Genomic DNA, 115,343 nt, shown 5'->3' with positions numbered 1-115,343 from the left:
ACAGGACGTCGGGGGACCTGTCGGTGCTCGCGGCCACGACGTCGAGCTGGCCGTCGCCGTCGACGTCGCCGGCGGCGAGGGCGCGGATCTCGTCGTTCCAGGTGACGGGCCAGCCGTCCACCACCTGGCCGCTCGCGTCGAGCATGTAGATCCTCGTGCGCGCCGCGAAGACGATCTCGAGCTGCGCGTCGCCGCGGAAGTCCGCGACGATCGGGCTCGCCCAGATGCGGCCATGCTCCCGCGACTCGTCGAACCGCCACTTCTGCTCGCCGTCGGGGCCCCAGGCGACGACGTTGCCATTGTGCGTCACCAGGATCTCGCTCTCGCCGTCGCCGTCCAGATCGGCGACCGCCGGCGACCCGAGCCACGCGCTCTCGTCGTCGTCGGACAGCTGGAGGAGGAGCTGGGGCTCCGCGACGTCGGCAGCGCCGCTCGCCGCAGGAGCGCACGACGCGGCGGTCGGCAACGGCTTGGAGCCCCCGGGGACCGGGCGAGGGCCGCCCGAGGAGCCGCTGCTGTTGCTACCGCCGCCGTCGTCGTCGTCGTCGGGGAGGGTGCCGTCAAGGTCGCCGAGCCGTCCCTCGCAGGCCGCAAGGGCGAGGAGGCTGGTCAAGAGAGCAATTCTACCGGGAATTACAAAACCTCGGTTGCAGACAAAGGACTTCATCATGCTCGGAAGCTTACCAGCGCTTCGCGGTCCACGAAGAGGCGAAGCGGAAAATTGACGCCGTCGCGGATGCGCTGAACGGTGCGTTACGCTCCTCCTTCAGCGGGGCAGGTAGGCTGCGTGTCGTTCACGTTGCGCACGTAACGCGCGTGACGCGCGTGACGCACGTGACGCGCGTTCGTTCCTCTGCCGCTGCTGCGGGGCACATGGCGGGGGTATGGGTGCGGGTAGGTGCTGTGCTAGGCTCCGCCGCCATGAACGTATCGCGACGGCTTTGGATTGCCGGCGCCGCCTGTGCCCTGCTGCTGGGGACGACGGCGCTGGGCTGCAGCTCGACCCCCCCGCCCAAGACGGCCAAGGTGCAAGCTGGGGACATGCCCGAGGGCGGCGACTGGACGGGCGTCTATTACAGCGAGCTCTACGGTTACCTGCACCTCGTCCAGGACAACGATTCCATGGAGGGCCGCTGGATGCGCCCGGTCAAGGATCGGTGGGGCGAGCTGCACGGGACGGTGACGGGCGATCTCATCAAGTTCACCTGGACCGAGCACGTCATCGGCGCCATCGGGCCGAACTCGACAAAGGAAGGCCGGGGGTACTTCAAGTACACGCGGCCGGAGGGCGAGAACGTCGACGACAAGATCGTGGGCGAGATCGGCCGCAACAAGGATGAGGTCGGCGAGCCGTGGGAAGCCGTCAAGCAGCGCAACATGTTGCCGGACCTGCAGTCGATCGGGGGCACCGGCAGCTCCGACATCGGCGGCGGCGACTGGGACGGCCAGAACCAGGAGTCCGAGGCGCCCGAGCCGCCCGCCTCCCCCCCCGACGAAGCACCTGCCGAGCCCCCCGCCCTCTGACATAACAGCCCCCGATGACCCAACCGCAGCCGCGAGGCATTCAGTTCCGCGAACCCCCCATCTTCGAGCGCGGCACGCCGGGCAGGACCGGCGCGTCGCTGCCGCCGCTCGACGTGCCCGACGTCGATCCCGGCGCTCACTACGGCGCGCTCGCGCGCCAGGAGGCGGCCGGCCTGCCCGAGGTGAGCGAGCCGGAGGCGTTCCGGCACTTCGTCCGGCTCTCGCAGTGGAACTTCTGCATCGACGGGCAGATGTACCCGCTCGGGTCGTGCACGATGAAGTACAACCCGAAGGTCAACGAGTGGGCCGCGCGCATCCCGGGCTTCGCGAAGCTGCACCCGATGACGCCCGACGAGCTCAGCCAGGGGTCGCTCGAGGTGATGTGGCGCCTGCAGGAGGCGCTCTGCGAGATCAGCGGGATGGACGGCTGCTCGCTGCAGCCGTCGGCGGGCGCGCAGGGCGAGCTCGCGGGGCTGATGATGATGCGGGCGTTCCACGAGTCGAAGGGGCGCTCGCCGCGGAAGGTCTTCATCCCGGAGAGCGCCCACGGCACGAACCCGGCGAGCTGCGCGCTCAACGGGCTCGTGGCCGTGCGGATCGAGAAGACCGCCGACGGCATCACCCACCCCGAGCAGGTCCTCGCCGCGATCGAGCGCCACGGGTCGGACGGCGACGTCTGCGGGATGATGATCACGAACCCGAACACCCTCGGGGCGTACGAGACGCACCTGCCCGAGATCATCAAGCTCATCCACGACAAGGGGGGGCTCGTCTACGGCGACGGCGCGAACACGAACGCCATCATGGGGCACGCGCGGCCGGGTGACGTCGGCATGGACGTCATCCACATCAACCTGCACAAGACGTTCACGACCCCGCACGGCGGCGGGGGCCCCGGCGCCGGGCCGGTCTGCTTCAAGAAGCACCTGGAGCCGTTCCAGCCGTCGCCCGTGCTCGTGCGGCGCGGCGACGCGTTCGCGTGGGACCGCGACCGGCCCCAGAGCGTCGGGCGGCTCCGGGCCTTCACCGGCAACTTCGGGATGTTCATCCGGGCGTACGCGTACATCCGGGAGATGGGCGGCGAGGGGCTCACGGCGGCGAGCAGCCTCGCCGTGCTGAACGCGCGCTACCTCTGGGCCAAGCTGAAGGACCACTACAGCGCGCCGGTGCCGCAGCCGTGCATGCACGAGGTGGTGCTCTCGGACAGCCAGATCGAGAAGGAGACCGGGGTCAAGACGCTCGACATCGCGAAGCGGCTGCTCGACTACGGCTTCCACGCGCCCACGGTCTACTTCCCGCTGGTCGTGCCCGGCGCCCTGATGATCGAGCCGACGGAGACGGAGACCCGCGAGACGCTCGACGAGTTCGCCGCCGCGATGCTCAGCATCCTCAAGGAGGCGCAGGAGACGCCGGACGTCGTGAAGCAGGCGCCGCACGGCACGGTGGTCGGCCGCCTCGACGAGGCCCGGGCCGCGCGCCAGCCGCGCCTGCGATGGTCGAGGACGTGATCCTTCCGGCGGAGGCGGCCGTCGCGCGGCCTCCTCTGGCAGGGGGCGCCGGCCGGCGGCGCGCTCCAAATTCGCGAATCTCCGCCGGACGCGTCTACAATGAGCGCCGAGGGCCCGCGGTGAGGTACCTCACGGGATGAGCGACGCGTGTCCGATACCGTTGAGAACGAAGGCGACATCGAGACCATCAGCCAGACCACCCCGGTCTCGGTTGGAGACACCGTGCGCGTCGTGTTCCGCGCCTACGACGAGGCGACCCCCCCGTTCAACATCAAGATCCGCTCCCCCTCGGGGAAGATCATCATCGAGCGCGTGCTGCGCGACCTGCCCACCGGCAAGCCGCAGAGCGCCTCGCCCGTCGAGTTCAGCGCGTCGTCGCCGGGCGAGTACAAGATCGAGATCAAGCAGCTCTACGGAAAGCAGCGGGGCACGGCCATCCTGCGCGTGAAGCCCTGACGGGGGCTAGGTCGAGAAGCCGGGCAGGAGCATGCGGGTGATGCGATCGGGGCTCACGATGCCCTGGTCGTGCATCCAGCCGTTCGCGGTCGCGACGGCGGTGCGGCCCTCGTCGCCCTTGAGCAGCTCGCCGTGGCGGCGGCGCGCGGCCGCGGCGTAGAGGGCCATGCCGGCAGCATCGAAGCCGCGGACGGCCTCGGCGAGCTGATGACCCGCCGCCTCCGCCTGGCCGCGGGCGGCGGCGACCGCGGCGCGCACCGCCGCGGCGAGCGGGTCGGCCCAGGGCATGTGCTCGGCCTCGATCTTGCGGGCGGCGCGCGTCGCCTCCTCGTACAGCGGCTCCGCGTCGGCCGGCGTGACGGCGGCGGCGGCGGCCAGCGCGGCGCAGGCCCTGAGGTGGGTGATGATGATGCGCACGGCCTGGATGCGCAGGGCGAGCGAGCTCTCGATGCCCGACTGCTGCTCGGCGAAGAGGCGGTGCGTGGCCTCGCCGTCGCCCCGGTACAGGCCGATGTGCGCGCGGGCGACGAGGTCGAAGTAGCTCTGCAGCTGGAAACCCGCCTTGGACCAGCTCCGGATCGCGTCCTGCGCCTGGCGCTGCGCGGAGTCGGGGTCGTCGCTCACGAGCCAGTAGGCGTTGCCCTGCGAGGAGCGCAGGCTCGTGGCGAGGTAGCGGTCGCCGCGCTCGTCGGCCGACTGCAGGTACATGGGGACCCGGCGCATGAACTCGCGCGTCTCGCCGCCGTACCAGAGCGCCCAGGCCGAGAACGTGTGCGCCCAGCTCCGCTCCCACGTGACGCCGGTGCAGCGCTCGCGAAAGATGACGTCCGCCCGATCGAGATCGGCCACGCCCTGGTGCCAGCGGCCGAACAGCGTGGCCGTGACGCCGCCGACGAACCCGACGAGGCCGAGCGCATGGGGCCGGCCGATGCGCGCCGCGATCGCGCTCGCCGTCGAGAGCAGGTCGGTCACGCGCGACGCGGAGGGGCCGCCGTCGATCGCGAGGTAGGTCGCCTCGAAGGCGAGGGCGCGCGTCACGCGGTAAGGCTCCCCCGCCTTGAGCGAGAGCAGCAGGTTGCGCGCCTGGAAGTCGGCGCCGCGCGTGGGATCGACGATCGCGAGCCCCATCGCGGCCGACCAGCAGACGTCGATGCGCATGAGATCTTCCGCCGAGACCTCGTCGGCCGGCCGCTCGACGAAGTTCAGCCCGCGCAGGCGCACCTGCGCGCGCCGCAGCATCAGCGACGCGACCGCGAGCTCCGGCGTCTTCGGCACCTGCATGCCCACCGCGCCGAGCACCGAGCGCAGGCCCGCCATGCCGGCGTCGACGTAGCCGGCGCGGAGCAGGTTCTCGGCCGCCCGGCGCCCGAGATCGACCGCCTCGGCCTCCGGGGCGCCGTCGCTCGCGGCCATGTAGGCCTCCGCGGCCTTGGCGCCGCGGCCGGCGCTGCTCAGCGCGTCGCCGAGCTTGGCGAGCACGACCCGCCGCTCCGCCCCGCCGGGCAGGTGCAGATCGATCGCCATGCGGTAGAGGCGCGCCGCGTGGTCGAACGCGAACGCGGCCTCGGCCTGCTCGCCGGCGCGCACCGCGTAGCCGGCCGCGCGCTCGGCGTCCCCGGCGGCGCGCCAGTGCTCGGCCAGCGCCTCGAGCTCCGCGCGCCCCGAGGCCTCCAGCGCCAGCGCGAGCCGGCCGTGCCAGCTGCGCGACGTCTGCTCGTCGAGCCGGCTCGCCACGGTCTCCCGGATGCGGTTGTGGAACGGCTCGGCGAACTCGTCCTGCCCCGAGCCGCCGGTGCGCACGAGGTTCGCCGCGCGCAGGGCCGAGAGCACCCGCGTGAGCTCCACGAAGTCCGCCGCCATGGCGTGCGCGGCCACCGACGTCAGCACCGGCACGCCGGCGCAGACGACGAGCTCGAGCAGCTGGCGCGCCCGCGGATCCAGCCGGCTGATCCGCGCCCAGAGGACGTCGTCGAGGCGCACCGGGCTGCCGTCGTTGTCCTGGGCCAGCCGGTGGCGCAGGAGGGCGTCGATGAACAGCGGGTGGCCGCCGGCCTCCTGCGCGATCGCCTCGATGCTGAGCGGCCGGCCGAGCGGCGCGCCCCGGAGCAGCAGCACGCAGAGCTCCTGCGCCTCCGCGAGCGACAGGCGATGGAGGATGATGTGCCCGAGCGAGTCGACCGGCACCCCGAGCTGCCGCGAGACCGGCGGCGCCGTCTCCGATGCGGTCCGCACCGCCGCGACGAGCATCATCGCCCGCGGGCGCGAGGGATCGACGGGCGCGCCCGCGGGCACGGGGCCGTCGAGGCCGGCGAACGAGCCGGGCCGGCTCGCGGCGCTGAGGTCGGCCTCGGTCCACGGGCGCATCACCTCCGAGAGCAGCGCGACGCTGTCGGCGTCGGCCCACTGGAGGTCGTCGATCGCGAGCACGAGCGGGCGCTCGGCCGCGAGCCGGCCGAGCAGCTCCCGCAGGGCGGTGAAGACGAGGGCGCGGATCTCGGGCGGGTCGATCGCCTTGCGCCGCGCGCGCGCCTCGGTGATGGCGGGGACCGTCCGGAGCACAGGGAACACGGTGCCGAGCAGGCCGGCGTTGGGCGGCAGGAGCGCCCTCATCTCCTCGGGAGGGCGGCGCGCGAGGTGCCGGCTCAGCGCGTCGATGAGCTCGTCCACCGCCTTGTAGGGGACCGCCTCGCGCTCGTAGCAGCGCCCGGCGAGGACGAGCGCCTCCTTGTCGATGCGCTCCAGGAACGTGCGCAGGAGCGCGCTCTTGCCGACGCCCGACTCGCCCTCGATGAACCGCGTTATCCCGCGCCCCATCCTCGCCTCGGCGAACGCGCCCTCGAGCGCGGCGAGCTCGCTGTGCCGGCCGACGAAGCCGATGCGCTGCGAGAGGACGGGCGGCTCCTCGATGAGCTCCTGCACGCGCAGCCGCCGCAGCACGTCGCGCGCGGTCGGGCGGGCGGCCGGGTCGATGCGGAGCATGTCCACGCAGAGCTCGTCGATGTCGGGCGGCATGTCCTCGACGAGCCGGCTCGGCGGCGGCGGCTCGGCCCGCCGCATCATGTCCATCGTCGCCTTGGGCGCGGTCTGGAACGGATAAACGCCCGTCAGCGCGAGGTAGAGCATCACCCCCAGGCTGTAGATATCCGCCTCGGGCCCGGCCGACTTCCCCTCGGCCTGCTCGGGCGCCATGTAGTGGAGCGTCCCGACGACGGCGTGCTCGCGCCCCGGGCCGCTCGCGTCGGCGACGAAGCCGAAGTCGAGGACGACCACCCGCTCTTCGGCGGTGACGAGCACGTTGGAAGGCTTGATGTCGCGGTGGACCTTGTAGGCCGCGTGCACCGCCGCGAGCCCCTGGGCGAGCTGCGCCAGCGCCGAGCGGAGGCGGGCCTCGTGGAAGGGGCGCTTGATCCGGGGCTGCGGCTCGGACGCGGGGCCCTGCGAATGCCAGAGGGGGATCGACGGCAGGGTGGAGCGCCGCCCGCCGCTCGCGGGCTCGCCCCTCGGTCCGGCGTCGCCCTCCTCGTGGAGCCGCACGTGCACCACGAAGTCCACGCCGCGGATGAGCTCCATCGTGAAGAAGAGCTGCCCCTCTTCCTCGTGGAGCTCGCCGAGGCTGACCAGGTTCTGGTGCTGGATGTCCTGCAGCGAACGGAACTCGTTCTTGAACCGGAGGCGCGCATCGGCGCTCAGATTCCGGAGGATCTTGAGGGCGACGCGCCCCTTTCGCTCGCGGTCGAAGGCCTCGTAGACAACCCCCATCCCGCCGACACCGACGACGCGAACGACCTGGAAGCGACGCGTGCCTCCGAACTCAGGTCTCGCGCTCCTCAGGCCCATGCGTGGACCAAGAAATCACCGGCGCCGAGCGGTGGCAAGCAGCGCGTGGAAGACGCGTGGCAGGCGCGCGGAAGCCGCGTGGAAGGCGCCTGGGAAGCGCGCGGGGGAAGCGCGGGGTGCGCGGGGGGTGCGCGGCGTGCGTCGGCGGCGCGCGCGGCCTGCGTGGCGCGTGCGTCACGCCGCGAGCCGGATCGGCAGAAAGCTGGCATGCCCAAGGGAAGGGCGGTAGCGTACCCGGCCTGCGAGCGAAAAGAACCCGGTCCGACGCGCGCCGCTCAGCCGGTCAACCCGGCGCGCACCCAGTTGACAACGGGAGAGCATCATGGTCTGCGTAGTACGCTCCGAGGCATCGGAAGCGGTTCCGAGAGCGCCACGCGCAAAGGGTTTGCTGGGGTGATCCAGAGGTTGAGAGACTTCTTCTCGTCGTCGGCGCGGCGCATCACGAGGCCCCCGACCGAGAGCGAGGCCGCGCGGAACCCGGGATGCAGCCTCGTTGTTGAGAATGTCAGCAAGAGCTTCGGGAAGACACAGATACTGAACGACGTGTCGTTCACGGCGGAGGCCGGCGAGTTCGTCACGCTCCTCGGGCCATCCGGCTGCGGAAAGACGACGCTGCTCCGCATCATCGCGGGGCTCGATCGCTCCGATCGGGGGCGCATCCTCCTCGCGGGCAGGGCGGTTGACCACCTGCCGGCGAACCGCAGGCCGGTGAACACGGTGTTCCAGAACTATGCCCTGTTCCCGCATCTCACCGTGTTCGAGAACGTGGCGTTCGGCCTGAGGTCGCGCAGCATCCCTGACCCGGAGGTGCGCGATCGCGTGCGCTCGAGCCTCTCGATGCTCAAGCTCGATGATCTCGCGGAGAGATATCCGCACCAGATCTCGGGCGGTCAGAAGCAGCGAGTCGCGCTCGCGCGCGCGGTCGTCAACGAGCCTGAGGTGCTGCTGCTCGACGAGCCGATGTCGGCCCTCGACGCGAAGCTGCGCGCCGAGGTCCAGCTCGACCTGCGCCGCCTCCAGCGCGCGCTCGGCAAGACGTTCGTGCTCGTCACTCACGATCAGGACGAGGCGATGACCGTCTCGGACCGGATCGTGCTGATGAACAAGGGCCGCATCGAGCAGCAGGGCGTGACGGCCGAGGTGTACGAGCGGCCGCAGAGCCGCTTCGCCGCCGAGTTCTTCGGCGCGGCCAACCTCATCTCGGCGCAGCGCGTCGGCGCCACGCTCGTCTTCACGACGGTGGGCGCGCTGAGGGTCCAGACCACGCCACAGTGGGAGTTCGGCACGCTCGCGATCCACCCCGAGTGGATCGAGCTGTGCGAGAACGAGCCGCCGGAGAACGGCGTGCGCGGCGTCGTGCGCGAGAGCTTCTACCGCGGCGATCACGTGGAGCTCATCATCGAGCCCGGGCCGCTGCGCGTGCAGCTCAGCCCCCGCTCGCGCCTCAAGCCCGGCTCGTCCGTCTGGCTCGCGCTGCCCGCCGAGCGGCTCGAGGTGCTCAGTGACTGAGCCGACGGTCTGGTATGGCCAGCTGACGACGCGGCGCAGGCTCCTCGCGCGGGGCTTCCTGTTCATCGCGGGCGGCATCTCCTGGCTGTCCGTGTTCCTCCTCTTGCCGAGCCTCGCGCTCTTCGTCGTGTCGTTCATGAAGCGCGACGCGGACGGCGTCCTGATCTGGGAGCTGACGCTCGAGTCGTTCGCGCGCATCTTCGGCTCCGCGTCGGGCGAGAACGCGCGCATCCTCATCCGGAGCATCGTCCTCGCGCTGATCGCCACGAGCGCCTCCGTGACGCTCGCGTATCCGATGGGCTTCTTCATCGCTCGCGGCTCGCGGCGCCGGCGGTTCTTCTGGCTGGCGCTCGTCATCGTCCCGCTCTGCACGAACCTCGTCATCCGCACGTTCAGCTGGAAGCTCCTCCTGTCGGCGCAGCTGATGCCCGCCAAGCTCGCCGCCTGGCTCGGCTGGATCGACCCCGGCCGCGACATCTACCCCAGCTGGACCGCGGTCGCGCTCGGCCTCGTCGCGGCCTCGCTCCCGTTCGCGGTGGTCCCCCTCTACACGAGCATCGACCGCCTCGACTGGTCGCTCGTCGAGGCGGCGCAGGACCTCTACGCCTCGCGGCTCCGCGTCTTCTTCGCCGCGATCTTGCCCCAGACCCTGCCCGGCCTCAGCGTCGCCGTGATCCTGACGTTCGTCCCTGCGATGAGCGTCTTCGTGGTGAGCGACATGCTCGGCGGCGCGAAGCACTGGCTGATAGGCAACCTGATCCAGCACCAGTTCGGCCCGGGCCGGAACATCCCCTATGGCGCGGCGCTGAGCCTCCTGCTCATCCTCCTGACCCTGGGCGGCGTCTCGCTATACCGTCGAAATGGGCGCTCCGTGGAGATCCTGTGAGCAGCGGCCGCGGCCCCTGGCGCGCGCTGACGACCGTCGCCGCCTTCCTCGGCTTCGGGCTCCTCTACGTGCCGCTGCTCGCGGTCGCCATGTACTCGTTCAACGCCGCGGAGCGGGGCCTGGTCTGGACGGGCTTCTCGGTGCGCTGGTACATCGAGCTCTTCGCCGATCCCGAGACGAGCCGGCGCGCCAGGGAGATCCGCGAGGTGGCCGTGAACACCTTGCTGCTCGGCGGCGCCTCGACGGTCATCTCGACGGTCCTCGGGACGCTGCTCGCGCTCGGGATGCGCTTTCCGTGGACGAGCTCCGTGAGCCGCCTGCTCGAGTCGATCGTGGACATCCCGGCGGTCGCTCCGGACATCACGTTCGCGGCGGTGCTGGTCATGGCGTTCAACCTGCTCCGCCGGGTGGTGGACTGGTTCGACCTCGGCATGACGACGATGATCATCGGCCACGTGACGTTCGAGATCGCGTTCGTCACGCTCATCGTCCGCAGCCGCCTCATCTCCATCGGACCGACGCTGAGCGAGGCCGCGACGGATCTCTACGCCTCGTCCTGGATCCACTTCCGCAGGGTCACGCTCCCGCTCCTGTGGCCGGCCATCGTGGGGGGCGCGATGCTCGCGTTCACGATGTCGCTCAACGACTTCGTGATCAGCTTTTTCACGTCCGGCCCGCGCTCGGTCACGCTCCCGCTCTTCGTCTATCACTCTCAGGTGCGAGGGATGCGGACGGACCTGTTCGCGATCTCAACGCTCCTCGTGTTCGGGGTGATCCTGTTCATCATGATGCTGGAGCGGATGACCCGCTGGCGGCACGATTGAGCTGTCGCCTCCGCTCCACGGCCGAGCTCGTGATCGAGCCGCGCCGCCGCTGAGGGGCCCGCGCCGCTCCCCCGGGCGGCGGCGCCTCCGCGCGGCGCCTCATCACGAACGCTTATGCATGTGGCGGCGGCGCGTGCAGCGCGCTGCGACCCGGCCTGGGCGATGGGGCGGCGCGCGAGCGAGCCCGACCTCGGGCGCTTGCCTTCCGGCGCTCGGATGCGCGAACATCCACGACGAGATCCCCACGCGCGCCGCGCTCCGTGCGCGCCGCGCCGCCGGGTCTTGCTCACGCTATCAGGCCCGCCGCGCAGAAGCGCCTACACAGCGACGTCCACGTGGAGGAGGAGGCATCGACCGCTCGTGCGAACAGGTTGGATCGGCCCACGGCTTACGGTAAGCTGACCCGGCAATGCGGCTATTCGTCCCAAGCTCGCCGTGTCTCAGCGTCACTGCTGGACCCGGCGGACGGCGCCTTCCGCTCCACACTACGACCGCTGGGAATCGAGATCGAAAGATGAGCTTTCGTCGTTCCGCACTCCTACTCATACTCGTTTCACTCCTCACATTCTCCGGTCGGCCTGCCTGGGCGGACGATCTGGCCGATGAGGCCGATCTACACTTCAGGATCGCCACGGAGCGTTATTCAGCACGCGATTACCGGGGCGCCCTGGAGCACTTCCTGGTGTCGAACCGTCTCGTGCCAAACCGCAACGTCATCTTCAACATCGCTCGAACGTACGAGGCGCTCCAGGAGTACCCGGACGCGTTCCGCTACTACGTTCAGGCGCTCGATCTCGAGCCAAACGCTGCGCGCAGGCCCGCGATCGAGGAGGCGCTCGCGCGCATCCGGCCAAACGTCTCTGTCATCAACGTGACGTCGGACCCGCCCGGAGCGACGGTGTACATCAACCGCCGCGATCTCGGCGGGCGCGGCAACACGCCCCGCCTGCTCGGCTTCCAGCCCGGCAAGCACAAGATCATCGTCGACCTCGAGGGATACGAGCCGGCGGAGGTCGAGAACGTCGAGGCGAAGGTCGGCGAGCAGACGAACGTCGCGATCAAGCTGAAGCGCATCGTCGGCACGGTGCGCGTGGTCGGCGAGACGGCGGGCACGACGGTGCGCGTCAACGACGCGAGCGGTCCGGCGGCGTGCACCGCGCCGTGCGATCTCACGCTGCCGCCCGGCCGGCACCGCCTGTACCTCTCGCAGGAGGGGTATCAGCCGTCGGAGCAGGACGTGAACGTCGGGGCCGCCAGCACGGTGACCGCGCGCTACCGTCTCAACCCGCTCACCGGCAGCCTGGTGGTCAACGCGGACGAGCGCGACGCGCTCGTCGAGGTCGACGGCAAGCCGATGGGCTTCACGCCGGCGGTGCTCAACGTGCAGAGCGGCCAGCGCCGGGTGCGCGTCTCGCTGCGCGGGTTCCGCCCTGTGGAGCAGGTCGCGAACGTCGTGGCGAGCCAGCAGACGCGCATCGACATCTCGCTCCGCCAGCTCGAGGAGGTCGAGGCGGCGTCTCGTTCGGCGGAGGCCGTCGAGGACGCGCCGGGCTCGGTCACCATCATCCCCGGGTCGGAGCTGCGCGCGATGGGTTATCCCACCGTCGCGGAGGCGCTGAGGGGCGTGCGCGGCGTCTACACGACGTACGACGGCGCGTACACCTTCGCGGGCGTCCGCGGGATCAACCTGCCGGGCGACTTCGGCAACCGCATGCTGACCCTGCTCAACGGTCACTCGATGAACGACAGCTGGGTCAACCTGTCGTACTTCGATTACCTGGCCCGGACGGACCTCGAGGACGTGGAGCGGATCGAGATCGTGCGAGGTCCCGGCTCGGTTCTCTACGGTACGGGCGCGTTCTCCGGCGTCGTCAACATCGTGACCAAGGGCCGCCCGACGGCGACCAGCGTCGGCTTCGGCGTGGGCACGGCGGACAACTCGCTGATCCGCGGGCGCGCGTCGTTCCAGCTGCCGCTCGGCCGCGACTCCGGCGTCTGGATGTCGGTCGGCGCCGCGCGCAGCCTCGGGCGGGACTACTACTTCGCAGACCACGTGGGAGACCCCACGTCCTCCGAGCCGATCGAGTACGGTACAGCGACCGACGGAGAAGGGAACCCAGTCGCCGTTCCGATCAACCCGGACCGCCACGTATTCGACGGGCACTCCCGGGGCAACGACAGGTTCACCGTGGGGACGGTCCAGGGCCGGCTCTGGCTGAAGTCGTTCTCGGCGCAGTGGTACCTGAACTCCCGCGACAAGACGCTCCCCAACGGCGTCGCGAAGACCCAGCTGGGCGTCGACGACACCTACTACCGGGACACCCGGGGGTTCGTCGAGCTCTCGCTCTCGCCCCGCTTCGGGGACAAGCTCGCGACGCTGACGCGCGCGAGCATCAACATGTACACCTTCCGCGACCAGCTCTGGTTCTATGCGCCGGCCACGGTTCCTGGCGGGGGATTGCATAGTCTCTCCGACCAGGAGGAGTTCGACGATATCTGGCTGCTCGCGGAGCAACGCGTCGAGTTCAGCCCGATCCCGCAGCTGAAGATCACGGCGGGCGCCGAGGCGCAGCTGCACTTCATGGCCGCGCAACGTGGCAAGGAGATCTCCTGCACCGCCGTCGGGACTTGCGACACCTTCATCTACCTGCCCTTGCCCAAGACCGAGGCTGACGCGGTGGCGCTGGACCGGGTCGACAAGCATCCTTACCGCATCTTCGCGGCGTACGCGCTCGTCGACATCACCCCGTCGGAGCGACTCCGCATCTCGGCGGGTTCGCGCTTCGACTACTACTCGACGCTGGACGACGCGACGCCCGTCCCGAGCCCCAGGATCGCGCTCATCGTCAAGCCGTACGAGCAAGGCAACCTGAAGATCACCGGCGGCCGCGCGTTCCGCGCGCCCTCCATCCAGGAGCTGTTCTACGGCTACGCCGCCGGGATACCGGGAACCCTCGACTATGTGGAGCTGTACAAGCCCTCGCCCGGCCTCGAGCCCGAGACGGTCTGGTCGGGCGAGATCGAGTTCACGCACCGGCTCTCGTCCACGGTCTCGGTGCTCGGCGCCGGGTACGTGAACCACCTCAGCAACCTCATCTTCCAGCAGGGGAGCCAGACGGAAGACGACAAGACGCGCTACGAGAACACCAACGTTCCGATCTTGGTGGTCGGCGGCGAGGCCGAGCTTCGCCGCGAGTGGCGCCAGGGGTGGATGGCCTCGGCCTCGTACTCGTACGCGAAGGCGCAGTACCTGGAGGACAGCGGCGTGGACAATCTGCGCCAGGTCCCGAACTCGCCGGAGCACATGGCGTCGTTCCGCGGCGCGGTCCCGCTCTTCGGCAAGGCGCTCGGCCTGGCATCGCGCTTGACGATCGAGGCACCCCGGTACGACCGCAACGTGAAGGAGGGGCGGCTCGAGGACGGCGTGCCTGAGCAGACCCAGACCGAGCCGGCCGTGATCTGGGACATCGTCCTCTCCGGGCAGGTGGATGTCGGCGGGCTCCGGTACAACGTCGGCGTCTACAACGTCGGCGACTGGCGCTACACGGCGCCCACCGCCGCGCAGTACACCATCGCCAAGTTCCCGCAGAACGGCCGCACGTTCCTCGCCTCGCTCAACATGAGCCTCTGAGAACCGCGGGCGCTGGTCTCGCCAGCAGCCTGCATCGCGAAGCGCCCCTCCCCTTCCAGCGGAGGGGCGCTGTCTTTTTGTCCCCCCGAGAGATCATCCCCGCCAGGCGGAAGCAAGCAGCCCGCATCGTTGAGCGGCCCCCGCTCTCATCGACGCCTGCCGGCGCCGAAGGCGGAAGCCAGCAGCGCGCACCGTCAAGCGGCCCCCACGCTCGTCGACGCCTGCCAGCGCCGAAGGCGGAAGCGAGCCGCACGCGCCGTCAAGCGGCGCCCGCGCTCGTCGACGCCTGCCGGCGCCGAGGACGGTCATTCCATGGACAAACGGCAGACCCCCAGCGAGGGGGTTGTCGCGCGGGGTGGGCGATGGGCCGAGGTTTGAGCCCAAATGGCGTCCTGTCTCCGTCGTGCATCGCACGACGGGGACAGGACGCCCCAGGCGAGTTCGGCCCATCGCCCGCCCCGCGCGACGACCCCCCTGCCGGGGGCCGGGCACATCGAGCGGACCTGAGATCCTACAGAGCCACCAGGAGCCCCGTTACTTGTTGTAGGGCCGCTGCGCCGGCCTGGGGCTGAACAGCGTACACAGGATCGTGTCGTAGAAACTCCCCTGGAAGAAGTAGTTCTGCCGGAGGTACCCCTCTCGCTGGAAGCCGAGCCGCTCCGCGACCCGGAGCGAGGGCCCGTGACCGGGGTCGATGCCCGCCTCGATCGTGTGCAGGTCGAGCTGCTCGAACCCGAACCGCACGACCGCGCGCAGCGCCTCCGTCATGTACCCCTTACCGCTCGACGTGCGCGCCTGCTCGTAGGTGATCTCGGCGCGATAGTGCGGCATCAGGAAGCGATAGAACCCTACGGCGCCGATCAGGTGCTCCGATCCCCGGATGGCGATGCCCCATCGGAGCTGCGAGCCCTCCTGGTGCGCCCGCTTGAGCATGCCGATCATCTTCCGTGTATCGGCGACCTCTCTGTGAACGGGAGCGCCCCATAGCCTCAGCCACTCAGCGTCCGAACAGACGGAGAACAGAGCTTCCGCATCGGACTCCTGGATCTCACGCAGTACCAGTCGTTCTGTCTCGATACGAGGATGAACGGCAAACGGAAGGTCGAGAGGGCTGCTCATCAGGGGCTTCTCCCAGGTATAACGCCCAGCCTATCATCGTTCCGCGGCATAGTGCGGCAATCTGGCGGCACGCGATCCGATTGTGTCCACTGTGCATCCATGCTCGGCGCCTGCGTGCGGTGCGCACCGCACCCACCGCACGCAGGCGCCGAGCAGCGGCCTGCGCCGCGCGCCGCACACGAGGTCGCGCTCCGCCTCACACGAGGCGCTGGGACCGGGGTCGATCCCACACGCCGCTGGTCACGGGGGGTCAGAGAGGAGACTTCACAGACGGTGCGTGTCCGTCCACGTGGGCGCAGGTGCCTCCCTGAGCCCGCGGTGGCGCACCGCGCTTCCATCGGTGACGACGGCACGGCGAAGTCACTGTGACTTCACTTCCGTCCAGACTTCGTCAAACACCTTGGCCGCTTCGCCCAGGTCGCGGTGGTGCTCGAGGCGATCCGACACCTCTTTCGTCGGATAGATGAGCGTGTTCGTGCGGTCTTCCGGCGGCAGCTTGCCCTGCGCTGCGGCGTTGGGCGACGCGTACTTTGTGTACAGCGAGAGCTGCGCGCCACCCTCCGGCGTGAGCACGTGATTGATGAACTTGTGGGCCAGCTCAGGGTGAGGCGCCTTCGCCGCGATCGTCATCACGTCGACCCAGATGACGGAGCCCTCCTTCGGGATCACGAAGGCGAGGCGGTCCTTGTCCGCCTGGATGGCCTTCTGCGCGTCCCCGTTCCAGACGACCGCCATGTCGACGGAGCCCGCCCTGACATCCTCCATCGCACCCACGCCGCCCTTGAACCCGAGGCACTTCGGCTGCTTCTTCACGTCCTTGAGGACGCTCCCGGCCTCGCGGATCTCGTTCGCGTTCGTGGTGTTGCTCGAGAACCCCTTGTACTTGAGCACCGAGCCGAGCATGTCCCGCTGCTCGTCGAGCAGCACGAACGTACCGGCCACCTTCTTCGGATCGAGCAGCACCGACCACGACGGATCGAGGTTGGGCAGCTTCTTCTTGTTGTAGACGATGCCGACGGTGCCCCACTGGTACGGCACACCGTACTTGTTGCCGTCGTCGAACCCGGCCCCGGAGAACCGCGGCTCGAGGTTCTTGAGGTTCGGGATCTGCGCGTGCTCCAGGGGCTTGACCAGGCCGCGCCGCACCATCCTGGGCAGGATCTGGCTGGCCATGATCACGACGTCGTACTGGCTCTCCGCGCCCGCGTACGCCAGCTTGCTCTCCATCTCCTCGGTGGAGTCGTATCGGGTCAGCCGCACCTGGGCCTTGGTCAGAACCTCGAAATCCTTGACGATCTTCTCATCGATATAGTCTGGGAAGATCAGCAGGTTCAGCTCGCCTACTTCGGCGGGCGCGGCTGGTTTGGCGCCGGCTCCAGGGTCCTGCCCCGCCGGCGGGGGCTCCTTCTTGGAGCAAGCCATGAGCGAAAGGCACCCCAGCAGCACCGAAACCAGCACCAGGGGTCTACGTCTGTATTGCATCAGTCAGTCCTTTCTCCTTCTTGTTCAAGGCATCTCGCGGGAACGCGGCGTGACTGGACGTTCTTCGCTCTAGTTGAACAATGATTTGACAGGACCAGTCGAGTGGACGATTCGGCGCGCGAGCAACGTGACCACGAAGTGGTGGAACGCGGCTGCCAGCTCGGGCGCCTCGGCGGTGAGCCGCCGAAGCGCCTCCTCCGACAGCCTGTAGAGCGTGACCTGGCGGCTCGCGGTCACCGTCGCAGAACGTTTCTCGCCCATGTAAAGCCCTGACTCCCCGACCACGGAACCCGGTCCCATGGTGCGGAGCCGCTTCACCTTCTTCCCGTCGATCTCGAGCCACGCCGTCAGCTCACCGCCCTCGATGAGGTAGAGGTCCTTGGAGATGTCCCCTTGCCGGAACAGGTCGAACCCCGCGGGGACCTCGACGCGCTCCAGGTAGCTAAGAAAGCGGAGCATCTCCGGCCTGCCGTTGAAGACATCCTGGAGGTCGTAGAAGAGCATGGGCGGCGGCAGCATGCTCGGGGGCGCCTCCTGGATGATCTCGTTCTCACACGCCTCCAGGCCGCGGTCCAGATCCGGGTAGATCCGGCACTGGTCGTCGTTCTCGATCACGACCTCGCCGCGCTCGAGGTGGTTCCTGATGTCCGCCGGGACCTCGGTGAGGATGAGCCTCACGCCGTTCGCCTTCGCCAGCCGGCGGAGCCGGAGGAAGCTGGCGATGGCCGAGGAGTCGAGCCCGTTGACGTGCCGGAAGTCGAGGAGCAGATACCGTATCTCCCCGTCCGTGCTCTGGATGCGCTGCTGAGCGCTGACGAGGAGGTTGTACGCCGTCCCGAAGAAGACATAACCCTGGAGCTGGAGGATGTACAGCTGCTTGGCTCGCTCCAGCAGCGTCATCTCCTCGCCGTCGCTGCGGGCCACGTTGCTGCGGAGGTGCAGGCCGGAGATGGCGTTGCGGATAACCTCGATGCGGCTGTAGCTGAGCGCGAACAGGATGAGCGACACCCCGAGCCCCACGGCGACGCCGAGGAGGAAGCCCCAGACGGCGACGACGAGGAGGATGAGCACCACGACGAGGTACTCGGTCCGGCGCAGCCGGAAATAGCCCTCGTACAGCGTGTTGATCAGGAAGTGGAAGCCGAGGTACGCGATGAGCCCCCCGAGCACCGGGCGCGGGTAATAGCTGATCGCGTCGGCGCCGATGATCAGCACGAGGGCGCTGATCGACGCCGCGAAGAGGCCCGCGAGCCGGGTGTTCGCGCCGGTCTTGAAGTTCATCGACGACTCGGGCATCGACATGTACCCGACGACGCACCCGAACATGCTCCCGACGATGTTCGCGACCCCGGTGGCCCGCAGCTCTCGATCGAGGTCGATCTCCTGCTCGGTGGCGAGCTCCACGCCGGACGCGCTCAGGAGCACGGTGATGGCCGCCATGACCGTCACCGCCACCATGTTGCCGCCGCTGTCGAACAGGACCGGCCAGTTCACCTGCTTGAGGTCGGCGACCTCCACGGGAGGCCAGAGCGCCTCGCGCGGGAACGGCCCGAGGAGCCACCCGTCCGCGAAGGCCTGCGTCACGTTGGAGTCCGAGATGTAGAGGATCAGGTAGAAGACGCCGGTCGACCCGACGAGCAGGATCGGCAGGAGCAGCAGGTTCGTGTAGCGCCGGAGGAGCGCCACGAGGAGCACGCCGAACACGAGGCCGGTGAGGACCTTGTCGAGCGAGCTCGAGAACAGGTCGGGGAGCATGGGCAGCGTGGCCGGCTTGCCGGACATGACCGAGAGCGACCCCTGGACGAGCAGCCAGCCGGCGCCGGCGAGGAAGCCGCCGGCCACGGGATAGGGGATGAAGCGGACGAGCACCCCGAGGCGGAGTATGCCGAGCAGCAGGAAGAAGCCGCCGGCGACGACCGACGTGAGCGCGATCGCGACGATCACCGTCGGGAACGCGTCGGCGTTCGGGTCGATCTTGTGGACGCCCGCCGCGATGGCCGAGGCCATCGAGGCGAAGATGACGGCCGCGTCCTCCTGCGGGGCGGCGATGACGGGGCGGAAGGAGCTGAGGAGGGCGACGATCACCCCGACGATCACGGAGCTGACAAGGAAGATCCCGATCCCCTTCGACAGCCGGTCCGCGAAGTCGTGCGTGAACACGAGCGCGGCCAGCGAGATGTCGAAGGTGACGACCAGCGTCCCCGAGACCGCGGCGGCCAGGGCCGCCTGGACCAGCTTGAGCCGCTTCGCCGACCCGCGCTGCTCCTCGCGCACCGGCTCCGCAACGTCCCCTGCTTCCTGCTGTGTCATGCTCTTGAGAGACCTCTCGGACGATGTGGCGAAATCCGCGCCGCTCTAGGCCGGAGGGGCGCTAGCGCCGCTCCCCAGGCGAGCCGAGCATAGCGATTCTGCAGCCGGGCAGGTATGCGGCAGCGAGGGTCGCGACGACGATGCTGGCGGCGTGGCGGGCGGGGGGCACCGCGGCCCCCCGCGCCGGCTCAAGAGGCACCCAGCTCACGCTCGATCGCCGCGGCCTGCTCCTGCAGGGCCTCCGCCTCGCCGAGGTGGCCGCTCAGCCGGTGCAGCTTCGCGAACTCGCCGAGGAGCCTCGCCTCCTCGCGCCGGTTGCCGACCTGCCGCTCGACCGCGATCGCGCGCGCGTAGAGCGTGCGGGCGGCGTCGTATCGGCCCTGGACGGCGTAGGCCATCCCGAGGCTCGCGAGCGTGAGCCCCTCGGTCGGCAGATTGCCCGCCTCGCGCGCGGCGCGCAGCCCCTCTTCCCAGTACGTGCGCGCGTCGTCGGGCTGCTGCATCGCCCAGTGCGTGCGGCCGAGGCCGAGGAAGCCGAGCGCCTCCGACGCGCGATCGCCGAGCTTCTGCGCGTCGGTGAGCACGCGGATGTGCTCCTGCCGCGCCTCCTGGAACCGCCCCCTCGCCTCGAGGACGTCGCGGGCGAACTCGTAGCGCACGATGACGCTCTCGGGCGTCGGCTCCGGCGAGAGCTTGAAGTAGACGCGGTAGAGGCGCGTCGCCTCCTCGTGGGCGTAGCGCGCGGCCGCCTTGCGCGCGCCCGCGAGGAAGTAGCGGCGCGCGTGATCCACCTTGCCCGCGCGGCGCCAGTGGCGCCCGAGCGCCACGAGCTGGTCCTCGAGGTCGTCGCCGTACAGGCTCTCGATCGCCTCGGCGGCGAGCCGGTGGAGCTCCTGCAGGCGCGCGCGCGACTGCATCTCGTAGGCCGCGTTGCGGAGGAGCGCGTTGCTGAACTGGAAGCGCCGCTCCGTCATCTGCGACCAGATGCACTGCGCCTCGCCGATGCGCACGTGCTCCTCGAGCACCGAGGCGTCGGGGAGCATCAGCGCGAGCACGCGCAGGTCGAACTCGCGCCCGAGGACGGCCGCGGCGACGATCGTCTGCTTCACCTTCGCGTCGAGCCGGTCGAGCCGCGAGATGAGCAGGCTGTTCACGTTCTTCGGCGGCATGAACGTGTTCGAGATCGAGATGGAGCTCGAGCTCGAGCCGTAGCGCCCGTCCTCGAGCCAGTAGGCGAGGATCTCCTGCGCGAAGAACGGGTTGCCGCCCGCCGTCTCGCAGAGGAGCGTCGCGAGCATGTCCGGCATCGGGCCGCCGAAGAACGGGACCGCGAGCGCGAGGAGCTGCTCGCGCGGCAGCGGCTTCAGCTCGATCACCTTCTCGGAGATCCCGGGATCGAGCGGGATGCGCACCGGGGTGCCGTCGTCCTTGCGCCGCGTCGTGCAGATGATCGCGATCGGCAGACCCCGGCACGCGCGCGCGATCACGCGCACCGCCTCGAGCGAGTCCTCGTCGGCCCAGTGCGCGTCCTCGAGGTGCAGGATCACCGGCTGGAGCGACGCCTCGGCGAGGAACACGAAGCTCAGCGCCGAGAGCGTGCTCGTGTACCGGAGCTTCGGGTGCAGGCGCTCGTACGGCGAGTCCTCCCAGCGGATGCCGATGAGCGCGGCGAACACCGAGCGCGCGCGGTCGAGCTCGCGCTTCAGCGCGGCCTGGCTCTCGGGCAGCCGCTCGAGGAGGTACTCGAACGCGTCGTCGAAGTTCGTGAGCTTCTCTTCCTTGCCGAGCGCGGAGGACTCCCAGAAGTACTCCTTCAGCGCGAACTCGAACGCGTTCAGCGAGCTCTGGAGCGTCTGATCGCAGCGCGCGTCGATCCACAGGAAGGGCCGGTCGGTCTGGTGCTCCTCACACCGGTGGCGGAAGCGCTGCACGAGGTAGCTCTTCCCGAGCCCCGGCTCGCCGTCGATGTAGGTGATCCCGGCCGGCTTGCCCTCGAAGATCGGCCCGACGTAGCGCGCGAGCTGCTCGATCTCCGCCTCGCGGCCGATGAGGCCGAGGTCGTAGAACTCCTTCTGGACCGAGATGCGGCGGCGCTCCAGCGAGTAGACGAGGATGGGCAGGTCGAAGCCCTTGAACCGGAAGATGTTCTCCGTCGTCCACTGGTAGCTCGTCTCGCCGGCGCGGAAGACCTGCTCGTCGGCCCAGATCGCCGACCAGGGGGCCTTCGCGACGAGGCGCGCGGCGAGGTTCGTCGCGCGGCCGATGCACGCGAACTCGTTGCGCTCGGTGCCGCCGTTGAAGCCGGCGTAGCGGACGTCGCGCGTGATCCCCGCGCGGAGGCGCATCTGCCGGAGGCCGCGCTTCTTCAGCTCGAGCGCGAAGTCGAGCGCGCGATCGTTGTCGTTCTCGTGGGTGATCGGGGCGCCGAAGTGGATCAGCGCGGCGATGCCGAGATCGCCCGCGTCGATGCCGGTGAAGGTGCCGCCGTAGAGCTCCGAGAGCTCGTGGAGGAGGCGCGTGAGCTCCGCGAAGCTCGGGATCTGCTCGAATGAGAGGAAGACGCTCGTGACGTTGCGGAACTCGCCCTCGGGGGGCATGTCGGCGACGCCCCTCGCCACGAAGGAGGTGCCCTCGCCGCGCGGCGGGTGCCTCGGGACCTGCGGCATCCTGGGCGCCGGCACGTCGCCGAGCTTGTAGACGCCCTCGCCGTGGTACTTCGCGCTCGCGGGCGGGATGCGATCGCAGAGCGCGCGGTCGAGGAGGATGTCCCCCTTCTGCGCCTGCCGCTCGATCGCGACGCACGCGGCGAGCGCCTGCCCGTGGAAGTGGTAGTAAGCGCGCTCCGGGGAGATGCGGACGATGCCCCACTCGACCGAGCCCCACGCGAGCCCCATCCGGAACGAGAACGGGAAGCTGCCGAAGGGCGTGTCGCGCTCGGGGTGCTCGGCGAAGAGATCGCGCATCGAGAGCGCCGCGCCGAGCACGTACTCCGCGACCTTGCGGTCCGGCGTGTCCTGGAACAGCGCCGTGAACGCGTCGCCCGCGAAGTTCGTGATGAAGCCCCCGGCGTGGTGGACCGCGGCGATGAGCGGGTCGAAGTAGTACCGGAGCGTGCCCGCGAGCGTCTCGGCGCCCGCGCGCCCGTGCTGCATCAGCTTCTCCGTGAGCTCGGTGAAGCCGGGGATGTCGATCATCAGCACCGCCCCCGTGAAGCTGCCCTCGGTGTTGCCGAGAGCGTCTTGCTGGATGATGAAGTCGGGGACGAGCGGGTTCATTTCCTTGCTCCTCAGCAACGGATCCCGCTGGGAATCGGCCTGGGAAGCGCGTCTGCGGGACGCAGAGCCTGGAGTCTACTGCCGGCGGGAACAGATGAATACCGGGATCTTCGATCGGCGGTGACGTCGCCAGCCCGCGCGATGCAGGCCCGGCTCTGCGCGGGTTGGTCGCGACGCTGCGCGGGTTGGTCGCGACGCTGCGCGGGCTGGTCGTGACGCTGCGCGGGCTGGTCGTGACGCTGCGCGGGCTGGTCGTGACGCTGCGCGGGCTGGCGCGCATGCGCCCGCCCCGCAGAGCGCAGCACACCGGCGCCTCGCGGGGGGTTCCCCTCGGCGGAGAGCCTGGAACAAGGCGCCTCCACGTCGGCACGGACATCCGCCCGGAGCGGCCGCGCCGAGAGGACAGACGGGTAGACGGCGATGAGGCGTGCGGGGCGCTGGAAGGTCATCGTTCGATTTGAATGTCCAGCGGCCGGGGAGAAGGAGGGGGCGGCGCGTCGGGAGACGGCGTGGGCCTCGGGGCCGGCCGCGCGGTGTAAGGTCGCGACACGGGAGCCGCCTGGGGCGGCGGCGTGGGCGCGGCCGGCGTGGGCGCGGCCGGCGTGCTCGTCGGCGCGGCCGCGCGCTTCGTGAGCGTGGCGACCAGGCGAACGGACTGATCCGAGGGGCCCTGGACGATCGAGTACGGCTCGTATTCCGCCTGCCGGACGGTCAGCCGGCGCGGGTTGGCGCGCACCGAGCTGTTCGAGATCGAGAGCTGGAGCGGCGTGTTCCCGAGGAGCTTGCCGTCCTCCAGGACCTCGGCGCCCGAGGGCATGGACTCGACCATCAGCACGAACGTCCCGACGTCGGCGGGCGGCGGCGGCGGCGCGACCTGCGGCTTCTCCGGCTGCGTCGCGACCGGCGCCGGCTCGCCGGAGCGCATCTGCGACATCGCGATCCCGATGCCCGCGACGGCGAGGACCCCCGCCGCCACGAGCACGATGCCCTTGCGGCCCTGCGGCGCCGCGTCGGCCGGGCGCGAGGCGGCGCCGAGCGACGCGTCGTCCACCTGCGAGGCCGAGCCGGAGGACGACGACGGCGGCGACGGGCTCGCCGGGATCGCGGTCATCACGCGCACGGGCGGCATCGGCGTCGGCATCCTGCCGGTCCCGCCGGAATCCATGGTCACGAGGCCCGTCGAGCCGAACGCCGGGGACAGGCCCATCGCCTGCGCGCACTCGCCGAGGCCGCGGATGAAGGCCTCCATGTTGACCGGGCGGCCGTCCGGCTCCTTCGACAGGCAGCGCAGCACGAACGCCTCGAGCGGCTCGGGCACGTCGGCCTCGGGGTTGCGCTCGCGCATCCGCGGGACGGGCTGCTGCAGGTGGGCGATCAAGATCTGGACCGAGTTCTGCGCCTCGAACGGGACCTTCCCGCAGAGCATCTGATAGACGATCACGCCCAGCGAGTACACGTCCGTCCGGAGATCGACCTTGCCGTGCGAGATCTGCTCGGGCGACATGAAGCGCGGAGAGCCGAGGAACGAGCCCTGCTGCGTGAGCTCTTCCGAGTCGTCGGCGAGCACCTTCACGAGGCCGAAATCGAGGATCTTGACGAGCTCCCCGGTGTCCTCGCCGGGGACGAGCATGACGTTCGACGGCTTCAGGTCGCGGTGCACCACCCCGTGCTTGTGCGCCTCGCGCAGCCCGCGCGCGATCTGCCGGGCGACGCCCATCGCGTCGGGCGCCGACAGCCGGCCGGCCTTGCGCAGCCGCCGGAAGAGCGTCTCGCCCTCGAGGAACTCCATGGCCATGAAGTACCGCTCGGGCTCCATGTTCTCGACTCGGCCGTAGTCGAAGACCGTGACGATGTTCGGGTGCTGGAGCCTGGCGAGGATGCTCGCCTCGAGGAAGAAGCGCTTATGAAAGTTGGGGTCGATTTGATTCGATGCGTTCGTTGGCGTCAGGACCTTGATCGCGACCTGCCGCTCGAGGGCGATCTGCTCTCCGCGATAGATGACGCCCATGCCGCCCGTCGCGAGCAGGGAGTGGACCTTGAACTTCTGATTCAAGACCTTTCCCAGCAGCGGGTCCGACTCTCCGCTGGCCGAGGCACCGTCCGAAAGCTTCTCCGCCGTGCTCATGGCCTGTGTCTCTTTCCCCTTCCCATCCCGCTGGCCCCCACTGCTGGCACTCGGGGAAAGCGTACCCCGCGCCCATCACGCGCCGCCTGACGTTCGGCTAACGTGCGACCTGTTTGCGACTTACGTCCTGGTTTACGTTCAGGTGCAAATTCTGGGACCTGCCCTCGCTGCGGCACCGCCCGCGCTCGTCGGCTTGGCTTCCGGACCGGCTGCGGCACGTTTGAGCTCAGCCTACCGTAAGCCGCGAGCCGATCCAACCCAGCTGCTGAAGATGACATTCGTTGGCTACCCGACCACACGCTGTGGGCGTGTGCCCCCGACCCGGACGCTGGTCCCTGAACGAGCTTGCTGCATGGGCGGATGTACCCGTACTCTGGCCGGGTCCCCGATGCCGCCGCAGCACTTTATCCGATGCCAGGCGTGCGGGTTGCCGCACCCGTCGGACACCCAGAGGTGCCCGGTGCACGGCACGGCGCTCACGCCGAGCATCGCCCCGCCCTCCTCGACGCGGGTGCCGCCAACGAGCAGGGGCGAGTCGGGGTGGCCGATGGACGGCCCGCTGCCGCCAGATACCGATCCCGATCAGCCCCGGCCGACGAAGGAGGCCCCGCTCATCGGCCGGCTTCTGCACGACCGGTACCGCATCCTCGGCGTCATCGCGAAGGGCGGGATGGGGATGGTCTATGACGCGATCCACATCGGCCTGCGGCGCCGGGTCGCGATCAAGACGCTCCGCGGCCAGTACGCGCAGAGCAAGACGGCGATCGCCCGCTTCCACAACGAGGCCGCTGTGGCCGGCCGCTTCGGCCATCCGAACATCGTCGAGGTGTACGATCTGGGCGTGCTCGAGGACGGGACGCCCTACCTCGTGATGGAGCGGCTGGAAGGCGATACAATCACCGAGCGGCTCGGACGCGAGCGCCCGATGCCCATTCCCGTCGTTCTGGACGTGGCCGTCCAGGTCCTGAGCGCGCTGGTCGTCACGCACAACGAGGGCATCCTCCACCGCGATCTCAAGCCGGACAACATCTGCCTCGTCGGCGGCGACCGCGGCCCGCTCACCGTGAAGGTGCTCGATTTCGGCGTCGCGGAGGCGTTCAACACCGGGTCGGCGGCGACGTTCCTCGTCTCGACCGGCGCCGCGGGGAGCCACGCGGTGGCCGGCACGCCCGCCTTCATGGCGCCGGAGCAGGCGCAGGGGGTCCGCGATCTCGACGCGCGCGCGGATCTCTACTCCGTGGGCATGCTGCTCTACGTGATGCTCACCGGGCAGCTGCCGTTCAAGGCGCCGACGCCGGCGGCGCTGCTCGCCGAGATCCAGCGCGTCAAGCCGATCCGCCCGCGCATGCTGCGGCCGGAGGTGCCTCACTCGCTCGACGTCGTGACGATGCGCGCGCTCGCGCTCGACCGCGAGGAGCGCTTCCCGAGCGCGGCCTCCATGATGGACGCGCTCGAGCAGGTGCAGATCGACGCGGCCATGGGCGGCGGCGCGCCGGCCGAGCCGACGGGCGAGCCGGTCGATCCGGACTCGGAGAAGGTGGAGTACTTCTACCGGAAGAGCGTGCTCCCGCCGCCCATGGAAGACTGAGCGGTACATGCGGAGCACCGAAGATGCGAGCCGTCTTCATTCGTGAGCCGGGCGGTCCCGAGGTCCTCGAGGTGCGCGAGGTGGACGCGCCCGAGGTGCCCGAGGGGCACGTGCGCATCGCCGTCCGCTTCGCCGGGGTGAACCGCGCCGATCTGCTGCAGCGGCTCGGCATGTACCCGGCGCCGCCGGGCGTGCCGCCGGACGTGCCGGGGCTCGAGTACGCCGGCGTGATCGAGGCCACGGGCAAGGGCGCGCGCCGCTTCGCGCCGGGCGATCGCGTCTTCGGCCTCGTCGCGGGAGGCGCCTACGCCGAGCGGATCGTCGCCCACGAGCGCGAGGTCGCGCCGGCGCCGGAGGGGCTCTCCGACGAGGAGGCGGCGGCGGTCCCCGAGGCGTTCGTCACCGCCTACGACGCGCTCGTGACGCGCGCCCGGCTCGCCCCCGGCGAGCGCGTGCTCGTGCACGCGGTCGGCAGCGGCGTGGGGACGGCCGGCCTCCAGATCGCGCGCGCGCTCGGGTGCTTCGTCGTGGGGACGTCGCGCACGCAGGACAAGCTGGACCGCTGCCGGGAGCTCGGGCTGCACGCCGGGATCGCGGCGTCGGGCGGGAAGTTCGCGGACGAGGTGCTGAAGGCGACGCGCGGCGCGGGGGTCGACGCGGTGCTCGATCTCGTCGGCGGCGCGTATGTCGGCGAGGACCTCAGGGCGTGCGCGGCGAAGGCCCGCATCGCGCTCGTCGGGCTGACGGCCGGCGCGTCCGCGGAGCTCGACCTGCGCGAGCTCCTGCGCAAGCGCGTCGAGCTGATCGGCACCGTGCTCCGCTCGCGCCCGCTCGAGGAGAAGATCGCGGCGGCGCAGGTGCTCGAGCGGAACATCTCCCCGTGGCTCGCGAGCCGCGCCGTGCGGCCCGTCGTCGATCGGATCTTCTCGATCGACGATGCAGCCGCGGCGCACATTTACATGGCCAGCAACGCCTCGTTCGGGAAGGTCCTGCTCCGGATCGGCGCGTGAGCGCGTCGTCACTCGCCGCGGCCGAGGAGCCGCGCGAGCGCGCCGGCCTCGACGTCCGGGCGCGCGTCCCCCGCGCGATGGGGCGCCGTCCCCGCCGCCGTCACGGGTCGGGGCATCCGTCCTCGTCCTCGACGCCGTCCTCGTCTTCCTTCTGCGTCGGGCAGCGGTCCTCGTCGTCGAAGACGCCGTCCTCGTCGTTGTCCCCCTCGGGGCAGCCGTCCTCGTCCTGGAAGCCATCGAGGTCCTCGGCGAGCTCGCGGCACTGATCGGCCTCGTCGTTGACGCCGTCGCCGTCGGCGTCGTGGACGCGCGGGGTCCACGCGACCGAGAGGACGGCGCGCAGCGGCGTGGTGCCGATCCCGCCGACCAGCGCGGTGCCGACGCCGCCCAGGAACGAGACGTCGCCGATCGCGTAGCGCGCCGCGAGGCCGAGCTCCAGCGCGGCCGTCTCCTGGTTCTCGAACGGCGCGATCGGCGAGAGCGGCAGGTGCCCGCTCGCCTCGAGGAAGATCGTGGCGCGCCCCTCCGGGTCGATGCCCAGGATCTGCGGCCGGAACGAGAGGCCCAGGCCGAAGGGGAGCTCGTGGCCAAACACCGTGGGGCACGGATCTCTGCCCGCGGCAGAGGCCGGGGTCGCCTGGCACGCGAAGCGGGCCTCTGCGGCGCGGAGCTTGAGCCCGGCCGCGAGGTGCGCGCCGAACGCGATCAGGCGGTACTCGGCGAGGAGCCTGAGCTCGTTCGTGACGCTCCCCTCGCCCACGAACGACGCCTCGTCGCCCGTGGGCAGCGTGAAGCGCTCGTGCAGCGCGAGCCCGAGCCCGCCGAGATCGCCGCCGGTGGGCTGCACGAGCGTGAGCTTGGCGACGAGGCCGAGATCGCCGAGCGCCTGCGCCGGGACCCACGTGTCGCCGAGCACCCGCGTGGCGTCGGACCTGGGCGCGTCGCCGGCCTGGTGGACGACCACCGGCAGCGTGAGCCCCACGAGGAGGCGCCGCGCGATGCCCACGCCGGCCGCGAAGTCGGCGCTGACCTGGTGGCGGATGACGTCGAAGCGGACCTCGCCCGAGGCCGGATCGCGGAGCACGATGGGGCGGTAGGCGTACGAGCCCCAGAGGCTCGCGCTCCACTCGCCCGTGTCCGGGGTCGCGGCGGGCTCGGAGTAGACGCCGGCCCCGGGGTCGATCGAGGCGCGGAACCCGCGCAGGTCCACCGACGGCTGGGCGGCGGCGGGCGAGGCCACGGAGGCGGCGAGCAGCGAGGACAGGGCGATGGCGCTCGGTCGCATGGCCGGAGGAGACTAGACCAGCGCCGGGCAAAGTGGGGCGCCCGTCGTCCGGCGCGGCCCGGCGCGCGCCGCGCCGGACGCGAGCGGCGGGCGGCTCCCCGAAACATCGCGTTCCGCCGCGGGTTGTGCGATAGCGGGGCATGGACTCAATCCGGATCCGGGGCGGCAAGCCGCTCTCCGGCAAGATCCGCATCAGCGGCGCGAAGAACGCGGCGCTGCCGATCCTCTGCGCGACGCTGCTCTCCGACGGCGAGAGCCTGCTCCGCAACGTGCCCGCGCTGCGCGACATCGACACGACCTCCGCGCTGCTCCGGTTCCTCGGCCGCGACGTCGAGGTCGCGCCGCCGCTCGTCAGGGTGGGCGCCGGCGACAACGTGCGGCCCGAGGCGCCCTACGAGCTCGTCAAGCAGATGCGCGCGAGCGTGATGGTCCTCGGACCGCTGCTCGCGCGCTTCGGCCGCGCCAAGGTGTCGCTCCCCGGCGGCTGTCAGATCGGCACGCGCCCGGTGGACCAGCACCTCAAGGGGCTCGAGGCGCTCGGCGCGACGATCCGGCTGTCGCGCGGCTACATCGTCGCCGAGTGCAAGCGGCTGCGCGGCGCCGAGGTCGTGTTCGACCTGCCGACGGTGACCGGCACCGAGAACCTGATGATGGCCGCCGCGCTCGCGAAGGGGCGCACAACGCTCGTGAACTGCGCCCGCGAGCCCGAGGTCGAGGAGCTCGGCCGGGTGCTCAACAAGATGGGCGCGCGCGTGAGCGGGGCCGGCACGGACGTCATCCACATCGAGGGCGCGGACGAGCTCGAGCCGTTCGACCACGCGATCATCTCGGATCGGATCGAGGCCGGCACGTACATGGTCGCGGCGGCCGCGGCCGGCGGCGACGTGCTGATCGAGAACGCGCCGCTCGAGGACCTCGAGGCGGTCGCGGCCAAGCTCCGCCAGGCGGGCGTCGAGGTGGGCCGCGAGGGCGACTGCGTGCGCGTCCGCCGCGACGGCCGGCCGCTGCGCGCCGTCGACATCACGACCGCGCCGCACCCGGGCTTCCCGACCGACATGCAGGCGCAGTTCATGGTCCTGATGTGCCTCGCGCAGGGCACCTCGCGCATCGTCGAGACCATCTTCGAGAACCGCTTCATGCACGTGCCCGAGCTCTCGCGCATGGGGGCGCACATCGACGTGGACGGCCACACGGCGCACGTCCACGGCGGCGCGCCGCTGTCGGGCGCGACCGTGATGGCGACGGATCTGCGCGCGAGCGCCTCGCTCGTCATCGCCGGGCTCGTGGCGACCGAGGGCGAGACCGAGGTGCTGCGCGTCTACCACCTGGATCGCGGCTACGAGTTCATGGAGCGCAAGCTCGCGCAGCTCGGCGCCGACACGGTGCGGGTCGAGGGGCGGGCCGGATGATGAAGCCGCTCACCATCGCCGTGCCCAAGGGGCGGATCCTGAAGGATCTGATCCCGCTCGTGCAGCGCGCCGGGCTCGACAGCACGCCGCTCCAGGAGAACGATCGCCGCCTGGTCCGGCCGACCGCGGACGGCGCCATCCGGTACGTGTTCCTGAAGCCCGACGACGTGCCGACCTACGTCGAGTACGGGGCCGCCGACCTCGGGGTCTCCGGCCGCGACACGCTCCTCGAGCGCCGTCACGATCTCTACACGCCGCTCGATCTCGGGATCGGCCGCTGCCGCCTCGTCGTGGCCGGGCCGGAGGGCACGCCCATCCCCGATCTGCCGCGCGTCGCCACGAAGTACCCGCGGATCGCCGGGGATCACTTCGCGAGCAAGGGCGTGGTGGCGGAGATCATCCCCGTCCACGGCTCCGTGGAGCTCGCGCCGCTCGTCGGCCTCTCTCACCTGATCGTCGATATCGTCGAGACGGGCGCCACGCTGCGCGAGAATCGCCTCGAGGTGCTCGAGACGGTCACCGAGGTGAGCACCCTTCTCATCGCGAACCGCGCGTCGTACAAGCTGCGGAGCGACGTCGTGCGCCCGCTGATCGAGCGCCTGCGGGCCGCGACGACCGGCGCGCAGCGGTGATCGCCGCGGGCGCGCGACTCGCCGCCCGCGGCCCGAGATCGACGCCCATCCGAGACAGAGAGAGAGGAGGCCCAGCTGCTCATGCACTTCGCCGCGCTCCCGGCCGACATCGACATGTGGGTGGGAGGGGGGACCAGCATCGTCGCCGGCGTGCACCGCGACCCTCCGGGGATCCACCGCTTCGACGCCGTCGCCCAGACCGAGGTCGGGCTCCGGCTCGCGAGCGAGTCGCTGTATTTCCGGCTCGATCTCGACATGCAGGCCACCTCGGCGCCGCTCGGCCTGCCGGCGTTCGGCCTGCCGGCGTTCGTCTACCCCGAGTGGTCCCTGCCGGCGCAGGAGCTCAAGATCGGCCCTCCCGAGTGGGCGATGCTCCAGATCGGCCGGGAGGATTACCACCTCCGGCTCGGCATCGTGTCGCACGCGATTGGCATCGAGGACTGGGACAGCTGGATCAACTACTTCCCGACCTTCTCGACGATGATCAGCACGGTCCCTGGCCGGATGCTCGGCGTCGAGCCCGGGCTCGTGCTCGGCGATGGATACGAGGTCAACGTCTTCGGCGGCTTCGATCTCGACGTCGACGCGCCCACGTTCGGCGCCGGCCTGACCACGATGCAGGCGCTCTGGTCGACCTGGTCGGGCGTGGCGTTCTATCCGACGATCGATTTCTACTCGGCGGTCGTCGCCCTGGAGCTCTATCCGGCCGAGGCGCTGTCGGTGTCGATCGATGGCAGCGTCGGGCTGGTCGGCGCGGCGGACGAGGCCGGAGCGTTCGAGCTGAAGCCCTGGGTGGGAGGCGAGATCATCGCCAATATCCTTCCGACGGTGGCAATCCATCCGCTCGTTCGAGTCCAGGCTCTCCACGAGCCCGGGGGCGCGCTCTCTGCGTTCCTGTTCGCGCCCCAGCCGAGCCTCTCCGCGAGCGCCGGGCTCACCTATACGCCGTTCGACGAGCTCAAGCTCAGCCTCGAAGGCAAGGTCTCCAGGGTCGAGGACGACATCCTGCCCGGCCTGTTCGCCCTCGTGGCCCTCCGCCGGCCCGAGCCGCCCCCGTACGCCGCCAAGTGACGAGACGGGAGCGGCGTTGTGACGCTCGACGCGTCAGGGCGCGGCGCCGGACTTTTCCATTGATGGGCGGGGGTCGGCACGAAACACTCGAAACGTAGCGAGCTCGCGACGTAGTAACTGACGCGGACGCCCGGCGACCCTGCTTTTCGCGTCTCGCGGGGCCGACCCTTGTGATAGGGTGGCGGCCCCTCTCATGAAAATCCACGAGTATCAAGGCAAGCAGCTCTTCGCCCGCTACGGGGTGCCGGTACCGAATGGGGAGCCCGCTTTCCAGGCGAGCGAGGTGGCGCCGATCGCCGATCGGCTGATCGCCCAGACCGGCAACCCGGTCGTCGTCGTGAAGGCGCAGATCCACGCGGGCGGCCGCGGCAAGGGCGGCGGCGTGAAGGTCGCGAAGGGCGGCAGCGCCGAAGCGACCGCTCTCGCCGAGAAGATCCTCGGCATGCAGCTCGTCACCAAGCAGACGGGCCCCGAGGGGCAGAAGGTCCGGCGGCTCTACATCGAGCAGGGCCTCGACATCGCGCGCGAGCTCTACTTCGCGATGCTCGTCGATCGCGAGCGCCGCCGCGTCGCGGTGATCGCCTCGACCGAGGGCGGCATGGACATCGAGGAGGTGGCCCACAGCACGCCGGAGAAGATCGTCAAGCTCTTCATCGATCCGGTGCTCGGCCTCGCCCCGTACCAGGGGCGGCAGCTCGCGATCGCGCTCGGGCTCACCGCGAAGGAGACGCAGCGCCAGTTCCTGAAGCTCGTGGCCTCGCTCTACACGTGCTTCACCGCGGAGGACTGCTCGCTGCTCGAGATCAACCCGCTCGTCGTGACCCGCGCGGGAGACGTCTTTGCGCTCGACGCGAAGGTGGCCTTCGACGACAACGCCGAGTTCCGCCACCCCGAGTGGAACGCGATGCGCGACGTCGACGAGGAGGATCCGGTCGAGCTCCAGGCGAAGCGGTCCGGCCTCTCCTACGTGTCGCTCGACGGCGACATCGGCTGCCTCGTGAACGGCGCCGGGCTCGCGATGGCGACGATGGATATCATCCTCCATTACGGCGGCAAGCCGGCGAACTTCCTCGACGTCGGCGGCGGCGCCACGCAGGAGCAGGTCAAGACCGCGTTCCAGATCATCCTCCGGAGCGAGCGGGTCCGCGGCATCTTCGTGAACATCTTCGGCGGCATCATGCGCTGCGACGTCGTGGCGGCCGGGGTCATCGCCGCGGCGAAGGAGCTCGGGCTCAAGGTGCCTCTCGTGGTCCGCCTCGAGGGGACCAACGTCGAGGCCGGCCGCAAGCTGCTCGACGAGAGCGGCCTGACCATCCAGTCGGCGAGCTCCATGGCCGACGGCGCGCAGAAGATCGTCGCCGCCACGCGCGGCGGCAAGGCCCAGAGCGGCGCCTAGGCGCCCGCGAGCACCGAGCCCCGAACCCAGTTGAGCAGCGAGCGACCGGCGATTGCCGAGCTCCTGTCCACGTTGAAGGTAGAGTAATCAAGCGATGAGCATCCTCGTCAACAAGGACACGCGGGTCGTCTTCCAGGGCATCACGGGCGCCTACGGGTCGCAGCACGCCCGCGCCTGCATCGAGTACGGGACGAAGGTCGTCGCCGGCGTGACGCCCGGTCGCGGCGGCCAGCGCTTCGAAGACAAGGTGCCGATCTTCGACACGGTCGAGCAGGCCGTGCGCAACGAGGGCGCCGACGTGTCGTGCATCTTCGTGCCGCCGGTCGGCGCCGCGGACGCGATCACCGAGGCGGTGGACGCGGGCTGCAAGCTCGTCATCTGCATCACCGACGGCGTGCCGGTGCTCGACATGGTGCGCGTGCGTCGCTTCCTCGAGGGGAAGCCGGCGCGCCTCGTCGGGCCGAACTGTCCCGGCGTGATCACGCCCGGCGAGTGCAAGATCGGGATCATGCCGGGCCACATCCACAAGAAGGGGCACATCGGCGTGCTCTCCCGCTCGGGGACGCTGACCTACGAGGCGGTCGGCCAGCTGAGCGCGCTCGGCATCGGCCAGTCGAGCTGCGTGGGCATCGGCGGCGATCCGGTCGGCGGCCTGGACTTCATCGACGTGCTCGAGCTCTTCAACCAGGATCCCGACACGCACGGGGTCGTGCTGATCGGCGAGATCGGCGGGACGGCCGAGCAGCGCGCCGCGGCCTGGATCAAGCAGAACATGAAGAAGCCGGTGGCCGCGTTCATCGCCGGCCGCGCGGCGCCTCCGGGCAAGCGCATGGGCCACGCCGGCGCGATCATCGCGGGCGGCGAGGGCACCGCGGCCGAGAAGATCGCGGCGCTCGAGGCGGCGGGGGCCAAGGTGGCCGCCACGCCGGCCGAGATGGGCGTCGCGATGCAGGCGGCGCTCGCGGCGGCGCGCTGATCCTTCCCGCACAGAGGCCGCTGTTCCGAGCTGCCCGGCCCACGACGAGCCCCCTCGCCGTGGGCCTCCCCTGTCCTTCTTTGATCGGCGCGCGCGCCGCTCCGGTCACGCGCCGAGCTGTATCGTCCGCCGCTCGGCCGAGCTCTTCATCGCGGCCTCGATGATGCGGATCACGTCGCGCGCCTCCTCGGCGCGCACCGGCGGCGGGGCGCCGTCGAGGATCGCCGCCGCGATGCCCTCGTAATAGGCCTCGTAGGCGCCGGGCAGGCTCTCGATGGTGCGGCGCTCGCCGCTCGCCGTGACAAGCGTGCCGAACCAGCGCGGGTCCTCCCGGCCCCACTCCGGCGTGCCCGGGCGCTTGCCCGCCTTGAGGGCCTCCTCCTGGCCGTCGATCCCATGCTTGAGGAAGCTCCCGCCGTCGCCGTGGACCGCGAAGCGCGGGCCCGGCTCGCACACAAGCGTCGAGGAGCGCACGATGACGCGGCGCTTGCCATACTCGAGCGTGAGGTGGAAATAGTCGACGGTGCGCGCCTCGGGCCGCTGCGCCAGGAGGTCGGCGGTGACCGCGCGCGGCGGGCCGAAGAGCACGAGGGCCTGATCGATCAGGTGCGCGCCGAGGTCGTACAGGATCCCCGAGCCCGGCGACTCCTGCTCTCGCCAGCCTTGCTTGATGGCGGGGCGGAAGCGGTCGAAGTGCGCCTCGTACGAGGCCACCTCGCCGAGCAGGCCCTGCTCGATGCAGTGGCGCACCGTGAGGAAGTCGGCGTCCCAGCGGCGGTTCTGGAACACCGAGAGGAGCCGGCCACGGCGCGCGGCCAGCGCGATGAGCTCGTCCGCCTCGGCGCTCGTGATCGTGAACGGCTTGTCGACGACCACGTGCTTGCCCGCCTCGAGCGCCGCGCGCGCGAGCGGGACGTGGGTCTCGTTGGGCGAGGCGATCACCACGAGGTCGATCCCGGGCTCGGCGATCAGCACCTCGGGCGTCGGATGCACGGCGACGCCCGAGTGGTCGGTCATGACCTGGCCCTCCCGGCGGGTCGCGATGGCGGCGAGGCGCAGCCCAGGGATGGACCGGATCAGCGGGGCGTGGAAGACGGCGCCGGCGAGGCCGTAGCCGATGAGGCCGACATAGACGCGCTGGGACATGGCAGGACGGGCTCGCGGAGAACGCTACCCTGGCGCGGCCCCGAGGGAAAGGTTCGGGCGCTCAGCCTCCGGCACGCCGCCGGTCAGGCCGCCGGAGCGCCGTCTCGACAGCCTCAGCCAGGCGCGGAGCCCTGCGGTGCAAGCCCTTCAGCGTGAGATCCTCATCGAGGAACCATCGCCAGTGCGTCTGCTCGTCGGCGATCGTTGCCGGATCGAGATCATCCAGGCGGCGTTGAACGGCCTTCCCGATCAGGGGAGCTTTCCTGGAGAGCCACGAGAGCGTCACCTCGCCGTTCAGAAATTCGTCGTACCACGACTGGCGTTGCTCGAGGATGGAGTCATCGTCCTGCAAACGCAGCTTTTTCAGCGTAAAGCGGGCACGATCGCGCTGTTCGAGGGGGATTCGCCCCTCGACCATCACGAGCTCGAGTGAAGGCAGGAGGATCTCGAACCAGCCGTCCTCGATCTCGAAGGGGTCGAGCACGCGGTCGTCCCACGTCCCCTTCCTGCTGTTCATCTCCCCGGACGCGAACCGATAATTGTCCCACTCGTACGACTTCTCGGGGTGTGTGGAACGGCTCAGGTAGTGGTCGACCGTGCCCCGGCTGGTCCACATCGCCGAGTAGCCGCAGCGGCGCTTGAATCCGTCGGCGAGGTACTGCATCACCGGGCGCCAGAGAGCCGGCATGGCCTCCGGCTGCGCGCCAGGATGCTGCGCGAGCCAAGCGTTGCCGGGCGCCCGCACCTCTTGGTCGAAGCTCGTGGGCTCCGGAAGACGTTCGATCCGGATCACGTCCCACGCTCCTCGATGAAGGCCAGCCACCGGGGCCAGAACGGATCCTGATCGGCGAGCGTGTCGTGAAGCGCACGATCGACCTCCTCACGCGTCCTGGCACGGTGAGGCTCTTCTCCGCGCATGAGCGCGCTCGCATCGTCGATCGCCTGCTCCGCTTCGATCGAGCGTGCGCGATGGAGGTTGAACGCAGGCGACGTCAGCCAGCGGGAAGCATCACCGAAGCGCGCCCAGGGCACTTCTCGTAGCGCGACGGTGCGCGCCTCGAGGTCGAACACGAAGAGCTTGTCCCGCTCGGGATCGAAGTGGGGCTCGAGCGAGGCGAGGACCATCGGCGCGTGCGTTGTGATGTGCGCCTGGACGCGCATCGATGGCGCGAGGGCCTCGAGCACCCGGAGGAGCGCCGGAGCGATGCGGCGCTGCCACTCCGGGTGAAGGTGGTTCTCGACCTCGTCCACGAGAAAGACGAGCTCGCTCACGGGCTCCTGCTTCAGCAAGCGGCTCGCCTCCACGTGCTCGTGCCACGCCCAGACGATCAGGTACGCGAGGCTGATGATGCGTCGCATCCCAGCGGAGGCGTGGATCACCGGCACCTCCCCGTATCCGGTGTCGATGGTGGGGAATTCGCGTGTGTCGTCCACGAAGAGGCGGACGGGTTTGCCCGCGAGGATCGTCTCGGCACCGCCCTGCGGGTTGGGGGAGAGCTGCTCGAGAGCCTCACAAAGATGCTGGAATGCTCGTCCGCCCTGCGTCTCGGGCTTTTTCTCCTGCCAGCTCACCCAGTCGCGGATGAGACCATTGCAGATGGTCTTCCCGTGATGCAGCTTGCCATCCAAGACTTCATCAGGATCGAAGAGGTACGCTGGCGAGCGTCGCGTGGCGCCTGAGGCGGCGAACAGAGAGGTCTGCTTCGATCCGCGCGGCCGGGTGTAGTCCTCCGGATCGAGGTTGCGAGCTGGGTCCCACAAGGCGAAGGAGCCATCCGCCTTCGCATAAAGGACGAGCGCGCGGGGACGCGTACCGACGGGACTCCACTCCTGGGACTCGAAGTGGAACCAGGAGGTGTCGCCGGTGCCGTCATCCATTCTATAAGATATCTTGGGTTCTTTTGCTCCGCTCAGCGGCCATGCGGGGCTCCGTGCCCAGCTACCCGAGAGGGCCCACCAGATCACGTCCAGCACGAAGCTCTTCCCCAGGCCGTTATCCCCCGTCATCAAATTGAGCCGCCGGCCGAGCTCCAGGCGCATCGCCGGGGCTGGGCCGACTTCCACGAGTTCCAGGGCGCGCAGCATGACGCCGTTCTGTACCAGAACGTCGAGCCGGCGCCCAACCGTTGCGCGCGGCGCCACACAGCGCGCGGCGGCTCTCGCTGACCGTACAGCGCGCGAGCCTCGGTTCATCGCGCGCCGCGAGCTGATCGTCGCTGATGCCGGCCATGTTGCTCGCCGCGATCCGCGCCGGCCCCCGACAAGCAGAGGCACTTCGGCCCGACAGCATGGAGGACCCCGGCGCAGCAGCGTCGGGCGGGTCGCTTCCCGTTCGGAGCGCCTCTCCCGACACCGCGCTCGCCAGGGAAGCAGCCGGCCGCCGCTACAGCCTCGTCCATGCAGCGATGAGCCACGCATCTGGACGGACGCCTGCAGGCCGACAACCTACCACATCCCATGTCACAGGCTCACTCCTCGTGACCCGAGCATGATATTTCGAGCAGACACACCGGAGCCCTTGCGATAGCCTCCTCTGTTTGGAGGCTTTGATGCACGCCAAGAGCGTCCTTTCCGTAGTCGCCCTGACCGCCCTGATCGCCGGCAGCTCCCTCGCCGCAGGGTGCAAGAGCACCGCCGAGGCCACCGTGACCGAGGAGTCGATCGAGGCCGTCCCGGTGGCCCTCGAAGAGCCGTTGACCGAGGAGCACGACGGCGGCTCGGTCGGATGGGAGATCGCGCCCGACGGCACCGTGAGGGCGATCGTGAGGGCGCCTGACGGCAAGCCCATCGACAAGGAGGTGAGCGGCACGCTCACCTGGAAAGGGCCGAACGGCGACGCGCAGGTCCCGCTCGCGCTCGACGCGAAGACAGGGCTCCTCATCGCGGCCGGGCCCAAGCTCGAGGCCGATCTCACCGAGGTGAAGTACAACGTCGTCGTCGCCGGACAGCCGTGGGATGGCACGCTCCACGTGCCCGCGGGAGGCACGAAGGTCCTCGTCGAGGGCGCGCGGAAGGCCGAAAGGCGGCCCATCCCGCCGGGCAAGACAGGCCCGAACGGCGGGATCATCCAGGTGGTCGGCGACGACACCGTCGAGGTGGTCGCGGACAAGGCCTCCGGCCAGGTGAGGGTGTATGTCCTCGACGCGAACCTCAAGCCGATCCCCGTCGGTGACCGCAAGATCAAGCTCGGCTTTGTGGGGTCAGGCTCCGAGGTCGTCCTGCTGACCCCCGGCCCCGGCGGCCTCTACTGCGTCGGCACGGTCGCGGCCAGGGTGAACCCCGTGAAGCTCACCGTCGTCGTGGCGCACCCGACGCACGCCGACGTGGTGCTCGTCGGCTATCGCCCCGGCGTGCACGTCGTGGTCGGCCCGAGCGCGCCGGCCGTGAGCGTGATCGTGGCGACGACGTGGAACGTGGCCGTGAAGGTCAGGACGACTCCAGGCGTGGTGGTGATCCACGATGACGACGACGACGACGGACGACCGGTCCACATCCACGTGCACGGCAAGCACAAGCACAAGCACAAGCACAAGCACGGGCACGCACACGGGCACTGGAAGTGACCTCGCGCGCCGCTGGGCGGCCCACCTCACCGCCGAGGTCGACGCCGCCTCGCTCGCCGTCTTCCGCATCGGCTATGGCGCCCTGATCGCGTGGGAGGTCGTCCGGTACGTCCTCCACGATCGGATAGCCCGCTATTACGTCGAGCCCGGCTTCTTCTTCAGCTTCGTCCCCTTCATCCGCCCCTGGGGCGGGACAGGGATGTACTGGCACTTCGCCGCCCTCTTCGTGCTCGCGCTCCTCTGCGCCGTCGGGCTCTTCTACCGGGTGAGCGCCGCGCTCCTCTGCGCCGCGCTCACGTATGTCTTCCTCCTCGACAAAGCACAGTACCTCAACCACCTCTATCTCCTCTGCCTCCTCGGCCTGCTGCTCGCCGCCGCCCCCGCGCACCGCGCCCTCTCGCTCGATCGCCTCCGCGCGCGGCGCGCCTCGCCGGCCGACGAGGGGCAGAGAGCGCCGGCGGAGACCGTGCCGCGCCTCTACCTCTTCGCCCTGAAGGCCCAGATCGCGATCGTCTACTTCTACGGCGGCATCGCGAAGCTGAACGGCGACTGGCTCCGGGGACAGCCGCTCACGATGTGGCTCGCCGAGCACCGCGGCGCGCCCCTCGTCGGACCGCTCCTCGCCACGCCGGCCGCGGGGCTCGCGCTCTCCTATGCAGCGCTGCTCCTCGACCTCTCGATGGGCTTCCTGCTCTTCTCCCGACGTACCTTCCCGCTCGGTGCGGCGCTCGCCGTGGCGTTCAACCTCTCCAATGCTCTCCTGTTCAAGATCGGGATCTTCCCCTACGCGATGATCGCCTCGCTCGCGCTGTTCGCCGATCCCTCGTGGCCTAGGCGACGGCTGCCCTGCCTGTTCAAGAGCGCGGACCGCCCGGGCGGCGGCGCCGAGCTCCCCTCTCCCGCGGCGGGGTGGCGGCGCGTCCTGCCGCTCGCGCTGCTCCACGGGTATCTCCTTGTCCACCTCGTGGTGCCGCTCCGTCACTGGGTCTATCCGGGCGACGTCGCCTGGAACGAGGCCGGACACCGCTTCTCGTGGCGGATGAAGCTGCGCGACAAGGACGTGAGCGAGCTCGACATCCGCGTGCTGGATCCGAGGACCGGCGCGCGCGAGTCGCTCGACCTCGAGGCGTGGCTCACCGACCGCCAGCTCGGGGAGATGAGCGCGCGGCCCGACATGATCGTCGACTTCGCGCGCCACGTCGCCGACCGCTGGCGGGAGGACTTCGGGGTGCGGCCGATCGTCACGGCCAAGGTCGTCGCGTCGCTGAACGGAGGGCCCTACCGCGATCTCGTCGACCCGACGATCGATCTGGCGTCGCAGCCGAGAGGGCTCCTCGCGGTCGCGCAGCCGCCCTGATGCCGCACGAGCGTGACGCAGCACACGCCAAGCCGCCATTACTTGGATTCTTCGCGCAAAACCGCAGAGGACTCCTCTATACTGATGCTCTCGGTCTGTAGTTGAGCAAACGCCAGCGGCGGACAGGGCCATCACGAGCGCGAGCACAAGTACGCATGAGCACAGCATCGATCGATTTGCCGGGACATGTCGTCGAGCAGCTGATCCATGAAGGCAGCAAGACCCTCGTTTACCGCGGCCGCCGCGCCGCGGATCAGCGGCCGGTCGTCATCAAGACGCTGAAGGGCGAGCACCCGAGCGTCCGCGATCTCGCCCTTTTACGGCACGAGTTCCATCTGCTGCGCGACCTGGACCTCGATGCCGTGGTGCGGGTGTGCGCGCTCGAGAGGACGCGCGGCGGGCTCGCCCTCGTCACCGAGGCGGTCGAGGGCACGACCCTGCGGGCAATCCTCCACGATCGCCGGCTGGATCTGCGCACGGCGCTGGCGCTCTCGGTCGCCATCGCCGACGCCATCGGCGCGGTGCACCGCTGCCACATCACGCACAAGGACATCAATCCAAGAAACATCATCATCAGCTCAGACCTCCGCGGCGCGACGCTCATCGACTTCGGCGCCGCGTCGCGGCTCCAGCAGGAATTCCAGGAGTCGACCTCGGTCTCTACCCTGCAAGGGACGCTCGCGTACCTATCGCCCGAGCAGACCGGGCGCATGAACAGGGGCATCGACTACCGCGCGGATCTCTACTCGTTCGGTGTCACCTTGTATGAAATGCTGACCGGCGCGCTGCCGTTCTCGGACGCCGATCCGATCGACGTCATCTACAGCCACATCGCGCGGCCGCCCGTCCCGCCGCACGAGCGTCGCGGGGACGTGCCCCAGCCGGTGTCCGAGGTGGTCATGAAGCTCCTCGCCAAGACCCCCGAGGACCGCTATCAGAGTGCGTACGGCGTCAAGGCGGACCTCGCGGAGTGCCTGCGTTCCCTCGAGCAGACGGGTCGGGTCCATCCCTTCCCCATCGGGCGGAGCGATCGCAGCTACGATCTGCGCGTTCCGCAGAAGATCTACGGCCGGGACGTGGAGCGGGACCGGCTCCTTTCCGCCTTCGAGCGGGCCCGAGCCGGCGCCGCGGAGCTCGTGCTCGTCTCCGGCTACTCCGGCGTCGGCAAGAGCGCGCTGGTCCACGAGACCTACAAGGCGATCGCCAGGGTCGGGGGCCACTTCGCCCACGGGAAGTTCGATCAGCTGAATCGCGGCGTGCCCTGCGCCTCGGTCGTCCAGGCGTTCAGGGGGCTCGTGCAGCACTTCCTCTCCGAGCGAACCGAGGTGCTGTCCCGCTGGAGAGCAGAGCTCGGCGCGGCGCTCGGCGCGAACGCCGGGGTCCTGGTCGATCTCATCCCCGAGCTCGCGCTCATCCTCGGCGAGGTGCCCGCCGTCGCGGCGCTCGGCCCCTCCGAGTCGCAGAACCGCTTCGACATGGTGTTCCGGAGCTTTCTCGGCGTGTTCACCGCCCCGTCGCACCCGCTGGTCCTGCTCCTCGACGACCTGCAATGGGCGGATGCGGCGTCGCTCAGGCTGCTGCGGCTCCTTCTCACCGACCCCGACACGGGCCATCTCCTGGTCGTCGGGGCGTACCGCGACAACGAGGTGAGCCCGGCGCACCCGCTCATCATCACCCTCGACGCCATCCGGGCCGCGAACGCGGCGGTGACGGACATCCCCCTCGCGCCGCTCGCGCCGGAGGACGTGACGGCGCTCGTCTCGGACGCCCTGGGCCGCACGGCGCAGGACGTCGCGCAGCTCTCCGAGCTCATCCACGGGAAGACGCAGGGCAACCCGTTCTTCATCGGGCAGTTCCTGCGGATGTTGAGCGACGACGGGCTCCTCCGCTGCGAGCCGGAGACCGGCCAATGGGCATGGAACCTCGCGGCCATCGAGTCGCGGGCCGTGACGGACAACGTCGTCGAGTTCATGATCGCCAAGCTGCAGAGGCTCTCGCCGCCCACCCAGCGCGCCCTGCAGCTCGCCGCGTGCATCGGGCACAGGTTCGATCTGCGCACGCTCGCGACGATCTCCGAGCAGCCTGCCGCGCAGTCGGCGCAGGACCTGTGGGGGGCCATGCAGGAAGGGCTCCTGCTCCCCATCGACGCAGACTACCGGCTCGTGCAGCCGGGAGAGCAATCCCACGACGAGCCCGCGAGCGAGGCGTCGTTCGCCGTCTCCTACCAGTTCTTGCACGATCGCGTCCAGCAGGCGGCCTACGCGCTCATCGCGGACGAGCACAAGCGCGCCGCCCACCTGCGCGTCGGCCGCCTGATGCTGGCCAGTCAACGCGGGGAGCCACAGGAAGAGCAGCTCTTCGACATCGTGAACCACCTGAACTACGGAGCCCGCCTCATCGCCGATCCCGGCGAGCGCGATCTGCTCGGGCGCCTGAACCTGCGCGCCGGGAGGAAGGCCAAGGGCTCGACCGCCTACGGGGCCGCGGCGGAGTACTTCAGCGCCGGACGGAGCGCGATCGGAGACGACGGCTCCTCGGGGGACCACGCGCTGCGCTGGGCGCTCACGCTGGAGGCGGCCGAGTGCGAGTACCTGTGCGGCCGCTTCGTCGAGGCCGAGGCGCTGTTCCAGCGCCTGCTCGATGTGGCGCGGTCAAACCTCGATCGGGCGCGGGTCCAGAGCCTGCGGATGAAGCTCTATCAGGTCGCGGGCCGCTACGACGAGGGCGTCGCTGTGGGACAGGAGGCGCTGCGCCTGTTCGACGTCGAGATCCCTGAGACGAGCGAGGAGATCGGCGCCGCCGTCTCCGCCGAGATCGCGCAGATCCCCGAGAGCATGGCGGGCAGGAGCATCGAGGACGTCCTGCACGCGCCGCTGCTCGCCGATGAGCACATCCGCGCGGTCATCCACCTGCTCGCCGACTGCGCGCCCTGCGCGTACATCGGGCGGCCAGGCGTGTTCCCGCTCATCGCGCTGAAGATGCTGAACCTGTCGCTGCGGCACGGCAACACCGAGGCGTCCTGCTTCGCCTACAGCGTGTACGGGCTCATGCTGGTCTCGGCGTTCGGCGATATCCCCTCTGGATTCCGCTTCTCGGAGATGTCGATCCGGCTGAACGAGAAGCTCGGGGACATCGCGCTGCGGGGGACGCTGCTGCACCTCCACGGCGATCACATCAACTTCTGGGTCCATCCTATCCGGGACGACCTGCCCATCCTGGAGAGGGCGTTCCTCGCGTGCCTCGAGGCCGGCGACCTGGTGTACGCGAGCTACCTCGCCTTCGAGACCGTCTGGCAGGTCTACGAGAAGGGCGATCCGCTGGCGGAGGTCCACCGCGTCGCCGAGCGCTTCGCGTCGTTCGCGCGCAAGACAGGCAATCACGCCGTCCTCGAGACCATCCGGCTGGAGCAGCAGTTTCTGCGCAGCCTGAAGGGGCTCACGGAGGCCGACGCCTCGCTGAACGAGGAGGGCTTCGCCGAGGAGGAGTGCCTGGCCGCGCTCACCCGGGCGAGCTTCGGGTGCGGCATCGCCTTCTATCATATCATCCGGCTCATCCTGCTCTATTCCCACGGCCGCCCCGAGGCGGCGCTCGCTGCGGCGGAGGCGGCGCGTCCCGTCCTCGGGGCCGTCATGGCGATGCCGATCGAGGCGACATACCACTTCTATTTCGCGCTCACGCTGATCGCGCTCGGCGAGCACGACGAGGGCGAGCGGCAGCGGCACGCCGAGGCGCTCTCCGCGTCGCTCGAGAAGCTCGAGCTCTGGGCGAGCCAGTGCCCTGACAACTTCCGCGCGAAGCACCTCCTGGTCCTCGGCGAGATGGCGCGCACCTCCGGCCGCGACGGGGAGGCGACGGAGCTCTACGACGACGCCATCGACGCCGCCCGTCAGAGCGAGTTCATACAGTACGAAGCGCTCGCGTCGGAGCTGGCCGGGCTGTACTACGCTCGCAAGGGCCGGCGGCGCATCGCCACGCTCTACCTGAACGCGGCGATGCACGCCTACCGGCAGTGGGGGGCTGAACGAAAGGCCGCAGCGCTGATCCGGCAGCACGGGCTCGACGCGCTTCCCGTCGATCGAGCGCCCGCGGCGGAGCGCGATCAGACCCTCTCTCGATCGAGCACCGTGTCGGTGAGCCACCCGCTCCTCAACAAGCTCGTCGATGTCGCGGCGGTGCTGCAGGCGACGCACGCGATCTCCAGCGAGCTCGTGCTCGGGAGGGCGCTCGAGCGCGTGATGCGCGCCGTTCTCTCGAGCGCCGGCGGCCAGCGCGGCTTCCTGGTGCTCGCGCGCGAGGGAGGGCTGGTCATCGAGGCGGCCATCACGATCGACCCTGAATCGATCGAGGTGGAGCTCCGGCGTCCGCTCGAGGAGTCCTCGGATCTGCCGGTCAGCATCGTCCACTACGTGGCCCGCACGCGAGAGCTCGTCATCCTGGACGACGCCGCGGCGAGCCCTCGCTTCGCGGCGGATCCTTACCTCTCCGCGCGCCGGCCGAAGTCGGTGATGGGCCTTCCGCTCATCCACCAGAACCGGCTCACGGGCGTGCTGTACGTCGAGAACGCGCTCGCCAGCGGCGCCTTCACCGCGGAGCAGGCCGAGCTGCTCCGCCTCCTGGGCGCGCAGGTCGCAGCGGCGCTCGAGAACGCGCTGCTCTACGGTCGCCTGCAGGAGGTCTCCGAGGGGCATCGCGCCATGAACGACCGGCTCGAGAGCGAGGTGCAGCGACGCACCGAAGAGCTCTGCTCGGTCAACGAACGCCTGTCGCAGAAGGCAGAAGAGCTGAACCGGACCAATGAACGGCTGCTCGAGGAGCTCGGCGAACGCGAGCGCGCCGAGCAAGGCCGGGCGGCTCTCCAGGAGGAGATCATCGAGGTGCAGCGCCTGCGCCTCTCGGAGATGGCGACGCCCATCATCCCGATCACCGATCGTGTCCTGGTCATGCCGCTCATCGGGACGATGGACGCGGTGCGCGCCGCGCAGGTGCTGGAGGCGACCCTCGTCGGCGTCCAGCGCCACAACCCGTCGGTCGTGATCATCGACATCACGGGCCTGAAGCACGTCGACGCCGGGGTCGCCGACACGCTGATCCGCACCGCGTCGGCGCTGCGGCTGCTCGGCGCGCGCGCGATCTTGACCGGCATGCAGCCGGAGGTCGCCCGCGCGCTCGTGCAGGGAGGGATCGACCTTCGCGGCATCGTCGCCCACGCGACGCTGCAGAGCGCCGTCGCCCACGCGCTCGCGCCGTCCCGCGCCGGAGCGGCCCATTGAGCCCGCGGCGCGCTCCGCCATCCATCGCCGCCGCCCCGGAGGTCGGCGCGGCCGCGCGCCCACCCGCCGGGCGCTACCGCGACGCCTGCTTGTCCTCGCAGCGCCCCAGCACGAAGATCCCGCACACCGCCTCGTCCTGAAGGCACTCCTGCCCTTGCGGGCACTGCGACGGGTCGATCACCGCCGGGTCGCACGGCCTCGCGCAGAACGGAGGCGGGCCGCGCGGGGCGTCGTAAACGCCGTTGCCGTCGCGGTCCAGGAAGATGGGGTTCGTCACCGCATAGGGCGCCACCGGGTACCAGTCGGGGACCGGCGGAGAGGCCGTGAAGAACCGGGAGAGCGCCTCGACCTGCGTGAACGCAAGGCTCGCGACCCGCGGCAGCTGGAGCTCGCCGAACGACACAGGCAACGCGACCGGCGTGAGGAGGTTCTCGTCGCGCAGCCCCATCGCCACCACCACGACCCAGCCGTCCGACGGCGGCGCCGGCAGCTCGATCCGCCCGTCGACGTCCACGATCGCCGAGGGGCCCGCGTCCGGCTCGAGCACCCGGACCAGCCGGCCGCTCACGTACACCTCGACGCGATCCACGCCGAACCAGCTCGCCGTCTCGATTCGCAGGTCGAGCGGCACCGTGTCGCCCTGCACCGGCGCCACGCCGCCGAACGTCACGCCGCCGACGCCCGCGCGCACGAACGGACCGTACGTCGCGAACGCGCTGCCCGCGCGCAGCGACCCGGTGACCTCGCCGAGCTCGATCGCCGCAGGCTGGTCGGTCGGCGAGCGGAAGTAGGTGCGCGGGAAGCCCGGCTCCGGCGAGGCGCCGTGGCTGTCGCTGCTCGCGATCTGCGTCGGGGAGAAGCCGTGATCGAGGTAGCGGAACAGGTCGTCGACCTGGCCCGCATGGAAGGTGCACGGCCGATCCGCGTTCTCCTCCGGGACCGCTCCCCCCTCGCCGACAAGACAGAGCGCCTCGCCCTCGGCCGCGGTCCTGTCGAACCCCCAGATCGCCTCCTGCTCCTCGGGCGTCCTCGTCAGGATCCGCCTTGTGACCGCCCAGGCGAGCGTTGAGCGGGCGCGCTGCTGGCACACAGCGTACCGCTCGCCAGGCCGGCACGCCGGCAGGCCGGAAGGGAGCTCGCTGCACGCCGCGCCGAGCGACGCCTCGTCCTCCGCGGCGTCGATCCGGGACAGGCAGCGGTTGAAATCGACCACCTCCTGCACCGTGGGGGTCCGGAGCAGATCGAACCGCTTCGCGTTGAAGACCTCCATCGCGTCGAAATCACAGCTGCCCGCCTGGAACAGCGGGTTGCTCGCCTCGAGCGTGGGGATCGTCCGGTCCAGCGTGAACGGGTCGACGCCGAGCTGGTCGATGTACCCGATGAACCCGTCGCGCGGGTGAGCGACGATCATGAGCGCGTCCTCCCCGTCCGCCGCCGTGCCGCGGATGCCGTCCATCACGTCCCCGCCCGCGCGGCAGACCCAGTCGAAGACGCCGTGATCCGGCACCGAGAGCTCGTCGTAACCGAGCGGGAAGCCGATGAAATGCCCGAGCTCGAGCGTCGAGACCTCGGCGCCGATCGCCGTCTTCAAGAACGGCTCGAGCCCCAGCTGCTTCACCGCAGGCTCGAGATCGGTGTGCACGTCGTGATCGGTCGCCACCGCGATCTCCAGCCCCTCGACGACCGCGGAGGTCACCCGCTCCTCGAGCGGCATGCCGCTGTCGAAGCTCGGGCGCTGGTGCAGGTGCATGTCGATCGACATCCAGCCCGTCGTGTCGACCTCGCGCGGCACGACCGCCTCGATCCGGCGCATCTCCCCGGCGCGCACCTCGAGGTCCGGGACCTCGAACCGGCCGAACTCGGGCCCGCGCGTGACGAGGACACGGTAGCGGCCAGGCTCGAGCTCGACCGAGCCGTCGCCCGTCGCCGAGCGCTCGATCTGCCGGACGCCGCTGCCGAGGCGGCCGTGGCCGAGGTAGACCCGCCGCAGGCCGTCGCCCTCGCGCGGCTGCCCCGCGGCGTCGAGCGCGACGAACGTCAGCTTGGCGGGGGCGAGCCGGCCGCCCTCGTCGATGACCCGGTACGCGAGGCGCGCAGGGCTCGGCAGGTCCGCCGCGACCGAGACCGCGGCCCCGGCGCCGAGCGCGACGCGGATCGGCGCGGACAGCGCCGTGCCCCCCGGGCTCTCCGCGACGAGCAGGTAGCCGCCGGGCACGAGCCGCGCGTGGAAATCGCCGTCCTCCACCGGATCGAGCCCGAGGTCGGCGTCGATGGAGAGGAGGAGCCCCACGTCGCCCGAGCGCGCGAGGTTCGCCTCGACCACCTCGTCGACGCTCGCGAAGCGCGCGCCCGGATCGGGGTCGCGGAAGACGTGGACGCGCGCGTTCGGCACGGGCTCGCCGGTCGACCGCCACCGGACCACGCCCTCGAGCGCGCCGGTCTCCGTGCCGCGGGCGGCGTGGACCACCTCGGCGACGCTCGCGATGTCGCCCTCGCCCACGGCGAAGTAGCGCTCGTAGGTGAACGACCGCTTGCTGTCGCACGCCTCGTCGTCGTCGCCCGCGGCGAGGCAGCTCTTGCCGGCGCTCAGGAAGGCGGTGGCCGCGCTCGTGAAGACCGGGACGTTGACCGTGGAGGGCGGGTCGCCCGGGCTCGCCTTCGTGAAGTAGCCGTAGCTGACGTCGCCGCCCGCCGCGGCCACGAAGTCGAAGCTGAGCGGCCGCTGGAACGTGTCGCGGCCGGAGAAGAGGGCGTCGAACACCGCCTTCTCCTCGTCGAACCCGATGCCGGGGCCGAAGATGTCGTTCTGGTTGCCGAAGAAGACGAAATCGCCGGCGACGATGCCGCCCTTCCGCTCGGGGCCCTTGGTGCGGTCGTCGCCGAGGATGCCCCGGAAGATGTCCGAGGGCCCGGTGTAGTTGTCGAGCGAGAGCGGCTCGCCGCAGGCGCACGCGGGGCAGCCGTCGTCGCCCGCCGCGAGGCCGTGCTCGCACTCGAGCGCGCAGGAGCCGACGCTCGGGCACCCCACCGCCCTGTCTGGCAGCAGGAGCGTCGTGCGGATCGTGACGAACCGCTCGCCCGGGCGAAGGATGTAGTCGGTGCGGAAGCGCAGGTCCGGCTTGAGGCCGTCGAACAGGAGGCCGAGGATGTCCTCCTGGGTCCTCAGCACGCCGAGCGCGTGGAAGAGGAACCCGCCGTCGCCCTCGACCCGGAGGATCGCCTCCTGCCCGTCGGAGCCGTCGCGCGCCACGAAGACCTCGGTGGCGCCCGGATCCGGCACGAGCAGGTTGGCGACAGGGAACGCCTCGGCGAAGCGATCGCGCCCCGACGCGCTCGCGAAGCGCGGGTCGGGGCGGCGCAGGTCGGCGTCGACAAGCGAGCCGCCGTAGACGCCCGGCCCCGGCGAGTGGCGCGGCCCCAGGATCGCGACCCGGATCTGGTCGTTTTCCAGAAGGAAATCGCCGACATCGGCCATCGCCACAGGGCCGCCGACCAGCTCGAACCGGTTCTCGATCGGCTTGGCGCGCAGCAGGTTCGGCTCGTCGCAGCCGGCCAGGCCGGCCAGGGCAACGAGGCCGACGGCGCCGAGCGGCGCGAGCAAGGCGGGGGCGGAGCGGCGGGTTCGCATGGTGGCCGCTAGAGGTTGAGCTGGAGCTGCAGCGCCACGGCGTCGTTGTCGAGCGCGACGCCGTGGATCTCCTGCCGGTGGGTGAAGTCGGCCTGCGCCTTGAGCACGTTGTCGATGAAGTGGTAGCTCGCGCCGGCGGTGAGGGCCCAGCTGTCGGTCTCGTCGGAGAGATCGAGGTTGGGATCGAGCCACTCGAACCGCGCGCTCACGCCGAGCTTGATGCGCCTCACGAAGTAGCCCACCTCGCCGACGAGGCCGAGCGACGTGATCGGGCCGAGCTGGCCGAGCGGCTGCGTCGGGGCGCGCTCGGGGTCGCTCTGGTTCCAGAGGAGCTCGGCGAGCGCGTGCGCGCCCGCGGCGTGGACCAGGACGTCGGCGCCGATGCCGTGGATGTCGCGCGTCCCGCCGTCGCTGAAGAAGTAGCTCGCGCCCGCGCCGAGGCGGGGGCGCGAGACGGCGAGGTCCTGCGTCGAGCGCGGCAGGGGGCCGAGCGGCTCGGTGGCGAGCCGCGCGACGTAGGCGATGTGGTCGAAGCGGTTGCCGAAGCTCCCGGCGTTCTCGAGGTAGCCGGTGAAGAACTGATCCGAGCGCTGGAAGCCGTTGAACATGCCGGCGAAGTAGCTGAACGTCCTGTCCCGGAAGTGCCCCTCGACGTGGAGGCCGACCTGGCGGAAGGGCGCCATGGCGCGCACGGCGAAGGGCCGCTCGATGAGCGCGCCCTCGCCGGCGCCCGTCATCGCCGAGCGGCTGAACGGCACGTCGTGCGCGCCGAAATAGAGGTGCGCGAACGGGAAGTGGGCGTAGCCGATCCACGCCTCGGAGAGCCGCGGAGCGGCGCCTTCGCCCGCGGCGAGCTCGCCCGCGACAGCGAACGGCACGTACCCGGCGAGCGTCCCCGCGAAGCCGACCCGGGCGCGCCGCACGCGGAAGCCCTGCCCCTCGGCGACGTCGCCCGCCTGCAGGAAGGCGTGCTCGCCGACGTACGGCACGGCCTGCGCCTGCACGAGCACGAGGGGCGAGAGCAAGAGCCGGCCGAGGCTGAGCTGGAAGGGCGGGCCGGCCGCCGCGCCCCGAGCCGGGGATGCGGCGTCCGACCCGGCGGGCGCCGGCGCGGCCGCGGCGGCGGGCGGCAGCGTGGCGCCGGCGTGAGGGAGCGCGGCGCCGGAGGACGGCAGCGCGGCGCCGGGGGGCGCGGCGCCGGGCGGCGACGCTGCGGGCGGTGACGTCGCGGCCGGCGGCGCGGCCGCGGCGGGCGGCGTGGCGGCGCTGGCGGGCGCGCCTGGAGCGGCGGCAGCAGGGTTCGTCGCCGGGTCCTCCGGGACCGTCGGCGCCGCGGGCGGGAGCAGCGGGAGCGGGTCGGCGGCGGGAGGCTGGACCGGCAGCGGCTGGGCGGGTTGCGCGCCGGCCGGCGCACACAAGAGCGCCGCCGCCAGGAGCGCAGCGGCGGCCGCGCCGCGCTCTGCCGCGCCCCCCGCGCGGCAGAGCGCCCTGGCGCACAGAGCATCCGCGCCGCGACGACTCAATGAGCAAGGTGTCATCGGCATCCGTGGCGGCCGGCGGCGATGGTGGGAATCGCTGCGAGAGCAGCAGCGGCGCCGCTGGCAGGCGCAGCCCGTGTATCCAGGTATCGACGGGGAGTCAACGCGCCGCCTCGCGCCGGGCGTGTTGCCCTTTCCGGCGTCTCGGGATCCGCGGACACTCGTCGTTGCCGATACCCGCGGCGATCGACGTCGATCGCCGCCCGTTCCCGATGGCGGGCTCGCCCCGCCGCCGCGCTGGAGGCCGGCGTGCCCGGCGTTCTGGCCGGCGAGGGTCGAGGGCCCAGCCGAGGAGGACCAGGAGGCGGGCCCGACGCTCGTGCTGGGCTCGCTCCGCGTCACGTTCGCGCCGGTGGTGCTGCCGGAGTCTCCGGCGATCGAGAGCGAGCGCGGCGCTCAGGCGATCCTGCCCGGGGCCGTGGCGCGACTGCCGTGGTCCATTCCCTGCTCGGGCGCCGCATCGAAGAGAGTTCAGCCTGGAGGCTCTCGACGGCTCCCCCGCGCCGCGCGGCGAACAGGGTCTCCTCGAGGGTCGTGAGCTCGGCGCCCAGCTCCACGCGCCAGGGGTCCGGGAGAGACTTCAACGCAAAGGCGCAATACAGTGAGACAATGACAATGGGTCTAATCGGCGAAAGGACCAGATTAGCCGTTGACATCGGCGATTGCTGGGAGGGATCAAAGCAGAACCGGCACATAAAGGTCTGGCTAGGCGGGCAGACATAACCAGCGTCGACGACGTGGTGTACTTGCCAACTTTCTACAACAATCTGAGGAAGGACATCGAGAAGCTAAAAAGCTATTCAGGTTTCCTGGCCCCTGAAGGAGCGGCTCGGGGATTAGCCACGTCGGGCTTGACGTTCCCCGAGTATTTGAATCTCCTGTCCCGGCGCCTCGGGCGCAGCTCTCCCATGCACCATCGCTCTGCCATCCTGCTTGTCATCCCGCTCCTGGCCACCGCGTGCGGCTCGGCGTGCCAACCGACACCGTCGCCGGTCATCGCGCAACCGCCGAAGCCGGCCGACACGATCGAGGCTGCACCGGCCGGCGCCCCCTCGCCGGACACACCCGAGTCGTCGGCGGCCGAGGGAGCCGACGCAGGGCACGGCGCGGCCGCTGCGGCGCCGGAGCCGGAGCCGGGGGCCGTGTTGCTCTCCACCGAGGGCGACGTCGACGGCGTGCCCGGCGACGAGCAGATCACGCTGCGCGCCGGGGGAGTGCTGTCGGCCGGCGCCGCGTCGATCCATGTCGAGATCGAGCCGAGCTCCGAGGTGTACTGGAAGCAGCAGGCCCGGCTCGCGATCGTCGATCTGGGCGCCACGCGACGGGGCGTCTTGTTCGCCGCGCCCACGGCCGACATCGAGGATCCGCCGGATCGCTACCGCGTCTACGTGCTGCACACAGGTTCGCTCGTGCCCGTGCTCGATGAGGTGATCGGCGCGTATGGCATCAACCAGCTGCAGTTCCCCGGCGACGGGACCGCCCGCTACATCGAGGACGGGTGGACTGCGTGCGACCGCGTCGCGGGGGCGAAGAAGGTCGCGAGGGAGCAGGTCACGTTTCGGCTCGACGCCGCCGGAACCAAGATGACCGAGAGCGGCCGCAAGCCGACGCGCCATGTGCAGGTATGCGACGAGCTCGCGGCGTGCCCCTACGTCGACGTGCGCGACGCCGGCAGGTCACACAGGATCGGCGAGATCCTCCGTGACGTGCGCGGCGCGCGCGCGGCGACGGTGCAGTCGCTCGATCTCGGGGAGCACGGCGCCGGGCCGATCACGATCCGGATCTCCGAGGAGAAGGCCGAGGTGACGTTCCTCGACGAGGTGTTCGTCGAGGCAGGCGGCGCGCGGATCCATCCCCGCGGCTGCGGCATCACGCCGGGCCCCGCGTACTGCGCCGCGGACGGGCGTCCTCACGTCCTGCGCCAGGGCGAAACGCTCGATCTGGTGTTCGACGCGGGAGGACGCGTCGTGTTGTTCGCCCGCGGCTACTACGTCCCGACGCCCACGGCGGCAACACGCCTGGTGCGCTGAGCGACCGGATGGAACCGGGGTAGCGCGAGCTCAGCCGGTGGGCCGGGCTCTCCAGAGGGGCCGCTGATGCCGCCACGGCCGTTCCGCTGCCAACGGATTGCGTCGAAGGCGGGGGCTCTACAACCTGGGTCGGGTCTCCCAACCTGGGTCGGGTCTCCGGGCTGCGAGCGCCCTCTCCGGGGCCGGGCAGCCCGGCGCTACCCCTTCTTCGCCCCAGCCGCGCCCGCCCCCGCCGAGGGCCCGATCATCCTCTCCGGCCGCACGATGGCGTCGAACGCCTCCCCGTCCAGGAGCCCGAGCGCGAGCGCCGCCTCGCGGAGGGTGCTCCCTTCCGCGTGCGCCTTCTTGGCGATCTTCGCGGCGTTGTCGTAGCCCACGTGCGGGTTCAGCGCGGTCACGAGCATCAGGCTCTCGCGGACGTTGCGCGCGATCCGCTCGCGGTTCGGCTCGATGCCGCGCGCGCAGTGCTCGTCGAACGACGCGCAGCCGTCGGCGAGCAGCCGGATCGACTGCAGCACGTTGTGGATGATGAGCGGCTTGTACACGTTGAGCTCGAAGTTGCCGCTCGCCCCGCCGACGCCGACCGCGACGTCGTTGCCGAGCACCTGCGCGCACAGCATCGTCATCGCCTCGGCCTGGGTGGGGTTCACCTTGCCCGGCATGATCGAGCTGCCCGGCTCGTTCTCGGGGATCGTGATCTCGCCGATCCCGCAGCGCGGCCCGCTCGCGAGCCAGCGGACGTCGTTCGCGATCTTGTTCAGGCTGCAGGCGAGCGTCTTCAGGGCGCCGTGCGCCGCGACGAGGGCGTCGTGCGACGCGAGCGCCTGGAACTTGTTCGGCGCGGTGACGAAGGGCGCCCCGGTGAGCTCGGCGATCTTGGCCGCCGCCCGCGCCGGGAACTCCGGGTGGGCGTTGAGCCCCGTCCCGACCGCCGTGCCCCCGAGCGCGAGCTCGTGGAGCGGCGGGAGCGCCCGCTCGATCGCGGCGATGCCGGCGTCGAGCTGCGCCACGTAGCCGGAGAACTCCTGTCCGAGCGTGAGCGGGGTCGCGTCCTGCAGGTGCGTGCGGCCGATCTTGACGATCTCGGCGAACGCCGCGCTCTTCCGGGCCAGGGTGTCGCGGAGCCGCCGGACCTCCGGGAGCAGGCGGCGCTCGATCTGGAGCGCGGCGACGACGTGCATGGCCGTCGGGAACACGTCGTTCGAGCTCTGCGACCGGTTCACGTCGTCGTTCGGGTGGACGGGCGACTTCGAGCCCATCACGCCGCCGCCCAGCTCGATCGCGCGGTTCCCGATGACCTCGTTCACGTTCATGTTGGTCTGGGTGCCGCTCCCCGTCTGCCAGACGACGAGCGGGAAATGGTCGTCGAGCTTCCCCTCGATCACCTCGTCGGCCGCCGCGGCGATGAGCCCGCACCTGTCGGCCGGCAGGAGCCCGAGGTCGCGGTTGACGAGCGCGGCCGCCTTCTTGACCGTCGCGAGCGCCGCGATCATCTCCCGCGGGAAGCGCTCGCCGCCGATCCGGAAGTTCTCGAGCGAGCGCTGCGTCTGCGCCCCCCAGTAGCGGTCGGCTTGCACCTCGATCGGCCCGAAGCTGTCCTTTTCGATGCGAGTCGCCATCGCCGCGTCTTAGCGGCAGTGGACGCGCCCCTCAAGCGGGGCGCGAAGCCCGGTCGGCGGCGCCCTCGTGCCCCTGCGTAAGAGCCTTCGCGCCCCGGGGTAAAAAGCGGGCGTGCTCTTGTTTCCTCGCCCTTTTTTTGCGAAGTTCCGGGCCGCGTACGCGCGAGAAACACGGAGATCAGCATGGCCGGCATGGATACGGTACCGCGGGAGCTGCTGCAGGCTGCCTACAAGCGCAACCCGATTTACCTGCTCAAGATACCGCTTCATTTCGGCATCTGGGCCGCGCTGACGTGGGTGCTGTACGCGACGCAGCGCCACGCGCTCGCCATCCCGATCGGGATCGCGTGCTCGTTCGTGATCGCCAACCTCGTCCGTGGCCTCGGCGCGGTCGCGCACGACGCCGTCCACGGCAGCTGCTCGCGCTCGAAGCCCGTCTCGTACCTCATCGCCCTGCTCTGCTGGGCGCCGACCGGGATGAGCGTGACGCTCTACACGAACTACCACCTTCATCATCACAAGATCGCGAACACGTACCCTGACGTCGACAACTTCGTCGTCACGGACTACACGCGGAACCCCGTCCTCGCGAAGCTCCTGCTCCTCGCGGTCTACACGTTCGCCTACCCGCTCTACTTCCTCGGCTGCATGGCGCGGTACGTGAAGCGGCTGTCGTCGCTCCAGCGCGTCAGGATGAACCTGGAGCTCCTCGGCTTCTACGGCCTCATGGCCTTCTTCTTCTGGGTCATGCCGTGGCAGGTGTTCTTCTTCTTCTACGTCCTGCCGTTCGTCTTCGGCGCGGTCCTCGCCAGCGCGACCTCGATGATCGAGCACTACGAGATGCTGCCGGGGGAGGACGCGTACAGCTCTCGCACCTACGGGACCCGGGCGCACGTCACGAATTTCCTCTGGAACAACGTCACGTACCACAACGAGCACCACAAGTTCCCGGGGATCCCGTTCTACAACCTGCGCAGCTTCCACGTGGCGGCGTATCCCCACTACGATGAGCGGGTGAAGTCCGCCTGCCACCCGTCGATCGTCGGCATCGCCTTCGCGCTGTACGGCCGCATCCTGAGGCTCGATATCGCGAAGCTCGACGAGCGGTACCGCGACATCAACAAGGAAGCCGAGCGGCAGAAGATGATGGCGCTGAACGGCATCCAGCCGGGCGTCACCGCCTGAGCCTCGCGCTCGGGCCCTCGCGCCCGAGCGATCCGGAGCCGATCGCTGTTCGAGTGGCGAAGCGAGCGTCGCCTTGGCACTCGCCGCGCGGGCACAAGTTCTGCGACAGTGTAAATGGTGTCATAGGTAGCGCGATAGACCTTGCGACTGCCCCGCGGGTCGATGTGCTTTCCTGTGCGGCTGTGGCGGGAAGATGCGCCTTTCAGGTGCTGTGTCCCCCCTGTTACGCTCGATCCCCCATGAGCGCGACGTCGGCCTCGGCTTCGGCTGGGTGCACTCGTTCGCGTGGGCCGTCGAGGTGCGGCGTCGGACCACCGTGCTGTGGACCGACACGGGGGCTGAGCTCTCGTTCGACGCCATCGCCGAAGGGGACGCGGGCCTCGGCCCCGACGGCTGGGTCCTGACCCGCGACGCCAGCGGGTTCGTCCTCGACGACGCCGCCGGCACGTTCTACCTGTTCTCCGAGCACGCCGGCTCGATCTACCGCCTCTCCGCCGTGCGCGACGCCCATGGCAACACGACGTGGCTCGCCTACCGCGACGGACGCATCGAGTCGATCGCCGACGCCGCCGGCCGCGTCGTGCGCGTGCGGCGCACGCCCGACGGCCGCATCGCCGCGCTCGAGATCAAGAATGCGCCCGAGCAAGGGAGGTGGGTGACCCTGCGGAGCTACACCTATGACGAGCGCGGCGACCTCGTCGCCGATACGGACGCAGAGGGCTGCGTCACCCGCTACACCTACGAAGATCACCGGCTGACCTCGCGCACGGATCCAGAGGATCTCACCTTCCATTTCCGGTACGACGAGCGCGGCCGCTGCGTCGAGACCTGGGGAGCTCACCCCGATCCGGGGCGCCTCGGCCTCGCCGAAGGCGTGCCCGATACGCTCGCCGATGGCACGAAGGCCCGGGGGATCTACCACTGCAAGCTCCTCTATGGCGACGACGGGTACTCGGAGGTGGCGGACTCGATCACCGTGCACCGCTACTTCGCCAACGAGTTCGGCAAGCTCGACAAGGCCGTGTCCGGCGGGGCCGTCTACGGCCGCACCTACGACGAGAACGGCAATCTCCGCTCGTTCACCGACCCGCTGGGCCGCACCACGGCCTGGGTCCGCGACGCCCGCGGCCGTACGCTCCGCGTGAGCGATCCGCTGGGCCGCACCACCGTCATCGAGCGCGAGCCGGACGGCCATATCCGTCGCGTCACCGACCCGGCCGGCGGCGTCACGGAGGTGACGCGCACCGCGGGCGTCCTCTATTGGACCGATCCGATCGGCGCGACCTTCGAGGTCCGCATCGAGGCGCGCGGGCTCATCACGGAGACCGTCGCGCCGAACGGCGCGCGCACGCGCTTCGTCCACGATGGCCACGGCAACGTGGTCCAGAAGGTCGACGGGATCGGCGCCGTCACCGGGTACGTCTACGATACCTGGGGACGCTGCCTGTCGGTGCGCGACGCGCTCGGGCACGTCACGTCGTACGCCTACAACGATCGGGGCGATCGCATCGCCGTGCGCCACCCGGACGGGGGCGTGACCCGCTATGCCCACGACCGCAACGGGGACGTCGTGCGCGTCGACCACCCGGACGGCACATCGACGCGCTTCGATCGCGGAGGCCTGCACAAGGTCTGCGCGATCCGCCGCCCGAACGGCGAGGTGAACCGGCTCGGCTACGATCGCGAGGGCCGTCTCGTGCGGGCCGAGAACGCGCGGGGGGACGTGTACCTCATGCGCTACGACACAGCGGGCCGCATGGTGTACGAGCGGACGTTCGCTGGGCTGGAGAAGTACTATCGGCACGACATGGCCGGGCAGCTCCTCCACGAGAAGACCGGCGCGGGCGAGCTCACGGAGTTCACCTATGACGCGGCCGGACAGCTGGTCCAGCGCACCCTGCCGGACGGCGCCACGGAATCGTTCGAGTACGACCATTGCGGCCACCTCATCGCCGCCGTCACGCCCGCCGGGGAGCTCACGTTCACGCGCAACGCCGTGGGCTGGGTCGTGGAGGAGCGGCAGATCGCGTCGGGGGACGCGTTCTTCGTGCGGCGCACGTACGATCTCATGGGCAACGTCGCCCAGCGGACGACGTCGCTCGGCCACTCGGTCGCCTTCGCGCGGGACGCCTGCGGCCGGGCCACGCAGGTCGTGCTGGACGGGCGTGTCACGGTCGGCGTCGCGCACGACGCGCTCGGGCGCGAGATCGCCCGCGCGCTGCCGGATGGCGGGCGCATCCAGGTCGTCTACGACGCGCTCGGCCGCATGGCTCAGCGCTGGGTGGGCCACCCCGGGCAAGCCAGCGCGGGCGCCGGCCGGCCCGAGTGGGTCGGCCCTCGCCCGCCGGGGACGACGGTGTACCAGGCGTTCCGCTACGGGCCGTGCTCGGAGCTCGCCGAGTCGTGGGACGACGCGCTCGGCCGGAGGCTGTTCGAGCACGACGCCGCGGGGCAGATCCTGGGTGTCCGCGACGAGCGGGGCCGGGGGCAGCGCTTTGCTTACGACGCCGCGGGCAATCTCCACGAGCCGGACGGCGAGCAGCGCGCTTACGGCGCCGGGAACCGCCTGGTGCAGAAGGGCGGCACCACGTATGCGTGGGACGAGTCGGGCAGGCTCACGAGCGCGCGAGACGCGGAGGGCCGGCTGACGCGGTACACGTGGAACGCCCTCGGGCTGCTCGCCGCGGTCGAGAGGCCCGACGGGAAGGTGATCGAGCTCAGCTACGATCCGTTCGCGCGGCGCATCGGGAAACGCACGTTCGAGCGAGCGCCCGACGGGCGGCGGCGCGAGCTGTCGAGCGTGCGCTTCGTATGGGACGGCGGCGTGCTCGTCCACGAGATCAAGCGCGTGGCGCAGGCGTCGGGCGATCCCGTCGTGGAGGAGCGCACGTACTGCTTCGAGGAGGCCCGGTACGCCCCGTGGGCCCACCGCGACGCACGCATGGCGGGCGGGCGGCGCGAGGAGAGCCCGTGGTTCCATTACCTGAACGACGACGTGGGCGCCCCGGAGCGCCTGGTCGGCCCGGCGGGCGAGGTGGTGTGCGAGCTCGACCGATCCGCGTTCGGCGCGAAAGTGAAGGAGGGCGGGCGGACCACGACGCCGCTCCGCTTCCCGGGCCAGTACGAGGACGAGGAGACGAGGCTCGTCTACAACCGCTACCGCTACTTCGACCCGGCGCTCGGCCGGTACCTGAGCGCGGACCCGGCGGGGCTCGACGGCGGGTTCAACGGCTTCGACTACGCAGGCAATGCGCCGACGCGCTTCGTCGACCCGAGCGGGCTGATGCCGTTCTCGACCGTCCGGAACGCGGCCGGGAACAACCCTGGAGGCAAGGATTTCACCGATCCGAAGAACCGCCGCGGGGTGCCGGCCGATATCGAGGGCAAGAGCCAGGGAGAGCGCGGCGGGGCAGGGGCAGAGGCCCAGCGCGAGCGGTTCGGCAAGGACGACGCGATCACCGAGGCCGTCAAGAACGCGCAGAAGGCGCGCGAGCCGCAGAAAACCCCGACGGGGGACACAACGTGCTCGGAAGTGGACGCGCTGCACAAGCTGGCGCGCCAGATCCGCGCCGAAGGAAACGCCCAGCGAACGGCGAAGGGGAAGCCTGACATGACCAACGAGGAGGTGCGCGCCGAGCTTCAGAAGCGCTTCAGGAACGGCGCGACGATCGAGACTACGAACAAGACCGGCGAGGGCATGGCGCCCTGCCCCATGTGCGCGCAGATCTTCCGCGAGCTCGGCCTCCACCCGGCGAACATCGGAGAGGACGCGAAGGGCGGCGTGGTCGGCCCGAATGAAGAGAAGGAGACCAAGGTGAACAAGATGGGGCGGTGGGATGGGAACATCACGCAGAGCAGCCAGGATAGACACTCTCGACAACGGAACATCCGGACGACGCGCTCCACAACCCCCCCGTTCACCACCTGACGCACGCGATGACGAGACCCCGGCCCCGAATCCCCGCCCCCGCGCCCATCGAGCGCGCCAGCCGCTGCGCCTGGCGCGAAGCGTCGCGCGCCAAGCTCGACCCCGGAGAGCAAGGCGCGCTGGCCGCGCTCGGCCGATGGATCGAGGAGCCAGACCGACCCTATGCAATCTTGCACGGCCGGCACCCGAGCCGGCGCGCGGTCGTGGCCGCCCACCTCGTCCGTGCGCAGCAGGAAGGCACGGCGTACGCCGCGCACCTCGTGCCGATCGGGCCTGATCTCAAGCTCGAGCGTGACATCCTCGCGTTGCTCACCTCGCGGCTGCTCGCCGGTTGCGGTGGCGGTCCTCCTCGGTGGTTGCGCATGCGTATCGCGAAAGAGCATCTGCGCGTGGGGCCAACCGATGACGACCCCTCGCTGCTGCTCGCGATCACCGACGTGGAGGAGGCGGAGCCGCTCGTCTCTTGGCCAGGGCTGTTTGCCGCCGTGGGTCCCCGCGTCAAGGTGCTCGCCACCGTCGAGGGCGACGACGCCGCGGCCCACGCGTGGCTCCAGCGCCTCGGCTTCGATCCGGCGCGCACGCGGATCCACCCGCTACCGGTGCGGCCCTGGCCTGCGCCGGGCGATCCCACGAAGCTCCTCGCGACCACGGGCGCAGCATCCGCCGAGCTACTCGGCCTGCTCTCAGTCGCCTACGGCCGCCTTCGGGAGGACGAGATCGCGACTGCCCTCGGGGCCCCCATCGAGAGCGCCCTCGCCGGGATCGAGCCGCTCGTCACGGCCATCGAGGGCACCTACGCGTTCCGCTCGAACGCGGCGCGCCGCGAGGTGGAGGAGCGCCTCGACCGCGACGCGCGGGACGCATCGATCCGCCGCCTGCTGTCGCTCCCGCCGGACGAGTATCCCTGCGCCTACGCGCGCGCCCACCTGGAACAGGCCGCCGCGCCGCTCCAGGCATTCGCCGCGCTGGTCACCGAGGAGCACCTCGCCCGCTGGATGGCTCGGCCCGAGGCCTACCTCGGCTTCGTCGCCGACATCGAACGCGTGCGCCACCGCGCCGTCGAGCCGCTTCCAATGGGTCGTGAGGCAACGGCCCTCGCCGTGCGCGCGGCCCTTGTCGAGGCAAGCATCAACTGGTGCGCCCGCCGCGAGGATCACGATGCTCCCGTCGGCGTCGAGCTCATCGATCGGGAGAAGCGGATCGCCGACGAGCGAGATCAGGCCAGGGCGCTCACCGCGCTCAGCGCCGCGATGACGGCTGGCCCAGCGCGCGCCGAGGTGCTCGCGTGGGCCACGGACGCTGCACGGCGCACCCCGGAGGTCGAGTTCCGCGGGGATGGCCTCCTGAGCCTCGCCGACGTCGTCGGGGGCGAGGCGGGATACGCGTTCGCGCGGGAAGCGCTCGCCGCGTATCGGACCACGGAGAACGCGGAGGAGCGAGCGCGCCAGATGCTCTTCGTGGCGAAGTGGTTGCCTCCGGAGGAAGGGCTCGCCGTCGTGCGCGAGGCGCTCGCCGTCCTCCGTGACAGCGGCGGAGATCCTGGCGATCTCGACCTGTTCGCCGACCGCTACCCGCGTGCGGTCGCCGAGGCGCTCTGGCCCGACGCGGAGGCGCTGCCTGGGCCCGCGCGGGCGCGAGCGCTCGCCGCGCTCGCGCGCGGCCTCGGCGATCCCGAGCGCGTACGCGCCGCCTTCGCCGCGGTGGAGCAGCACGTCAACCCGTACGACCTGCTGATGCAACGGACTCTCGCGGAGCTCGTGCCGTTCCTCAACGCCCCGGAGGCCCGCCGCGCCGCAGCGCTCGCACCCCAATTCGGCGAGCGCGCCGCCGAGCTCCTCGAGAGCCTGATCCCGCGCCTCCGGGCGCTGGGCGATCCCGCCGAGGACCTGCTCGAGACGCTGCCGGAAGCGGCGCGCGTGCGGGCGCTGGCCCGCAGCCTCCCGTTCGCCGCGGAGCCGGCGCGGCTGCTGGCGCGGATCGACGAGGCCATCCAGCAGGCCGAGCCGCGCGAGCGCGGCTGGATGCTCTTCGACGTCTGCCCCTGGTTCGCGGCGACGGGCCACAGCGACGCGCTCCTCGCCGAGGTCGCGCTGCTCAGCGACGGTGGCCGCCTGACCGCACTCGGCATCCTGGCGCGCCACGATCCCGCGCACGCCCCCGAGTTCACGCGTCAGGCCCTCCCACTGGCCCTGCGCTTCGGCGCCGACGAGCCGAGCCGCCTGCTCGACCTGGTCCCGCTGGCCCGCCATTTCCCGCCCGAGGGCGCCGCCGCGGCGCTCGGCATCCTGCTCGACGCGGTCGCCGACGAATACCGCGGTGCCGCGCTCGCAGGCGACGGCGTGACCCTCGTGAAGCTCGCGCCGCTCATCGCCGCCCTCGCGGGCGACGACGGCCTGGCCGGCGCGGCGCACGAGGTGGTGCGGGTCGCCGCGTGGTTCCCCTGAGCGCCGAGCGGGTGGAGCGCGGAACCACGGTTCCTGGCGAAGCGGCGTGTTTGCCATTCGCCAGCTCAGTGCCAACCCCCGCTATCCTCGCAACATCCCTCAACCTTCTCACCCATCCTCCATCCGAGCTCGCCCCCGCGCAGCAGGAATTCGACACCGCACCTTCTTCTACGAGTCGCCCTCCCGTCAGAATATCTCTGGACACCTCTCTTCATTTGGAAGCATCACGCAGAGCAGCCAGCCACGTGCGATGACGACACCCCGGCCCCGAATCCCCGCCCCCGAGCCTGTCGAGCGCGCCTGCCGCTGCGCCTGGGACGAGGCGTCGCGCGCCACGCTCGACCCGGACGAGCAAACCGCGCTGGCCGCGCTCGGCCGGTGGCTCGACGAGCCGGACCTGCCCTATGCGATCTTGCATGGCTCGCGCGCGAGCCGGCGCGCGGTCGTGGCCGCCCACCTGGTCCGTGCACAGCACGAAGGTGTCGCCTGCGGTGCGCAGCTCGTGCCGATCGGGCCTGATCTCAGGCTCGAGCGTGACATCCTCGCGCTGCTGGTCTCGCGGCTGGTCGCCGATTACGCAGGCGGTCGTCCGCGGAGGTTGCGCACGCAACTTGCGGAGGAATACCTGCGCGTGGGGCCAACCGAGGACGAACCCTCGCTGCTGCTCGCGATCACCGACGTCGAGGAGGCGGAGCCGCTCGCCTCCTGGCCGGCGCTGTTCTCCGCCGTGGGTCCCCGCGTTAAAGTGCTCGCCACCGTCGAGGGCGACGACGCCACCGCCCGCGCGTGGATCCCGCGCCTCGGCTTCGATCCGGCGCGCACGCGGCTCCATCCACTGCCGGCGCGGCCCTGGCCCGCGCCGGGCGATCCGGCGGCGCTCCTCGCTGCCACCGGCGCGATGCCGGCCCGGCTCCTCAGCCTGCTCTCGGTCGCCTACGGGCGGCTTCACGAGGACGAGATCACGAGCGCCCTCGGAGCCCCGATCGACGGCGCCCTCGCCGGGATCGAGCCGCTCGTCACGGCCGTCGATGGCACCTATGCGTTCCGCTCGAACGCGGCCCGCCGCGCGGTGGAGGAGCGCCTCGACCGCGGCGCGCGGGACGCGTCGATCCGCCGCCTGCTGTCGCTCCCGCCGGACGGCTATCCCTGCGCCTACACGCGGGCGCACCTCGAGCAGGCCACCGCGCCGCTCCAGGCATTCGCCGCGCTGGTCACCGAGGAGCACCTCGCCCGCTGGATGGCTCGACCCGAGGGCTATCTCGGCTTCGTCGCTGACCTCGAGCGCGTGCGCCGGCGCGCTGTGGAGACGCTTCCGTCGGGTCACGAGGCTGCAACCCTCGCGGTGCGCGCGGCCCTCGTCGAGGCGAGCATGAACACATGCGCGGACCGCGAGGACCACGATGCTCCTGTGGGCGTCGAGCCCATGACTCGGGAAACGCCGATCGCGGATGAGCGGCGGCAGGCCAGGGCGCTCACCGCGCTCGGCGCGGCGATGGCGGCCGGCCCGGCGCGCGCCGAGGTGCTCGCGTGGGCGGCGGACGCCGCACGGCGCATCCTGGACGTCGAGTTCCGCGGGGATGTCCTCCTGAGCCTCGCCGAAGTCGTCGGGGGCGAGGCGGGGTACACGTTCGCGCGAGAAGCGCTCGCCACGTTCCGGACCGCCGAGAACGCGGAGGCTCGAGCGCACCAGATGCTCGTCGCGACGGGGGGATTGCCTCCGGAGGAAGGAGCCGCGGTCGCGCGCGAGGCGCTCGCCAGCCTCCGCGACGGCGCCGGAGATCCTGGCGATGTCGACTGCTTCTCCAAACATTTCCCGCGCGCGGTCGCCGAGGCGCTCTGGCCCGACGCGGAGGCGCTGCCTGGGCCCGCGCGGGCGCGGGTGCTCGCCGCGATCGCGGGGGTCCTCGGCGATCCCGACCGCGTGCGCGACGCGTTCGCCGCGGTGGAGCGGCACATCGAGCCGTACGACCTGAACGAGCACTGGGCGCTCGCGCGGCTCGTGCCGTTCCTCGACGCCCCGGAGGCCCGCCGCGCCGCGGCGCTCGCACCAGGGTTCGGCGAGCGCGCCGCCGAGCTCCTCGAGGGGCTGATACCGCGCCTGCGGGCGCAGGGCGATCCCGCCGAGGACCTGATCGAGGCGCTGTCGGAATCATCGCGCATACGGGCGCTGGCCCGTAGCCTCCCGTTCGCCACCGAGCCGGGGCCGCTCTGGGCGCGGATCGACGCGGCCATCTGGAAGGCCGAGCCGCTCGATCGCTACGGGCTGCTGTTCGACGTGGGCCCGTGGCTCGGCGCTGCGGGCGAGAGCGACGCGTTGCTCGCATGGATCGCGCCGCTCGGCGACGCCCACCACCAGATCGCCCTCGGCTTCCTGGCGCGCCACGATCCCGCGCACGCGTCCGAGCTCACGCGCCGGGCCCTTCACCTGGCCCTGCGCCTCGGCGCCGACGAGCCGGACCGCCTGATCGAGCTGCTCCCGCTGGCCCGCCATTTTCCGCCCGAGGGCGCCGCCGCGGCGTTCGGCCTCCTGCTCGACGCGCTCGCTGGCGACTTCCGCTCCGCCGCGCTCGCGGGCGACGGCGTGAGCCTCGTGAAGCTCGCGCCGCTCATCGCGGCCCTCGCGGGCGACGAGGGTCTCGCCGGCGCGGCGCGTGAGGTGGTCGAGGTCGCGGCGTGGTTCCCCTGAGCGCCGGTGGTACCTCGGGATACTTGATCTGCCGCACCCGCCCGAGCTCATCGTAGCTCGTGTCCACCCGGTGCTTCACAACGAGCACCACAAGTTCCCGGGGATCCCGCTCTACAACCTGCGCAGCTTCCACGTGGCGGCGTATCCCTACTACGCAGCGCCTTGCCCGGCGCCCCCGCCTCCTCCCCGCCTCGGCGCAGATCGCCAGAAGCCTGCGCGCTCATACGACTTGGACGGCATCAAGGGCTATCGTGCTGGCGTAGAGACCGAAGACCGAGACCTCGGGCCGTTCACGAGCGCCACGATTCCGCTTGCCCCGAACTAGGATGCTTCGTTAACCTTCCCGGCTATTCCATGTGGGAGGGAAAGGCATGAGTCAGTCAAGAAGCCATCTCGTGCTCGTGCCCGGCTTCGCGGGCTTTGATATCCTGGGCTCGGTCGTCTATTACTGCGGCGTCACCGAGGTCCTCCGGAAGACCGACACCGGGCCCTATCTGGGCCCGCTCTCGGTGCACTGCTTCCCGAACCTGCCCACGGCGAGCGTGGACACCCGCGCGCACGGGCTCCTCCGCTGGCTCGCGGATCGGTTCAGGCAGGGGGTGTTCCACGAGAACGCCGGCCGTGGCCAGCGGGACAGCCTCCATCTCGTGGGCCACTCGACAGGCGGCAGGGATATCAAGACGCTCATGCTCCTGCTCCTCTCCGCGAGCGAGCGGCACGAGCGGGTCTACGGCGTCTCGGCGGAGAGCATCCTCGAGAGCATCTGCTCGATCCAGTTCCTCTCGACGCCGCACCGCGGGACGAACCTCGCCCACTATTTCCGCCGGAGGAGGCCGCTCGTCACGGGCGCGGCCTCGCTCCTCCACCTGTGGCTCCGCGCGGCTCGCCCGAGGGACGCGAGCGCCGTGGCCGGCCACATGAAGACGCTCCTGCGGACGCTCGGCTACTCGGACGGCATCTTCCGCGCCGCCCTCGACACGCTCGGTCGCTTCCACGCCACGGAGTGCGACGGCCTCGCCAGGGCCGAGGCGCGCGGTGAGTACTACAACGTGCTCCGCTGGCTGCTGCACGTCGCAGAGGACGCCGACGTGTTCGGGGATCTCGATCCGCTGTCGTCTGCAGGCCAAGGCCAGCTCGCGGCGGGCCAGCTCGCGAGCGGCGTCGGCGCCTCGCCGCGCGATCTCGTGGGCTGCATCGAGAGCGCGAGACAGGCAGGGAGAGCCAGCCAGCTCGGGGCGGAGGTCGAGGAGGACCTGAGCAGGTACTACAAGCGGAGGGGCGTCGCGCTCCGGTCGATCGTCACCCGGGCGAAGCTCGATCCCGGCGGGGCATTCCTGGGCGCCTTTGGCATCTTTTACGGCATCACGGCCAACATCACGAATCCGGAGGTGGTGACGGCCCTCGGACCGCCCTGCGCCGTCCCCCGGCTCGATGACCCGACCCGGCTCGAGCCGCTCGCGCCGGCGATGAACGACGGGATCGTCAACTGTGTATCGATGGTCTATCCGGACGCGTCGCAGAGCTTCCTTGTCGACGCCGATCACGCCGACGTCATGGGCCACTATCGATTCATCAGCCCGGAGGACGGCGACGGGACCGACCCGAACTACGGCGGCTACGACCTCTTGCAGTCCCGCTCCAGCTTCGATCAGAGCCAGTTCGACCTGCTCTGGACGAGCATCGGGAGCTTCGCCATGAAGAGCGACAAGTGCGCAGGCGCGGCCCAGCGCAGGCCGGCCGCCTCGCCGGAGGCGACCGCGGGAGCTCAGGCCGTGAGCCATTTCCGCGCCGAGCCGCCCGAATCCGAGGGCGGGGCGGAGTGACGCCGCCCCGGAACAGCCGCCCCTGACCCTCGTGCTCGTACGAGGCCGCCGCGCACCTCGCGCGGCCGGCCTCAGCCGCTGCTTACTGCCCGCCGGGGACGCAGATCGCCGTCGCCGAGCCGGCGCCCATGCACGAGAAGCCCGCCGCACAGTCGGTGTTCGCGGCGCAGGGGAAGGCGCACTTGCCCGCGGCCGTGTTGCACTTGTGTGTGCCGCAGACCATGTCGTTCGTACACGGGAGCGCGAGCGGGCTCGGCTGCGCCGTCGTCGTCGGGGCGGGCGCGCCCGGCTGCTGGTACTGCCCCGGCTGCTGGTACCCCGGCTGCTGATATTGCCCAGGCTGCTGGTACTGCCCAGGCTGCTGGTACTGCCCGGGCTGCTGGTATTGCCCAGGCTGCTGGTTGTAGGCGTTCTGCTGCTGGGTCGACGGATCCTCCGCCTCGCTGCCCCGGCACGCGGAGGACAGGAGCCCGAGGCCTCCGAGAGCAAGGACGACCGCCGCAGCCGAGCGCGCGCTGGTGAACCACATGGATCGCTTCATCAAGGTCTCCCGCAGATGCGGGGCTTCCCCCGCGTGAGCAACGGGCCGGGTCGACCCGCCGCTGAGATCTGAGCCCCTGCCCCCGGAGGAGCAACCGCAGGCCCTTCGCCGGCGAGCGCCGCGCCGCGGGCCCGCTGGAGGCGAGCGTACCCCCGGTCGGCGGCCACGCCCCCCTCAAAATGAAGGCGCCACCGCGCGCTCACCGCGGAGCCGCATCCTTGCAGCAACGAAACCCCTGCTCGTACCCGTAATCCTCTTCCTTGTGGAACCCCACCGTCGGGCGACAGCGGCCGCGCATCGGGCCCCACCAGCCGCCCTTCAGCCCGCTCCGGTCCGGCGACTTGCGGCCCGGCCGCACGACCCACTCGTTGATGTTGCCGTTGAGGTCGTGGGCGCCGAACGGCGACACGCACGCCGGCATCGAGCCGGCAGGGACGCGCTGATCGAGCCGCTCGAGCTCCGCCTTGCACTTGGGGTGCCGCATGCACCGCTCGTAGCGGTAGAGCGTCAGCTCGCGCTGGCGGAAGGGCCGGTCGATGTTGCACTTCGTCGCGTCGCGCGTGAACCCGTACGTGTACGGGAGCATCTCCTCGCCCTCGCAGGCGAGGTTGAACTCGTCCTCGGTGCAGAGGCGCTTGCCGGCGCCCTCGCACGCCTTGGCAGCCTCGCGCCACGAGACGAGCAGCGCGGGGAGCTCGCCCTTCTTGTTGGGCCACTCGTACCGGTCGACGCAGTAGCGCATCGGCGTGCGCTTCTTCGAGAGGCACGCGGTCGGCTGCTTGTACTCGAGGCAGCGCTCGCTGACGCTTGTCGAGCCCTCGGTCTCGCCGTAAGGATTCGACCGCCTCGCCTGGTCCTTCACGAACTCCTTGTGGTGCTCCAGGCAGATCTGCTCGACAAGGGGGCAGTAGTCGCCGTCGACGAGGACCATGTCGTCCGGGCACCCCTCGGAGCTGCCGGGCAGCCCGGCGTCCGACGAGCCGCCGTCGGGCGGCGGCTCCGCGGTCGCGCCATCCGGGGCCGCCGCGGCGTCGGGCAGCTCCGTGGCGGCGTCGGGCAGCTCCGCGGCAGCGCCGTCAGGTGGCGCGGGCTCGGCGTCCGCCGCTGCGCCGGTGCTCACGGCGACCGCGGCGTCGGTCGCGGCGGGCTCGCGGCGATCGCAGGCGAGGAGCGCGGCCGCGAGGCCGCACAGCAAGGCGAGGCACCCCGCGCAGGGCCGGCGCGCGGCCCTGCGCCGTCGACGAGGAGCAGCCGGCGGCGCGGCGCGACGGGGGCGCCGGCTCATCGGCCGGGGGCGGGGATGACCTTGAGCGGCACGCGGGTGCCGCCGCGATCCACCTCGATCACGACCTCGCGGCCCGGCTCGAGATCGCCGAGCGCGAACATGAAGTCGTGGATGTTTGTGACCGCGTGGGCGCCGATGCGCACGATCACGTCCCCCGCCTGCATCCCGGCGCGGGAGGCCGGCGCGTCGGGCCGCACGCCCGTGAGCTTCACGCCGGGCCCCTGGTACACGTAGTCCGGCAGCGTGCCGAGCGACGCCCGGAAGCCGCCGCGCCCGCTGCGGTGAGGGTCGGCGGGCGGATCGGTGAAGGCCATCCGCGCGTCGCGCTGCGACAGGGCGAGCGCCATCCGCGCCGCGAGCACCGCGCAGCGCGAGACGCCCGCGACGTTGATCTTGTCCGCCGTGTCGCTCGGCCGGTGGTAGTCCTCGTGGGCGCCCGTGAACAGGAAGGCGACCGGGACGCGCGACGCGGTGAACGACGTGTGATCGCTCGCGCCGAACCCCTCGACGCCGAACTCGAGCGCGAGGCCGAGCCCGCGGGCGGCGTCGTCCACGATCGGCTTCCAGTCGGGCGAGGTGCCGAGGCCGTCGACGAGGAGCTTGTCCTTCTGCATCCGGCCCACCATGTCCGCGTTGATCATGGCGACGACGGGCTTGATCCCCCCGAGCGGCGCCGGCGGGTGATCGACGAAGTGGCGCGAGCCGATGGTGCCGATCTCCTCGGCGCCGAACGCGATGAACAGCAGGTTGCGGTCCGGCCGCGCGGGGAGCGAGGCGAACCGCCGCGCCACCTCCAGGAGCATCGCGGTCCCCGAGGCGTTGTCGTCGGCGCCCGGGTGCACCGCGTGCACGCCGGGCGCGCGCGAGTGCGCGTTGCCCCCGTGACCGAGGTGATCGTAGTGCGCCCCGACGACGACGTACTCGCCGGCGTGAGGGGAGCCGTCCCGCGCCTTGAGCAGGCCGATCACGTTCGACGCCGGCGCCGTTCGCGGGGTGACCTGGGTCGTGATCTCGACGGTGATGCCGTCGAGCGGCTTCGGCGCAGGGGCCTTCACGGCGGCCTGCTTCGCGGCCGCGGGCTTCGCGGCCTCGGGCTTCGCCGGCGGCGCGAGCCCGGCCGTCGGGAAGAGCGCCCGGGCCGCGGAGCGCGTGATCATCACGGCCGGGATGCCCATGCTCGCAGCGTCATCCGGCACCCGCGGGAGCTCGTCGCCCGCCGCGACAAGGATCACGCCGGCGGCCTTGTGCTCGCGGGCGGTGCGGAGCTTGTAGCGGACGCTGCCGAAGTCGCGGAGCGCGTCCGCCGGCCGCGGCGCGTGATGCGGATCCGCGTGCGCCGCACCGGCCTGCGCGGTCGGTGCGTGCGCCGCGCCGGCCTTCGCGGGCCCCACCTGCGCCTTCGCCTCCGCGCCGCCGCCCAGCGTGGGCACGCCGTCGAGCACGATCGCGATCTTCCCCTCGATGTCGCGGCCGCCGTAGTCGTCCCAGGAGAGCGCCGCCGCGGTCACGCCATGGCCCACGAGCACCGCGGCCCCCGCGACCGTGCCGCTCGCGCTCCCGTCGGCCGTGACCAGCTTGCCGGCCTCCACGCTCTGCTTCCGGCCCGCGCGCTGCACCGCGAGCGCCGCCGGCGCCACGTCGGCGCCCACCCGCGCGTCGAACACCTGCCTGTACGCCTTCGCGTCGCTCCCCTCCCCGCCCAGCGGCGAGAGCTTGAGCTCGGCGAACCGGCGCGCGATGAAATCGGCCGCGAGCTCGGCCCCCGGCTCGCCGGTGCCGCGCCCCGCGAGCTCGGGCGACGCGAGGTACGCGACGTCCGCCTTGATCCGCGCCTCCGCGGCGGGATCGAGGTCGATCGAGGCCGGCGCCGAGGGCGCCACGGCGGCGGCCGGCGGCGAGGCCGGCGGCGCGCTCGCCCCGCGGGGCGGCGCGGCCGACGGAGCGCAGGCCGCGAGCGCGGCGAGCAGGCCCGCGACGAAGCCGTGGCGGAGCCCCACCGCGCGCGCGCGACCAGCCGGCCGAGCCGCGGCGCGCTCGGCGCTCACCACGGCGCGGCCTTCTGCGCCGCGCGGACCAGCTCGAGCGCGCGGCGGCCGATGTACTCCTCCACGTCGGCGGGCGCGATGTGGCGGTCCTTCGCGAAGTCGAACTCGCGCGGCTTGCCGTCGCCGAACGTCACCCGGACGATCGCGGAGTCGCGCAGGAGCTCCAGCGCCAGGCTGAACTCACCGAACGCGATCCGGTGCTTGTCCGGCTCCTGCGAGAGCACGACGGGCTGCCCCTTCTCCTGCAGCTTTTCGTGCGCGAACTTCAGCGACTCGGCCCCCTGCGACACGGCCGACTCCGCGGCCGCGAGCGCCTCGGCGACCCGCTTCTTGTGCCGCGCGAGCTCTTCCGACTCGCGCTCCGCCTTCGATTTCACGGCTTCGATGAGCTCATCACGCCAGGTAGCCACGATGCACCTCGGCGCGAACACTCTTCCGAAACGTGCGTTTTGTCCAGCCCGACACGCGCCGGACACCCGGCGCTCCACCAGCCCGATGCGCGCTGGACACCGCCTCGGCCGCGCAGCCCGAACAAAAACAGGAAGCCCGGGATCCCCGGGGAGGACGACCTCCCTGCGAGAGCTCCCGGGCCTCTTGCCCCCGGATCGCGCGGCCGAGCGTGGCGCGGCCGCGCGCCGCTACTGCACGGCGGCGCCCCCGGCCTTTGTGGCCGGGGCGAGCGCGCTCAGGTCCTCGGCCACGGTGGCCTTCGGGTTCATGAGCTCGTGGAACGCGCGCTTCGCGAGCGCGCCGGTCTCGCCCTGCTCGTGCCGCAGGGCCATGAGCACGCCCTTCTCCTTCATGAACTTGAGCGTCTCGATCGCGCCCTTCTTCTGCCCGCCGTCGCCGCTCTTGGCCGCCTGGTAGAGCCGGTAGCGCAGCACGACGCGGGTCTCGGAGTGCGGGCCGTTGTCGTACTTCAGGTTGTCGAACTGGGCCTGCAGCCGCTGCCGCGCCCACTCCTGCGGCGCGTCGGCGACCTTCACCCGCGTGATCGCCTCGGCGTTCGCGACGTACCGGTAGAGGTTGCCGCGCTTGAAGTCCTCGTCCGACCAGTAGCCGAACGCGCGGTAGTAGTGGTCCTTGAGGTCGTCGAGCGCCCCCTTGTCGAAGTCGGCGTACATCGCGACCGTCCGCGCCGCGGTGTCGCTCGTGCCGCCGAGGATGAGCGCGAGCGCCGCGGCGTTCCGGACCTCGACGTCCTTCAGCTTCTCGAAGAGCTGCCCCTGCACCCCCTCGTCGAAGCCGCCGATGCCGATGGCGCGCGCGATGGCCATGCGCACCCCGGGATCGACGTCGGCCACGAGCAGCGGGACGAGCTCGCCCGCCGCGCTCGGCACCGGGCGGAGCGCGAGCGCCGACGCGTAACAGGCGCCGATGAGCTGCTTGCGCGGCTCCGTCTTGCTCGCGAAGTCCTTCGCCTTCTTCGCCACCTCGACCATCGCCTTGTCGTCGGCGCACCAGGCGAGCGCCTCGCACGCGGCCTGGCGGGCCTCCTCGTGCCACATCTCGTCCTCGATGAGCTTCGTCAGCGGCTCCACCGCGCGCGGGTCGCCCCACTCGGCGAGCCCCTGCGACGCGCCGTAGGCGACCGCGCGGAGCGCCATCCCCAGCATCGCGAGCCCCGCGCCCTGGAGCCCGTCCTGGGTGATGTCCATCTTCGGGTCCTTCTTCCGGTTGAGCTGATCGAGCAGCCGCGGGTAGGAGGGCTCGTCCTTCATGCGCCCGACGTAGCGGAGCGCGCTCTGCGCGGTCTCGAACGCCGCCGGGAACGGCGGCAGCTGCCCCTCCTTGGGGAGCGGATCCGTCGGGAAGGCCCAGTCGCGCATGTCCTTCAGGATCTTCTCGGAGCGGATCGTGGCGAGGAAGCGCAGGCCGTTCGCGTGCGGCTGCGGGCGATCCTTGAGCCACAGGATGATCGACGCCTCGGCCGAGGCCTTGAGCTCGGCGCTCTTGTCTTCGTGGACCGTGGCGAGGTCGGCGAGCATGCGGGCGCCGACGACGCGCGGCAGGTCGGTGCGCGACAGGTGCCCGCCCTCGTCCGCCTCCCAGAACTTCTCGAGCTTGTAGAGCTTGAGCGGGTCGGCCAGCATCCGCTCGCCGATGTACTTGGCGCCGCGGATGTCGCCGACCTCGGCGAGCCGCGTCCCCGCCTCGCCCTGCCAGTGCAGCGGCGGCTTCTTGGCCTCGATCCACTTCACGAGCGGATCGGCCGACCGCGGATCGGCGAGCTCGCGCAGCATCTCCATGATCTGCTTCGTCTGGAACCAGGTCGTCTCCTCGGGGTCCTTCTTCACGCTCTCGAGGGCGAGGACGAGCCCCTCGCCGCCGATGCCGTCACGCAGCGCCTCGAGGAAGCGCTGGCGGCTGTCCTTGTCGGCGTTCGACAGCGCCTCGAGGAGCGGGGCGCGCGCCGTCTCGTCGCCGATCCGCCCGAGGCCGTTGGCGGCCTCGCGCGCGACCTCGACGTCCTTGTCCTTCACGAGCGAGATCAGCGCGCTCGTCCACTTGGACTCGGCGTTGCGCGACAGGACCGTCGCGACGAGCTGCCGCACCGACGGGCTCTCGTCGGTCGCGAGCTTCGCGAGCTCCTCGAGCGACACGAGGCCGGCGAGCTTCTCGGGCTCGAAGGCCATGCCGCCGCCGAGCCGCTCGACCTTCGAGAGGAACCCCTTGCGGTACTGGTCCATCGCGTCCTTGAACGCGGCCGGCTCCTTGAGCTCGACGAGGGACCAGACGATCTGGGGCCGGTCGCTCTCGTCGGCGACCTTGAGCGCCTCGAGCAGCGCGGGCTTGGCGCTGTCGGCCTTGGGCGAGCCGTAGTAGGCGAGCACCTGCGCGGCGACGCCCTTCACGCGGTGGTCCGGGAGCGAGAGCGCCTTCGTCGCGAGCGCGACGCCCTCGGGGTCGCCGGCCCACGCGAGCTGCATGAGCGCCTCCTGCTGGAGCGACAGCTCGGCGCTCGAGGCGGCCCACGTGCGCCAGAGGGGCAGCTGGTCCTTCTTGGGCAGGACGAAGATGTTCTTCTTCTCCTTGGAGATGGCGTCGGCCGTCATCTTCTGGCTGTCCTGCTTGACGCCGAACCAGATGGCGCCCGCGGCGCCGAGCGCGAGGAGGAGGCCGACCACGATCGACACCGGGCTGAACCGGCCGCGCTTGAAGTTGCCGTCGTCCGCGAAGCCGCCGCCGCCTCCGCCGCCGGGCGCCGGCGGGGCTCCGGGCAGATCGCTGTCATCGGGGGGCCACTTGGCCGCCCATTTGACCGGAAGGAGCCCGGGCGGTGGGCGCCGTCCGCGCGGTCCCGTGGGATTTTCTCGTGAAAGATTCGGACGATCCAGCATGGTTCCTCCAGCGCGCGGGCGACGACGTGACCCGAACGGCGGTGGCAGCGCGCGGCGAGCCGCGCTGCGCCCCCGACCCCACCGGCGGCGGCGGCGGCGTCGCGCGGCGGGCCGCGCTGCGCCTCCGACCCCGGGCCGTGCGACGAAGCGCCCGGCCGGTCGAGGCGCCGGACCGTACCAGAGGCGCTCGGGCGTAGGCCCAAAGATTTGCTATGAAGGCCAGGCCCCCGATGGCCGAACCCGAGTCCAGTTCCGGTAAGATTCTCTACCCTGCAGTCGCGGTGCTCATCGCCGTGAGCGCGCTCTTCGGCCTTGCGATCCTGCCGCGGCTGTCGCCAGGGGTCGGGGGCATGGTCGGCGCGGCGGCCCCCGACGTGACGCTGCCGGTCGCGGCCAACGGCGACCCCGGCGCGCGCATGCAGCTCGCCGAGCTCAAGGGCCAGCCGGTGATCCTCGATTTCTGGGCCACCTGGTGCGGCCCCTGCGCGGTCCAGGCGCCGATCCTCGACCGGATCGCGCGCCGGTACGAGAAGAGGGGGCTCGTGGTGCTCGGCGTCAACGTGGATGACCCGCCCCACGTGGCCAGCGAATACGCCCTCAAGAAGGGCCTCTCGTATCCGATCCTCATCGACGACGCGAAGGAAGCGTCGGTCCGTTACGGGGTGGACAAGCTGCCGAGCCTCGTGGTGATCGACCGGCAGGGGAACGTCGCGGCGTACCTGACCGGCGTCGTGGACGAGGCGAGCCTCTCCGAGATCGTCGCTGCGACCCTCTGACCTCGCCCACGTGACACAGCGCTCCCGTCCCTTGCGCCTCGCGCTCGCGGCGCTCGCCGCGCTCGCCGCGGCCCTGCCGGCCTGCTCCTGCGGCGACGCCGATCGCGGCCGCGACGACGCCGCCGCGCCGCCTGCGGCGGGCCCCTCCGCGCCCGCGGCGGGCCCCGCGGCCTCCGCTGGCCCTGCGGCCTCGGGTTCAGCCGGCGCGCCTCCGGCCGGTGGCGCGGCCGGCGCGCCTCCGGCGGACGGCGGCTCGGCGCCGCCGGCCGGGGATCCGATGGCGACGCACTACGAGGAGCGCGACGATCTGGTGCGGCTCTTCTCGCTGAAGGAGCTCACGGCGCGCGAGCGCAGGTTCAAGAACCCCGAGCTCTTCCTGGAGAAGAACTTCGGCGGCGGCGGGCCGTCGCGCGTCAACCAGGGCAACAGGGCGCTCGCGCGGCACACGCGCTCGAAGGAGCAGTGTCTCGAGGGGCTCCGCGACGTGGTCCTCCAGACGGAGGAGCAGCGCGCGCGCTGCGGCGGCCACGAGAACATGGTGCCCGTCTTCAAGCACGCGCGCGGGAAGCCGAGGCCGGCCGAGTTCTGCGTCGACGTCTTCGAGTTCCCCAACAAGCCGTGCGAGCTGCCGATGGTGTGGGCGGGCCCGACGCAGGCGGCGGCCGTGTGCAGCCTGCAGGGCAAGCGCCTCTGCACCGAGGACGAGTGGAGCCTCGCGTGCCGCGGCGACCCGGAGGGCGGCCAGCCGAGGACGTACGCCTACGGCGACGAGCTCGATCTCGCCGTCTGCCACACGCAGGCGCGGCACCGCGCGATCGACGGCACGCCCTGCGACGCCGACACGGCGCGCTCCGCCTACGAGACCTGCGCGACCGACACCGAGCCGGCGGGCGCTTACCCGGCGTGCCGCTCCCGGTTCGGGGTCTTCGATCAGCACGGCAATGTGGCCGAGATCATGACCCGCCGCGACCGGGACGACGGCAAGCAGTACAGCCAGCTCAAGGGGAGCGCCTGGTTCTACGTCGAGGTCGCCCGCGCGCACGACGCGCCCCGGCCGAAGGACAGGGAGACGTACCCCGACCACTGCTCCTACAGCCCGCGCTGGCACGTGGAGCCGATGGAGAACGCGTGGCACGTGAATTACCACCTCGGTTTCAGGTGCTGTAAGACCGTCCGCTGACGCGCCCCTCCCGGCGCCGACCGCCGCGGCGCTGCAGCGCGGCGTCGCACGCCCGCGCCGACAATCCGCCCGCGTGGGCGCGGAACCGCGAACAACACACCTCGGCGGCGACCGAAAGTGGTGTGGTTCTCGGTGCTTCCAGATACGGCTCAAGAAAATGCACTCCAGGGGTCACAATCGATCTCCATCTCATGTGTCCACTCGGCATCTTTTCTCTCGCGAAGACGCGACTGGATTGCTATCCGTATCGACATGATGAAGAGAGCCAGTCTACTCGGGCTGTTCAGCGTGGTCTCCGTCACGTGTCTGTCGTTCGGGTGCAATCATGAAGAGCCGGTCGGCGGCGGCTCGCAGGCCCTCGTCGCCGAGTGCGTCGACCCGGGCGACGCGATCCCGGAGGGGGAGTGGGTGTGCGGCGAGGAGCGGGTCGCCGAGTGCGCGACGCACCGGGGCGCGTACGTCGAGGCCATCTATGCGCAGCTCTCGGAGGGCACCTGCGTTGATGTCACGGTGGCGGTCTCGGCGGAGGGGCCGTTCGCCCTCGGGGCGCACGAGATCTCGGTGACCGCGGAGGCGGAGGGCGGGCCGCTCTCGCTCTGCGCCTCGGAGCTCGTGGTCGTCGACACGATCGCGCCGGTGCTCACGGACAGGCGCCCTGAGCTCTGGCCGCCGAACCACTCGTTCCACACCGTCTCGGTGGACGACTGCGTGGCTGTGGACGACGCCTGTGACGACGACGTCGAGGTGACGTTCACCTACGCGGCGAGCGACGAGCCGCGGAACGACACGGGCGACGGCAACACCGACGTGGACATCATGAACCTCGGCTGCGGCTCGGTGGACCTGCTCGCAGAGCGGAAGGGCAACGGCGACGCGCGCGTCTACACCCTCGGCGTCCGGGCGGTCGACGCGTCGGGCAACGTGACCGAGGGCGAGTGCCACGTGATCGTGCCCCACGATCAGGGCGGCAAGGTGCCGGTCGACAGCGGGATCGCCTACCAGGAGGAGGCGCCAGCCTGCGACTGAGGCGCGCGGCTGGATCGCGCCCGCGCCCGGGGGTAGCCTTGCCCCTCGATGCTAGCGCTGGCTCAGCGTGCGCGGGTCACGCGAGGCACGTCCGGTGAGAGCCGCTGGGAGCTCGCGACCCGGTCCCCGGCGGCGCGGCTCCGCCCCTACATCCGCGACTACAGCGGCTACACGGAGGAGGCGCCCGGGCCGCTGCGGCGTGTCGAGTTCCCGGTGCCGCAGGTCGTCGTCATCATCGAGTTCGGACCGTCGATTCGCGTGTTCGACGCCGGGGGCGAGGGCCGCCACGCCCTGTACCCGGGCGGCTTCGTCGCCGGGCTCGACGACACCTTCACGCTGACCGAGCACGACGGGTTCCAGCGCGGGCTCCAGGTGAACCTCACGCCCATCGGGGCGCGGCTCTTCTTCGGCGTGCCGATGGCGGAGCTCACCGGGCGCGTTGTCTCGGCCCGCGATCTCCTGCCCAGAAAGCACGCCCGCCTGGCCGAGCGCCTCGAGGAGCTGCCCACGTGGGACGCGCGCTTCGACCTGATCGAGCGAGCGCTCGGCGAGCGCGTCGACGAGGCGCGGCACGAGCTCGGCGTGGTGCCGTGGGCGGTGCGGCGGATCGAGGAGTGCGGGGGCGCGGTCGACATGCGGGCGCTCGCGCGCGAGCTCGGTTACAGCCAGAAGCACGTGATCGACCTGTTCCGCGAGAACGTCGGCGTCCCCCCCAAGCTCCTCGCCCGCCTCGTGCGCTTCGACCGGCTTGTGCAGCACCTCAAGGCGGGCGCCTCGGGGACCTGGGCGGAGCTCGCGCAGCGGTTCGGCTACTACGACCAGGCGCACCTCGCGCGCGACGTGAAGCAGTTCACCGGGACGACCCCGACCCGGGCCCGCGCCGCGCTGATCGACCTCACCGGCATGAGCCCCTGAGCCCTCGTCGCGGCGGCCTTCGCGCGTCCAGCGGCCGCCCAGCCCTGACCGCACTTCATGCGGCCAGAACGAGCTAGTTCGAGCGGCAAATCCGCACTCCGAAATACGTAGGTCCCCACGCAACCGTGCCCGGTTCGAGCTCCGGCGGCGCCAGATCCGAGAACGCGACGTCCGCACACACGAGCCAGATCGACGGCGACCTCTCGGCCGTGAGCTGGCGCGCAACCGCAGAGATCTCGATCAGGTTGTGCATCGGAAACACGCCGGCCGCGAGCGGGGCCTCCTCCTGATCGAACGGCAGCCGCACCAGGTACACGTCCTTGGCCCCCCACGGCACCTCCGAGCGCGCCACCTCCGCGCCGGCCGCGATAGCCCCGCCGCGTTCGTCGCTCGCAAGCCGCGCACAGAGCCACGCGATCACAGCGTCTTTTCGTGGGTCGACCTCCAAACGCAGCTCCGATCGCGACAGGACCGGAGCCTCGTGAAGTCTGCCCGCCGTCGCGACCCGCGTCTCCTCGGCGAGCTCGACGAGAGCGACACCCCGGTCCGTGGGCGTGCGGCGGCGCAGGGCGGCAGCAGCGGCGGCGCGCACGCGCGCGTCGCTGTCGCGCAGGCGCGCCCGGGCGAGATCGACGGCGCTCGCGTCGTCGCCGAGGAGCTCCAGCGCCGCGGCGCGGAGCGCGGGGCTGGGATCGTCAATCCGGGCGATGACCGCGGCGCGGTGCTGACCCTGGGCCCAGAGGAGCCTCGCGGCCGGGAGCCTCAGCGCATCGAGCTCCTGGACGTCGTCCAGCATCCCGAGGAGGGTATCCACGGGCGCGTTCGTGGGCGCCAGCGACTCCAGCGCGATCCGGGTCACCTCGGCGGCGTAGTCGCCTCGCTCCACGAGGGCGCGCAGCCGGCCCGCAAGCTCCGGCCGGCCGGCGATCGCCCGCGCCGCCGCCAGCTGCGCCGGATCCCCGTCCATGTCCGAGGGCTCGCCCAGCGTGGCGGCGATCCGCTCCACGGAGCCCGCGTCTCGCGCGAGCGCCGTGATCGCCGCGGCGCGAACCGCGGCGGTGGGCTCGTCGAGGAGCTCCCGGATGCGCGGCGCCGCCGCCTCGTCCCCGGCCAGCGCCTCCGCCGCCGCGGCGCGCACGGCGCCGTCGCCGTCCCCGAGCCGTCGCAGGAGCACTTCCCGCGCTTCCGCCGTCCCGGCGACGGCCCTCACCGCAACCGCACGCCACCACGGGTTTGGATCGTCGAGCCGGCGCACGATCGCCTCATCCCGGGCGTCGCCGAGCGCGCTGGCCGCATCGGTCCGGACAAGCACATCGGGGTCGTCGAGCAGCGCGCGCACCCCCGCGACCGAGGAGGGATCCCGGGCCAGGTCGCACAGCCTGCGCCGCCGCTCCACACGCCGGGCCGGACGGAGGCGCGTGCGCAGCAGCGGGACCGACTCCGGATCCTCGCGCAGCGCCTGCATCGCGGCTGGTCCAACCGGGAAGGGCGCATCGATGTGCTGCCGGAGCAGCGAGAGCGCCGGCGGGTATCGACCGAGGACCTCGATGGCGGCCCGGCGGACGTGGGGATCCGGATCTCCAAGGCAGGGCATGACGCTGTCGAACAGCGCATCCTGACGCGCGAGGCTGCTCACGGCGCGCGCCCGCACGAACGGCGCGGCGTCCTCGAGCAGGGCCCGACGCGCCGCGACGGACGCCGCGTCGTCCCGCAGAGCGGACGCGGCCACCCCGCGGAGCGTCGGGCTCGGATCGGACAGCAGCGCTCGGACCCTCTCCTCCTCGCCGGCGCGCAGGGTCTCCACGATCGCCACGCGCACCGACGTGTGTTCGCTCGCGTCCGCGAGCCGCCCTGCCCTCACCTGCCTCGCCATCGCATCGGAGCCGAGCACGGACACCGCTGCCGCCCGGACGAGCGGCGACGGATCACGGGCCAGGTCGAGCAGCGCGCTCGCCGCCTCCGGATCGCGACGCAGCGCCCGCGCTGCCGACGCGCGAACCAGGGCGGCCTCGTGCGCGAGCAGGGCGCGCACATCGGGGCGCTGCTCCGGACGTGCCCAGAGGTCCTCGAGCACGAGATCGCGGACATCACTCGCCAGCGCAGCGAGCCGACCCTTCACCTGCTCGACGACCGCCGGCTCTCTGACCAGCGCACGCACCAGCGCGTCCTCGAGCCGAGGCGCCTCCGGATCCACGCCGGGGTTCGGCAGCGGCGCCTCGAATGCCCGGCGCAGAGCGGGCGTGTACCTGGGATCGCCGGCGAGCAACGTCGCCGCCGCCGCGCGCACACCGCACGACGGGTCACTCGCCAGGAGGTGCGCCGCGATCGGTCGGGCCAGAGGATCCGCGCGCAGGCCGGCGACCGAGGCGGCGCGCACCTCATGCTGCGCCGCGGTCACGCCCTGGCGCAACACCGGCAGGTTGCTCGGCGCGAGCGCCACGGCGAGGAGCGCCGCCTCGCGGATCGCGACAGGCTCCCCGGCGAGCGCGAGCTCCCGCAGCCGTTCCTGAGAGGCCCAGTCGTCCCTGAGCACGTGGATGGCCGCGACGCCGACCTCCGAGTCGGACCAGCCCGAGGTCTCCCAGACGGCAATCATGGCATCTGACATGGCGGTCCGCCTCGCCTCCGGTCAGCGAAAGCCGAGGTGGACGGCCGGCCCCTGGTGCTGGCTCGCCCAGCCCCGGTCCGGCGGGCTGAAGTTTTGGCCGTTCACGGGTGGCACCTGGTGGCTCTGCACCCCCAGGTTGGTCAGCATCTGGCTACAGTTGGGGCAAGGGATCCTGCTCGTCTGCCCCTGCTGAGCGGTGATGGACTGAATGGAACCGACGCACTCGTTCCAATTCGGGTGCTGCGGGTTCATCGTATCCGGAGGGATGCCGTTCGCGTGCTCGTAGTTTCGGATGTAGTTGGTCATTGCCCAGGGCTCCGCGCAGTAGTGCGGCAGCGCGTCGGCTTGGCCTCTGGCCGAGACACCGTTATATACGGGCACCAGCGCATCCTGGACTGCAGGGTGCAGCTGGCCGGGCAGGCGCTCTCCGCCGCCGTAATGCCGCTGCCCTGACCGCACGTCCGTCGACGAGCCGAAAGGCCCGTTGGAGTACGGCCCCTGGACGCTCGCACGGACCGGCGCGAGCCCGTCGGGATCGATCATCGCGAGGGGCCGGTTGCTCGCGTACCCGAACGGGCGAAGCCCGCCTGCGAGCCCGAGCGGATCAGGGCTGATGTACCGGCCTATCTCGGCGTCATAATACCGGTAGCGGTTGTAGACGACGCCGGTCTCGTCATCCGCGTATTGTCCCGGGAAGCGGAGGGGCGTCGTCGCCTGGCCGGGCTCTCCAGCGTCGAGCTGCCCCCAGACGCTGCGATGGATGCGGCCCAGGACCTCGCCTTGCCCAGACACCAGAACTCGAGGATGCCCGATCGGATCGTTGACATAGTGAACCCAGCCGCCCTCCGCGCGCTCGCCCGACGCGAGCACCTGCGCGTCGCGGTGCGCGAGCGGCGCGTGGCTGCGCGGCAAGAAGCTGTACGTACGCTCATGGACGACCGTGTTGCCATGCGTGTCCGCAGCCTCCCGCACCTCGTGCACCACGGTGTCACCGTCCCATACGAACCGGGTGGCGCGCGCCGCCTCGCCGCGGCGTCTGATGCGCTTCTCCACGCGCCGCGCGAACGCGTCATACACGAACTCGATCGCAGCGCCGTCGTCGAGCTCGACCGCCTCGAGGAGGCCCCTGGCGTTCCAGCGGTAACGGCACAGGGAGCGCCCGCGCTCTGCGGTGTGCCTCTTCTCTATCAGCCGTGCGTCAGCGTCGTAGAGATACTCCACGTCCCCGCGGCGGATCAGCTTGCCGCCCAGCTCGTAGCGCCGGGGCTGCGCCGGGGGGCCGGCCTCGTGGACGTTCTCCGCCGTGTCGTAGCCGAAGAGCTCGGCGCGCGCGCGCTGAGGCACCCGGGACAGGACCTGCGAGACCGGATCGTACGTGTACCCCGTGCGCCCCTCGACGAGCCCCCACTCCTCCTGAAGGTCGCCCGCGGACGTGTACGCGTGATAATGCTCTTCCGTGAGCCCAGGTGGCCTGGGACCGGCCCAGGCAGGCTCGCCCACGCGCGGCTGGCCCGCGGGGCGGAATACCCGCTGGTGCGTAATGCGCCCGATCGTATCGCAGGCGCTCTGGATGAGGCCACCGCCAGGCAGCGCGCGCCGCACCTCGAAGCCGCGCCTGTCCCAGCCGATCTCCACGGCTTCCGTGTCGCCCAGGAGGACGCGCGTCGGCTGGCCCATCGGATCGTAAACCATGCTCTCGACGTATCCTAAGGAGGTGCTCCTGCGCGTGCGATGTCCGGCCGCATCGTAGGCGCTCTCGACGACGTAGCTGCGGCCGTTCACCCGGTGCAGCTCTGCGGCCAGCCGTCCTCGACCATCATACCTGAACACCGTCTCCGACGCGGAGGACTCTGCCCACAGCAGGCGTCCCGCCGCGTCGTACTCGAACCGATCCGCCGTGCCGTCGGCGTAGGCTCGCTCGACGAGCCGCCCGACGGGGTCGTATTTGAACTCGGTGATCTCGCCGGAGCCGCTCTCGGTCTGAACGATGCGACCGAGCAGATCGTGTTTGTATCGGATCGTTCGACCGTCGAAGGTCCGCTCCTCGACGATCCGCCCCGCGGGGCTGCGGATGAGGACGTGCTCTTCACCTGAGCCATGGATGACCCGAAGTAGATCGCCCTCGCGATCGTAACGGAAGCGCACTCGAGCTCCGTCGGGACGGCGGACTTTGTGGACGACCATCCCCGACCAGACGAGCTCGCACCGGCGACCCATCGGATCGGTCACGGCGGCGAGCCGCCCATCCTCGTCGTAGTCGTAGGCAATCGTCCCTCCGTCGGGGAGCCGGATCAGGCGCAGCTCCTTGCAGGGTCCGTACACGTAGCGGGTGGTGCCGCCACGCTCGTCCGTGAAGCCCAGCACCTGCCCGAGGTAGTCGTATTCGATGAATCTCCTTCCGCCGTCCGGCTCCGTGACGACGACGCGATTACCGAGCGCGTCGTACTCCATCCTGGTGGTGGCGCCGTCCGGCAGCGTGGCCTCGATAGGTAAGCCACGACCGTCCCGCTTGTATACGATGACGTTCCCGCCCGGGCCGTCTATCGCCAAGAGTTTTCCACCACTATTGTATTCAAAATGAAAATCGGTGCCGACAGGATCGGTGATCGACGTGAGCAGTCCACGTTCGTTGTAGGTGTACTCCTGCACGGCGCCAAGCGGGTCGATCTCGCGGACGACCCGCCCGAACACGTCGCGATTCCAGCGCCAATTTGCTCCTGTGGGATCCGTGTACGAGGTGAGCTTGCCGATGGCATCGAACGTGTTGGTGTGCACCCCGGGACCCCAAACGGCCTTCTCCAGCTTCCCGTGCTCATTGCCGGAGTACCGCTTCACGTCACGCGATGTGACGAGCTCGACGTAGCCGTCGCCGCCGTGTTCCACCTTGCAGTGGAGCATGCCTTTCGCGCGCGTCACGCCGTCGGCCAGAAACGCCGGCGCCCTCTCGTCGAGCGCGTCCGTGTACCCAGGAGCCTCTGTCCAGGTCTCCACGCAGCGATGCTGCGCGTCGTACCGGTAGCGGACGAGAAGGCCGCTCGGGTAAACGAGCGACGTGAGCCGCCCATCGTCGTACGAGTAAGAAACGGAGCGCCCGGCGGCGTCCTCCGCGGCCACGAGGTGACCAGACGAGTCATATCGATAACGACGAAACGCCACCCACTGGCCCTGGTGTGGGCTGTTCTTCACCTCGAAAGCGGCGATGCGACCATCGGCGTGCCTGCGCACGCGAACCGTGCGCTTTACGCTGTCGATGATGGACGAGAGGCGACCGTCGGTGTAGGCGAGGTCGATGCTGTTGCCGCTGGGGTCGACCATGCGCGACAGGACGTACCGCGCGCCTCTCGCCTGGGTACCCGAGAAGATGAGCACGTCGCCCGTCTCGATGACGAGCGTGTAGCCCGAGTCGTGGCGCGTGAGCACACCGCGGCTCAGCACGACGCTCTCACCCATGGCGAGGAGGGGCGCCCGGGTGTGCGTCCCCTCGGGGTTGTAGAGCAGGAGCGTGCGGCGCCGCGGCTCGATCTCCCAGGCGAGCGAGTGCGCCCAGCCCCGGCCGAGGCCGACGTCGCGATCGCGCGCGGTGCTGCTGTAGGTTCGTTTGATCACGAGCGGCAGCGGCCCTGGGAGCGCAAGATCGACCGCAGGGACCGTGTAGACACGGCCAGTCACCGGGTCGATGGGGTCGCCGGCGTGTGTGCCGCCCCCGCCGCCGTGGGACGGGTTGGGACAGCCGGCCCCGCTGCCAGGACCGCACGATCCGGCGCCCTTGCCGCCCCCTTGCGCGTCGTTCCCTCCATTGCCACCGCCGGCGCCTTGCCCATTGCCGCTGCCGCTCCCGCCGCGGCCATTGCCCCCCCCACCTCCGCCCCCGCCGCCCATGATCCACACACCGGGGTTCATGCCAGGGATTGCGGGGATGTTCGGGACCGGAGCGGTGCGCGCCATAGGCGCATTGTCGACTACCCCCAGGCCGCGTCAAGTGTCCGGCATCGGCGCTGGAGACGAAGGGGATCGGCGAGAGGCGATCCCCTCGCGCGTCCATCACGGCCACCAGCGCATTCCGCGCCCCCGCCCCCTGCCCAGTTCGCCGGCGCCCGCAGGCTCTGCGGAGTGAGCGTGACATCTCGCAGGTCACGCCTGCAGCGCGCGCGCTCGCGCTGGGGAGGGTCGTCACACCGCCGCTAGGGTCCGCGCGGCGGCCGCGGCTCCGGCTCGCCGGCGGTCACGGTCCTCGGCGGCGGGGTCCGCGGCCGCGCCGCCGGTCCCGCGTCCGCCGGCCCCGCGTCCGCCGCCGCGGCTGCCGTCTGACCTGTCGTCGTGAATCGATCGATGACGAGCGCGACCGCCGCGAACGGCCCCAGCACGACGATGGCCATCAGCGCGCGAGCTGCCGTCGAGGTCCTGGCTCTGCCTCGGTGTCGTGCGGGCGGGGCCCTGCCGGCCCCGGCTGCGGGCAGGGTGGCAGCGGCGGGGGACGTGTCGAGTGTCCTCTCCGTGCGTGCCGTGTGCGCCGGCCGCGCCGGCTCGCCCGTGTCCATCAGGGTGGGCGCAGTGGTCCTGTGCGTGAAGTCTGCGACGGCGGCCCGGATGGCGAGCGTCACGGCGGTCCACGCCTCGCTCTCGCGCTTCCACGACATCACGGGGACGCGGTTCGCGGGCAGCGGCGCCAGAGCGGAGAACGGCGTGCCCTCCCAGTCGCACGCGTCGAGGAGGATGGGGATGAGCCGCGCCCGCCCGGCGTTGTGGCGCCCCAGCGCCCGTTCCATCTCTCGCCACTGCGCGTCGCCGGCGAGGTAATCGACGCTGACGAGAAGGACGATGAGGTGAGCCGCGTCGAGGCGGACCGCGAGCTCGGCGTCCCGATCGCTGCCGACCCCGATGCGCCCGGTATGCCAGGTGCGGATTTTCCCTTCGCGCTTCAGGGCCGACAGATGTTTTCTGAGCACGTCCTTCTGCCTCTCGTTCGCGGCTGCGTACGAGATGAAGACGTCAATCGGGACAGGCGCGGGAAACACGAGGAGAGCGTATCAGCAAGGAGCCAGGCGGACGAGCGGAGCGGCCTTTGTTCAGAGCCTTTCCTTGTTGCCAGATCCTGGCGAGTCTGTACATCGAGGAACGCTGCCCCGGAGCGCAGGGGTTACCCTCCGGGATCCGTCCTGCGCGCGAGCACCGACCGTTCCGCCCGCCGTGACATGTCACGGCGCGAGCGCGCCCACGCGCCCTCTCGCCGATGGAGCGCGAGGTCGTGGTGATGATGCGCTGACGCGCCCGGGCTCGCGGGGCCCCCTCGCGAGCGCAAACGCGCGGCGCAGAAGCTCGGCCCACGGCCGACGATCGCCGAGAACGCGGGCATCCTCCACATCATCCCCGCAGTCGTCGACGCCCGGCGCGATGCCCGTGCTGCCGAACCGCCGGGAGCTGGGCCTCGGCGACATCGGCGAGACGACGGACCTTGATTGACGGACTGCGAGCCGTCCGTTACTACTCTGTCGATGATGAGGTTCTCCGTGTTCCTGCTCGGCTGAGCGCCGCATCCCGGCGCTCATGGGTCGTCCGCGACGCGCGCGTCGTGCGCAGTCGTGTGCCTTGAGCTGGAACAACAGGAGATCTCATATGCCTCATCATGATTTCGCGCTGTCCGCAGCGCAGCTCGAACAGTTCGTCCACGATGGCTTCGTTCGGATCGACGAAGCTTTCCCCCGTGAGCTCGCCGACGCATGTCGTCGAGTCTTGTGGCTCGCCACCGGGTGTGCGGAGGACGCGCCCTCCACCTGGACGCGCCCCGTCGTGCGTGTCGGCGAGATCCCGAACCCCCTCTTCCGTGAGGCGGCCAATACACCGAAGCTGCACGCGGCCTACGACGCGCTCGTGGGGCCTGGACGCTGGATGCCTCGCGGCAGCCTCGGCACATTCCCGATCCGCTTCCCCTCGCCAGACGATCCGGGCGACTGCGGCTGGCACATCGATGTGAGCTTCGGAACGGAGGGCGAGCCGGACTTCCTCAAGTGGCGGGCCAACGTGGCGTCGAAGGGGCGTGCGCTCCTCATGCTCTTCCTCTTCTCCGACGTCGGTGACCAAGATGCACCGACGCGTCTTCGCGTTGGTTCGCACTTCGACATCGTCCGAAGGCTCGAACCTCACGGAGCGGAGGGGCTGACCCTCGGCGAGCTCGCCAGCACCGACTTCGCCGAGTCGTCGCACCGCCCCGAGGCCGTCGCGACTGGACCGGCTGGCACGGTGTACCTGTGCCACCCGTTCCTCGTTCACGCGGCACAGCCCCTCCTGCGTGGCGACCGGCCTAGATTCCTCGCGCAACCTCCCTTGCTGCCGAGGGAACCGCTCGACCCGTGGCGCGACGACGCCTCTCCGGTGGAGCGTGCGATCCGGATGGCGCTCGTTCGCCCCTGAGAGCCTGTCCCTGACCCACGGCGCGGTCGGAGCGGCCATCTCACGCCGGCACACGGCGTGCATTGCGCTCAGCCCAAGGCGCGCGTCGAGCACCTGTCCGTGACCGCGACGCGCTTTGCCACCGCATGACCGCTCGGCGCTCCGCGCCTCGCGAGGATGTCTCATTCGACCTCCCGGGCCAGGCTCGGCGGGTCCAACCCCCATGTCACGCAAGGAGAAGCCCATGTTCGCATCGTTACACCGCTCGAAGCCCCGCGCTTTCTTCCAGGCCCTCGGAGCCGTGTCGCTCGTCGCCGCGACGGCGGGGCTCAGCGCGCCGGCTCAAGGTGCACAGCTGAACGTCGATGAATACGAGGATCAGATCCGGAGCCGCTTCGGAAGCACGAAGGGCTATTCCACGACGCTCGTCCGCACGACCGGGTTCCGCTACGGCGTGTCCGGAGGAGCGGCGACCCACTCCGATGCGATGACCTGGGATGTCCTCGCGAACGTGGGCAGCGCGACAAAGATGGTCGGCGGGCTCTTGCTCGTGAAGGTGCTGGAGGAGCAAGGGAAGAGCACCCCGCAGGTGCTCAGCTTCCTCGACAACGAGATCCGCCACTACCTGCCCGCGGTGGTGAAGAACGCGCTCCCGGTCGAGAACCGGAAGATCACGTTCCGCGATCTCCTCCAGCACAAATCCGGCATCCGAGGAGGGGATCCGGCGAACCCCTTCGTTCAGCTCCTGGTCCCCGTGGAGGACAGCGACTACGGCGTCCGGAGCTACCACAACATCAACAGCAAGCTGCTCACGTACCTGGTCCCGATCGTCGGGAACCCGGCCAACCTGCCGGCGATCAACGACGCCGTCGCGAACAACGGGTGGAGCGCGACGGGAAACGACATCATCCAGGCCATGGGTTGGTGGTACGAGACGTTCGTCCGCTACTACATCTTCGACCCGGTCGACCCCGACCTCGCGGCCACCTGCGACCCGGATCCGGACGCCCTCGGCACCCTGGTCAACGGGTGGACGATCGCGGGGGCGTACACAACGAAGACCGATCCGTACGCCGGCGTCATCTACAACTCGAAGCTCCTCGCCGGGCACTGCAAGGCGCAGGGCGGCTGGTACTACTCGTCGAAGGCGTTCGCCTCGATCTTCCAGTACCTCGGGCACAGCAGCGGGTTCATCAGCCCCTCGACCTACGACGCGCTCTATTCGCCCACGGGCTCCTCGACCACGCGGAACAATCGGCTCGTCTGGTCCAGCGAGATCGCGAGCGCGAAGCTCGAGGACCTCTACGGCTGGAAGGCGAGCCCCTACCATGGCGGCTCGCACCCGGTGAACCGCAGCGGGAGCGTCCCGAACGCCTTCAGGACGACCCACGCCCGCTCCGCGGTCATCCGCCTGCCGTCGGGCTACCACGCCGTGGGCATCGTCAACTCCGGCGAGATGTCGTCGGGGGACATCGCCTCCGAGCTGAAGAACGCGTTCGCCAACGCCCTGGAGTAGACCTCGGACGAGGAAGGCAGGCACGAGGACGGCGAGGCCGCCTCGTGCCCGGCCACCTGGGCGAACCGCTCGAGCTTGCCTGGCAGAATGCCGCCCCGTCCCGCCGCGAGCGGGTAGTGCTCACATGGCGCTCGCCGGCTGACCCTGCGCCCCGCTCGGGCGGCGCAACGGGGCTTCCGGGCGGGGGCGCGGGCGGGCCGCGCGGGGCGGCACCTCAGCCGGGTGTCACGCGCCCGCGACACGCGACAGCGCGGGGTTACAGCTGTCACGAGCGCGTGACGCCACGGCGTAGCGGGGGCGCGATCACCCGCCTCGGGCTCCGGCCCCGGGCGCGCCCCGGGCTCAGCCCGCCCATACCCGCTCCATGGCCGCGATGTACGCATCGAGCGACGTGGTCTGCTCTGCCGTGGCGTCAACGATCTTGCCGCCCGCGTCGCGGACCGGCGTGATCATCGGCGGGACGGTGGCGATGACGCGCGGCAGGTTCAGCGCCTTGAGCCGGGCCAGGACCTCGTCACGCCACGCCGGGTTGATGCGGGTGCCGCAGCTCTCCACCAGCGCCTTCAGCGCCTCCCGGTCGCCCGTGGCCTTGATCCGCTGGAGCTCCGCGAGGAGCTCGCCCGAGGCCGAGGCGAGCCCCCGGCTGCTCGCGGCCCGCGCCCTCGTGACCGCCGGCGTCCTCGTGGCGAGCGCGCGCTCGGACGCGCCTGAGCGCGGGGCGCGAGACAATTGATTGCATTGACAACTAATTCGCCGTGTGGTTCGCTTGGCCCACCATGCGCGACCAGTTCACGGCCGACGGGGGGATCATCCTCGACAACGCGCTCGGCTACTGGGTGGCCCGCGTGTACCTCGCGTCCCGCGCCGCGATGTACCGGCGCTTCCGCGCCCATGGCGTCGAGATCACGCCCGAGCAATGGATGGTGCTCGTCCGCCTGTGGGAGCAGGAGGGCGTCACGCAGACGCACCTCGCCGAGCGCACCTTCCGTGATGTGCCCACGATGAGCCGCATCCTGGCGCTCATGGATCGCGACGGGCTCATCGCGCGCCGCCAGGACCCGACGGACCGGCGCGCCCGGCTCGTCTACCTCACGGCGCGCGGGCGCCAGCTGCGCAAGGCCCTGTCGAGCGAGGCCAAGGCCATGGTCGACGCGCTGCGCGCCGGCATCTCGGAGGACGACCTCCTCACGACCCGGCGCACGCTGCAGCGCCTCCTCGCGAACCTCGAGCCCGAGGGCTGAGCGCGGCGCCGGCCTCGACCCTCCTCTCCGGCACCCAATTGCTTGCATGAACAACCAATAACCCAGGGACGCCCCCCCTCATGAACCAGCCCGCTCCTTCCCCTCATTTCCCCGCCCACACGCTCGACACCGCGCCCGCGGCGGTCCGCCCTGCGCTGGAGCGGACTGCGCGCAAGTTCGGCTTCGTGCCGCTGCCCATGGCCCGCTTCGCGACCTCGCCGCTCCTGGTCCGCGCCTTCGAGGATCTCCTGGCCCTCTTCGAGGAGGCGACCCTCTCGCCGATCGAGCGCGAGGTCGTGGTGATGGTGGTCGCGGGCGAGAACGGCTGCGATCTCTGCCGCAAGATGCACCGCGAGCTGCTCCTCCGCGCGGGGGCTCCTCCGGCGGTGGCCGCTGCGCTGTTCGAGCGAACGCCCGTGCCCGACGCTCACCTCCAGGCGCTCGCCGCATTCACCGAGGCGACGCTGCGCGAGCGGGGTCACGTGACGGACGCCGAGCTCGACGCCTTCCTCCGCGCCGGCTTCACCGCCGAACAGGCGCTCGAGGTGATCGTCGGCATCGGCACGTTCACCCTGTCGACGTTCGCGAACCGGATGACCCGCAGCCACGCGATACGCTGACGCGCCCGGGCTCGCGGGGCCCCTCGCCCGCGACCACAACGCGTCCTGGTCCCTCCGCGAGCGCGCTCACCCGCGACCACAACGCGTCCTGGTCCCTCCGCGAGCGCGCTCGCCCGAGACCACAACGCGTCCTGGTCCCTCCGCGAGCGCGCTCGCCCGAGACCACAACGCGTCCTGGTCCCTCCGCGAGCGCGCTCGCCCGAGACCACAACGCGTCCTGGTCCCTCCGCGAGCGCGCTGGTGGTGGCCTCGTTTGCCACTTTCGAAAAAGTGGCCTTCATTGGGACGGGGGTTCGGGGAAGAGAGAGAGCTGTTCTGGAGCCCTCGGCTTCGGCCGCCACGACAGAAGATCGAGCTGCGCCGACCCGGCCGGAGGTGCGTCATGAGCGAGCGTGACCGGTGCGACGGGCGGCGGGTCCGGCTGGACGGGCGGACGGCGGAGTGCGGGCGTCGGCGCGGTGACGAGCCGCAGGAAGCCACGGCCGCCGGGCAACGGCCTGGCGGGGGCGTCCGGCTGCCGGTGCTCCAGGGGTTGCGCCTGCGGCTTCTCGCCGGCCGGCTCGGACAGCAGGGCGTCCAAGAGCTCCTCCATGCTCCACACGTGCCCGGTGAGCCCAGCCTCCATCGCGGGCGTGACGCGCAGCGTGCGCACGGTCCAGCACAGATTGAAGTAGGTGTAGTGCAGGGCAACGGCGGCGCGGTGGTGCTCAGGGCTCTTGCTGAAGGCGTACGAGAGCCGACGCATGCGGCCCAGCAGGTGGCGCGTGGTGCCATTCAGCCGCTCCACGTAGGACGTCGACGCCTTCTTCGGGTCGGGCGCGCCGAACACGGTGTGCTTCGTGATGAACGGGTCGCGCGGCGGCTCGTAGCGGTGGTCAGGCCCGCGGTAGGAGCCAGTGCGGTAGTTTTTGACAGTCTGCATGTAGTCGACGCTGAGCCCGAAGCTCGCCGCGACAGTGGCAATGTACGGCGCGAATCCGTCCGTGGTGATCTGAGGCATCATCAGGAGTCGCGATCGCAGATCGGCGACGAAGGCGCTGCACGTGTCCATGTCGCGCTTGCCGACGCGCCATGCGATGACGAGGCGCGATGCCGTGTCCAGCGCCGTGAAGGAGTACGTCTCGCCGATACCGGGCGCGTCGGCAGCCGTCACGCGGGCTTGCTTCTTGCCGACGTAAGAAAAAATTTCATCGGCCTGAATCAGCTCGCAACGGAGCCCGCGCACGAGCCGGTCATGCAGGCGCTGCGCACCGGCGCCGAGCGCGAGCCCGAAGCGGCTGATCGCCGCTCGGCTGACGTCGGTCATCCGACTGACCGCGCGCTCGCTGTTGCCGTCTACAAGCGCCGCGAGCACGGCAAGCCGCTTCTCCGCCGGGAGCACGTTCGCCACGGGACCCTTGCCTTTCCCCGGCGGAGGTCCCAAAATCCGGTCTGCCACGACGTCGGACGGGTCGCACCGCTCGGCTTCTGCCGCCCTGCTCTCAGTTTGCCGCTGGGAGCGGGGCGTTTTCGTCTAAGGTCCTCTGATTATACGGCTTTTCAGCGGGAAAACCGCTGCGGCGAGCGCGAAAGAGGGAGCGCTAGGACAGCGGGTGTCATAGCTGGCAGGGCGCGTGCTCCTCCGACAGCGCCACCGCGCAGCGCCGTGGTGACCGCCGTCGTAGCAGTGAACACAGAGGAGCCAGTACATGAACGTTACAGAATTGGCGCGCGATGCGATACTCAGCGCATCGTGCAAGTTTGCACAGGTTGCAGAGCGCTACCTGGAAGGCGGGGCGCCTGCTGATGCCAACCAGGCTGTCCGGCTGCTGGAGGCCAGCGTCATGGCGTTCAAGGTGTGCGTCGCTCTCGATGAGAGCGCCGCTGGCGCCGCGCAAAAACAGCGGCCAGAACCATTCGATCTTTCTACTAAGGAAGGCTGGGCTCGAGCGGCTGACTCATTCCGGTGAACTGCCCGCATGTTGCTTCATGACCCATTCATGCGCTTTTGTTCGCGGATTTGTGCTACGGATTAGCGTTTCGCGCAGTCGAATGGATCGCTCGGCCTCGAGCGCCCACATCGACACCTCCACTTCGATATTCTCGCCCCATTTTCCCAGATTTGCGCCGACGTGGGCGCCCAGCGTAACCATGCCTGAGCCAACAACGATCGTCTCGGAAGCGCTCTCAATTACGGTCTTCGAGTCAATGCGAGAGCTGACAGACACGTCCCGATGAAGCGATGCCACGATGCGCGTTATTCTCATCGGTACCCATAGAATATCAGCCACAGAGTCAGCGGATCCAATAGCCACAGCGCACTTGTGAAGCGGAAACGTCACACGTTGCCCCGCTTTGGTGTACACGTACATCTCAAACAGTAGGCCAATTTGAGGATCGTTGTGATATCCACCCTGGTCAAGAGCGCAATAGATCAACTCGATGATTGGCATGGTCTCTATGGGCGCCAGCATCCTTATAAGGTCCTCTCGTCTGGCTGTTCTCGCGCTCGTTCCTTCCCGCCATGCCACCTCTCTGGCCGGCCGCTGCATCTCTTTGCTCTTCAGCCCCTTCAGGACGTACGGAGCCATGGACGTGTCGAAGCGGAGTGCTACGACTGAAACGTTGCCATACTCAACAACCACGGATTCGAGCAGGTCGGGTGCCAGCCCTTCAAAATGAGATTTGAATATGTCGAGCCAGACAGCCAGTTCGTCGTTCTTAGCACCTTCAACGCTGGCGCTTTTGTCGTGGGCACCGATTATCCATAGTATGTCCGTGCCACCGGCTGCGTTGGCATGGGCAGCGATCTGGCGCGTAAAGTCATACCGCTTCTCCTCTGTGGCATCTGGCCATTGGCGCTTCAACTCTACATATGAGTCTTCGATAGGAGCGTCGCGCACAACGCGGTCTAGGATGCGGATGACCCTGGCCTGTAGCTGCAAACGGGCTGCCATACATATTCTGGTAGCGGAATCGGCGAGAGCCTGTAACTCTCCTTATGTCCAGCAGCAGGTGTTCAGGGTGTGGCTGTGGCGAGAGGAGGGCGCTGTGATGGCGGGAAGCGGCGGGCTACCTGTCGTGCCGCACGAAGAGCCGATCGATGGCGTCGAGCGCTTGGATGGCGCCGAGTGCCTGCTGTGCTGCTGCGCGCTCGGGCTTGGTTCTCGCCTCGATGAGGGCATCGAGCACGGCGGCACAGAGCTTGTCGCGGTTCCACGGGCGCACGCCGCGAAGGTCGGCCAGCGCGGGCACCTCGCTGGCGATGAGGGAGAGGTCCTCAGCGGCCAGGACGCGCTTCTTGAAGTCGGGGCTGCTCATCGGCGCCACCTCCGGAGCTTGAGCGCGAGCGCCTCGCGGGCGATGCGCAAGCGGCTCGCCGCCGTGTGCGGGTTGAGCCCGTGCTGCCGGGCGTACTCCGCCAGCGTCTCGGGCGCGTCGACGATGAGCAACGCCTCGACCTGCCACGACGGCAGCTCTGCAAGTGCCGCCAGCACCTCGCGAGCCTGGAGCTGCGCTTCAAGGCTCGGACCGACGGGCTCACGGAGCAACCCGAGCGGCTGCGCATGGAGGACCGTGTGACGAATCCACGCGCTCGCGAAGTACTTCGCGGCCTGCCGCCAAGCGATTCCGTGCAGCCAGGCGCGCATTGCCGCACGCGGTTCGACCCGGGGGTCCGGTCGGTAGCGCCCATTTTTTACAGCCATCCAAGCGCCCATGAGCGCCGCCTGCTCCACGTCGGCGCGGTCGCGCTTCGGGATGCCGGCGAGCGTCGCGCGCACGATGCCGCGCTCTGTAAGGATCGCCTGCATCGTCGGCTTCTTCCTGGGATGTCGTGCGGCAGGCGGGCTCTGCGCCCCCTTCCGCGGGCGCCTCACCCGCTCCTCCCGCAGCTTGGGCAGCGGTCAGCGGCGACGAGCCCGCCGAGCAGCTGCTCAACGGTGACGCCGGCCGCCTTGGCGGCGCGCTGGGCCGTCGCAGGGGAGCCGCTGTCGCGGCCGTTCGCGATGGCTTCCACGCTCGTGATGGACATGCCCATGACCTCGGCGAGGCATGACCAACTGCCGTACGCGGCGCGCAGGTTGCGCAGCGCGGCACGGAGGCGCTTGCGCTGCGTGGGGGTGAGGGAGAGACACGGGATGGAACGGCGGCGCCGTGTAAGCACACGTCCGCCTTGCCCACCGTCGGGTGGGATCAGGTATAGCTGCACTGTCGGACCTCGCGTGATCGGGGTTCGGCCACGCTGCCCGGGGTGGTTGCACACCCGCGGGCAGCTCTTGCTTACGGCCGAACTTAGCCCGTCACGCGAGGGCCGGAGTCAAACGAGGCCAGTCTTCTTCAAAGAAGGCCACCACCAGCGCGCTCGCCCGAGACCACAACGCATCCTGGTCCTCCGCGAGCGCGCTCGCCCGAGACCACAACGCATCCTGGTCCTCCGCGAGCGCGCTCGCCCGAGACCACAACGCGTCCTGGTCCGCGGATCTGTAGCTCGTCGATACGACTCAGCTTTTTCACGGAACGTGAGCGATCGCACGGATGCGCGCTCGCGAGGAGCCAGCCGGTCAGCGGGTCTGCCGGAGGTGCTCCTGCAGTCGCTGTCCCTGTCGTTGATCCTGGTCCACTGGGTGAACCATCCACAGAGACGCTGGCTCAGCTGGGCGATGGGGATTGCTTTCGCGATCCTGATGTCCCTCCCCATCCTCGGCCTGCTGGTGGGCCAGCCACGGTGACCCGTCAGCCTGCCTGTCTGTCGACAAGCGCGTGCAGCGCGGCTGTTCGATGGGGAAGAATGGTGGCGCGGGCCCCGTGAGCGCCGGCGCTCCTTGCGTAGTCGTTCACCTGCGCGCGCCCGGCCTCACGCGCGACTGGGTCGCCGCCTTTTTCGGGCGCAGCTTCGTCGCCGCCTTCTTCGCGGGGAGCGCCCCCGCCGCCTTCTTGGCGGGCTGCTTCTTCGATGCCCCCTTCGCCGGCGTCTCGGCCCGTAGCAAGGCGGGCCGCTTCCGCCGCGCTCCGGGCACCTTCCCGATCCGCGGATCGCCGGCCCGGATGAGCGCGCAGGCCAGCAGCGCGGCCTCCTCGAAATCGGCCGCGTCCGCCGGGATCATCTGCCAGCCGGTCACCCCCTCCCCGAGCACCTCGATGCTCCGCAGGCCCGGGAACTCCACGCGCAGGGCCGCGTGGTGCTCCTCGGTCGTGGCGAGCCAGACGCCGTTGTCCAGCGAGGGCGCGGGCTTGTCGCGCAGGATGAGGACGATCTTCTCCCCCACGTAGACGGCCACGCAGCCGAACATCGGGCGCGTCACGGGCCCGAGCGGCGCGAGCGCCTCGAGCACGAACTCATGGGGGACCGCCTGTCGCTTCCTCGCGGCGAACACGTCGTCCATCGGCGCAAGGCGCCCGCTCCGCTTTCTCATGGGCGCGTAGAGTACCCGAACGGCGGGCGCCCGCGCCACACCGCGCATGCCGGCGCGGCTCGGCCTCCGGGCCGCCGCCCTCGACGCTCGATCCAGCGGCCGTACGGCGAGGGGCGATCCGCCGGCCGACGCTCATCGGTACCAGTTGCCCGCCGGCGTCTTGTTGTCGAGCATCCGCCCGTCGGCAGGACATCCGTTGTCGGCTACCTCGAAAGTGCACGGATGATTCCCGGGCTTCCGCTACGCGCACGGGTGACAGCGCCTGCGCGCCAAGCAGGTCGTCCAGGATGGCCGGCAGCGCAGTGAAGCGCCGCACCTGAGCCGCGAGGCGACGCGGGGCCTGGCGATCGACCAATCTCGGGCGCCACAAGGTCGAACGCGGTACGGGAAAGGTAAAATCTTTACAATACTCCCGGCGTCGCGCCCCCCAGAGTAGGCCCGAAGGAGCGAACACCATGTCGAGCGGGCCTCCCACGAATCTTCCCCCTGCGTTCCGCCTGAATCAGATGATCATGGGCCTCTGGGTGCCGCAGGTCGTCCACGCGGCCGCGGAGCTCGGCGTCGCGGACGTCCTCGCCGATGGGCCCCTTCCGAGCAGCGCGATCGCGGCGCGGCTCGGCACGCACCCCGACGCCACGGATCGCCTGCTCCGGGCGCTCGTCACGCTCGAGCTGCTCGCCGCGCGCGGAGAGCAGCTCGAGCTCACCGAGGTGGGGCGATGCCTCGAGACGAGCTCCCCCACCGCGCGGCGCGCGTGGTCTCGGCTCATGGGCGGACCGGGCGTCCGGCAGGCCTGGGGCCGCTTGACCGACTGCGTCCGCACCGGCCGGATGGCGTGGGGCGCCGGAGACGCCGCGGCGTCGTCCGGGACCGAGCACTTCGACGAGATGGCGCGCGACCCGGCCGCCGCCGCGATCTTCCACCAGGCCATGGTCGAGCTCACCCGCGGGGTCGCGCCCGGCATCGTCGGAGCCGTCGATCTCCGCGGCGCGCGCCGCGTGGTCGATGTGGGCGGCGGCTACGGCGCCCTGCTCTGCGCGATCCTGGAGGCCCATGCCGGCGCCGACGGGGTCGTCTTCGATCTCGAGCACGCGCGCGGAGGAGCGCTCCAGCTGTTCGCGTCGCGCGGCGTCGCCGCCCGCGCCTCCTTCGTGGCGGGGAGCTGCTTCGACACGGCGCCTCCGGCCGCCGACGTCTACGTGCTCAAGAGCGTGATCCACGACTGGGACGACGCCCGGAGCCTGCAGATCCTGGGCAAGTGCCGCGAGGCGATGGACGGCGCCGCGCGCCTGCTCGTCGTGGAGGCGCCCGCCCCCGCCTCCCCCGCCCAGCGCGGGAACGCGACCCTCGACTGGATCCTCACGTTCAGTGATATCAACATGCTCGTGAACACGGGTGGACGCGAGCGCACGGAGGCCGAGTACCGCGCGCTGCTCGAGGCAGCGGGGCTCGGCGTGACGAGCGTGCGAGAGACGCCGAGCTTCTTCCGGGTCTTCGAGGCAGCGCGGGCCTGAGCGCCCTCCACGACAACGACCCATCCCCTCGCCGAGGCGCACCGCCGTGATCTCTTCCGACGACCTTCACGACCCATCCCCTCGCCGAGGCGCACCGCCGTGATCTCTTCCGACGACCTTCGAAAGCTCGCGCTGTCGCTGCCCGAGGCCGAGGAGCAGGACCACTTCGGCAAACCGTCGTTCCGCGTGCGAGGGAAGATCTTCGCGACCCACTGGGTGGAGCAGGAGGGCGCCGTCCTGAAGCTGTCCCTGGAGGAGCAGGACAGCCTGGTGCAGGCGCAGCCCGACGTCTTCTCGGTGACGCCTTGGGGACACCAGGGCTGGACGCGGGTGGAGCTCCGTCGCGTCGACCGGACGCTCCTGGAAGAGCTGCTCGTGGGGGCCTGGCGTCGCGTGGCGCCGAAGCGCGTTGTCGCGCAGTGGGACGCGGGCCGCAGCGGGCAGCCGGCGGCGCCGCCGGGGGCTCCCTCACGTCCGCGGAGGCGCCGGCGCGCGACGTGACCGACACAGGGACGCGCGATCGGGAGAGCGCCTCGGCGGCGCGCGGCCGTCCACGCGCCGCAGGGCGCTGCACACGTTTCTGATGGGGAAGGAAAAATGGATCGGGGTCGTAGTAGGTGCACACCCCGCGCGGCCTGCCCGATCGACGGCGCAGCCCGCTCGCTTCCTTCGACGGAGCCGTCCTCGAGCGCCGCGCGGACATCAAGGTGAACTTTCTCGATGATGGAGCGCTCGATGACACGGATGAAGCTTTTTGGAATGTTGATGGTCGGGCTCGCGCTGGTGGCGTGCGGCGATGACGACGACAGCGGCAATCCCGGCAGCAGCGGCACCAGCAGCACCAGCGGCACCGGCGGCAACGGCGGCAACGGCGGCACGGACGGCACCGGCGGCAACGGCGGCGAGACCGGAGGCGACCTCGACGGCAAGCAGCTCGACTCCTTGACGGACGAGGAGTCGCAGGCGGTGTGCGACGAGATCGCCGCGTCGGCCGACGACGTCTCGAAGGAGGACATGTGCGAGCTCGTCGGCCTGGGCTTCGCCGCGCTCGGCGGTGACTGCGAGGTCGCCAAGGCAGAGTGCATGAACGAGCCGGAGGAGCCCTCGGAACCGGGGGAGTGCCCCACGGAGCAGTTCGCGGGGTGCACCGCCACAGTCGGCGAGTTCACGGCCTGCACGGACGGCCGGCTCGAGCTCCTCAAGGCGCTCACGTGTGCATCGGGCCTCGAAGACCTCGGGGAGCTGCCTGCGGAGTGCGCGGCCATCAACGAGAAGTGTCCGGAGCTCCTCGACGATGGGACCGAGGGCGAGGGCGAGGGCGGGGCCGGCGGCGCGAGCCCCTGAGGCGTTCCCTCCCCCGGCTACCGGTCGATCTCGGGCGCCACGACGTCGAAGCTGGCGATGAGCGCCACGAGGTCGGCCAGGAATAGCCCGGGGCTCTTGGCCTCGATCATCGCCATCGCGGTGAAGCTCCCCGTCCGGAACCGCGCCCGGTACGCCTCCTCCGCGCCCCGCCCGATCACGTAACAGCCCATGTCGCCGCGGGCGCTCTCGATCCGCGCGTAGGCCTCCCCGTCGGGCCTCATCTTCTTCGGCAGCTTGCCCAGGAGGTCGTCCTCCGGGTGCTCGTCGATCTTGTCGAGCGCCTGCCGGAGGATCTTCGCCGACTCGCGGCACTCCTCGACCCGGACGTAGAACCGATCCCAGCAGTCGCCCACGGCGCCGTAACGCCCGCGGCCCACAGGGACGTCGAAGTCGAGCTCCGGATAGACCGAATAGCCGTCCTCCTTCCGGAGATCCCACTTCACGCCGGACGCGCGCAGGTTGGGGCCGACGAGGCCCCAGTCCTTCGCCTCCTCGGCCGTGACCACGGCGACGTTGGCGAGCCGCTTGATGAAGATGTCATTCAGGCTGATGAGCCGGTCGAACTCGACCATGATCGGCTCGAAGCGCTCGAGCCACCGCTTCACCTTGTCGGCCCACCCCGCCGGCAGGTCGAACGAGACGCCGCCGATACGGTGGTAGTTGAACGTGAGCCGCGCGCCGCACAGCTCCTCGATGAAGTCGTTGATGTACTCGCGCTCGCGCAGCGCCCACGGGAAGGGCGTGACCGCGCCGACGTCCATCGCCATCGCGCCGAGCGCGATCATGTGGCTCCCGATCCGGTTGAGCTCGCAGGAGATGACGCGCAGGTACTGCGCCCGCTTCGGCACCTCGATGCCCATCAGCTTCTCGCAGGCGCTCGCCCAGGCCTCGTTGGCGAACATCGCCGCGATGTAGTCGACGCGGTCCGTGTACGGCATGAAGCCGCTGTAGGTGCAGCGCTCGCCGATCTTCTCGATGCTCCGGTGCAGGTAGCCGACGTCCGGCACCGCCTTGCGGATGATCTCGCCGTCCGTCGAGATGACGAAGCGGAGCACCCCGTGGGTCGACGGGTGATGAGGCCCCATGTTGAGGGTCATCTCGTCCTCCGGCTCGCTGCCCGCGCCCCCGCGGTCCACGCTGAAGATGACCTGGCTCATGACGCCTCCGCGTCCTTCTTCGGCAGCTTGATCTTGAAGAGCTCGACGGGGTTCGGCCGCTGCGTCGGGATGCCGTGGTAGTCCGCCTTCTCCTGCCAGTCCTTGCGGAGCGGGTGCCCCTCCCAGTCGTCGGGCAGGAGCAGGCGCCGGAGATCCGGGTGCCCCTCGAAGCGCACGCCGAGCAGGTCGAAGCACTCGCGCTCCTGCCAGTTCGCGGCCGACCACACGTCCACCAAGGTCGGCATCGCCGGGCTCTCCCGGTCGAGGAACGCCTTGAGGACGATCCGGCGCTTCTTCGCGTAAGAGTAGATGTGATAGACGACCACGATCTTCTTGAGATCCGGATAGTCGACCCCGGTGATGCACTCCAGGTAATCGAAATCGAGCTCCGGCGCCTCACGCAGGTGATGGCACACGGTCAGGATCTTCTCCGGCGCGACCTGGAACCAGGCGTCGCGATCCTTCGCGGACACGGGGTGGAGGTCGAAGACCGCGTCTTCGCCGAGCTTCGCCTGGAGCGCCTGGAAGATCTCTTCGGGTGTCATGGGGTGCGGGAGCGCAGGACGAACAGCGAGAGAAGAGGGCTCAGCCGCCCGTCGCGCCGCGGCGGTCGAGGGCCCGCTCGCTCTTGATCTTCTCCTGGATCTTCAGGAGCCCTTCGAGGAGCGCCTCGGGGCGCGGGGGGCAACCGGGCACATAGACGTCGACCGGGATGATCTGATCCACGCCCTTGCAGACCGAGTAGGCGTACTGGAAGAGGCCGCCGCAGTTCGCGCAGCTGCCCATGGAGATGACGAAGCGGGGCTCCGCCATCTGGTCATAGAGGCGCTTCACCCGGAGCGCCATCTTGTACGTCAGCGTCCCCGCGATGATGAAGAGATCGCTCGACCGGGGGCTCGGCCGCGGGGCCGCGCCGAAGCGCTCGAGGTCGCCGCGGGGGCCGCCGGTCTGCATGAGCTCGATGGCGCAGCAGGCCAGGCCGAAGAGCATGTACCAGACGCTGTTCGACCGCCCCCAGTTGAGCAGCCAGTTCACCGTCTGGTCGACGCTCGTCGTGATGACGCCGCCGCCGTCGCTCTCGTACTTGGCCTCCCACCCGCGGGGCGGGGCCATCAGGTTCAGGTCCGATGTCATGACTCCGCACCTCCGTCGGCGACCGCCGCCTGCCCCGCCGGCGCCCGGGACCGGCTGCTCACGTCCTGAGCGCCGCGCGGATCGCCCTTGATGGCGCGGATCCAGTCGAGATCGCCCTTCGCCCAGACATAGACGAAGCCGAGCATCAGGATGGCCACGAAGAGGAAGATCTCGATCAGCGCGAAGAGCCCGCTGCCCTGGTCCACCCAGCGCTTGAACACCGCCGCGACCGGGTAGATGAAGGCGATCTCGACGTCGAAGATGATGTAGACGAGCGCGATGATGTAAAAACGCGGGTTGAAGTTGAACCACGCGGGCCCGACGGGCGCCTCCCCGCACTCGTACGTCTCGACCTTCCCGGCGTACATGTTGTTGGGGCGCAGCAGCCTCCCGAACAGCAGAGAGCCGAGGAGGAAGCCGATCGCCACCAGGAAGAACGCGGCAACGCTGGCATATGCCATCAACATCGAACGGAACCTCGCTCGGCTCGCCCTCCCTCGCCCCGGGCGAGAGAGCGCCAGATCCAGGGTGGTATGTAGGTGAAAAGATGAAGCGCGGCAAGCCGGCAGACCCTGGAGGGGAGGCGCGACCCTGCGGTAAGCTTCGACGCGTGACCTCCGGCGATCGCTCATGAGCTCGACCGCGACCCCCGTCCATGTCCTGATCCTCGCCGGCGGCGCGGGCACGCGCTTCTGGCCGGCGTCGCGCGCGGCGCACCCGAAGCAGCTCCTGCCGCTCGTCGGCGGCGAGCCGCTCATCACCGCGACGGCGCGCCGGGTGCTCCCGCTGTGCGCCGGCGAAGGGAGCGCCGGCTGGGAGCGCATCTGGATCGCGACCGGCCAGCACCTCGTGGCGCCCACGCAGGTCGCGCTGCCGGAGGTCCCCGAGCGGCGCCTGCTCGTCGAGCCGGCGCCGCGCAACACGGCGCCGTGCATCGGCTGGGCGGCGGCCACCATCGCGCGCGACGATCCCGAGGCGATCGTGGTCGTGCTCCCGAGCGATCACCACATCGCCGACGTGCCGCGGTTCCTCGAGGTGCTGCAGGCCGCCGTCGCCTCGGCCCAGGGCGGCGCGATCACGACGATCGGCATCCGCCCGACCCACCCGGAGACGGGCTTCGGCTACATCGAGGCGGAGGAGGCGGCCGGCGCGGGGAGCGCGGCGCCCCGCAGGGTGCTGCGCTTCGTCGAGAAGCCGAGCCGCGAGCGCGCCGCGGAGTTCGTGGCGAGCGGCCGCTTCCTCTGGAACGCGGGGATGTTCATCTTCCGCGCGGGCGACATGCGGGCCGCGATCCGCGCCCACCTGCCGGCGCTCGCCGAGGGGCTCGACGAGATCGACCGCGCCGCGGCGCTGGGCGCCGCGGCCGAGGCGGCGGCGGTCCTGCAGGTGTTCCCGCGCCTGCCGGCCGTCAGCATCGATCACGGCGTGATGGAGCACGTCGCCGGGCTCGCCGTGGTGCCCGGCGATTTCGGCTGGAGCGATCTGGGCAGCTGGCAGAGCGCCTGGGAGCTCGCCGAGAAGGACGAGCGAGGCAACAGCGCACCCGCGGGGTCGGTGCTCGTCGACGCGCACGGCAACCACGTGGTGGATCTGCGCGCGAGCCCGGGCGCCGGGCCGGCGTCGCGCCGGGTGATCGCGCTCGTCGGCGTCGAGGGGCTCGTCGTGGTCGAGACCGACGACGCGCTTCTGATCGTGCCGCGCGAGCGGGCGCAGGAAGTGAAGCACGTGGTCGAGGCGCTGAAGGCGCGAGGTCAGGGCCGGCTGACGTGACCCGCCAGCGGCTGCCCTACCACCGCGCGGCGCCGCGGCCAGCGCGTAGATCTCCGCCGCGGCAGCCCGAGCTCCACGAAGAGCCGGATCAAGAGATCCCTCGTTTCCATCAAACAGCGTGCTCAATGACACGCCCGAGCTCTTCTCCCAGGTGATACCAGGGGCATCGTCCATGGGCGTGCTTGCTGCGGGTGGTGCGCCCATGGCGTGCGCCAGCGTAGCGTACAGACGGCCACGTCCGCCTCCGGGCCCTTCATGGGCGCGCGCACCGCGCATGGGGTGGACGTGCTCGGGAGTGGCCTGCCATACTCTCCTTGGTGACCACCCGGCTCGAGAAGTTCCGTGACTACATGGCGCGGCTCAATCCTTCCGGGGATCCGCGCGGCGCGGTCCGCGACGGCCTCTACGTACCGCGGCCAGGGCGGTCCACGGCCGACGAGGTCGCCGCGCGGCTGGAGCTCGACCCCACCTCGTCGCACCTGATTGTCGGCGGCATCGGCTCGGGTAAGACCACGCAGCTCCTCGTCGCGTGCGACCGCTTGAGTCAACTCGCGGACACGCGCGCTGAGTACATCGATCTGAGTCTCATCCATGATCTCCAGCGCATGCCCCCTGGGACGCTGATCATCGCTGCCGGGCTCGCCGCCCGCCGACACCTGAAACCCGGGGACGACAAGGCGGCGCTTGACGCCGGTGAGCAGTTCCGGCGCTGGGCATACGGTCATGAGCGTCGTGTATGGGTCCCCTTCGACGACGAGCCCGATGAGCCTTATTACGATGACGATGAGCCGGAGCGCGGCTACTACGATGTCATCGAAGAGCAGCCGCTCCTGTCCTCGCCGGAGAAGCCGCTCGATCGGTCTGTGGAGGACAAGGCCCGCCGGCTCGCTCAGGTTCGCAGCGGCCTCCGTGAGCGCTTCCCGTACATCGTGCTCCTGTTCGACGCGCTCGACCGGCTGCCGGACCCGGCGGCGTTCGTGTCCGTGGTCGAGCAGGACGTCCGTGCCATCCAGAAGGCCGGCATCGGTCTCGTTCTCGTGGGGCCGCTCCGAGCCATGTTCGGTCCGCACCGCGCGGTCACCGATTACTTTCAGCACTTCTACCCGCAGCACGCGGTCGATGTTCAGCAGGACGATCGAGGGCGCGCCTTCCTCGTCGACGTCCTTCAAAGGCGAGCGCCGCCGGAGTTGCTCTCCGAACCCGTGTGTCGAAAGCTCGCCGAGCGCTCCGGCGGCGTGCTCCGCGACCTCATTTCTCTGGCGCGTTCGGCGGGAGAGGAGGCGTATATGCGCGGCGCGGATCGTGTCGAGGAAGAGCACATCGACGTGATCGCCGATGCCTTCGGGCGTCAGCTCATTTTCGGGCTCAAGCCCGCCGAGATCGAGGTCCTGCAGCGCGTGCGGCAGACGGGGACCTTCGTCCCGACATCGGACGACGATATGGCGCTCCTCATGACTCGCCGTGTGCTGGAGTATCGGAACGGCAGCTCGCGGTTCGTCGTTCAGCCCACGCTGGAGCCGCTCCTCGAGCAGATGGCCCTCCATCAGGGGGCGACATGAGCGCTGTCGGGCTCCCGTCAATTCGTCTTGACGAGCTGTGCCGCAGGAGCGACGCGGAGCTCGGCCCCGGCGGGATCCGGGCGGTCGTCGTCTCCGAGGGAGACGCGTTGTCCCTGGCGCGGCGCATCGCTCACCGTTCCAGGGGGCAGCACTTGGACGCTCCCTCGGATGCGGCCGCGCTCGCGAGGCGCCTGCGCGCGGGCGGAGGCGCGCTGCTCGTCGTCTCCGGGCTGGAGGCGTTCTCGGGTGACGAGTGGGAGCGCCTCGATCTATTGAGGAGCCGTCTCTCGCGCGAGGGGTCCACTATCCTTGTCCTCTCGCCACGTTCCATGGATCTGCTGGCCAGGGCCGCGCCGAACCTGTCGAGCTTCATCAGTCCACCGCTATGGCACCTGGAAAGCGACCCTGACGATAGGGCCGAAGAGGACGCAGAGGCGACACAATGGTCGTCGGCTCATGTCGATGACTCGCCGTCACAAAAGCGAGAGCGTTTGATCCGGCGCCAGTACGAGGAGGCGAGCAAGTTTCCAGGCGAGTTTGTCGTCATGATCGGGACGCGAATCCTCTTTCATTCTGCCGATCGGGATGAGGCGATCCGCCGCTATGAGTCGGCGTTCGAGGATGTTCCCGACGGCCCACCAGTCTTTATTGAGCCTGGGGTGCGGCTACCTGACCGCGATCCGGTGGTCCGTGGTCGTTCGCTGCGCGGCGTCTGAGCATGGTGATCGTCCAGCGTCAGCCGTTCGGCGTCTCCCGGTTCTTCACGCAGCATAGCGGCCAGCCTCAGGAACGTGACCTGGGTCTTGTAGTCCCGGTCAGGATCCAGTTCGAGCGGTGGCTCGGAGGCAAGCTGCTCGAAGCTGATGCCTTCATCGATTCTGGAGCGGACTGCACACTGCTGAGTTATCGCTGGCTCGAGACGTGCTGGCGGGCCGCGTTCCCTGACGTCAAGCTCCGCCGGCCGCTCATTGATCCCAGGGGCTGGATCCGCGAGAAGGTCTCGATAAGCATCGGCGGCTGCGTGCTCGAGCTCCCACCATCACCCCAGCTTGCATGGCAGATCGGCGGGGCTTCGCGATCGGACCTCCGAGAAATGCCAGGCTTCGAAGATCTGTTGCTCGGCCGGGATTTCCTCCGGCATCACGGGATACTCCTCGTGATCGACCGCGAGGATTTCTCGCTCCTGTTACCCCACGACGAGGAGAACCGGCGACGGCGCGATCAGGTTCGTCAGGCGCTGGAGTGACTCGGGAGAGGGCGTTCTCATCGGGCTGGGCGACCTGGCGAGCTTCGAGGAGCTGAGCCCGGCCGAGCTCGGGATCCTGCGCCGGGGTGGCTCGCTCTCTGCTGGTGAGCTCCGGCGCCAGCGCCCCTCGCCTCGCTCTACCCGCCCGGCTCTCCCCGCCGCGCCACCACCCGCGTGTAGAGCTCCCGCCGCGGTAGCCCGAGCTCCACCGACAGCTCCTCGGCGATGTGCTTCGCCCGCCTCCCCTGGGCGAGCTCCCGGTCGATGCGCGCGTCGAGCTCCTCGTCGCTCGGGCGCGCGCCCGCCGCGGCCGGCTCGGCGGGCGCGAGCACGAGCGTGATCTCGCCGAGCCACTCCCGCTCCATCGCCGCGAGCTCCTCCACGGTGCCGCCCAGGATCTCCTCGTGCACCTTCGTCAGCTCGCGCGCGACCACCGCGCGACGACCGCGCATGCGCTCGGCCATCTCCGCGAGCGTCTCGCGGAAGCGCCGCGGCGACTCGAACAGCACCACCGCCTCGGGCGTCGACGTGACGAGGGCCAGCGCCTCGCGCCGCTCGCGCCCGCCGCGGGGCAGGAACCCGACGAAGCGGAAGCCCCCGGTCACGAGCCCCGACGCGCTCACCGCCGCCATCACCGCGCTCGGTCCCGGGATCGCCACGACGCGCGCCCCGGCCTCCCTCGCCGCGCGCACGAGCGCCGTCCCCGGATCGCTCACCACCGGCGTGCCGGCGTCGGTCATGAACGCGATCGACTCGCCCGCCGAGAGCCGCGCGGCCGCCCGCGCCGCGTCCGCCTCGGAGGCGTGCGCGTCGAACCGGTCGACCGGCTTGCCCGAGACGCCGAGGTGGCCGAGGAGCGCGCGGGCGCGCCGCGTGTCCTCCGCGAGGATCCGGTCCGCCCCGCGCAGCGTCTCGACCGCGCGCAGCGTGACGTCGCCGAGGTTGCCGATCGGCGTCGCGACCACGTAGAGGCACCCGTGGCCCGTCGCACCGCCCTGCTCGCTGCCGCTCGACAAGGCCTAGCCCGCTTCGACGGCGTCGCCGAGCTCCTCCTGCAGGTACGTCCGCAGCTTCGACTGGAGCCGCGCCTCGAGCTGGCGCACGCGCTCGCGCGAGATGCCGAACTCGTTGCCGAGCTCCTGGAGCGTGAGCGGGTCCTCCGCGGCCATGCGCTTGTCGAAGATGATCACGTCCTTGCCCTTCAGCGTCTCGCGGAACTTCGAGAGCCGATCGTGGACGAGCATGCCCATCTCCCTCGCCTCGAACGCGATGTCCGGGCTCGCCCCCGACGAGACGAGCAGCTCGACGCGCGGGATCGTCCGGCCCTCGAGATCGCCGACCGGGGCGTCGAGCGACGCCTCGCCGCTCGAGAGGCGGCGGTCCATGTCGACCACCTCCTTCTCCTCGACCGACAGGCGCTTCGCGATCTCCGCCGCCGTCGGCTCGATCCCCATCGCCGAGAGCCTCGCCTTCTCCTTGTTGAGGTTGAAGAAGAGCTTCCGCTGCGCCTGCGTCGTGCCGAGCTTCACCAGGCGCCAGTTGTTGAGGATGAACCGGAGGATGTACGCGCGGATCCACCAGGCCGCGTACGAGGAGAGCTTGACGCCGCGGTACGGGTCGTAGCGCTTCACGGCCTGCATCAGGCCGATGTTGCCCTCCTGGATGAGGTCCATGATGTTCTTGTAGGCGCGCCGGTACTCGTACGCGAGCTTGACCACGAGCCGCAGGTTCGCCGTCACGAGCCGCGCGGCGGTCGCGACGTCCTGCGTCTTCGTGTACTTGACCGTCAGCTCCTTCTCCTCGTCCGGCGTGAGCAGCGGGTGGCGCTGCACCTCGCGCAGGTAGGCCTGCAGCGGGTCCGTGCGAGACAGCGCCGCGTCCCCGCCGCGGCCCTCGCCGGCTCTGGCCCGCGCGACGCGCGGGAGCTCGATGTCGTTCAGATCGACGTTCGCGTCGTCGACGACCTCGCCGACGACCTCGCCGACGACCTCGACGACGTCGCCATCGTCGGCGTCGCCGGCCCGCGCGGCGCCGCTCTCGGGCGGGGAGTCGCCGTCGCCGTCGCCGTCGTCGTCGTCGTCCTCGCGTGTGTCGTCGTCATCGCCGGCCGCGGGCTGCGCCTCGCCGCGCGCGTTCCCGGCGCCCTTCGCCGAGGCGCGCGCGCGGCGCTTGGCGGCGGGTCGGGGGGCCGCGGCCGTGTCAGCGCGGAGGCCCGCGCCTTCGTCCTCCGACCCGGGCAGGAGGCCCGCCTTCGCCGTCCCCGCGGGCTGCGGCGCACCGGTCCCCTTCGTTCGCTTCGTTCGCGCCTCGCTCTTGCTCTTCGCCACCAGGACCTCGTCCTCGAAGTTCTAGTACAGCCCCGCCGCACCGCGCCACCTGCGCCGGCGCGCAGGCACCTCGTGCTCCGAGGCTACCCGCTCCGCGATCCGCAGGTAAGGCACGGAAGGAAGACGGAAGGAAGACCGAAGGAAGACGGTAGGAAGACAGCGCGCGAGATCGCAGAACGTGCTACACGGCAGCCTCCACGTGGACTCGCACCGACCTCCGCGCCCGCGCTCGCTGCGCCCCTGGTACCTGGTCGCCGCCATGCTGCTTACCTGGCTCATCGGCGTGCGCGGGTTCCTGGCCGGATGCGAAACGGCCATGTACCTGCGCGGCGGCATGGCCCCCGACGTCATGGCCGTGGCCGAGCAAGCGCGCGACCACGGCGAGCCCTTCCAGTTCACGTACCTCGTGCTGGAGGCCGCCCAGGCGCGCGCCCTGAGCCTGCACCAGGACGTCTCCTTTCCGCTCAGCATCGGGAAGGTGCTCCTCGGCGGGCTCCTGGTCATCGCGAGCGGGCTGGCGCTCGGCGGGCGGCCCGGCACGCGCGGCTTCGTGCTCCAGGTCCTCTTCGCCAACCTGGCCTTCGCCGCGGTCGAGTACGCGCTCACCCGGGGCGTCCGCGGCGCCTGGATCGACATGGTGGCGCAGGCGGGGGCGCTCCTGCCGCCGGACATCCCGGAGCGCGCGGGCCTCACGAACCCGGGCCTCTGGTGGACCGCCGAGCGGGTGCGCTTCGTGGTCTTCGAGCTGGCCATCCTCGGGTCCGCCGCGCTGGCGATGACGCGGGAGCGCACAAAGCTGTACTTCCAGGCGGTCGCCCGGACGGTCGACCCCCGCGACGAGCCATGAGCACCGCGGAGAGGATCGCCGGCGCGGATCCTCGATCGAACCCCGCGACGCCCGAGGGGCGCAGGGTCGCCGTCCTGCCGGACGACCTCGCCAACCAGATCGCGGCGGGCGAGGTGGTCGAGCGGCCGGCGAGCGTGGTGAAGGAGCTCGTCGAGAACGCGCTCGACGCGGGCGCGCGCCGCATCCGCGTCGACATCGAGGGGGGCGGCGTCGGCCTGGTGCGCATCGCGGACGACGGGTCCGGGATGAGCCGCGAGGACGCCTCGCTCGCGGTGGTCCGCCACGCGACGAGCAAGATCGCCCGGCTCGACGACCTCCGCTGCATCCAGAGCTTCGGCTTCCGCGGCGAGGCGCTCCCGAGCATCGCCTCGGTGAGCCGCTTCTCGCTCCGCACGCGGCGCGACGGCGAGTCCGAGGGGACCGAGATCCGCATCGAGGGCGGCGGCGCGGCGCAGGTCGTCCCCTGCGGGTGCGCCGCCGGCACCGTGGTCGAGGTGCGCGACCTCTTCTACAACGTCCCCGCGCGGCGCAAGTTCCTGCGCGCCGTCGGGACCGAGTCGGCGCACGTGACCGAGATCGCGCAGGCGGTCGCGCTCGGCGAGCCCGGCGTGACGCTGATCCTCTCGCGCGACGGGCGCGTCGCGCGGGAGTGGCTGCGCACCTCGAGCCGCGCGGAGCGGGCGCGCACGATCCTCGCGGGCGAGGAGCTCGCGACGTGCGCGGGGCAGCGGGGGCCGCTGACGGTCGAGGCGTTCGTGTCGCGGCCGGAGCGCGCCCGCTCGGGCGCCGGCTGGCTCTGGATGTTCGTGAACGGCCGGCACGTGCGCGACCGATCGCTGGCGCGCTCGATCGCGCTCGCCTACGGCAGCGTGCTCGAGCCGGGCCGGTACCCCATCGGCGCGGTGTTCATCGATCTGCCGCCCGAGCTCGTCGACGTGAACGTCCACCCGCAGAAGGCCGAGGTCCGCTTCGCCGACGGCCGCGCGGTCGCCGACGCGCTCTACAAGATCGTCGCCGCGCAGGTGGCCGCGGCGTTCGGCCTGCCCGCGCCGCCCCCCGGCGGCTTCCAGGGCCGGAAGGGCAAGCTCTTCGAGGACGCGGCCCCGCCGCCTGCGGAGGCCTGGGTCTGGTCGAGCAGCCCCGCCGCGGAGCCGATCGCGGCGGGCGCGCCGAGCGAGCGGCAGGAGCCGCCGGCCGACCCGTGGGGCCTCGGCGGCGATCTCGGCGGGGTCCCGCCGGCGCGCCCCCAGGCCGCGCCGACCGGCGCGGGTGCGCCGGTGCAGCTCGAGGCGTGGGCCGACGTCGCGCTGGCCGGGCGGGGCGGCGGCGCGGGCGAGCAGCCGGCGTCCGCGCCGGGCGCGCCGGGCGAGCAGCCGGCGTCCGCGCCGGGCGCGCCGCCCGTCCCGTACCCGACCGGCAGCGGGCCCGTGCTCGCCGCGGCCGAGCGCGCCCTCGCCTGGAAATCGCTGCGGTTCCTCGCGCAGGTGCGCAACACCTATTTCGTGTGCGAGGGGCCCGACGGGATCTACTTCCTCGATCAGCACGCGGCGGCGGAGCGCGTGACGTTCCACCGGCTGCGGGCGGCGTACGACGGGCGCGACGTCGCGACGCAGAAGCTGCTCTTCCCGGTGATCGTCCCGGCGGCCCCCTCGGAGGTGTCGCTGATCGAGGAGGCGCAGGAGGCGATCGTGCGGCTCGGGCTCGACGTCCGCCCGGCGGGCGCGGCGCAGCTCGCGGTGCACGCGGTGCCGACGCTGCTCCGCCGCGCGGCGCCCGAGCGCCTCGTGCGCGATCTCGTGGACGAGCTGAGCCACTCGGGCGAGCGCGCCTTCTCCGGCGCGGTGGACCTCGCGCTGGCGACGATGGCCTGCCACGGCTCGTTGCGCGCGGGCGACCCGGTGGCGCCGGACGAGGCGCGCGCGCTGCTCACGGCGCTCGACGAGGTCGACTTCGCCGGCCACTGCCCGCACGGCCGGCCCATCGTGATGCGCGTCGGCTGGCCGGAGCTGGAGCACCGCGTGGGGCGGCGGTGATCGAGGCGGAGCACGAGCTCGCCACGGAGGCGAGCGCGGCCGCCGCGCCGCCGTCGTGGGAGACGATCGCGCCGCCGTCGCCGGGCGAGCTGCTCGTCGTGGTCGGCCCGACGGCGAGCGGCAAGACCGAGCTCGCGATCCGGCTCGCGGAGCGCTTCGGCGGCGAGGTGGTGAGCGCCGACAGCGTGCAGATCTACCGGGAGTTCGACCTCGGCTCCGGCAAGCCGACGCCCGCCGAGCGGGCGCGCGCGCCGCACCACCTGATCGACGCGGCCGATCCGCTGGAGGCGATCGACGCCCAGCGCTTCGCGGAGCTCGCGGAGGCGGCGCTCGGCGACATCCGCGACCGGGGCCGGGTGCCCATCGTCTGCGGCGGCACGTTCCTCTGGGTGAAGGCGCTTGTCTTCGGCCTGTCGCCCGCGCCGCCCGCCGACCCCGAGGTGCGCGCGCGCCACCGCGCCGTCGCCGAGGCCGAGGGGCGCGCCGCGCTCCACGCGCGCCTCGCCGAGGTGGATCCGGCGAGCGCGGCGCGCCTCGCGCCGAACGATCTCGTGCGCGTGAGCCGGGCGCTGGAGATCTACGAGCGCTCGGGCCGGACGCAGAGCGCGTGGCACGCCGAGCACGGCTTCCGGGAGCGCCGGCACGCCGCGCGCCTTGTCGCGGTGCACAGGGATCGCGCCGAGCTCGACCGCCGCATCGAGGCCCGCGTCGCCGGGTGGCTGGAGCAGGGCTGGGTGGACGAGGTCCGCTCGCTCGTCTCGCGCGGCTACGGCGGCGCGCGGGCGATGGGCTCGGTGGGCTACCGGCAGGTGCGCGAGCACCTGGAAGGGGGCCTGCCGGCCGCAGAGCTCGCGCCGGCCATCGTGCGCTCCACGCGCGTCTTCGTGCGGCGGCAGCGCACCTGGCTGAGGGATCTGGCGGTCGCGCACGTCACGCTTGCCTGATCCCAGTATCTTCAATAATTACAATATTTTACGAGCCGAGATGACGCCGCATGGCGGCGCCTCCGAGCGGCGAGACGTCGCCGAGGAGCGGCCTTCGCGAGCGACGGCGCGCGTCAGTACGCGAAGGCCTGGTAGACCTCGGTCTCCTCGGGCCCGTCGAGCGACTCGACGATGGGGTTGAAGCGGAGCATGCGCTTCGCGCGCTCCGACAGGTGGGCGAGGCGCTCGCGGGGCACCCGGATCGAGACCTCCGGGCGGAAGAGCCAGCGGCGGCTGTAGCCGATGACCACCATGGGCCGCGGCTCGCGCGAGCGGTTCGGGGTGCCGCGGTGGAGGCCGCGGACGTCGCGGACCATGACGTCGCCGAGCTCCATGGAGACCGGCTCGAGCGCGACCTCGCCCTGCTCGAGGCGCCGCATCCCCTCGGCCCTGGAGAGCATGTGCGTGCCGCGGGCGATCTCGATGGGGCCGTTCTCGGCGGTGACGTCGACCAGGGGGAAGTTGACGGCGAGCTGGAACGCAGGCGTCTCCTCCCCGGTCTCGGGGAAGAGCGGTGGCGTGTCGCGGTGGACATCCTGGTAATCGGACCCGAGGAGCGGGGTATCGGCCGCGAGCTGGACCAGGGTCATGTCGGCCCCGACCAGGCGCTCGACGACGCCCAGGATCGTCTCGTCTTCGTAGATGCGCGGCTCCGCGAAGGGGGCTTTGAACGGGAGCGTCACATAGTAGCGACCCGGCCCCCGGTTCTTGAGGTGCCCCTCGCGCGCGACGTGCGCGTCGAGCAGCGGCGCGAAGGCCTCACGCCACGAGAGCAGCAGGCGCTTCGGGAGGAGACCCTTGATCAAACAGAACCCATCGCGCTGCGCTGCGTGGGCAAGCTCATCCATCTCGGCGCTCGTGGGGCGGGCGTGGCTCATGGCTCGGCGCCGAGCCTGGAGCGGCGCTAGCGAGTCGTCAAGCACAGCACTCGTTCACCGCCGATTCACCCCGACACCCTCTTTGCCGGAATCGCTGTCTTCGGAAGAGAAGATACCGCTCGAGACGCCTGGATCACGCACGCGGGGCGAGCAGGCAATCTCATCGTGCGCGGCGCCGGGAGGGCGCGGCGTCGGCGGCGCGGCGCAGGATCCCTCGGTGTCAGCGCGACTGCCACCGGACCTCGCCGTCGCAGCGCGGGCAGCCCGCGCCGCGCGGCCGCGCCTCCTGCGCGAACGCGACACGGCCGCACCCCGCGCACACCGTCATGTGGCTCCGGTAGAGCTCCGCGTCCGAGAGGATCTCGGCGGCGAACAGGCTGAGCACGATGTCGCTCAGGAGGTCGCTCTCGCGCGGCGCCGGGAGCCAGCCCGAGCGGTCGCCGACGACGCTCCACCGCACGCGCGCGCTGTACAGCGCCGCGCGGAGGAACCCGCGCTCGGGGTTCGGCGCCACGAAATCGAGCAGCGCGAGCGCCACGCGCCGGCGCGCGCACCCGGTGAGCACCGCGACCTCGCGGTGCCGCTCGTCGAGCTCGCAGAGCTCCACGGTCTCCGCCCCCGGCTCGCGCAGCGCGCGCGGGGCTTTCATCCAGCCGGGAGCGACAACATGCTCGTGGAGCCACGCCGCGAGCTCGTGGGGCTCCCACGGGCGGGTGGTGCCCTGCATGAAGCTGAGCGCGCCGGCCAGGCTGGGGCTCGCGAGCAGGCGCGCGCGCAGCGCGACGAACGAGCCGGCCCGCCCGCCGTCGGCGCGGGCGTCCTGCCCGAGCACCTCGCCGCGGACGGAGCGGCTCGTGGGCAAGAGGCCAGCCATCGCGATCTTCAGGGAATTGCTCATAAGGTCCATGGGGTTTCCGTCCCGCTGTGCGCCGCGGGGGCGGCCTTTCGCCGGCGATGTGCGACGCTGTAAGCGCGCGGCGTGCCAGCCTTTCGATGCGTCAGCACCCGGCCGCATCGCGCGAAGGCGCGCTGAATGCGCGCGAGAGGGGCGCGACGCGACGAATGCAGCTGATGTCTCGGGACCGCCGCCGATCGCACGCGATTGCTGCGTCCGGGCATCAGGCAGCTCGAACGCAATCCACCTCTGCGCCCGGAGGGCGTCCTGTGCTCATCCGTGACGCCGGGAGAGGGTCCGTTTCGCGCACCGGCGCGGCAGACAGACGTTTGTCCGCCCGTGACAATCCGAGATCGCTCCCGGCCGTTCCCCGGAGGCATCCTGAGGGAGACACCCGGCGCGCGCCGGGCGGCGAAGCATCGATGTTCGTGGAGACGCTGGCGGATGGGGCGACCAGGGGAGGAGCCCGCTGGACGATCTGTGCCGTGTTGTTCGAGGTGGCCTATCGGACCGACACGACAGCGCGGGGCCTGCTCCGGCGCCGCGTCACCGCGGGCGCGGCGGCGAGATCGCGGCGCCGAGCGCGTGGGCGGCGCGCAGGGCCACGACCCGGAGGTGACCGTCGGGCAGGTGCTCCCGCCCCGCGACCAGCTCGGTCAGCGGCACCCAGTACAGCCGCCGATCCGGGACGGGCGCCGGCGCGACCGGGGGCGCCGCGGCGGCCGGGGCCGCCGGCGCCTCCGCGGCGACCGCGGTGACCACGAAGGCGAGCGGCTGCACGAGCTCCGGCGTCAGCCCTGGCGAGGGGCGGTAGGCACCTCCGAGCTCGACGGCCTCCCCCACCTCGAGGCCGTACTCGACCCGGAGCCTTGTCCGCACGAAGGCCTCGGCGTCCGCGAGGGTGCGCGCGCTCCGCGGCAGCCGCCACGCCGGCGCGACAAGGAGCTCGCTGTTGCCCGAGAAGCTCTGGGCGGCGGGCAGGTCATGGTCGTCCACGCCGAGCACCACCTCTCCCGACGGCGCGCGCGCGAGCAGCGTGGTCGAGACGGTCAGCGCGCCGAGCGGACGCGGCACCACGTACTCGAGCTCGCGCGCGGCCACCACGGCGCCGCCCTCGGCCAGCTCCTCGAAGCGCGCGCGCCGCACCTCGAGGAACCCGGTGCTGGCGCTCGGGTCCACCCGCGAGAACCGCCGGCGGCTCGGGCGCTCGAGCAGGGCGCGCAGCGACGTCGGCCGCACGACGGCCACCGCGCCGCCGTCCCCGCCGGCGCCCGCGTCGGCGGCGCCTGCCGCGCCCCCGCCGGGCGGATCGGCGCGCCCCTCGGGGAGCGCGATGTCGTCGCCGATCCACGGCCCGAACGGCAATCCGAAGCGCGCCAGCAGGTCGTAGACGTTCAGCTCGAGCCGCGCGTCGGGCAGGCCTCCGACCTGCGCGGCGCGCAGCAGCTGGCGCGCCTCGATGGCGCGGATGCGGCCCGAGGTGCCGAACCCGGAGACGTCCTCCGAAGGCGCGTTCACGAACGTGGGCTCGACCTCCACGAGCATCGAGCGCACCTCCTCGAGGATGCCGCCCGGCGACGGGTAGTACGTCGTGCCCGGGATCATCCGCTGGATCGCCGCCGCCCGCACGCCGGCCGCCCGCTCCAGCGCGCGCTCGACCGTGTGCCCGACCGGGAACTCGCTCTGCACCACCGCGATCGGCTCGGCCAGGTAGCCGGCCGGGCCGCTGCCGTCGAGGGGAGGCGTCTCCTCGCGGCAGGCGTGCGCGATCGGCCGCGGGTAGCTCGTCCTCGCCAGCACGTACGCCGTCTCGCCGGCGAAGAAGAACGGCACGATGTCGAGCGTGGGGTGGGGTCGCGCCGCCAGGTCGAACACGCATCCGGTGGCGCGATCCTGGTGATGCTCGATCCGCAGGAACCGCGGAGGGCCCTCCGCCGGCCGGAGCCCGAACGCGACCCCCTGACCGGCCTTCACCTTCTCGCCGACGATCAGGTAGTTCGTGGGCGGATAAGGCAGCCGCGCGCCCGCGGCGTCCCGGAGCTCGAAGCGGCCGGCGAACCGGTTGCGCACGATCCACGGGTTGCGCAGCGGCGTGGACGACAGCACGCGCAGGCCGAGGCGGGCGAAGAGCGCCTCGAACTGCGCTTGCGAGAAGTAGGTGTACTCCTCCTTGACCTCGGCTTCCCAGTCGGCGCGGTAATCCTTCCGCAACAGGAACTCGACAGCATGCTTGTGAATGAGCCGATACCGGCGCCACCCGGGGCGCGGCGCGGGAAGCGCGCCAGACGGCGCAGGCGCCACGCGCGCCAGCGGGAACCCCGGCTCCGGCGACAGCGAGCGAAACTCGCCGGCGAACCGGTCGAGCAGCGCCGCGGTCGAGGCGCTGCGCGGGTCGGGGCCGTCGTCGCCGTCGTCGGCGGGCACGTCGAGCAGCACCGGCTCCGGCCCCGGGTCGACGAAGTCCCGCACCACAAGCACCCCGCCCGGCGCGAGCTGCTCCACCTGCGCCGCCAGCGCGTCGGCGGCGTTCGCGTGGCGGTAGCCGCCATACGAGGTCACGTGGTGCAGCACCGACGAGTCGAAGATCCCGTCGAGGCTCTCGGGCGGGAAGACCGCCGTGGCGATGTCGCCCAGCTGGAAGCTGAGGTTCGGGCGTCGATGAGCGCGGCGCGCGAGCTCGATGACCGTGGG

The 115,343-nt window shown here is 70.9% G+C and carries 81 protein-coding genes (2 of these 81 only partly in view); 43 read left to right on the top strand and 38 right to left on the bottom strand.

The features are described from left to right. A protein-coding gene (locus WME75_RS46095) for an FG-GAP repeat domain-containing protein (protein ID WP_437484796.1) crosses the window boundary here: on the bottom strand, positions 1-613 show its 5' end (the start). Its footprint begins 1,064 nt before the window's first position; 613 of the gene's 1,677 nt are visible here — the first part of the coding sequence; the start codon lies at positions 611-613; its stop codon lies off the left edge, out of view. Between the two features lie 308 nt (positions 614-921). Between WME75_RS46095 and WME75_RS46090 the strand changes: the two genes are divergently transcribed. The 3 genes from WME75_RS46090 to WME75_RS46080 all read left to right on the top strand — a co-directional run bounded on the left by WME75_RS46090 (position 922) and on the right by WME75_RS46080 (position 3,488). Beyond that, on the top strand, positions 922-1,524 hold the full coding sequence (locus WME75_RS46090) for a hypothetical protein (protein ID WP_437484795.1): 603 nt from the start codon (positions 922-924) through the stop codon (positions 1,522-1,524). Positions 1,525-1,538: 14 nt separating this feature from the next. Then, positions 1,539-3,032, top strand: a complete 1,494-nt coding sequence (gcvPB, locus tag WME75_RS46085) for an aminomethyl-transferring glycine dehydrogenase subunit GcvPB (protein ID WP_437484793.1) — start codon at positions 1,539-1,541, stop codon at positions 3,030-3,032. A gap of 147 nt (positions 3,033-3,179) precedes the next feature. Then, positions 3,180-3,488, top strand: a complete 309-nt coding sequence (locus WME75_RS46080) for a hypothetical protein (RefSeq protein WP_437484791.1) — start codon at positions 3,180-3,182, stop codon at positions 3,486-3,488. 6 nt (positions 3,489-3,494) lie between these two features. On the opposite strand, the gene WME75_RS46075 is transcribed toward WME75_RS46080, so the two are convergent. Then, on the bottom strand, positions 3,495-7,325 hold the full coding sequence (locus tag WME75_RS46075) for a serine/threonine-protein kinase (RefSeq protein WP_437484790.1): 3,831 nt from the start codon (positions 7,323-7,325) through the stop codon (positions 3,495-3,497). Positions 7,326-7,730: 405 nt separating this feature from the next. Between WME75_RS46075 and WME75_RS46070 the strand changes: the two genes are divergently transcribed. The 4 genes from WME75_RS46070 to WME75_RS46055 all read left to right on the top strand — a co-directional run bounded on the left by WME75_RS46070 (position 7,731) and on the right by WME75_RS46055 (position 14,175). Further along, a complete protein-coding gene (locus WME75_RS46070; protein WP_437495072.1) occupies positions 7,731-8,834 on the top strand; it encodes an ABC transporter ATP-binding protein in 1,104 nt (367 codons plus the stop codon). Continuing rightward, positions 8,827-9,720, top strand: coding sequence for an ABC transporter permease (locus tag WME75_RS46065; protein ID WP_437484788.1), 894 nt, complete (start codon positions 8,827-8,829; stop codon positions 9,718-9,720). The genes WME75_RS46070 and WME75_RS46065 overlap by 8 nt, the downstream gene beginning before the upstream one ends. Continuing rightward, positions 9,717-10,544 carry an ABC transporter permease gene (locus WME75_RS46060; RefSeq protein WP_437484786.1) on the top strand — a complete coding sequence of 276 codons (828 nt, stop codon included), beginning with the start codon at positions 9,717-9,719 and terminating at the stop codon, positions 10,542-10,544. Before WME75_RS46065 ends, WME75_RS46060 begins: the two co-directional genes overlap by 4 nt. 682 nt (positions 10,545-11,226) lie before the next feature. After that, on the top strand, positions 11,227-14,175 hold the full coding sequence (locus WME75_RS46055; RefSeq protein WP_437484784.1) for a TonB-dependent receptor domain-containing protein: 2,949 nt from the start codon (positions 11,227-11,229) through the stop codon (positions 14,173-14,175). 534 nt (positions 14,176-14,709) lie between these two features. On the opposite strand, the gene WME75_RS46050 is transcribed toward WME75_RS46055, so the two are convergent. The 5 genes from WME75_RS46050 to WME75_RS46030 form a co-directional block, all read right to left on the bottom strand. Further along, on the bottom strand, positions 14,710-15,294 hold the full coding sequence (locus WME75_RS46050; protein WP_437484782.1) for a GNAT family N-acetyltransferase: 585 nt from the start codon (positions 15,292-15,294) through the stop codon (positions 14,710-14,712). Between the two features lie 360 nt (positions 15,295-15,654). After that, complete coding sequence (locus tag WME75_RS46045; protein ID WP_437484780.1) at positions 15,655-16,716, bottom strand: polyamine ABC transporter substrate-binding protein; 1,062 nt, start codon at positions 16,714-16,716, stop codon at positions 15,655-15,657. Between the two features lie 129 nt (positions 16,717-16,845). Beyond that, positions 16,846-19,086 carry an SLC26A/SulP transporter family protein gene (locus WME75_RS46040; protein WP_437484778.1) on the bottom strand — a complete coding sequence of 747 codons (2,241 nt, stop codon included), beginning with the start codon at positions 19,084-19,086 and terminating at the stop codon, positions 16,846-16,848. A 188-nt stretch (positions 19,087-19,274) separates the two neighbouring features. Further along, positions 19,275-22,361 carry an AAA family ATPase gene (locus tag WME75_RS46035; RefSeq protein ID WP_437484776.1) on the bottom strand — a complete coding sequence of 1,029 codons (3,087 nt, stop codon included), beginning with the start codon at positions 22,359-22,361 and terminating at the stop codon, positions 19,275-19,277. Between the two features lie 445 nt (positions 22,362-22,806). Beyond that, on the bottom strand, positions 22,807-24,486 hold the full coding sequence (locus WME75_RS46030) for a serine/threonine-protein kinase (RefSeq protein ID WP_437484775.1): 1,680 nt from the start codon (positions 24,484-24,486) through the stop codon (positions 22,807-22,809). A gap of 460 nt (positions 24,487-24,946) precedes the next feature. Here WME75_RS46030 and WME75_RS46025 point away from each other — a divergent pair, with 460 nt between their 5' ends. Continuing rightward, complete coding sequence (locus WME75_RS46025; protein WP_437484773.1) at positions 24,947-26,074, top strand: serine/threonine-protein kinase; 1,128 nt, start codon at positions 24,947-24,949, stop codon at positions 26,072-26,074. A gap of 23 nt (positions 26,075-26,097) precedes the next feature. After that, a complete protein-coding gene (locus tag WME75_RS46020) occupies positions 26,098-27,084 on the top strand; it encodes an NAD(P)H-quinone oxidoreductase (protein WP_437484771.1) in 987 nt (328 codons plus the stop codon). Positions 27,085-27,184: 100 nt separating this feature from the next. Here the strand turns inward: WME75_RS46020 and WME75_RS46015 are convergent, their stop codons facing one another. Next, positions 27,185-28,369 (bottom strand): hypothetical protein, encoded by a 1,185-nt coding sequence (locus WME75_RS46015; RefSeq protein ID WP_437484769.1) that lies wholly within the window; start codon positions 28,367-28,369, stop codon positions 27,185-27,187. Positions 28,370-28,509: 140 nt separating this feature from the next. Between WME75_RS46015 and murA the strand changes: the two genes are divergently transcribed. The 5 genes from murA (at position 28,510) to sucD (ending at position 33,853) form a co-directional block, all read left to right on the top strand. Next, positions 28,510-29,778, top strand: coding sequence for a UDP-N-acetylglucosamine 1-carboxyvinyltransferase (gene murA, locus WME75_RS46010; protein WP_437484767.1), 1,269 nt, complete (start codon positions 28,510-28,512; stop codon positions 29,776-29,778). Beyond that, positions 29,775-30,410, top strand: a complete 636-nt coding sequence (hisG, locus tag WME75_RS46005; protein ID WP_437484765.1) for an ATP phosphoribosyltransferase — start codon at positions 29,775-29,777, stop codon at positions 30,408-30,410. Before murA ends, hisG begins: the two co-directional genes overlap by 4 nt. 81 nt (positions 30,411-30,491) lie before the next feature. Further along, the gene (locus WME75_RS46000) at positions 30,492-31,481 is read left to right on the top strand and encodes a hypothetical protein (protein WP_437484763.1); all 990 of its coding nucleotides are present in this window, start codon (positions 30,492-30,494) and stop codon (positions 31,479-31,481) included. A gap of 193 nt (positions 31,482-31,674) precedes the next feature. After that, positions 31,675-32,877, top strand: a complete 1,203-nt coding sequence (gene sucC / locus WME75_RS45995) for an ADP-forming succinate--CoA ligase subunit beta (protein ID WP_437484762.1) — start codon at positions 31,675-31,677, stop codon at positions 32,875-32,877. 94 nt (positions 32,878-32,971) lie between these two features. Then, positions 32,972-33,853, top strand: a complete 882-nt coding sequence (gene sucD / locus WME75_RS45990) for a succinate--CoA ligase subunit alpha (protein ID WP_437484761.1) — start codon at positions 32,972-32,974, stop codon at positions 33,851-33,853. 105 nt (positions 33,854-33,958) lie between these two features. Here the strand turns inward: sucD and WME75_RS45985 are convergent, their stop codons facing one another. The 3 genes from WME75_RS45985 to WME75_RS45975 all read right to left on the bottom strand — a co-directional run bounded on the left by WME75_RS45985 (position 33,959) and on the right by WME75_RS45975 (position 37,084). Beyond that, positions 33,959-34,999 carry an oxidoreductase gene (locus WME75_RS45985; RefSeq protein WP_437484759.1) on the bottom strand — a complete coding sequence of 347 codons (1,041 nt, stop codon included), beginning with the start codon at positions 34,997-34,999 and terminating at the stop codon, positions 33,959-33,961. 61 nt (positions 35,000-35,060) lie between these two features. Further along, the gene (locus WME75_RS45980; RefSeq protein WP_437484758.1) at positions 35,061-35,792 is read right to left on the bottom strand and encodes a hypothetical protein; all 732 of its coding nucleotides are present in this window, start codon (positions 35,790-35,792) and stop codon (positions 35,061-35,063) included. Beyond that, on the bottom strand, positions 35,789-37,084 hold the full coding sequence (locus WME75_RS45975) for an AAA family ATPase (protein ID WP_437484756.1): 1,296 nt from the start codon (positions 37,082-37,084) through the stop codon (positions 35,789-35,791). The genes WME75_RS45980 and WME75_RS45975 overlap by 4 nt, the downstream gene beginning before the upstream one ends. A 464-nt stretch (positions 37,085-37,548) precedes the next feature. On the opposite strand from WME75_RS45975, the gene WME75_RS45970 reads away from it, so the two are divergent. The 3 genes from WME75_RS45970 to WME75_RS45960 all read left to right on the top strand — a co-directional run bounded on the left by WME75_RS45970 (position 37,549) and on the right by WME75_RS45960 (position 45,189). Then, positions 37,549-38,562 carry a hypothetical protein gene (locus WME75_RS45970; RefSeq protein ID WP_437484754.1) on the top strand — a complete coding sequence of 338 codons (1,014 nt, stop codon included), beginning with the start codon at positions 37,549-37,551 and terminating at the stop codon, positions 38,560-38,562. Next, positions 38,459-39,919: an HTTM domain-containing protein gene (locus WME75_RS45965; RefSeq protein ID WP_437484752.1), complete on the top strand. Its 1,461-nt coding sequence runs from the start codon at positions 38,459-38,461 to the stop codon at positions 39,917-39,919. Before WME75_RS45970 ends, WME75_RS45965 begins: the two co-directional genes overlap by 104 nt. A 155-nt stretch (positions 39,920-40,074) precedes the next feature. Next, on the top strand, positions 40,075-45,189 hold the full coding sequence (locus tag WME75_RS45960) for an AAA family ATPase (protein ID WP_437484750.1): 5,115 nt from the start codon (positions 40,075-40,077) through the stop codon (positions 45,187-45,189). A 73-nt stretch (positions 45,190-45,262) separates the two neighbouring features. Here WME75_RS45960 and WME75_RS45955 read toward each other — a convergent pair whose 3' ends face one another. Then, positions 45,263-48,817 carry a PHP domain-containing protein gene (locus WME75_RS45955; protein ID WP_437484748.1) on the bottom strand — a complete coding sequence of 1,185 codons (3,555 nt, stop codon included), beginning with the start codon at positions 48,815-48,817 and terminating at the stop codon, positions 45,263-45,265. 8 nt (positions 48,818-48,825) lie between these two features. Next, entirely contained in the window at positions 48,826-50,355 is a 1,530-nt protein-coding gene (locus tag WME75_RS45950; RefSeq protein WP_437484746.1) for a porin, read from the bottom strand. Positions 50,356-51,263: 908 nt separating this feature from the next. Between WME75_RS45950 and WME75_RS45945 the strand changes: the two genes are divergently transcribed. After that, the gene (locus tag WME75_RS45945) at positions 51,264-52,385 is read left to right on the top strand and encodes a hypothetical protein (protein WP_437484744.1); all 1,122 of its coding nucleotides are present in this window, start codon (positions 51,264-51,266) and stop codon (positions 52,383-52,385) included. Between the two features lie 197 nt (positions 52,386-52,582). On the opposite strand, the gene fumC is transcribed toward WME75_RS45945, so the two are convergent. Further along, positions 52,583-54,004 (bottom strand): class II fumarate hydratase, encoded by a 1,422-nt coding sequence (gene fumC / locus WME75_RS45940; RefSeq protein ID WP_437484743.1) that lies wholly within the window; start codon positions 54,002-54,004, stop codon positions 52,583-52,585. 192 nt (positions 54,005-54,196) lie between these two features. Between fumC and WME75_RS45935 the strand changes: the two genes are divergently transcribed. From WME75_RS45935 to WME75_RS45910, 6 genes are all read left to right on the top strand, one after another. Further along, positions 54,197-55,189 (top strand): fatty acid desaturase family protein, encoded by a 993-nt coding sequence (locus tag WME75_RS45935; protein ID WP_437484741.1) that lies wholly within the window; start codon positions 54,197-54,199, stop codon positions 55,187-55,189. A gap of 211 nt (positions 55,190-55,400) precedes the next feature. Then, positions 55,401-59,117 (top strand): RHS repeat-associated core domain-containing protein, encoded by a 3,717-nt coding sequence (locus WME75_RS45930; RefSeq protein WP_437484739.1) that lies wholly within the window; start codon positions 55,401-55,403, stop codon positions 59,115-59,117. A gap of 8 nt (positions 59,118-59,125) precedes the next feature. Next, positions 59,126-61,561: a hypothetical protein gene (locus tag WME75_RS45925; RefSeq protein WP_437484737.1), complete on the top strand. Its 2,436-nt coding sequence runs from the start codon at positions 59,126-59,128 to the stop codon at positions 61,559-61,561. A gap of 250 nt (positions 61,562-61,811) precedes the next feature. Next, on the top strand, positions 61,812-64,247 hold the full coding sequence (locus WME75_RS45920; protein WP_437484735.1) for a hypothetical protein: 2,436 nt from the start codon (positions 61,812-61,814) through the stop codon (positions 64,245-64,247). Positions 64,248-64,317: 70 nt separating this feature from the next. Then, complete coding sequence (locus WME75_RS45915) at positions 64,318-64,572, top strand: hypothetical protein (protein WP_437484734.1); 255 nt, start codon at positions 64,318-64,320, stop codon at positions 64,570-64,572. Positions 64,573-64,618: 46 nt separating this feature from the next. Then, a complete protein-coding gene (locus tag WME75_RS45910; RefSeq protein ID WP_437484732.1) occupies positions 64,619-66,070 on the top strand; it encodes a hypothetical protein in 1,452 nt (483 codons plus the stop codon). Between the two features lie 82 nt (positions 66,071-66,152). Here WME75_RS45910 and WME75_RS45905 read toward each other — a convergent pair whose 3' ends face one another. From WME75_RS45905 to WME75_RS45885, 5 genes are all read right to left on the bottom strand, one after another. Next, on the bottom strand, positions 66,153-66,611 hold the full coding sequence (locus tag WME75_RS45905; RefSeq protein WP_437484730.1) for a hypothetical protein: 459 nt from the start codon (positions 66,609-66,611) through the stop codon (positions 66,153-66,155). 199 nt (positions 66,612-66,810) lie between these two features. After that, complete coding sequence (locus WME75_RS45900) at positions 66,811-67,806, bottom strand: formylglycine-generating enzyme family protein (protein ID WP_437484728.1); 996 nt, start codon at positions 67,804-67,806, stop codon at positions 66,811-66,813. An 86-nt stretch (positions 67,807-67,892) separates the two neighbouring features. Continuing rightward, positions 67,893-69,944, bottom strand: coding sequence for a M20/M25/M40 family metallo-hydrolase (locus WME75_RS45895; protein WP_437484726.1), 2,052 nt, complete (start codon positions 69,942-69,944; stop codon positions 67,893-67,895). Beyond that, a complete protein-coding gene (locus WME75_RS45890; RefSeq protein WP_437484724.1) occupies positions 69,938-70,318 on the bottom strand; it encodes a hypothetical protein in 381 nt (126 codons plus the stop codon). Before WME75_RS45890 ends, WME75_RS45895 begins: the two co-directional genes overlap by 7 nt. Positions 70,319-70,579: 261 nt before the next feature. After that, the gene (locus WME75_RS45885) at positions 70,580-73,282 is read right to left on the bottom strand and encodes a HEAT repeat domain-containing protein (protein WP_437484722.1); all 2,703 of its coding nucleotides are present in this window, start codon (positions 73,280-73,282) and stop codon (positions 70,580-70,582) included. Positions 73,283-73,563: 281 nt separating this feature from the next. On the opposite strand from WME75_RS45885, the gene WME75_RS45880 reads away from it, so the two are divergent. The 4 genes from WME75_RS45880 (at position 73,564) to WME75_RS45865 (ending at position 77,179) form a co-directional block, all read left to right on the top strand. Then, positions 73,564-74,058, top strand: coding sequence for a TlpA family protein disulfide reductase (locus tag WME75_RS45880; protein ID WP_437484720.1), 495 nt, complete (start codon positions 73,564-73,566; stop codon positions 74,056-74,058). 10 nt (positions 74,059-74,068) lie between these two features. Further along, positions 74,069-75,238 carry an SUMF1/EgtB/PvdO family nonheme iron enzyme gene (locus tag WME75_RS45875; RefSeq protein WP_437484719.1) on the top strand — a complete coding sequence of 390 codons (1,170 nt, stop codon included), beginning with the start codon at positions 74,069-74,071 and terminating at the stop codon, positions 75,236-75,238. Positions 75,239-75,490: 252 nt separating this feature from the next. Continuing rightward, complete coding sequence (locus WME75_RS45870) at positions 75,491-76,264, top strand: hypothetical protein (RefSeq protein ID WP_437484716.1); 774 nt, start codon at positions 75,491-75,493, stop codon at positions 76,262-76,264. A 48-nt stretch (positions 76,265-76,312) separates the two neighbouring features. After that, entirely contained in the window at positions 76,313-77,179 is an 867-nt protein-coding gene (locus tag WME75_RS45865; RefSeq protein ID WP_437484714.1) for a helix-turn-helix domain-containing protein, read from the top strand. Positions 77,180-77,252: 73 nt separating this feature from the next. Here the strand turns inward: WME75_RS45865 and WME75_RS45860 are convergent, their stop codons facing one another. The 3 genes from WME75_RS45860 to WME75_RS45850 form a co-directional block, all read right to left on the bottom strand. Continuing rightward, complete coding sequence (locus tag WME75_RS45860) at positions 77,253-79,787, bottom strand: HEAT repeat domain-containing protein (RefSeq protein WP_437484712.1); 2,535 nt, start codon at positions 79,785-79,787, stop codon at positions 77,253-77,255. A gap of 21 nt (positions 79,788-79,808) precedes the next feature. Further along, a complete protein-coding gene (locus tag WME75_RS45855; RefSeq protein ID WP_437484711.1) occupies positions 79,809-83,732 on the bottom strand; it encodes an RHS repeat-associated core domain-containing protein in 3,924 nt (1,307 codons plus the stop codon). A 236-nt stretch (positions 83,733-83,968) separates the two neighbouring features. Next, positions 83,969-84,802: a toll/interleukin-1 receptor domain-containing protein gene (locus WME75_RS45850; protein ID WP_437484709.1), complete on the bottom strand. Its 834-nt coding sequence runs from the start codon at positions 84,800-84,802 to the stop codon at positions 83,969-83,971. 598 nt (positions 84,803-85,400) lie between these two features. Here WME75_RS45850 and WME75_RS45845 point away from each other — a divergent pair. Together WME75_RS45845 and WME75_RS45840 are read left to right on the top strand one after the other, a co-directional pair. Next, positions 85,401-86,195, top strand: coding sequence for a phytanoyl-CoA dioxygenase (locus WME75_RS45845; protein WP_437484707.1), 795 nt, complete (start codon positions 85,401-85,403; stop codon positions 86,193-86,195). Positions 86,196-86,418: 223 nt separating this feature from the next. Continuing rightward, positions 86,419-87,690: a serine hydrolase gene (locus tag WME75_RS45840; RefSeq protein WP_437484706.1), complete on the top strand. Its 1,272-nt coding sequence runs from the start codon at positions 86,419-86,421 to the stop codon at positions 87,688-87,690. A 342-nt stretch (positions 87,691-88,032) separates the two neighbouring features. On the opposite strand, the gene WME75_RS45835 is transcribed toward WME75_RS45840, so the two are convergent. Next, on the bottom strand, positions 88,033-88,419 hold the full coding sequence (locus WME75_RS45835) for a hypothetical protein (RefSeq protein WP_437484704.1): 387 nt from the start codon (positions 88,417-88,419) through the stop codon (positions 88,033-88,035). A 47-nt stretch (positions 88,420-88,466) separates the two neighbouring features. On the opposite strand from WME75_RS45835, the gene WME75_RS45830 reads away from it, so the two are divergent. Beyond that, positions 88,467-88,931: a MarR family winged helix-turn-helix transcriptional regulator gene (locus WME75_RS45830; protein ID WP_437484703.1), complete on the top strand. Its 465-nt coding sequence runs from the start codon at positions 88,467-88,469 to the stop codon at positions 88,929-88,931. A gap of 80 nt (positions 88,932-89,011) precedes the next feature. After that, positions 89,012-89,551: a carboxymuconolactone decarboxylase family protein gene (locus WME75_RS45825; protein ID WP_437484701.1), complete on the top strand. Its 540-nt coding sequence runs from the start codon at positions 89,012-89,014 to the stop codon at positions 89,549-89,551. A gap of 277 nt (positions 89,552-89,828) precedes the next feature. Here the strand turns inward: WME75_RS45825 and WME75_RS45820 are convergent, their stop codons facing one another. Then, a complete protein-coding gene (locus WME75_RS45820; protein ID WP_437484699.1) occupies positions 89,829-90,941 on the bottom strand; it encodes an IS1 family transposase in 1,113 nt (370 codons plus the stop codon). A 298-nt stretch (positions 90,942-91,239) separates the two neighbouring features. On the opposite strand from WME75_RS45820, the gene WME75_RS45815 reads away from it, so the two are divergent. Further along, positions 91,240-91,500 carry a hypothetical protein gene (locus WME75_RS45815; protein ID WP_437484697.1) on the top strand — a complete coding sequence of 87 codons (261 nt, stop codon included), beginning with the start codon at positions 91,240-91,242 and terminating at the stop codon, positions 91,498-91,500. On the opposite strand, the gene WME75_RS45810 is transcribed toward WME75_RS45815, so the two are convergent. From WME75_RS45810 to WME75_RS45790, 5 genes are all read right to left on the bottom strand, one after another. Then, positions 91,489-92,487, bottom strand: a complete 999-nt coding sequence (locus WME75_RS45810; RefSeq protein WP_437484695.1) for a hypothetical protein — start codon at positions 92,485-92,487, stop codon at positions 91,489-91,491. The genes WME75_RS45815 and WME75_RS45810 overlap by 12 nt on opposite strands. Positions 92,488-92,602: 115 nt before the next feature. Continuing rightward, positions 92,603-92,851 carry a hypothetical protein gene (locus WME75_RS45805; RefSeq protein WP_437484693.1) on the bottom strand — a complete coding sequence of 83 codons (249 nt, stop codon included), beginning with the start codon at positions 92,849-92,851 and terminating at the stop codon, positions 92,603-92,605. Continuing rightward, positions 92,848-93,408 (bottom strand): RNA polymerase sigma factor, encoded by a 561-nt coding sequence (locus WME75_RS45800; RefSeq protein ID WP_437484691.1) that lies wholly within the window; start codon positions 93,406-93,408, stop codon positions 92,848-92,850. The genes WME75_RS45805 and WME75_RS45800 overlap by 4 nt, the downstream gene beginning before the upstream one ends. Further along, positions 93,405-93,740 (bottom strand): transcriptional regulator, encoded by a 336-nt coding sequence (locus tag WME75_RS45795; RefSeq protein ID WP_437484690.1) that lies wholly within the window; start codon positions 93,738-93,740, stop codon positions 93,405-93,407. The genes WME75_RS45800 and WME75_RS45795 overlap by 4 nt, the downstream gene beginning before the upstream one ends. Positions 93,741-94,365: 625 nt before the next feature. After that, positions 94,366-94,944, bottom strand: coding sequence for a hypothetical protein (locus WME75_RS45790; RefSeq protein WP_437484688.1), 579 nt, complete (start codon positions 94,942-94,944; stop codon positions 94,366-94,368). A gap of 455 nt (positions 94,945-95,399) precedes the next feature. Between WME75_RS45790 and WME75_RS45785 the strand changes: the two genes are divergently transcribed. The 3 genes from WME75_RS45785 to WME75_RS45775 all read left to right on the top strand — a co-directional run bounded on the left by WME75_RS45785 (position 95,400) and on the right by WME75_RS45775 (position 97,802). Then, a complete protein-coding gene (locus WME75_RS45785) occupies positions 95,400-96,458 on the top strand; it encodes a methyltransferase (RefSeq protein ID WP_437484686.1) in 1,059 nt (352 codons plus the stop codon). A 99-nt stretch (positions 96,459-96,557) separates the two neighbouring features. Then, complete coding sequence (locus WME75_RS45780; RefSeq protein ID WP_437484684.1) at positions 96,558-96,959, top strand: MmcQ/YjbR family DNA-binding protein; 402 nt, start codon at positions 96,558-96,560, stop codon at positions 96,957-96,959. A 243-nt stretch (positions 96,960-97,202) separates the two neighbouring features. Then, on the top strand, positions 97,203-97,802 hold the full coding sequence (locus tag WME75_RS45775) for a hypothetical protein (RefSeq protein WP_437484682.1): 600 nt from the start codon (positions 97,203-97,205) through the stop codon (positions 97,800-97,802). A 17-nt stretch (positions 97,803-97,819) separates the two neighbouring features. Here the strand turns inward: WME75_RS45775 and WME75_RS45770 are convergent, their stop codons facing one another. Genes WME75_RS45770 through WME75_RS45755 form a run of 4 tightly spaced genes read right to left on the bottom strand, consistent with a single transcriptional unit; the run spans position 97,820 to position 100,581 of the window. Next, on the bottom strand, positions 97,820-98,980 hold the full coding sequence (locus tag WME75_RS45770) for an NADH-quinone oxidoreductase subunit D (RefSeq protein WP_437484680.1): 1,161 nt from the start codon (positions 98,978-98,980) through the stop codon (positions 97,820-97,822). Next, a complete protein-coding gene (locus WME75_RS45765) occupies positions 98,977-99,525 on the bottom strand; it encodes an NADH-quinone oxidoreductase subunit C (RefSeq protein ID WP_437484678.1) in 549 nt (182 codons plus the stop codon). Before WME75_RS45765 ends, WME75_RS45770 begins: the two co-directional genes overlap by 4 nt. 40 nt (positions 99,526-99,565) lie before the next feature. Beyond that, positions 99,566-100,114 (bottom strand): NADH-quinone oxidoreductase subunit NuoB, encoded by a 549-nt coding sequence (gene nuoB / locus WME75_RS45760; RefSeq protein WP_437484676.1) that lies wholly within the window; start codon positions 100,112-100,114, stop codon positions 99,566-99,568. Next, complete coding sequence (locus WME75_RS45755; RefSeq protein WP_437484674.1) at positions 100,111-100,581, bottom strand: NADH-quinone oxidoreductase subunit A; 471 nt, start codon at positions 100,579-100,581, stop codon at positions 100,111-100,113. The genes nuoB and WME75_RS45755 overlap by 4 nt, the downstream gene beginning before the upstream one ends. Before the next feature lie 163 nt (positions 100,582-100,744). Here WME75_RS45755 and WME75_RS45750 point away from each other — a divergent pair, with 163 nt between their 5' ends. From WME75_RS45750 to WME75_RS45735, 4 genes are all read left to right on the top strand, one after another. Then, positions 100,745-101,884: a mannose-1-phosphate guanylyltransferase gene (locus WME75_RS45750; protein WP_437484672.1), complete on the top strand. Its 1,140-nt coding sequence runs from the start codon at positions 100,745-100,747 to the stop codon at positions 101,882-101,884. Positions 101,885-102,201: 317 nt separating this feature from the next. Next, entirely contained in the window at positions 102,202-103,443 is a 1,242-nt protein-coding gene (locus WME75_RS45745; protein WP_437484670.1) for a hypothetical protein, read from the top strand. After that, positions 103,440-104,159 (top strand): hypothetical protein, encoded by a 720-nt coding sequence (locus WME75_RS45740; RefSeq protein WP_437484668.1) that lies wholly within the window; start codon positions 103,440-103,442, stop codon positions 104,157-104,159. The genes WME75_RS45745 and WME75_RS45740 overlap by 4 nt, the downstream gene beginning before the upstream one ends. 2 nt (positions 104,160-104,161) lie before the next feature. Then, positions 104,162-104,689 carry a hypothetical protein gene (locus WME75_RS45735; RefSeq protein WP_437484666.1) on the top strand — a complete coding sequence of 176 codons (528 nt, stop codon included), beginning with the start codon at positions 104,162-104,164 and terminating at the stop codon, positions 104,687-104,689. Positions 104,690-104,826: 137 nt separating this feature from the next. Here WME75_RS45735 and rsmI read toward each other — a convergent pair whose 3' ends face one another. Together rsmI and WME75_RS45725 are read right to left on the bottom strand one after the other, a co-directional pair. Next, positions 104,827-105,705 (bottom strand): 16S rRNA (cytidine(1402)-2'-O)-methyltransferase, encoded by an 879-nt coding sequence (gene rsmI, locus WME75_RS45730; protein ID WP_437484664.1) that lies wholly within the window; start codon positions 105,703-105,705, stop codon positions 104,827-104,829. A 3-nt stretch (positions 105,706-105,708) separates the two neighbouring features. Then, the gene (locus WME75_RS45725; protein ID WP_437484662.1) at positions 105,709-107,016 is read right to left on the bottom strand and encodes an RNA polymerase factor sigma-32; all 1,308 of its coding nucleotides are present in this window, start codon (positions 107,014-107,016) and stop codon (positions 105,709-105,711) included. A 259-nt stretch (positions 107,017-107,275) separates the two neighbouring features. On the opposite strand from WME75_RS45725, the gene WME75_RS45720 reads away from it, so the two are divergent. Genes WME75_RS45720 through miaA form a run of 3 tightly spaced genes read left to right on the top strand, consistent with a single transcriptional unit; the run spans position 107,276 to position 110,840 of the window. Next, the gene (locus WME75_RS45720; protein ID WP_437484661.1) at positions 107,276-107,863 is read left to right on the top strand and encodes a hypothetical protein; all 588 of its coding nucleotides are present in this window, start codon (positions 107,276-107,278) and stop codon (positions 107,861-107,863) included. Next, entirely contained in the window at positions 107,860-109,896 is a 2,037-nt protein-coding gene (gene mutL / locus WME75_RS45715) for a DNA mismatch repair endonuclease MutL (protein WP_437484659.1), read from the top strand. Before WME75_RS45720 ends, mutL begins: the two co-directional genes overlap by 4 nt. Further along, positions 109,893-110,840, top strand: coding sequence for a tRNA (adenosine(37)-N6)-dimethylallyltransferase MiaA (gene miaA, locus WME75_RS45710; protein ID WP_437484657.1), 948 nt, complete (start codon positions 109,893-109,895; stop codon positions 110,838-110,840). Before mutL ends, miaA begins: the two co-directional genes overlap by 4 nt. Before the next feature lie 113 nt (positions 110,841-110,953). On the opposite strand, the gene WME75_RS45705 is transcribed toward miaA, so the two are convergent. The 3 genes from WME75_RS45705 to WME75_RS45695 all read right to left on the bottom strand — a co-directional run. Further along, positions 110,954-111,757 carry a phytanoyl-CoA dioxygenase family protein gene (locus WME75_RS45705; protein WP_437484655.1) on the bottom strand — a complete coding sequence of 268 codons (804 nt, stop codon included), beginning with the start codon at positions 111,755-111,757 and terminating at the stop codon, positions 110,954-110,956. A 220-nt stretch (positions 111,758-111,977) separates the two neighbouring features. Then, on the bottom strand, positions 111,978-112,655 hold the full coding sequence (locus tag WME75_RS45700; RefSeq protein WP_437484653.1) for a hypothetical protein: 678 nt from the start codon (positions 112,653-112,655) through the stop codon (positions 111,978-111,980). Positions 112,656-113,198: 543 nt separating this feature from the next. After that, on the bottom strand, positions 113,199-115,343 hold the 3' portion of the coding sequence (locus WME75_RS45695) for a methyltransferase domain-containing protein (RefSeq protein WP_437484651.1). It continues 234 nt past the right edge of the window; only the last 2,145 of its 2,379 coding nucleotides appear in the window; the start codon falls outside the window, past its right edge — the gene reads right to left on this strand; the stop codon is at positions 113,199-113,201.

The sequence above is a fragment of the Sorangium sp. So ce1014 genome (assembly GCF_051521505.1).
GTDB lineage: Bacteria > Myxococcota_A > Polyangia > Polyangiales > Polyangiaceae > Sorangium.
The sequence above is the reverse complement of the archived record's forward strand: the minus strand, read 5'-3'. Positions and strand labels throughout refer to the sequence as shown.

Bases quoted from the DNA above. Each gene is read 5' to 3' on its own strand.
- WME75_RS45740 (WP_437484668.1), top strand. From the start codon at position 103,440: ATGAGCGCTGTCGGGCTCCCGTCAATTCGTCTTGACGAGCTGTGCCGC.
- WME75_RS45985 (WP_437484759.1), bottom strand. From the start codon at position 34,999: ATGTCCCAGCGCGTCTATGTCGGCCTCATCGGCTACGGCCTCGCCGGC.
- WME75_RS45905 (WP_437484730.1), bottom strand. From the start codon at position 66,611: ATGAAGCGATCCATGTGGTTCACCAGCGCGCGCTCGGCTGCGGCGGTC.
- WME75_RS45790 (WP_437484688.1), bottom strand. From the start codon at position 94,944: ATGAGAAAGCGGAGCGGGCGCCTTGCGCCGATGGACGACGTGTTCGCC.
- WME75_RS45885 (WP_437484722.1), bottom strand. From the start codon at position 73,282: ATGCTGGATCGTCCGAATCTTTCACGAGAAAATCCCACGGGACCGCGC.
- WME75_RS45965 (WP_437484752.1), top strand. From the start codon at position 38,459: ATGACGACGACGACGACGGACGACCGGTCCACATCCACGTGCACGGCA.
- WME75_RS45970 (WP_437484754.1), top strand. From the start codon at position 37,549: ATGCACGCCAAGAGCGTCCTTTCCGTAGTCGCCCTGACCGCCCTGATC.
- WME75_RS45920 (WP_437484735.1), top strand. From the start codon at position 61,812: ATGACGACACCCCGGCCCCGAATCCCCGCCCCCGAGCCTGTCGAGCGC.
- WME75_RS46035 (WP_437484776.1), bottom strand. From the start codon at position 22,361: ATGAACCCGCTCGTCCCCGACTTCATCATCCAGCAAGACGCTCTCGGC.
- WME75_RS45840 (WP_437484706.1), top strand. From the start codon at position 86,419: ATGTTCGCATCGTTACACCGCTCGAAGCCCCGCGCTTTCTTCCAGGCC.
- WME75_RS45825 (WP_437484701.1), top strand. From the start codon at position 89,012: ATGAACCAGCCCGCTCCTTCCCCTCATTTCCCCGCCCACACGCTCGAC.
- WME75_RS45770 (WP_437484680.1), bottom strand. From the start codon at position 98,980: ATGAGCCAGGTCATCTTCAGCGTGGACCGCGGGGGCGCGGGCAGCGAG.
- fumC (WP_437484743.1), bottom strand. From the start codon at position 54,004: ATGGCGACTCGCATCGAAAAGGACAGCTTCGGGCCGATCGAGGTGCAA.
- WME75_RS46050 (WP_437484782.1), bottom strand. From the start codon at position 15,294: ATGAGCAGCCCTCTCGACCTTCCGTTTGCCGTTCATCCTCGTATCGAG.
- WME75_RS45830 (WP_437484703.1), top strand. From the start codon at position 88,467: ATGCGCGACCAGTTCACGGCCGACGGGGGGATCATCCTCGACAACGCG.
- WME75_RS45810 (WP_437484695.1), bottom strand. From the start codon at position 92,487: ATGGCAGCCCGTTTGCAGCTACAGGCCAGGGTCATCCGCATCCTAGAC.
- mutL (WP_437484659.1), top strand. From the start codon at position 107,860: ATGAGCACCGCGGAGAGGATCGCCGGCGCGGATCCTCGATCGAACCCC.
- WME75_RS45785 (WP_437484686.1), top strand. From the start codon at position 95,400: ATGTCGAGCGGGCCTCCCACGAATCTTCCCCCTGCGTTCCGCCTGAAT.
- hisG (WP_437484765.1), top strand. From the start codon at position 29,775: ATGATGAAGCCGCTCACCATCGCCGTGCCCAAGGGGCGGATCCTGAAG.
- sucC (WP_437484762.1), top strand. From the start codon at position 31,675: ATGAAAATCCACGAGTATCAAGGCAAGCAGCTCTTCGCCCGCTACGGG.
- WME75_RS45755 (WP_437484674.1), bottom strand. From the start codon at position 100,581: ATGTTGATGGCATATGCCAGCGTTGCCGCGTTCTTCCTGGTGGCGATC.
- nuoB (WP_437484676.1), bottom strand. From the start codon at position 100,114: ATGACATCGGACCTGAACCTGATGGCCCCGCCCCGCGGGTGGGAGGCC.
- WME75_RS46045 (WP_437484780.1), bottom strand. From the start codon at position 16,716: ATGGCTTGCTCCAAGAAGGAGCCCCCGCCGGCGGGGCAGGACCCTGGA.
- WME75_RS45815 (WP_437484697.1), top strand. From the start codon at position 91,240: ATGAACGTTACAGAATTGGCGCGCGATGCGATACTCAGCGCATCGTGC.
- WME75_RS45855 (WP_437484711.1), bottom strand. From the start codon at position 83,732: ATGGCGCGCACCGCTCCGGTCCCGAACATCCCCGCAATCCCTGGCATG.
- murA (WP_437484767.1), top strand. From the start codon at position 28,510: ATGGACTCAATCCGGATCCGGGGCGGCAAGCCGCTCTCCGGCAAGATC.
- WME75_RS46075 (WP_437484790.1), bottom strand. From the start codon at position 7,325: ATGGGCCTGAGGAGCGCGAGACCTGAGTTCGGAGGCACGCGTCGCTTC.
- gcvPB (WP_437484793.1), top strand. From the start codon at position 1,539: ATGACCCAACCGCAGCCGCGAGGCATTCAGTTCCGCGAACCCCCCATC.
- WME75_RS46090 (WP_437484795.1), top strand. From the start codon at position 922: ATGAACGTATCGCGACGGCTTTGGATTGCCGGCGCCGCCTGTGCCCTG.
- WME75_RS45925 (WP_437484737.1), top strand. From the start codon at position 59,126: ATGACGAGACCCCGGCCCCGAATCCCCGCCCCCGCGCCCATCGAGCGC.
- WME75_RS46020 (WP_437484771.1), top strand. From the start codon at position 26,098: ATGCGAGCCGTCTTCATTCGTGAGCCGGGCGGTCCCGAGGTCCTCGAG.
- WME75_RS45955 (WP_437484748.1), bottom strand. From the start codon at position 48,817: ATGCGAACCCGCCGCTCCGCCCCCGCCTTGCTCGCGCCGCTCGGCGCC.
- sucD (WP_437484761.1), top strand. From the start codon at position 32,972: ATGAGCATCCTCGTCAACAAGGACACGCGGGTCGTCTTCCAGGGCATC.
- WME75_RS45845 (WP_437484707.1), top strand. From the start codon at position 85,401: ATGCCTCATCATGATTTCGCGCTGTCCGCAGCGCAGCTCGAACAGTTC.
- WME75_RS46015 (WP_437484769.1), bottom strand. From the start codon at position 28,369: ATGCGACCGAGCGCCATCGCCCTGTCCTCGCTGCTCGCCGCCTCCGTG.
- WME75_RS46030 (WP_437484775.1), bottom strand. From the start codon at position 24,486: ATGAGCACGGCGGAGAAGCTTTCGGACGGTGCCTCGGCCAGCGGAGAG.
- WME75_RS45945 (WP_437484744.1), top strand. From the start codon at position 51,264: ATGCACCATCGCTCTGCCATCCTGCTTGTCATCCCGCTCCTGGCCACC.
- WME75_RS45935 (WP_437484741.1), top strand. From the start codon at position 54,197: ATGGATACGGTACCGCGGGAGCTGCTGCAGGCTGCCTACAAGCGCAAC.
- WME75_RS45720 (WP_437484661.1), top strand. From the start codon at position 107,276: ATGCTGCTTACCTGGCTCATCGGCGTGCGCGGGTTCCTGGCCGGATGC.
- WME75_RS45735 (WP_437484666.1), top strand. From the start codon at position 104,162: ATGGTGATCGTCCAGCGTCAGCCGTTCGGCGTCTCCCGGTTCTTCACG.
- WME75_RS45975 (WP_437484756.1), bottom strand. From the start codon at position 37,084: ATGCTGCGCGCCCTGGAACTCGTGGAAGTCGGCCCAGCCCCGGCGATG.
- WME75_RS45700 (WP_437484653.1), bottom strand. From the start codon at position 112,655: ATGAGCAATTCCCTGAAGATCGCGATGGCTGGCCTCTTGCCCACGAGC.
- WME75_RS45765 (WP_437484678.1), bottom strand. From the start codon at position 99,525: ATGACACCCGAAGAGATCTTCCAGGCGCTCCAGGCGAAGCTCGGCGAA.
- WME75_RS45750 (WP_437484672.1), top strand. From the start codon at position 100,745: ATGAGCTCGACCGCGACCCCCGTCCATGTCCTGATCCTCGCCGGCGGC.
- WME75_RS46040 (WP_437484778.1), bottom strand. From the start codon at position 19,086: ATGACACAGCAGGAAGCAGGGGACGTTGCGGAGCCGGTGCGCGAGGAG.
- WME75_RS45950 (WP_437484746.1), bottom strand. From the start codon at position 50,355: ATGACACCTTGCTCATTGAGTCGTCGCGGCGCGGATGCTCTGTGCGCC.
- WME75_RS45870 (WP_437484716.1), top strand. From the start codon at position 75,491: ATGATGAAGAGAGCCAGTCTACTCGGGCTGTTCAGCGTGGTCTCCGTC.
- WME75_RS45910 (WP_437484732.1), top strand. From the start codon at position 64,619: ATGAGTCAGTCAAGAAGCCATCTCGTGCTCGTGCCCGGCTTCGCGGGC.
- WME75_RS45775 (WP_437484682.1), top strand. From the start codon at position 97,203: ATGAAGCTTTTTGGAATGTTGATGGTCGGGCTCGCGCTGGTGGCGTGC.
- WME75_RS45860 (WP_437484712.1), bottom strand. From the start codon at position 79,787: ATGTCAGATGCCATGATTGCCGTCTGGGAGACCTCGGGCTGGTCCGAC.
- WME75_RS45865 (WP_437484714.1), top strand. From the start codon at position 76,313: ATGCTAGCGCTGGCTCAGCGTGCGCGGGTCACGCGAGGCACGTCCGGT.
- WME75_RS46000 (WP_437484763.1), top strand. From the start codon at position 30,492: ATGCACTTCGCCGCGCTCCCGGCCGACATCGACATGTGGGTGGGAGGG.
- WME75_RS45960 (WP_437484750.1), top strand. From the start codon at position 40,075: ATGAGCACAGCATCGATCGATTTGCCGGGACATGTCGTCGAGCAGCTG.
- WME75_RS45705 (WP_437484655.1), bottom strand. From the start codon at position 111,757: ATGAGCCACGCCCGCCCCACGAGCGCCGAGATGGATGAGCTTGCCCAC.
- WME75_RS45805 (WP_437484693.1), bottom strand. From the start codon at position 92,851: ATGAGCAGCCCCGACTTCAAGAAGCGCGTCCTGGCCGCTGAGGACCTC.